Origin of the sequence: Pseudomonas sp. Lz4W (genome assembly GCF_000346225.2) — a bacterium.
GTDB lineage: Bacteria > Pseudomonadota > Gammaproteobacteria > Pseudomonadales > Pseudomonadaceae > Aquipseudomonas > Aquipseudomonas paraversuta.
On sequence record NZ_CP017432.1, the window covers coordinates 57,672 to 171,495 of the forward strand.

Genomic DNA, 113,824 nt, shown 5'->3' on the forward strand with positions numbered 1-113,824 from the left:
CAAAAATTGAACATCACCCGCGCTTTCCGGCGCGGGTCAATGTCGGTTTTCTGCACGTTATAGATCGTCAGCGCGGGCAACTGCGGGTCTGGGAGCGTGGTGCCGGGGAAACCCAGGCCTGCGGTACCGGTGCCTGTGCCGCGGCAGTGGCGGCGATCAGCCAGGGCTGGATGGACTCGCCGTTGATTCTGGATTTGCCCGGTGGACGCCTGTCCATCGAGTGGGCAGGCCCGGGTCATTCGGTGATCATGACCGGCCCGGCGATGCGTGTTTACGAAGGACAAGTCCGTTTATGAGTGAGCGCTAACGATGACCGACAAGCCACAGTCTGCAGATCTCGAAATGCCTGCTGAAACCCCGGAGACGGCGACGGTTGCGGCCTATCTGCAAGCTCACCCGGATTTCTTCAGCCAGCGTGAGGAGTTGCTCCTGTCGCTGCGGATTCCTCACCAGCGCGGCGATACGATTTCGCTGGTAGAACGACAGCTGGAACTGTTGCGTGGCCGTAATATCGAGATGCGTCATCGTTTGTCACAGTTGATGGACGTAGCCCGCGACAATGATCGGCTGTTCGAAAAAACCCGTCGCCTGAACCTTGCCTTGATGGACGCCACCAGCCTTGAAGAGCTGGTGATTGCCGTCGAAGACAGCCTGCGTCAGGACTTTCAGGTGCCGTTCGTCAGCCTGGTGCTGTTTGGTGACAATCCCATGCCGGTCGGTCGTTGGGTCAGCAGCGCCGATGCTCAGCGTGCCCTGGGTGGCTTGCTGACTGAAGGCAAGGCCGTCAGTGGCAGCTTGCGTGAGCATGAACTGGACTTTTTGTTCGGTGAAGAGCAGCGCAAAGAGATTGGTTCCACCGCGGTGGTGGCCCTCAATCATCTGGGGCTGCATGGTGTGCTGGCCCTTGCCAGCCGCGATCCGCAGCACTACAAAAGCTCGGTAGGCACGCTGTTCCTCGGTTATATCGCGCAAGTACTGGGCCGTGTATTGCCGCGCTTCACCAACGCCCTGCGCCCGGTACGTTAGTCATGGAGCGACAGCTGGACGCTTACTGCACCCACCTGCGCAGTGAGCGCCAAGTGTCGCCCCATACGCTGCAGGCCTACCGCCGCGACCTGAACAAGGTGCTGGCGTTTTGCAGCAAAGAATCAATTGCCGGCTGGCGCGCACTGGATATCCAGCGCCTGCGCCAACTGGTGTCGCGTCTGCATCAGCAAGGCCAGTCCTCACGCAGCATTGCCCGCTTGTTGTCGGCAGTGCGAGGGCTCTATCACTATCTGAATCGTGAAGGCCTGTGCGATCACGACCCGGCCAATGGCCTGGCGCCGCCCAAAGGCGAGCGTCGCCTGCCCAAAACCCTCGACACGGACCGGGCTCTGCAATTGCTTGAGGGCGCGGTTGAAGACGAATTTCTGGCCCTGCGTGACCAGGCCATCCTGGAGCTGTTCTACTCATCGGGGCTGCGCCTGTCAGAGCTCACGGGGCTCAATCTGGATCAGCTCGACCTGGCCGACGGACTGGTTGAAGTACTCGGCAAGGGCAGCAAGACCCGGGTGCTGCCAGTGGGCAGAAAGGCCCGTGAGGCGCTGCAGGCGTGGTTGCCGTTGCGGGCACTGGCCAACCCGGAGGATGACGCCGTGTTTGTCAGTCAGCGTGGCAGGCGTCTTGGGCCGCGGGCCATTCAGTTGCGGGTCAAGGCCGCCGGCGAGCGCGAGTTGGGGCAAAATCTGCATCCGCACATGTTGCGTCATTCATTTGCCAGCCATTTGCTGGAGTCCTCCCAGGACTTGCGCGCCGTGCAAGAATTGCTCGGGCATGCCGACATCAAGACCACTCAAATCTATACCCATCTGGATTTCCAGCATCTGGCAACGGTCTATGACAGCGCCCACCCAAGGGCCAAACGCAGTAAGGGCAATGAATGACCATTGAGTTGATTACCTTCGACCTCGACGACACCCTGTGGGATACCGCGCCGGTGATTGTCAGTGCTGAAACCCGGTTGCGCGAATGGTTGGTTGCCAATGCACCAAAAGTGGGCGCGTTGGACGTTGCGGCGTTTCAGGCACTGCGTCAGCAGGTATTGAGCGACGAGCCGCAATTGCGTCACCGAATCAGCGCGCTGCGCCGGCGGGTGTTATTCCATGCATTGCAGGGCGCGGGTTACATGAACGCTGCAACCCTGGCAGACCAGGCATTTGAGGTGTTCATCGAGGCCCGGCATGCGCTGCAGCTGTTTCCGCAGGCAGAGCCGGTACTGACGATACTGGCCCGGGATTACAACCTGGGCGTGGTGACCAACGGCAACGCCGATGTGCGGCGCATCGGCCTGGGGCATCACTTCAAGTTCGTGCTGTGCGCCGAAGACATCGGTATTGCCAAGCCGGATGCGCGCCTGTTTCACGAGGCACTGGTGCGTGGCGGCAATATCTCGCCTGCGGCAGCCGTGCACGTGGGCGATCACCCCGGTGATGATATTGCCGGAGCCCAGCAGGCGGGCATGCGCGCGATCTGGTTCAACCCCGGCGGCAAGCGCTGGGAAGGCGCCAAGGCTGCGGATGCCGAGATCGGCTGCCTGAGTGAGTTGCCGGCGGTGTTGAAACACATTTTGTAGGAGCAAGCTCGCTCCTGCAGAAGATGGGCCAAGGCTGCAGACACAAAAAAACCCGCAGCGACGGCGGGTTTTTTCTTCAAGCCGGCAATAAATCCTTAGATAGGACGGCTGCCGTACTTGTTGTCAGGCTTCTTGGGTGGGTCTGCCACCACGTTGGCCTCGACTTCCTGCACCTTGCCACCTTTGGACAAAAACTCTTCCATGGCACGGGCCAGAGCATCACGCTCCTTGTTTTTGGCTTCTACACTCGGCAGGTCATCAATCGACACTGCAGCCTTGGATTTACCTTTGGCTGCCGGAACCGGAGCATCGTCGCCACTGTCGTCGTCTGCAACGTCTTCGGCTGCCGCTTCCAGGCCTTCCTCGGTTTCGTCCTCGTCACCTACTTCGAGGTCATCATTTTCCAGATCGTCGTCGCTCATGTTCTACCCCATGACTTACTTAAAGCAGATTAGTTATATAGACCAGATGCGACAAATGTCGACCGCCGCCGGTGAAAAAGTAGCCTTGGGTAAACCTCGGCTCACGCCTCACCACTGATTAAAATGATGAGGACTTTACGAGCGCAGCAACAATTGCGGCACTCGCCCAAATAAGCACCTTGCCGAACGTCCGGTGCCAGTTGTTCCGCTGTGTTGGCTGGAGCAACCGGCAGCCCGGCCCTTGGGCCTTGAAAGCGTCTGGAGGTCATCCCCGCCTTCGTCCTGCCAGGACACAGTTTTGTGGCCTTCGGCGCGCATTCTAGCGCGCTGGAAAAAAAAGCAAAGCAGCTAATAGTCGAGTTGCGCTGTAAGTGATCATCCTACAAATCATTGCCGAACCGATCTCGGGACATGGGAGCAGGAAAAGTCATCTGATTGTTGCGAATCAGGCCACATTACAGACAAAAAAATACCCGGCGTGCCGGGTATTTTTCTGACCGTCAGTTACAGGTTGTAACCGCGTTCGTTGTGTTGTGCCAGGTCCAGGCCAACTGCCTCTTCCTCTTCAGCCACACGCAGGCCGATTACGGCATCCAGCACTTTGAGTATGACGAAGGTCACAATCGCGGTGTAGATCACGGTGAAGGCAACGCCTTTGCACTGAATCCAGACTTGAGCGGCGATATCGGTCACGGTGCCGAAACCGCCCAGGGCCGGCGCTGCAAACACACCGGTAAGGATGGCACCGACAATGCCGCCGATACCGTGTACGCCGAATGCATCCAGCGAATCGTCATAGCCCAGCTTGCGCTTGAGGCTGGTGGCGCAGAAGAAGCAGATCACACCCGCCGACAGGCCGATCACGATCGAACCCATAGGGCCAACGGTGCCTGCTGCCGGGGTGATGGCAACCAGACCGGCGACCACGCCAGAGGCGATCCCCAATGCACTTGGTTTGCCGTGGGTGACCCACTCGGCAAACATCCAGCCCAGCGCCGCTGCCGCAGTTGCGATCTGGGTCACCAGCATCGCCATGCCGGCGGTGCCGTTGGCGGCAGCTGCCGAACCTGCGTTGAAACCGAACCAGCCGATCCACAGCATGGCGGCGCCCACCAGGGTGTAGCCAAGGTTGTGCGGGGCCATCGGAGTGTTCGGGTAGCCTTTGCGCTTGCCGAGCACGATGCACGCTACAAGGCCTGCAATACCGGCGTTGATATGCACCACGGTACCGCCCGCGAAATCCAGCACGCCCCAGTCCCACAGCAGGCCACCATTACCGCTCCACACCATGTGGGCAATTGGTGCATACACCAGGGTGAACCACACACCCATGAAAATCAGCATGGCCGAGAACTTCATGCGTTCGGCAAAGGCGCCGACGATCAGTGCCGGGGTGATGATGGCGAAGGTCATCTGGAAGGTGATGAACACCGCTTCCGGAAACAGTGCGGTAGAGGACGTCAGGCTGTCCGGAGTCACCCCTGCCAGGAAGGCTTTGGAGAACCCGCCGATGAACGAGTTGAAGTTGGTGACGCCCTGCTCCATGCCCGTGGTATCGAACGTGATGCTGTAGCCATAAATGACCCACAGAATGCTGATCAAACCGGTAATGGCGAAGCACTGCATCATCACGGAAAGAATGTTTTTGGAGCGCACCATGCCGCCGTAGAACAGCGCCAGGCCGGGGATGGTCATAAACAGCACCAAAGCCGTTGCAGTCAGCATCCAGGCGGTGTCGCCCGAATTGAGGACTGGAGCCGCTACTTCGTCTGCCGCCATGGCCAGGCCTGGCATTACGACGGACAGCAGGGCTCCGAGCCCTGCGATTTTACGCAGAGTCATAGTGTTTTCTCCTGGGGCGTTGGGGTATGGCGGCTTAGATTGCGTCGGTATCGGTTTCGCCGGTACGGATGCGGATAGCCTGTTCCAGATTGACCACGAAAATCTTGCCGTCACCAATCTTGCCGGTGTTGGCAGCCTTGGTTATCGCCTCGATAACCCGGTCAAGATCTTTGTCGTCGATGGCGACATCAATCTTCACCTTTGGCAGAAAATCGACCACATATTCCGCGCCGCGATACAGCTCGGTGTGACCTTTCTGCCGGCCGAAGCCTTTGACCTCAGTAACGGTAATGCCCTGCACGCCGATTTCAGACAGCGACTCGCGCACGTCGTCTAACTTGAACGGCTTGATTATGGCGGTGACTAGCTTCATGAAACTTCTCCCGAATTGGTGGACTTGCCCCAGGAAAACAAACCCGGCTCAAGTCTAAGCGCAGTGTCTGGCTTTGTAACGCATCGTCAGCCTTGTTCAGGCTGTTCCACGTGTCTCAATCGCCGGTGACGAAAGCTTTCCCTGAACCACCTGCCGCACTGCCTAGGTCACAGCTACTGCATCAGTGCCTGAGTCACAGCCAACTAAGCAGAAACCTTGCCATGTCTGGAAAAGTCAGTAATTACAGGGAGATACCCATAGCTGATGGCTTTTGGCCTGATTTGGCAGGGCATTTGTGCACGTAAACAGTGCGTGCCCGGCAGGCCAGGCGCCCAAAAATCGTGCGAAGGCCCCCGAAGATTGGGCCCGGACACTGCGTGATACACTCGCCACCATCAGTTTTTCAGGACCTTACCCATGCTCGCGCCCAAAGACCTCCTCGACGCCCTGAGTGGCCATGCTTCCCGTGTGCTCAGTGGCGAAACTGCGCTGCCGCGCAATGAAATCGAAAGCCAGTTCAAAGCCTTGCTGCAAAGCGGTTTCAGCAAGCTGGATCTGGTGAGCCGTGAAGAGTTCGACAGCCAAATGGTGGTTCTGGCCCGCACCCGTGCCCGCCTCGAAAGCCTGGAAGCCAAGGTGGCCGAGCTGGAAGCCAGATTGCTGCCGCCGACCGAATAACGCGCCAAGGCGGTGCGTTTACCCATATGAACAAGGACGTTTTTGTATGTTGGTGATGAATCGGCTGGTCCCCGAGATGATCGTCTCGGACCTTGCCAGCAGCCTGGATTTTTACTGCGCAGTGCTGGGCTTTCAGATCGAGTACCAGCGACCTGAGCATCAGTTTGCGTTTCTGTCATATCACGGCAGCCAGCTGATGCTGGAGCAGGATGATCTTGAACCCTCCTCCTGGCGGGTCGGGCCGCTGGAGGCGCCTTTCGGGCGAGGCATCAACCTGTCGATCAAATGCCCCGACGTCCAGGCCCTGATCGACCGTTTCGAAGCCGCCGGGTACACATTGCGCAAACCCCTTGAAGAGCGCTGGTACCGCAGCAACGAGGTGTTGTTCGGTGAGCGCAACTGCCTGCTGCTCGACCCCGATGGCTACCTGCTGCGCTTTGCCGAGGACCTGGGAACCCGGGCCGCCACCGGGACACCCGCGATGCCAGGGTGATCCACCGCTCATTTTTTGAACCAATACGGCTCCCCAGATAATGGCCATTTGACTCTATGGCCCTTAAACATTACTGTCGCCAGCTAATCAAGGAAGCGGTACGGACTCATGTCCGGGTTTTGCCGCGCGAACTTAAAACACGGAGCACGGATGCGCGGCGCACTTCTTCGCAGTGGCAAAAGCGGGGCTTTTACTGCCCTGGGTGAGACCGGTCAGCCAGTCTATCGGGCGGCACTGCAATTGCGCGAAGCGATTCGCTGCCAAAATCCTGACATGGCAACGCATCTGGCCATCCCTCAAAGCGATGAGCTGGGCGACAACATTGACTGGTACAGCGAGCTACCCGGCGATGTGATTCCCTGGGCCAGCGCCACCCCGCAGGAACGTGCTCAAGCCGTTGTCGAGCTGGAACAGCTGCAGTCTTTTCTCAATCAGCTCAGTGCTGAACAACTCGACCCCGACAGTGCCCACAAACCTTCGGTAGACCGTACGGTGTTCGGCAAGCTGCTGGCCCACGTGCTGCCATTTCCGGATGAGAACTACGTTTATCTGGTCAACGGCAAACCGGTACTGACGTTCTGGGGCTTCCGTCGTCCGGGCACTGACCACGGCCTCGACCCGCTGTACTGTCTGCGGCCACAGGTAGCACCCGTTACCCCTGCCCCGGTGATTGCCCCGCTGGCCGAGCCTGCTCCGGCACCCGCCCCGGTGCCGGTGCCAGTGGTGGCCCGGTCGTGGTGGCGCTGGTTGTGGTGGCTGATCCCGCTGTTACTGCTGCTGTTGCTACTGTTTGGTCTGCGCAGCTGTGGCCCGCAGTTGGGGGTGCCAGTGCCGGCATGGCTGGTGGACTTCAACCTGGACGGGCTCAAGGTTTCTGAACCTGTTTCCAGGCCCAACCCCACGTCCACGCTCACGCCATCGCGCGAGCTGTCAGGCAGTGGCCAGGTTGGCGGGGCAGCGGGCACGGCTGAAACTGCAGGCCAGGTGCCTGAAGTGCAGACCCCGCCTGCGGTCCAGCCGGAGTCGGTGGTGCCGCCAGGCACCGATAACGCCCAGGCATCCATGGCTCAAGAGCCGCCGACAGCGGATAACGCCACTACCCCGCCGACGCCGCCGACAATCCCGGATGAGCTGCCGAAAACTCCGGCACCTGTGCCTGTACCCGGCGAGCCGTTGATCATCCCGGCCGACAGCGCGGATGGCCAGGCCGCCTTCCTCAACGGCCACTACCGCGCGGGCGCGGGCATTCAAGACAAAAACACCGGTCTGTCACTGCGCCTTGAGTATCAGTTCAAGGACGGCAAGGGCGAGGTCATTGTGCGCAAGGCCAATGGCATCAGCTGCACCGGTCCGGTTTCTGCGGCCATGCAGGCCGGCAGCCTGGCGATCAATAGCCAGGCCCAGGCCGCCTGCAGCGATGGCAGCAGCTATGACATGCCGCAAATCGATTGTCGTCAGGGGGCCAAAAGCATTGCCGACTGCACCGGCGCTTACGAAGACAAAAAATTCCCCATCACCATGCGCCAGACGGGCGAATAATGACTGGAAAACTCTGACATGCTGCCTCAAGTTACCCAATTTGAAGACACCGTTATCCTTGTTGCCGATACCGGCATCCAGTTCATGGATTTCGCCCTGCGCCTGGACCCCAGGAAGCTGCCCTCGGGTGATTTCGCGCCGTTGACCAATGGCCTGTTGTGCCGCCTCGAAGAGGGCGAACGCAACGGCATGACCAGCTACTTTTACGAAAGCGAGCCGGGCAAGACCGTTGACGCACGCAGTACCCTCAACCTCGGCATGGAAGCCAGTCTCAAGCTCTACGACGGGCTCTGGGTACCGATCCCGGTGTTCCGTTACCGCCCGCCCCAGAGCTTTGACCAGGGGCCGGCCAACTGGTCGCGGATGCGCCTGGTGCGCCTGCCCGAGCCGGACATTGATGGCAACACCCATCGCCTGACGGTCGCGCTGGATACCCGGCTCATGGAACAGCATGACACCAGCCTCTATCTGGGGCCGGTCGAGCGCGACGCCAGCTCCGGCGTATCGTTCAAGCTGGCGTGCAAGCCCCAGCAGACCCGCTGGTTTCTGGATCAGATCTGGGTGCGGGAGTGGCTGCTGGAAGTATTCACGCAAGGCCATCCCAAAACCCCGCGCGATGAGCTGGACAAAGAGATCAAGGACGGTCATGCCGAAGCCCATTACCTGAACCTGCTCAGCTTGTTCATGGAGCCTTGCACCACCCGGGACAACAACACCCCGGCGGCGCAAGTGAAACTGCCCGAACTTAAAATCGTGGCCAGCCATGGCAGTGGTGTCACGCCGCCGATTCCGGTGGATCTGATCCTCGATGTCGGCAACTCGCGCACCTGCGGCATTCTGATCGAAAACCACGGCCAGTCCGGCTCCGGTCTCAAAGACAACTATGTGCTTGAGCTGCGGGACCTGATGAGCCCGGAGCACATCTACAACGACGCGTTCGAAAGTCGCGTCGAGTTTGCCCAGATCTCCTTTGGCAAGGATGACTGTTCGGTAAAAAGTGGCCACACGGAGGCTTTCCTGTGGCCAACCATCGCCCGGGTTGGCAAGGAGGCCGCGCGGCTGGCGAGTCGCCGTCGTGGCACCGAGGGCTCAACCGGACTCTCCAGTCCCAAGCGTTATCTGTGGGATGAAGAGGCCTACGATCACGGATGGCGCTTCAGCTACAGCTTCGACAAAAAGGAAGCCGAGCCGTTTGCCACCGCCAAACCGTTTTCGCTGCTGATCAACGGAACCGGCGACGCGCTGCACAGCTTCGACACCCCAGGCCTGGCGGTGTTTGTACCGCGTTATTCGCGCAGCTCGCTGATGACTTTCATGCTCGCTGAAGTGCTGGCCCAGGCGCTGATGCAAATCAATAGCCCGGCGCAGCGCTCGCGTCAGGGCCATACCCGCGTACCGCGGCGCCTCAACAGCATCACCCTGACCGTACCGCCGGGCATGCCCCAGGCCGAGCGCAGCATCCTGGAAAAGCGCATGCGACACGCCATTGGTCTGGTGTGGAAAAGCATGAACTGGCAGACCGACCGCAAAGACCCCTTCGCTCACGACTCGAGCCCGGCCACTACGCCGCTGCCCAAGGTGCGGGTGGAGTGGGACGAGGCCTCGTGCGGGCAATTGGTGTACCTCTACACCGAGGTCAATGAAAACTTCGCCGGGCACCCGGAAGAATTCTTCGATGCCATCTCGCGCCCCGGCAAGACGGACCGCGAACGTATCACCCTGGCCACCATCGACATAGGCGGCGGTACCACCGACCTGGTGATCACCGATTACCGTCTTGACCGTGCCGGCACTGCCAGCAGTGGCAGCAATGTGCACATCGTGCCCGAGCAGCGTTTCCGTGACGGTTTCAAAGTCGCGGGGGACGACATCCTGCTGGACGTGATTCAGGGGTTCATTCTGCCAAGCTTTGAAAGCGCCTTGCAGAACGCCGGGGTTAAATTCCCCGGCTCCCTGATGTCGCGGCTGTGCGGCGCCGAATCGGGCAGCGCGCAAGACATGGTGTTGCGCCAACAATTGAACCTGCAGGTGTTCACGCCGCTGGCCCTTGAATTGCTGCGCCGCTACGAGCTCTACAACCCGGAGTTCGCCACGCCGGCCAGTGACCACACCTACCTGACGTTGCTGGAAAAAGATGCTGTCAGAGCCAACGTGCTGGAGTATGTGAACACCGCGGTTCGCCGCGAGCTGGGGGTTCAGACCGATTTCGATCTGCTGCAAACGCCGATTACCCTGGACTTGCAGAAACTGCATGGCGCGTTCATCAGCGGTGGCATCAACATCACCAAGATCCTTGCCGGGTTGTGCGAGGTCATTGCGCATTATCCATGCGACATGTTGCTCCTGACCGGGCGGCCATCGCGTCTGCCGGGCATTCAGGCGTTTATCCGCAAGATGCTGCCACTGCCGCCGGGGCGCATCCTTGCGCTGCAAAATTACCGCACCGGCAACTGGTACCCGTTCCATAAAAACGGCCTGATCGACGACCCTAAAAGCACGGCATCTGTCGGCGCCATGCTGTGCCTGCTGTGCGCCAACCACAGTGTGCCGAACTTTTATTTCCGCACCTCGGCCCTGAGGCCGTACTCGACCATCAAGCACATCGGCAAGATCGACGGGGCCAACATCATCGTTGACTCGGACGTCCTGTTCCGCGACCTGACCTCCGAGGACGGGCGCATCGTGCTGCCCGAAATCGGTGAAGGCCTGGATGCAAGGCCGCCAGCGCTGGAAATGCGCGGCAATATGCGCCTGGGCTTCCGTCAGCTGGCGGCCGAGCGCTGGTCTGCCACGCCGCTCTACACCCTGGATTTCTCCCCCCAGGGGCGGCAGCGCTTTACCGAGGCCAAGACCCAGAACAACGAGATGCCCGTGGTCTACGTGTCCTTCAAAGTGAGCGAGGCCACCGAGCAGATGAAGCGCCAGGGACAACTGAGCGACGAGCTTGAGGTGACATACGTGGATTCGAATACCGACAAAACGTTCAGCAAAAATGACCTTTTGCTGCAACTCAACACCACCCTGGTGGAAGGTTTGAGTGACAGCAAGTACTGGCTGGACAGCGGGAGCGTAAAACGCAAATGAGCAATCTGACCCCAGAGCAAATCGCCCTCAGCGCCAGCTGGAATGCCGTCTACGAAGGTGCCGGCCAGGCCCTGGGCTGGGTGGACAAAAGCCGGGTTACGGCGCCCAAACTTGATCGCGATGCGGCTGACCTGAAGCTGGGCCTGTATCAGGCGCGCAACATGGCCCGCAACCTTGGCCGGGTAGCCACCACACCGATGACCACCGGCTTCTTCGGGTTGTCCCAGGCGGGCAAGTCCTACCTTATTTCAGCCCTGGCGGCAGGGGCCAACGGTGCGCTCGAGACCCAGTTCGGCCAGCAGCGTATGGACTTCATCGAGAACATCAACCCCAGCGGTGGCGGTACTGAAGCCACCGGGCTGGTGACCCGTTTCAGTCGTCTGGCCAAGCCCAGTGAAGACGACAACTTCCCGGTGGAGCTCAAGCTTTTCCGCGAAATCGAACTGGCGAAAATTTTTGCCAACACCTGGTTCAAAGACTTCGACCAGGAAAAAGTCTCCTTCGTGATCGACGACAGCGTGGTGCGCCAGGCCCTGCAACCTTTCGAAGGCCGCGAGCTGGGTCCGCTGCAGCCTGGGGTGAGTGCCGAAGACGTCGTGTCGTTGATGGATTACCTGAACCAGAGCTTTGAACAATCGCTCAAAGTTCTGCCCCATCACTATTGGCCGAAAGTCATCGACCTGGCCCCGCGCCTCAATCCCCAGGAGCGTGGCGAGCTGTTTTCGATTTTGTGGGGCAAGCAAGATGGCCTGACCCAGGTGTACCAGCAGTTGGGCGCAGCGCTCAATCGGCTGGGCATGCCCGACACCGTTTTTGCACCGCTGTCAGTGCTGGCTGAGCGCGTAGGCGATGAATTCAGCCGTCGCAACAGCATCATGAACGTCGACATTTTGGAGCGTTACGGCAGCGCCACTGACGTGCCGGTGTCGGTGCGCCCGATGGTCGAGGGTGTGTTGCACAACCCCGGCCCGATTTCCCTGGTGCAGTTGGCGGCCCTCACCGCCGAGATGACCTTCCGCCTGATTGAAGTACCGGCCGCGCAGATCGTCGAGCAAATGGACCTGCTGGATTTTCCCGGATATCGCGGGCGCCTGAACGTGACCTCCATCGCCAGGGAAAACGGCCAGACCAACTCGATCTCGCAACTGATCCGTCGCGGCAAGGTCGCGTACCTGTTCGAGCGTTATGTCGATGATCAGGAAATGAACGCACTGGTGGTCTGCACCAACAGCACCAAGCAAAGTGATGTCAACGATGTCGGCCCGGTGCTGACGCGCTGGATCAACGCGACACAGGGCGAGACCCCGCAAGAGCGTGGCGCACGTGCCACGGGCTTGATCTGGACCCTGACCATGTTTGACCTTTGCATTTCCCAGTCATTGAACAAGAAGTCGCGCCTGGAGCTGGAAGAAGAGTGGGACGGCATGATGACCCGCACCATGCTCGAGCGCTTCAAAGACTACCCGTGGATGTCGAACTGGCAAGGCGCCCAGGCGTTCAATAACACCTATCTGGTGCGCAAACCGCGCCATCAGGCCGCATTCATTGGTCGTACCGATGGCAACGAAAGCCATTTCACCGAGGACAGTCACAGCACGCTGGAGCTGATGGCCCAGACTCTGGTCGAGCGCCCCAATGTCAAAAAGTACATCAAGGATGCACAGCAGGCATGGGACGCCATGCTCACGCTCAACGACGGCGGTATCACCCGTTTCAGCGAAAGCTTTACGGAACTGGCGAACGTTGACTTCAAACTCAAGCGCATCCGCGAGCAACTGAACAAGGTACTCAACGGCAAAGCCTTGCACACCCTGGGCAGTTACTACGTGGCCGATGGCGCCGATATGGTGGCCATCAAGCGTACCCAGGCGCAGATGATTCTGGCCCAGCTCAAGCGCCGCGGCGGTGTGCTGGGCGAGCTGATCAACACCTTGCAACTGCCGAACGAAGAGATCCGCGAGCTTTACCTCAACGGCGTATACGAAGAGGACAGCGTGTCTGAGACGGGCGATACAGCTCAGGACTCCGCCAGGCAATCGATCGTTTATGCCAGCAGCAACGAGTTTGATTTTGGTGATGATTTCGGTGATTTGTCGGTGGACTTCGATGCCCCGGCCAGCGCTCCGTTGCCAGCGTCCAAGGCTCCCGAGCTGCAAAGCAACGAGCACAAATTTGCCCGTGCCGTGTTCAGGAACTGGGTGAAGTACTTGCGTGCAGTTCCGGAGCGTGAGGGTTTGATGCGTGCCCTTGAGCTGGATAAAACATCGATTGAAGCACTGGTTCAGGAGTTGATCCTCAGCGGTGACCGTCTCGGCTTGCAGGACCAGTTGATTCGCGTCGTGCTCAAGCGTGCGCAAAGTGGCTCGCGCCGCGACCAGATGGTCGAGCGCCAGGTGCTGGAAGTACAGCGCGTGCTGAGCGATTTTGTGGCCTGGTTCGGTTACACCGCTGAACCGCTTGAATCCCGTCCTAAAAGCCATGCCGGCAACCGCGAAGCGCTGTTTTCGTTCTACGGTGATGTGGCCAGAGACGCGTTGCCGCAGCTGCCTGCGCAGCCGATTAACCAGGCGCAGCAGTTCCTTGGCGACTGGTTGTCCGGGGTGGCGCACATCACCCTGGACAATGCCAGCCACGGCACCGGCAGCGAATTCACCCCTGAACAGAATGAACGCCTGGGCCATGTGCTCAAAGCGTTTGAAGCGAGATAAGCAATGTCAATTTTTGTCGATTTGGTCACCCTTGAACCCCACATTGCCGGTCAGGCGTGCCTGATCGTCAAAGACTGGACCGGTGGCCACGAGCGTCTGGAGTTCTCTGTCCAGCGTAACCAGGACGGCTATTTCCTGCAGGGCGACCAGCACTGGAGCAACAGCCAGTACTGGTTCAAGGTGGCGCACTTCAGTGCCGCCGCCAACGGCGAAGCGCTGGAAACCGTGGTTGGCCCGCAATTGGTCGACCCGGTACTCGAAGTGGGCTCCATGGCCACCTTGCGCTTCGAATTGCGCGAGCAGGGCGGTAACGGCCATTGCGATGCCGGCATGCTGATCCCGGCCAAGAACCTGCAATCATCCAGCGCCGCCACGGATGTCAAAGCCCCGGTACACCAGGACACGGGCCAGCTGAAAACCCCGGTGGCGCCAGTGGTGTCGCCTGAACCGGTTCCCGAGCCGGTTACCGAACCGGCCCCGGAACCCGTGCCGGTCATTGAGCCCGCACCTGCGGCCCCGCCGCCACCGGTGCCAGCCAGGAAAAAACCCTGGTTGTTGATGGTGCTCATTGCATTGCTGGTACTGGCCGCCCTTGCCCTGGGCGCATGGTTCTGGCTCAACAAAACACCCCCGGCAGTGCCTGAACCGATGCCACCGCAGCCTGTACCGGGCGATGCCGCCTGTACCCTGGAAAGCATGGCCGTGCTGCCTGAGCTGAGCGTTGTGCAGGCCTGCATCAAGAATTCGCCGGGCAGCGCCGAGTTGCTGGAAATCATCACCGTGGCCAAGGCCAACAACCATTGCGGCATCGCCCAGCGGCTGTACGCCAACCGTGCACAAGCCGGTGACCTGCAAATTGCCACCGCCTACGCCCATGAGTACGACCCGAAATTCCATCAGGCCAGCAAGTGCTTTGCCGAGCCGGACCCGGCCACCGCGGCGTACTGGTACGAAACCATCCTCAGCCACGACCCTGAGAATGCCGAAGCCAAGGCGCGCTTTGAGGAGTTGAAACCGTGAGCCGTTTTGCATTGGCTGCCAGCGCTTTGCTGGCGCTGACCATCGGCAGCTCGCTGGCCCGCGCCGACGACAAGCCCTTGATTCAGGAAGGCAAGAAAACTCTGTTCCAGCGCGTGTTGACCACCCCGGGTTGTCAGCTCAGCAGTGCTGCTGGCGGTGATGCCGGTGCGGCGCAGCCAACATTCAGCCGCTTTTACGTATATGAACGGGCCCAGGCGGGTAATGCCGAGTGGCTCAAGGTCGGCCCTGACAGCTACGGCAAAACTATCGGCTGGTTGCCTGCAGCCTGTACCACGGACTGGAAGATGCAGCTCACGCTGGCATTCACCAACCCGGCCAACCGCGACCGTCTGATGTTCTTCAAAGACCGCGCCACCCTTGAAGGCATCCTCGATGCCCCGGACCCGGTGAGCAAAGTCGCGCCGTTGCGCGCCAAGCTCAAGCAAGGAGTACAGGCTCCGGGAGTACTGGCCCAGGAGCCGGAATACTTCGTTGACCTGCACAAGCAGTTTTACTTGCTGCCGGTGTTGAGCGGCGAAGAAGTCATGACCGAAGAAGGCTTTCGCACCCGCCTGTTGAATGTAGCGTCGGTGAGCAAGGCTGAAGACAAACCGCTGCAGGCCGGCGCAAACCCAGGCGCTACGGGGGCCGCGAAATCCAGCCAGTTGAAGGAATTCAGCGCGGCGGTGGTGTTTGTCATCGACTCCACGATCTCGATGGATCCTTATATCGACCGTACCCGCGAGGCCATTCGCAAGGTCTACAAACAGATTGAAAGCGAGAACCTGGGTAATCAGGTCAAGTTCGGTCTGGTGGCATTCCGTTCCAGCACCCAAGCCGTACCCGGCCTGGAATACGTGAGCAAAATGTACGCCGACCCGAACAAGGTCACCGGCAGCGAAGATTTTCTGGCCAGGGTGGCTGACCTCAAACAGGCCAAAGTGTCGAGCAAGGCCTTTGATGAGGACTCGCTCGCGGGCGTGATGCACAGTATCGACAAAGTGGACTGGACCCAGTTCGGTGCGCGCTACGTGGTGTTGATCACCGACGCGGGTGCCATCGAGGGCGACGACCCATTGAGCAGCACCGGGCTGAGCGCTGACCAGGTGCGCCTTGAGGCGGCCAACCCCGGCGTTGCGATTTACACCCTGCACTTGAAAACGCCGGCCGGGATCAAAGATCACGGCAAAGCCGAAGCGCAATATCAAAACCTGTCGACTTACCCGGGCACCAATACCTCGCTGTACTACCCGGTCAACGCCGGTGACGTGCAAGCATTCGGGCGCAAAGTGGATGCGCTGGCCAGCGCGATTACCTCCCAGGTCAAGGCCGCCTACATGGGCGACGATGCCATTGGCAGCGCGCTGAACGCCAAGCAAGCGCCTGTCGCCGGCAAAGACCCGGCCGAGCAAAAACTGCTGGATGACGCGGCCCTGATCGGCCACGCGATGCAACTGGCGTACCTCGGTGAAAAAACCAACAGTCAGGCGCCGCCAGTGTTCCAGGCGTGGATCACTGACCGCGACCTGATCAAGCAAAACATCCCCACCACCGATGTCCGGGTGTTACTGACCAAGTCACAGCTCAGCGATTTGAGCGACGTGATGAAACAGATTCTGGATGCCGCCAACGAAGGCCTGATTTCGCCGACCGAGATGTTCGATCGCCTGCGTTCCGTCGCCGCGACCATGGGCGCCGATCCCAATCAGCTCAAGCAGAACGGCAACGCCAGGCTGGCGGACATGGGTGTGCTCGGTGAGTACCTCGAAGACCTGCCGTACCAGAGCGAAGTCCTCAACCTGGATGAAGAAACCTGGAAGAGCTGGGATGGTCTGGCCCAGGAGAAATTCATTCGTAACCTGAACACCAAGCTGCGCCACTACCAGCGTTACAACGCTGACGTGGACCGTTGGGTGGCCTTGGCCAAAGACAGCGATGCACGGGACAACGTGTACCCGGTGCCATTGGAAATGATGCCTTAACGGGACGCCCATGCTCGATATTCAGGACATGCTGGTGCGCCGTGGCAGCGGTGCGCAGGCCCATAGCGTGCGGTTGCCGGCCTTGCAGGTAAAGGCCGGCGAAATCCTCGCCATCACCGGCGAAAGCGGCTGTGGCAAAAGTACCCTGCTCGAAGCCATCGGCCTGCTGCTGATGCCCGTCGAACTGGGGCGCTTCAGCCTTGGTCCGGCGCGTCATGAGCCAGGGGCCAAGGCACTGGATATAGCCCGCATGCTCGCGGCCAATGACCAGCCGGCGTTGTCGGCGGTGCGTTCGCGGCACCTGGGGTTCATCTTGCAAAGTGGCGGCTTGCTGCCGTTTTTGAGCGTGCGCGACAACATCACACTGCCCCGCCGCCTGCTCGGCATGCCGGTCGAGAGTGCGCAGGTCGAGCGTGCCGTGCAGGCGCTGCGGCTGGAGGGCTTGCTGGACAAGTTGCCCCAGGCCTTGTCCATCGGCGAACGCCAGCGCGTGGCGTGCGTGCGGGCTATCGCCCATGAGCCGCAGTTGCTGCTGGCCGATGAGCCCACCGCGGCACTTGATCCCCACAGCGCCAGGCGTTTGTTTGAATTGTTGCTGAGTCTGGTGAATGAGCTGGGCTTGAGCGCACTGGTGGTGTCCCATGACTGGGCGCTGGTGCGCGACTTTGGTTTGCCGCGTCTGGGTGCCATCAGCGGTCAGGGAGAAACACGCTTTGAAGCCATGGATTAGCCGCCTCGGCCTGCTCGGCAAGCTGGCGGTCGAAGACCTCTGGCATGACCGCAAAGTGTCCTTGTGCATCGCCGCGTCGCTGGTGGCGGTGATCGCACCGCTGTTGCTGCTGTTCGGGCTCAAGCATGGCGTAGTCAGCCAGTTGCAGAACGAACTGCTCAGCGACCCGCGCAACCTTGAAGTGAAAATGCTCAGTAGCGGCAATTACGACACCGCCTGGATCGAGGGTTTGCGCCAGCGACCTGAAGTCGGTTTCGCCATCGGCCAGACCCGTTCGCTGAATACGCAGGCCGACCTGCTGGTGGGCCTGCAGCGTTTTGTCGAAAACGCCGAAATTATCCCCAGCGCGGCGGCTGACCCGTTGCTGAACCTGCCCGATATCACGTTGAGTGCCAATCAGGTGATCCTCAGTGCCCGTGCCGCCCAGCGTCTGCAAGCCAATGTCGGCGACAGCGTGCGGGTGCGGGTGAGCCGCCGTCTGGATGGCATCAATGAGCGCGGCGAGCTGAATCTGATCGTGGTCGCGGTGCTCGACGCCGCCCGCTTTGGCCGCGCCGCCGGTTTCGTTGCACCGCCTTTATTGCTCGAGCTGGAACGCTTTCGCGATGGCTATCAGGTCCCGGCGTTTGGCCTTGCTACCGGCAAACCGGTCGGCGACTTGCAGCCGCTGTATGCCCGCGCCCGGGTCTATGCCCGTGATATCGATAGCGTGGCGCCGCTGGAACGCTGGCTGAACCAGCAGAACATCGAGACATCGAGCCGCCTGGCCGATATCGACAACGTCAAAGCCATCAACCATGTACTGGGGCTGATCTTTGGCGTGATCGCCGGGGCCGCGCTGATTGGCTGCATCGCCTCGATGATCGGTGCGTTCCTGGCCAATATCGACCGCAAACGCAAAAGCCTGGCGGTTCTGCGATTACTGGGCTTCAGCAGCCCGGCAGTGGCCGGGTTCGTGATCGCTCAGGCGTTGCTCTTAAGCCTGGCCGGCTATGTCGGCGGGCTGGCGTTTTATGGCGTGGGCAGCCTGCTGTTTGACCATCTGCTGGGCAGCAGTCAGGCCACCGGCACCTTTGTCTGCCACATCACTGTCTGGCACGGGCTGGCAGCCCTGCTGATCGCCCTGTTGGTCGCTGCACTGGTCGCCGTGATCGGCGCCCTGCGGGCCATCAGCATCCAACCTGCGGAGAGTCTGCGTGAGTTATAAATCTGTTGTTGCGCTCGCATTCCTGAGCCTTGGCTACTTGCCCGGCGCCTCGGCGGCGGCCTGGGACGAGAAATTCTACAACCCGGCCGCCGACGCCAGTGACGTCGTATTGCCCATGCCCTGCGACGGCTCGATGGTATTTCGCAAGGTGTTCATTCCCGTTACCGGCCCGCTGGACGACTACCCGATCAATATCGGTCAGGACAGCGCCGAATGGGGGTATGTGGAGCAGAAGCGCCCCGCGTTTATTTCCGGCAGTTTCACCGGCAGCAAAACCGACAAGTCCCGTTATTACTTGATGGCCAAGTACGAGATGAGCCAGTTGCAGTATCAGGCTCTGACCGATGAAACCTGCCCGGTGCCGTCGAACAAGCTGCGCTTGCCGCAGGTGGCGATCAGTTGGGTACAAGCCATCGAAGTGGCCGACAAATACAACCTGTGGTTGCGTAAAAACGCTGCCGCCGCGCTGCCCAAGGAAGATGGTGCGCTGGGCTTTTTGCGCCTGCCGACTGAAACCGAATGGGAGTTCGCCGCCCGTGGCGGGCTGGAAGTGGGGGCCGCCGAATTCAGCGATACACGCTACCCGATGCCGGACGGCCTGAACGCTTATGAGTGGTTCGGCGGTGCGCAATCGTCCAACGGCAAGCTGCAACTGGGCGGGCTACAAAAACCCAACCCGCTGGGCCTGCACGACATGCTCGGTAACGCCGATGAAATGATGTTCGAGCCCTTTCGCCTGAATAAGCTCGATCGGCAACACGGTCAGGCCGGCGGCTATGTGGTACGCGGCGGCAACTACCTGACGCCCCAGGCGGACGTGCGCACGTCCTTGCGCAAAGAGGAGCCTTACTACAACGCCGACGGCCAGGTTAAGAATAAAACCACCGGCCTGCGGCTGGTTCTGGTGTCGCCGACACTGACCTCGCGCGAGCGTGTGAGCAGCATCGAAAAGAGCTGGCAGAGCCTAGGCACTGGCGCTGTCCAGGGTGACACCGGGAAAGACCGCGGCGCGGTCCAGGAGCTGAATTCGCTGGCCTCCGCGGTGGAAGACAAGGCCCTCAAAGAAAAGCTCCAGGCCCTGGAAAACCAGCTGCGTGCCAGCAATCAGCAGCAGGAAGAAACCCGCGACCAGGCGATTCGCGCGAGCCTCAATCTGGGGGCGTTCCTGTGTACCAAAATGCTCGATGACGGCCAGTACCTGGACTTCCTGCAGAAAAATTACGCCCTCAATTGCGAGTCCGAAGACAAGGACCCGAGCTGCGACATGCGCAAAGGCAAGCTGGACGAACAGAAAGACCGTCTGCACAAACTCAGCCGTTATTACGCCAGCAGCCTGGTGGAGTCGGCGTCCTTGTACGGCCAGTCCCTGCTGGAACCGCAGGTGCCGGTGATGGAAGAAATCATCGGCCAGAACAAACAACTGCAAGAACTCAAACCTTACCTGCGCACTCACTGGGCGAATCAGAAGACCTATCTGCAAAAGCAGAGGATCGACACTGACGCCTGGTTGAAGAGCTGCAAATCGGTCACCCAATAAGCCCAATACCTGCTTCAACAAGGAGAAATACGATGATGCGCAGCCTGTGGTCCTCTTCCAAGTTACTGATCAGTTCTGTACTCACAGGCAGCCTGCTGTTGGGCGGTTGCGCCAGCACGGGCAGCAGCATGGTTGATCCGCGCCTGACCCAGAGCTCGGACGCCCAGTTCTTCAGCAAGTCGGGCTATCAGGCCTGCGCCATGGGGGTCGGTACCGGTGTATTGGCCTGTGTACTGGCCGATAGCGGCAATAAAACCGTGTGCATGATTGCTGCGGGTGTCACCGCATGTGGCGTGGCAATGGGCGCCAACTACTACCTGGATCAGCGTCGCAGCGAATACTCCAACACCAGCGAGCGTTTGCAGAAGTACAACAGCGATGTGCAGCTGGACACCCAAAAAGTAGTGTCGCGTACCGCGACGGCTCAGCAGGTGATCAAGGATGACCAGGCGCAGATCGCGCAGATCAAGCGCGACCTGGCCAGCAAGAAAATCGATCAGGCCCAGGCTAAAAAACAAATCGCCATGGTTGACGGCAACATTGCTCAGTTGCGCCAGGAGCTGGACAACATGCGGGTCAAGGTCAAGGGCTACAACGACGTGGTGCAAGCCGAGCGTGCCCAGGGCAATGCCCCGGAGCTCAAGCAAATCGACGCCAATATCTCGAAGATGAACGAGAAAGTCGCCAGCCTGCAAAAAGAAGTCGATGGCTTGTACAGCCAGCGCTCTGCAATCACTCTGGGTTGAGACGATGAACGCACGATTGATACTGGGTTTCGGTGTTTTGCTGGCGTTGTCCGGTTGCGCCACACAGCCGGGTGAATGTGATGCCGGCAACCGTGACGCCGGGCTGTTCACCAAAATGAACTGCGACGCCGGTGGCGGTTACAGCGAGCAGATTCGTCAAAACGAATTGGCGCTGGCCAAGTCGCAGCAGGAAAATGCGCTGTTCCATCAGGTCTACGAAAACATTGCCGCGCAACAGGCGGTGTCGCGCACCGACCTGCTGGGCCAGCAAAAGTCCCAGGCGGCATTGAACCAGTCGCTGAACCAGTTACTGGGTTCGCTCAAAGCCCGCAGTGGCAACAAGGCGCAGGTACAGCAGCAGATTGCCGGGCTTGAACAGCAGCTCCAGGCCGCCCGTGCCAAGCCGGCCAGCAGCGCTGATCCGGCGCTGGTGGCCGCCAGGCAGCAGGAGCTCAAGACGTTGCAGAAGAAGGTGAACCAGCTGCAATTCAGCCTCGGTTACGAATAACCCTGCATCCCCGTCCAGTCGGCGGCCAAGTGCCGCCGACTCTTTTTCAGGAAGCCACTGCATGCAGCGCATTACCCGGGATGAGCACGCCAGCTCCACAGAGCTGGATGTGCTGGAAGCGAAAATTGCGCTGATCCTCAAGCATTTCCCGCCGTCGGTGGCGAGTGTCTACGCGATCCCGCGCATCGGCAGCGGCAATGTGGTGGAGTGGTGGACGGAGCTGGGCGGCCAGCCTACGCGCTTCCACGAGTTGAACGAAGATCAGCAGGCGGCGTTGCTGGAACGCTATCGCCAGCGCCAGGAAACCCTGGGCTTGCTGGCCGATGAGCTGGTCGCGCGCGGCCAGGCCGAACAGGCCGCCAGCTTGCGTTCACTGATCCGCCCGCCGGACCTGAACAATCTGTACAGCGTCAACGGTGACCCGGTTGTGGTGCGTTGGGGGCTGCAGCCGCGGGCTGCGGTCGTGGCCCCGCCGCCGGCACCCGCGCCAGCCCCGCGTCCGGTGGTGCGCCGGGTAATAGTGTGGCGGGTCTGGCGCGGCTGGTTGTGGCTGCTTGCCGGGTTATTGGGGTTGGGGCTGTTGCTGTGGGCGTTGTGGCAGTGGCGTTTGCCACTGATGAACCTGTGGCCGGGCCAGAGCAGTTATGCCTGTCGGGCCAAGGTACCGGGTGGCGGGGAGCTGCCGCCGGAGTTTGTGGTGATTCTGGACACCTCGGGCTCGATGAACCTGAACATTGCCGCCACCAAGGCTGACGAAGACTGGTATTTCAAGACGCGCCCCCGACCGGCGGCTGACGACCCGCGCACAATCAGGATGTTCAGCCCACAAACCCGGCTGGACGTGGCCAAGGCCTCGTTGTCGGGAATGATCAATAACCTGCACCCGGACATTGATACGCGCTTGATGACCTTCGCCGGCTGTTCGCAACAACCGGATCACGGCGTTTTCAACGCGGCCCGGCGTGGGCAATTAATCGACGGGATTCAGCGTTTGAACGCCGACGACGGTACTCCCCTGGCGTCGAGCCTGAAAAAGGCCGCGCGCACGGTCAACGGCCGTGACCGCGATGCGGTGATTGTGATGTTTGTCGACGGTGACGATGGCTGTAACCAGAACGTGTGCAAGGTGGCGCAGACCATTGCCACCGAACAGCCGCGCCTGCGGGTCAACGTGGTCAATATTGGCGACAGCTCGCTGTCTGACTGCATCGCTGAAAATACCGGAGGCAGTATTTACTCCAGTCGCAACGCCAGCGATTTGGCCGATGCGTTGAAAGAGGCCACCGGCCCGGTTTCGGAATGTGAATGATCGCGGCGAGTCTGCCCGGCGTTTGACGCGCTGACGACCGGGGCTCGCAACACATTCCGTATCCATTGCGACCCTGCCCCGGGTCGTTGATTCGCGCAGGATGGACGCTTTGTGAACTCAAGGAGTGAGTCATGTCGCTGGCCATCGTTTACAGCCGAGCCAGAGTGGGCGTCGAGGCCCCGGCCGTTACGGTCGAAACGCATCTGGCCAACGGGTTGCCGGCACTGACCCTGGTCGGGCTGCCGGAAACCGCAGTCAAGGAGAGCAAGGACCGGGTACGCAGCGCGATTCTAAACTCCGGGTTTGAGTTTCCGGCCCGGCGTATCACCCTCAATCTGGCGCCTGCCGACCTGCCCAAGGACGGCGGGCGTTTTGACCTGGCCATTGCTCTCGGCATCCTGGCTGCCAGCGGGCAAATCCCCGCTGTATCCCTGGCCCAGGTCGAGTGTCTCGGTGAACTGGCCCTGTCGGGCGCCATCAGGTCGGTGCAGGGCGTACTGCCTGCCGCCCTGGCAGCCCGTGCTGCGGGCCGGGCTTTGCTGGTGCCGCTGGCCAATGCCGAGGAAGCCTGTCTGGCCTCCGGCCTGACGGTCATCGCGGTCGAACACTTGTTGCAGGCCGTGGCGCACTTCGCCGGCCGTACAGTGCTTGAACCTTACGGCGCCAGTGGCTTGCTGCGCGAGAGCATGCCTTATCCGGACTTGAGCGATGTACAGGGCCAGCTCTCGGCCAAGCGGGCGTTAGTGATTGCCGCTGCTGGCAGCCACAATTTGTTGTTCACCGGGCCGCCCGGCACGGGCAAGACCCTGCTGGCCAGCCGCCTTCCGGGGTTATTGCCGCCCCTCAACGAGCAAGAGGCGCTGGAGGTGGCGGCCATTCAATCGGTGGCCAGTCATGTGCCCCTCAAGTGCTGGCCGCAGCGTCCGTTTCGCCAGCCGCACCATTCGGCTTCCGGCCCGGCGCTGGTTGGCGGCGGCTCAAAACCCCAGCCGGGCGAGATCACTTTGGCGCACCACGGGGTGTTGTTTCTGGATGAACTGCCCGAATTCGATCGCAAAGTGCTGGAGGTGCTCAGAGAACCGATGGAATCGGGATTTATCGTGATCGCCCGGGCCCGGGATCGAATGCGGTTTCCGGCGCGCTTCCAGCTGGTGGCGGCAATGAACCCCTGCCCCTGTGGCTATCTGGGAGAGCCCACGGGCCGTTGTCGCTGTACCCCGGAGCACATCCAGCGCTACCGCAACAAGCTGTCCGGGCCCTTGCTCGATCGCATCGACCTGCACCTGACCGTGGCCCGCGAAACCACCTCGCTCAACCCCGCTCTTGCCTGCGGCTTGACCACGGCCAGCGCCGCTGCGTCAGTGGCTGGTGCCCGTGAACGGCAGCTGCAGCGCCAGGGCTGTGCCAATGCTTTTCTGGACCTGCCCGGGGTGCGGAGCCAGTGCAGGCTCAGTGCTGTGGATAACACCTGGCTGGAGACGGCCTGCGAGCGCATGGGCCTGTCGCTGCGGGCCGCTCACCGGTTGTTGAAAGTTGCACGAACCCTGGCCGATCTGGAGCAAGTGGACGCTATAGAGCGCAAGCATCTGGCGGAGGCATTGCAGTACCGGCCGGTGAGCGGGTAACGGGCCTGACTCACGCCATGCGCCTGACCACCGGCAGTTCCATCGCGGCCACTTCGTGTTGCAAGAAATCACTCAGACGGCGCAAACGTTCGCCGCCGGGGCGGGTTTTGGGCCACACCAGATAGTAGTTTTCGCCGCTGGCCACGGCGGTTCTAAAGGGCAGGCTCAGACGATCCTGAGCAACGTCTTCGGCCACCATCAGCAGGTCGCCCATTGAGATGCCGTAGCCACGGGCGGCGGCGATCATGCCCAGCTCCAGGGTGTCGAATACCTGCCCGCCCTTGAGGGACACCTGGCCGCTCAGGCCCATGCAGTCGAGCCAGCGCCGCCAGTCGCGACGGTCAGGTGTGGGGTGCAGCAGTTCAGTGGCCGCCAGACGCCTGGCATCCCATGGCTGGTCGTCTTGCAGGTTGGGCGCGCCGACGGGAATCAGCATCTCCGGGAACAGCAATGTGGCCTCCCAGTCGGGCGGGAAGTGACCGTTGCTCAGCAGCACCGCGCAGTCGAAGGGTTCCTGGTTGAAGTCCACATGGTCGATGTCCATCCAGGCGCTGGTCAGTTGCACTTCGTTGCCCGGCTGCAAATGGCGAAAGCGGCTGAGGCGGGCCAGCAACCAGCGCATGGTCAGGGTCGAGGGGGCCTTCATGCGCAAGATGTCATCTTCGGCACGCAAGGTGGTACAGGCGCGCTCCAGGGCGGCAAAACCTTCGCGCACGCCCGGCAACAGCAAGCGGGCAGATTCGGTGAGTTGCAAGGTGCGGCCATTGCGCTGGAATAACCGGCAGGCGAAATGCGCTTCCAGGGTTTTGATATGGCGACTGACGGCGCTCTGGGTGATCGACAGCTCTTCGCCCGCCCGGGTAAATGAGCTGTGGCGGGCCGCGGCTTCAAAGGCGCGCAAGGCATAAAGCGGAGGAAGGCTACGTGACATGAGGATTATTCCTGGGCGCAACACTAAACAGTGGAAAATTACGGATCTATATATGAGTTTTAATCATGTCATGGATCGTTTTTATCCCTTTGCTTAAAACACTCAACGCGCCGAGAATCAAGCCCTTCAACGCACCTACAGAAATTTTACTGATGACCCTACAGCATCCCGTTCGTATCGAACTCCGGGCCCTTTTGCGGCTGGCCGGGCCGCTTATTGCCTCGCAGTTGGCTCATATGCTGATGGTGCTTACCGACACCCTGATGATGGCTCGTCTGAGCCCGGAGGCTTTGGCAGGCGGGAGCCTGGGGGCGGCCAGTTACTCATTCGTGTCGATTTTCTGCATCGGTGTGATTGCGGCGGTGGGCACCCTGGTGTCGATTCGTCAGGGGGCAGGCGATATCGAAGGCGCGACCCGCCTGACCCAGGCCGGACTGTGGCTGGCCTGGGGCCTGGCCCTGGGCGGCGCGCTGATGCTGTGGAATATCAAACCGCTGCTGCTGTTGTTTGGCCAGACGCCTACCAACGTTGAAGCCGCGGGCCAGTTTTTGCTGCTGCTGCCCTTCGCCCTGCCCGGCTACATGACGTTCATGGCGTTGCGTGGTTTTACCAGCGCCATGGGGCGAGCGACGCCGGTGATGGTGATCAGTCTGATCGGCACCGTGGCCAACTTTCTGCTCAATTATGCGTTGATCACCGGTATGTTCGGCCTGCCCAAGCTGGGCTTGATGGGCATCGGCCTGGTCACGGCAATCGTGGCCACCTGTATGGCCGCAGGCTTGGCCTGGCATATTCATCGGCATCCGGCCTACGACGCGTATCCGATTCGCAATGGCCTGTCGCGGATTAATCTGACGTACCTGCGTGAACTGTGGCGCCTTGGCTTGCCGATTGGCGGCACCTACGCGGTGGAAGTCGGGTTGTTTGCCTTTGCAGCACTGTGCATGGGCACGATGGGCAGCACTCAACTGGCTGCGCATCAGATTGCGCTGCAGATTGTGTCGGCGGCGTTCATGGTTCCGGCCGGGTTGTCCTATGCAATTACCATGCGTATCGGTAAGCACTATGGCGGTGGCGATTTGCTCCGGGCGCGACTGGCCGGTCGGGTCGGGATCGGTTGCGGCGCGCTGATCATGCTTGGTTTTTCAGTGGTGTTCTGGTTCTGGCCGAGCCAGCTGATTGGTCTGTTTCTGGATTACAACGACCCGGCATTCCGCCCGGTGTTCGAGCTGGCTATCAGTTTGCTGGCGGTGGCGGCGTGGTTCGAGCTGTTCGATGGAGTGCAAACCATTGCCATGGGCGCTATCCGCGGGCTCAAGGATGCCCGGACCACGTTCCTGGTGGGGCTGTTCTGCTATTGGGCTATTGGTGCGCCGATGGCCTGGTTGCTGGCGTTCACCCTTGGCTGGGGCCCTACCGGGGTTTGGTGGGGGCTGGCATTGGGCCTGGCTTGCGCGTCGGTAAGCCTGACCCTGGCATTCGAATGGAAGATGCGGCGCATGTTAAAGCGTGAGCTCAAGGCAAGTTGAGTCTGCAGGAGCGAGTTCCTGGCTGGCGTATTGAACAGCTCGCTCCTGCAGGTGACGGTGACGGCTAGATAACCTGCGGTACCTTCTGCTGCTCGCCCAAGGTCAAAAATTCCACCAGGTCTGCCAGCGGCAGCGGTTTGCTGATGAAGTAGCCCTGCACCTGATCGCAGCCAAACCCCCGCAGCAAGGACAACTGCTCAGGGGTTTCGACGCCTTCGGCAACCACTTCCAGTTTCAGGTTGTGGGCCAGGTTGATCATGGCATGCACCAGCTTGCGGTTTTCTTCGCGGTCTTCCATGCCGCCGACGAAACTCTTGTCGATTTTGAGCAGCGCAATCGGCAGGCTGTTGAGATGCACGAACGATGAAAAACCGGTGCCGAAGTCGTCCAGCGAGAAGCGCACCCCCAGCCTTCCCAAGGCATCCATTGTCTGTTTGACCAGGTCACTGCGGCGCATGACAGCCGTTTCGGTCAGCTCGAATTCCAGCCACTGGGCTTCAACTGCGCGCTCGGTGATCAAGCGGCTGAGGGTTGAAAGCAACTGACTGTCCTGGAATTGGCGGAACGACAGGTTGACCGCCATGTGCAGCGCCGGCAGGCCAAGCTCGCGCAGGGTCTGCATATCGCGCAGGGCCCGGGAAATGACCCAGTAACCCAGCGGCACGATCAGCCCGCTTTGCTCGGCCAGTGGCACGAACTCGTTGGGCGCGAGCAAGCCGCGCTCGGCATGGCGCCAGCGTACCAGTGCCTCGAGCCCGACGATCTTGCCCGTGCCCAGATCCAGGCGCGGCTGGTAATGCAGTTCAAGTTCGTCACGGCGCAAGGCCCGGCGCAGCTCGCTTTCAAGGTCGGCCAGGCTTCTGGCATTGCGATTGATGCGTTCGTCGAACACATGAAAGGTGCAGCCCTGGGTGCTTTTGGCCTGCTGCATGGCAATGTGTGCGTGCCACATCAATGGGTCGGCCCCGGCGCTGGCCCGTGCATGGGCAATGCCAAGGCTGCAGCCGATCAGCAGGCTTTCACCGTCGATCCAGTAGGGCTCGGCCATGACTTCGGTGATGCGCTCGGCGATCCATTCGGCGCGCTCGGGGGCACGGCGGGTATCGATCAGCAGGGCGAATTCATCACTGCCCAGCCTGGCAAGCTGATCGCCGGCCTCGAGCTGGCTTTTGAGACGTGCGACTACTTGCAGGATCAGGCGGTCTCCCGCCTGATGCCCGAGGGCGTCGTTGGCGTGACGGAAATTGTCCAGGTCAAGGTGCCCGAGGGCGATGCCACGCCCGTCGCTTTCGGCCAAACGCACGGCCAGCAGGGTCTGGAAGCCCTGGCGGTTGGCAATGCCGGTCAGCGGGTCTTCTTCGGCCAGGCGCTGCAAGGTGTGTTCAAGCACTCCGCGCTCGCGCACATGGCGCAAACAGCGGCGCAGGACATCGGTGTTCAGGCTGGTACTGATTAACCAGTCGCTGACCCCCTGGGGAGGATCCACGGGTTCGCTGTCGAGCAACAGAACCGTGGGCATGCGACAGCGTCCCGGGGCGGGTTGCAGCGCCGGGGTGGTCAGAAGCAGTGCATTTCGATCGTGCTCGAACAGGTAGCTGACAGATTCCCAGTCCGGTGCGCACATCAGTACGACCTTGCTTCCCATGGGCGCCAGGCACTCGCGCACTAACGCTGCCCAAGATGGCTCTTCGGCCAGTAGCAGTAAACGCAAGGGTTCAACATGCTTGGACAAGCTAGCTCCCTAGACTCTGCATAATTCAGGCGATGGGCATTATGACGCGCCAATACTTAATGGTAAATGACACCGATTATCAATTACGCGCGGTCGGTGTATACCAAACGGTAGACTAAAACCCCCCGGTATCCTGCGGCAAACTAACAAAAGCGGCAAATTTAGATAGAGTGCCACGTCACACCGTCGCACGGAGGCAGCAATATCTGCTCAGCCTGTTAAAATGCCTGCCCTTTTTGCACACGACCCCTATTTTCGTCATGTCCCGACTCAATCCCCGGCAGCAAGAAGCCGTGAACTACGTCGGCGGCCCTCTTTTGGTGCTCGCCGGCGCAGGCTCCGGCAAAACCAGCGTGATTACCCGCAAAATCGCGCACCTGATTCAGAACTGCGGCATTCGTGCCCAGTACATCGTCGCCATGACGTTTACCAACAAAGCGGCGCGCGAGATGAAGGAGCGGGTGGGCACCCTGCTCAAGAAGGGCGAGGGTCGTGGCCTGACGGTGTGTACCTTCCACAATCTGGGGCTGAACATCATCCGCAAGGAGCATGCGCGGCTGGGCTACAAGCCCGGGTTCTCGATCTTTGACGAGGCCGACGTCAAAGCGCTGATGACCGATATCATGCAAAAGGAATACTCGGGCGACGACGGGGTCGACGAGATCAAGAATATGATCGGCTCGTGGAAAAACGATCTGATCCTGCCGCCCAAGGCCCTGGAAAACGCGCGCAATCCCAAGGAACAGACGGCGGCCATTGTCTACACCCACTACCAGCGCACGCTTAAAGCCTACAACGCGGTGGACTTTGACGATCTGATTCTGCTGCCGGTGAAGCTCTTCGAAGAGCACACCGACATTCGCGAAAAGTGGCAGAACAAGGTCCGCTACCTGCTGGTGGACGAGTATCAGGACACCAACGCCAGCCAGTATTTGCTGGTGAAATACCTGATCGGTACACGCAATCAGTTCACCGTTGTGGGCGACGATGACCAGTCGATCTATGCCTGGCGCGGTGCCCGCCCGGAAAACCTGATGTTGCTCAAGGACGACTATCCGTCCCTGAAAGTGGTGATGCTGGAGCAAAACTATCGCTCCACCAGCCGCATTCTGCGCTGCGCCAACGTGCTGATCTCCAACAATCCCCACGCGTTCGAGAAGCAACTGTGGAGTGAGATGGGCCATGGCGACGAAGTCCGGGTCATCCGCTGCCGCAACGAAGATGCCGAAGCCGAGCGCGTGGCTGTTGAAATCCTGACCCTGCACTTGCGCACCGATCGGCCTTACAGTGACTTTGCGATCCTGTATCGCGGCAACTATCAGGCAAAGCTGATCGAATTGAAGCTGCAACACCATCAGATCCCGTACCGCTTGTCGGGCGGAAACAGCTTCTTCGGGCGTCAGGAAGTGAAAGATCTGATGGCCTACTTTCGACTGATCGTGAACCCGGACGACGACAACGCCTTCCTGCGGGTGATCAACGTCCCGCGTCGCGAAATCGGTTCTACCACCCTCGAGAAGCTGGGCAACTACGCCACCGAGCGAAAAGTCTCGATGTATGCGGCCACTGACGAGATTGGTCTGGGTGAGCATCTGGACCCCCGCTTTACCGACCGTCTGGCGCGGTTCAAGCGCTTTATGGACCGTGTGCGCGAGCAATGCTCGGGCGAAGATCCGATCGCGGCGCTGCGCAGCATGATCATGGACATCGACTACGAGAACTGGCTGCGCACCAACAGTTCCAGCGAAAAGGCTGCTGACTATCGTATGTCCAACGTCTGGTTCCTGGTCGAGGCGTTGAAAAACACCCTCGAAAAAGACGAAGACGGTGCCATGACGATCGAGGAAGCCATCGGCAAGCTGGTGTTGCGCGACATGCTCGAACGCCAGCAAGAAGAGGAAGATGGCGCCGAGGGCGTGCAAATGATGACGTTGCACGCCTCCAAAGGTCTGGAATTTCCCTACGTGTTCATCATGGGCATGGAAGAAGAGATCCTGCCGCACCGCTCCAGTATCGAAGCCGACACCATCGAAGAAGAGCGCCGGCTGGCCTATGTGGGCATTACCCGTGCACGTGAGACCCTGGCATTTACCTTTGCAGCGAAGCGCAAGCAGTACGGCGAAATCATCGATTGCGCACCGAGCCGCTTCCTGGATGAGTTGCCCCCGGACGATCTGGCCTGGGAAGGTAACGATGACACCCCCACCGAAGTGAAAGCGGTTCGCGGAAATACGGCATTGGCCGATATACGCGCCATGCTAAAACGCTAAAATTGACTATTTTTTACTCTACCTTCAGCGCATAAGCGCTATTTGAGGACGTTACGTTGGAAGCACTGCACAAGAAAATTCGCGAAGAAGGCATCGTGCTTTCCGATCAGGTTTTGAAGGTCGACGCCTTTTTGAACCATCAGATTGATCCGTACCTGATGAAGCAGATTGGCGATGAATTCGCGCGTTTGTTCAAGGATGCGGGCATCACCAAGATCGTTACCATCGAAGCATCGGGCATCGCCCCGGCGGTGATGACGGGCCTGAACCTGGGTGTACCGGTGATTTTCGCGCGTAAGCACCAGTCCCTGACCCTGACTGAAAACCTGCTGTCGGCCACGGTGTATTCGTTCACCAAGCAAACCGAAAGCACTGTGGCGATTTCTCCGCGTCACCTGACCAGCACCGATCGCGTGCTGGTGATCGACGATTTCCTGGCCAACGGCAAAGCTTCCCAGGCGCTGATTTCGATTATCAAGCAAGCGGGCGCAACGGTTGCCGGTCTGGGTATCGTGATCGAGAAGTCGTTCCAGGGCGGTCGTGCTGAACTGGACGCGCAGGGTTATCGCGTTGAATCGTTGGCACGGGTTAAATCCCTGGCTGACGGTAAAGTGACCTTTATCGACTGATACCGCTGCCCTCCCTGCAGGAGCACGCTCCTGCAGGTGACAGGTGTCAGATGCCGGTCTTTGCGGTCGCCTGCAAACCTGCCAGCAGCAGGCGCTGATACAGCTCTTCGCGCAGACCTTCGGGCTTTTCAAGCCCCATGCGCGAGAGGTGTTCGGGGAATGCTTGCGCTGCAGGTGCGTCCAGCGTGGCTTTGCCCAGTTCATAGATCTGCGTGAGTTTGAATTTGCTCTTGAGCCAGTTCAACGCCCGCAGCAGGTCTTGCTCCTGGGTGCTGAAATCGCTGCCCAGCGGGTACTCCGGGAATAAATGCGGGTGGCGCGCGGCAATCGATTGCAGGCGCTGCGGACTGTTGTCGGCAAATCGCGGATCGAGGCAAAAGTCCTTGGGCAATTTGCCGATTTGCTGTGCCTGTTCGATCAGTTCGGTCTGGAAGCGTGAATCGGTGATGGACAGCATCGCCTCGATCACATGACGATCGGTCTTGCCGCGCAGATCAGCGATGCCGTATTCGGTTATCACGATGTCGCGCAAATGCCGGGGAATGGTGCAGTGGCCATATTCCCAGACGATGTTGGAACTCACATCGCCTCCCGATTCGCGCCAGCTGCGCAGGATGATCACCGAGCGCGCGTCATGCAGCGCATGGCCCTGGGCCACAAAGTTGTATTGGCCGCCGACCCCGCTGAGTACGCGGCCGTCTTCCAGTTGATCGGCGACGGCGGCCCCGAGCAAGGTGGCGGTGAACGCGCTGTTCACAAAACGCGCATCGCGCCGCTGCAAGCGCTTCAGGTCTTCCTGGCCATACAGTTCGTTGATGTAGCTGATGGCGGTCATGTTGAATTCGCTACGCCTGCTCAGTGGCAACTCCCTCAGGCGCTGGTAAAAGCTGGCCGGGCCAAGGATGAAGCCGCCGTGTACGCTGATGCCATCGCGGTGCAGGCTTTCGTCCAGGGTGCCGGCATTGGCCTGCGTCTGTCGCTCGACATCCGGGTACACCTTGCGCCGCACAATACCTGCGTCCGCCAACACCATCAGCCCGTGCACAAACATCTCGCTACAGCCATACAGGCCCCGGGCGAACGGTTCGACCCCGCCTTCGCGTTCAATCAGCGAGCGCCATGGGGTTATATCGATATCGCCGAGCAAGGCCCGGTAGCCGTCATTATCGCCCTGACGCGCGAGCAAGGCGGCGCTCAGCGCATCGCCCATCGAACCAATGCCAATCTGTAGCGTGCCGCCATCACGCACCAGAGTGCTGGCGTGCAGGCCGATAAAATGGTCTTGCTGGCTCACCGGCATATTGGGGGTAGAAAACAGCGTGGTGTGCTCATCCTCGTCGATCAGCAGGTCAAAATCTTCGATGTCGAGTTCAGAGTCCCCGGGCATGTAGGGCAAGTCGCTGTGCACGTGGCCCAGTATCAGAATGGTTTCGCCCGCGGCCCGGCGTCTGGCGATCATGGGCAGTAAATCGAGGGTGACATCGGGGTTGCAGCTCAGGCTCAGGCGAGTGGCATCCAGGGGATCACGGGCGACCATCTGCGCCACCAGATTCAAGCCGTTGGCGTTGATATCGCGGGCGGCATGGCTGTAGTTGCTGCTGACGTAATCCTGTTGCGCCGCCGGGCTATTGAGCAGGCTGCCCGGCTGCATAAAGAACTGCTCGACGTGAATGTTGCCCGGCATGCTGTTGCGATGCAGGTCGGCGAGGTAATCCAGTTCGATATAGTCGCCAAACACCCGCTCCACAAAGGGCTCGAGAAAGCGGCGCTGCAAACCGTCACCCAGGGGCGGGCGACCAAGGCTCAAGGCGGTGTAAATCGTCAGCCGGCGCTCGGGCAGCAACTTGATGCGCCGATATAGCGCGTTAACGAACCGGTTGGCCTTGCCCAGACCCAGCGGCAAGCCGAGGTGAATATGCATCGGCAAACGTGCGAGCACATCATCGACTGCGCGCTCGATCGAACAGGACTGCACCATCTGACCCTCCAAGACCATCCGTGTATAGAGATGTGACAGAGAGTGACCGGTCTTGGTTGCAAAGAGCAAGGAGGATCAAGGGCGTGCCGGAGCAAATTTCAGGCACAAAAAAGCCGCCCATCAGCGGCTTTTCTGGTGAAGATCGGCTTATTTCAAGCCGGACATCTTCTCGATGGCGCCTTTCAGTTCTTCATCGGTACAGGTCATGCACGTGCCTTTTGGCGGCATGGCGTTGATCCCGGTGATGGCCTTGGCCAGGATGCCATCGAGGCCGCCCTGGTGATCGGCACGTTCTTTCCAGGCTGCGGTGTCACCGATTTTCGGTGCGCCCAGCAAACCTGTGCCGTGGCACGCGCTGCAATGCTTGGCAATGATGTCGTCCGGGCTTTGAGCACCGCCGCCACCAGCTGAAGCGACGACATCCATGCCTTTACATTCTTCGCCCTGAACACAGACTTTGCCTACAGGCTCGAGGCGTTTTGCGATGTCATCGTTTGTTGCCGCTTGAGCGTTGACTGCCCAAAGGGCCAATACAGTTGCTGGTACGGCCAGCATTTTCATAATTAGGTTCACGCGTACACCCTCAATGGTGGCTATTCACGCCCACAACCACGGTTTCGCGGGCGGCAAAAGTATAACGGTTAGCCCGCCACTCTGAAACAACCCTAAAGACAAAGGGGGAATAGAGATGGCGAAATGCAGCTGCGGATGCCTCTGCCCATAAGCAGGGCGCCTCTTTTCTTAGAAATTCGCCGGGGTGGCTGCGCTGATTAGTCGCGCTGCGACATCGAACGGATTGCGAAAACGGTGCGGCTTGGAGCTTTCGAAATAGTAGCTGTCGCCGGCTTCGAGCACGAAGGTCTCAAGACCTACGGTCAACTCCAGACGGCCTTCCACCAGGATTCCGGTTTCTTCGCCTTCGTGGGTCAGCATTTCGTCCCCGGTATCGGCGCCCGGTGGATAGATTTCGTTAAGAAATGCGATGGCCCGACTCGGATGCGCTTTGCCGACCAGTTTCATGGTCACGGCACCATCTGAAATGTCGATCAATTCATTGGCTTTGTAGACAATTTGCGTCGGTTTTTCCTGAAGGATCTCTTCGGAAAAAAATTCGACCATGGACATTGGAATGCCACTCAGCACTTTTCTCAGGGAGCTTATTGAAGGGCTCACGCTGTTTTTTTCGATCATCGAAATAGTGCTGTTAGTGACGCCCGCACGCTTGGCGAGTTCACGCTGTGACAGGCCTTTAAGTTTGCGGATGGATTGCAGTCGTTCACCGACGTCCAATGCGGGAGCCTCCTAGGGTCAGGTTCAGGTCGAGAAGCCGCCATCATGGCGATAGCGTTCAGTATTTACAACACTTCGACTTCAAACCTGTACACCCATTTTGCTCCGCACATTGGATACAACTCATCAGTTCCCGGAATAGAGGCGCGGGGCTCGTTTCAGGTTGCAAAAAATCTGGTAAGGAATGGTGTCAGCCTTGGCCGCCACCTCACTGGCGAGGATAGTTTTGCCCCACAACTCGACGGGTGAACCGAGGCCGGCTTGCGGCACATCCGTGAGATCAATGCACAGCATGTCCATCGACACCCGCCCCAGCAGCTGGCTGCGTACACCGGCCACCAGTACCGGGGTGCCGGTGGGCGCCTGACGCGGGTAGCCATCGGCATAACCCATGGCCACTACGCCGACGCGCATTGGTCGGGTGGTGATGAATCTGGCGCCGTAGCCCACCGGCTCGCCTGCCGGCAATTCGCGTACGCAAATGACTCTGGATTCCAGGCTCATCACTGGCTGCAGGCGGGAAGCTTGAGCCTGCGGCTCTTCAAACGGGGTTGCCCCGTACAGCATGAGCCCCGGACGGACCCAGTCACTCGGGGTGGTTGGCCAGCCAAGGATCGACGGCGAGTTGCGCAAGCTGACTTCGGCAGACAAGTCCGCACGGGCCGCCTGAAACACCGCCAGCTGTTCTTCACTGCGGCTGCAGTCCAGTTCATCGGCGCGGGCGAAGTGGCTCATGAGTACGATTTTTGCCACTTTGCCGCTGGCCTGCAGGCGCTGGTAGGCGGCTTTGTAATCATGCGGGTGCAAGCCGACGCGGTGCATGCCGCTGTCGAGTTTTAACCACACCTGAATCGGTCTGGGGAGGCGGGCCTGCTCGATCGCGTCGAGCTGCCACAGCGAATGCACCACGCACCAGAAGTCGTGCTCGACGATCAGCGGCAGTTCATCTGCTTCAAAAAAACCTTCAAGCAGCAGAATAGGGGCGCGAATGCCGGCAGCGCGCAGTTCCAGGGCTTCTTCGATACAGGCAACAGCAAAGCCGTCGGCTTCAGCCTCCAGGGCCTGGGCGCAACGTACGGCGCCATGGCCGTAGGCGTCGGCCTTGATCACGGCGAGGGCTTTGGCCCCCGTCACTTCACGGGCCAGTTGGTAGTTATGACGCAGGGCTTGAAGGTCGATCAGGGCACGGGCTGGGCGCATGGCGGCGGGCTTCTAACGGCTGTTGAATAAAAAACCGGCGCCAACCCGTGGCTTGACCACGGTGGCACCGCAAGAGGGACAGTTATGACATCAAGGGTGTTATGGCAGTGCCGCGATAACCGACAGTTCCACCAGAATTTCCGGTTCACACAGCTTGGCTTCGACCGTTGCGCGTGCAGGCTGTACGCCTTTAGGCAGCCACTCGTCCCAGACACTGTTCATGCCGGCAAAGTCGGCATCGATGTTCTTGAGGTAGATGGTGACCGACAGGATGTGGCTTTTGTCGGTGCCCGCCAGGTCCAGCAGGTGCTCGATATTTTTCAGGGTTTCGCGGGTTTGCTGCTCGACCCCGGCATACATGTCATTGCCGACTTGCCCTGACAGGTAAACAGTGCCGTTGTGAGCCACGATCTGGCTCATGCGTTCATTGGTGAGCTGGCGCTGGATTGCCATGTTTTGCAGTCTCCTGGTGGTTTCCGTAACGGGAAATATCAAGGCCTTCGGCGCTGATCTGTGGCGTCTTTTTGGCCATCACGTCAGCGAGGAAGCGACCGGAGCCGCAGGCCATGGTCCAGCCGAGTGTGCCATGACCGGTGTTCAGGAACAGGTTTTTAAATGGCGTCGGGCCCACGATCGGCGTGCCGTCCGGAGTGGTCGGGCGCAGGCCGGTCCAGAAACTTGCCTGGCTCAAATCACCGCCCCGAGGATAAAGATCATTGACGATCATCTCCAGGGTTTCACGCCGGCGTGGATTGAGCGACAGGTCAAAACCGGCTATCTCGGCCATGCCGCCGACACGGATACGGTTGTCGAAACGGGTGATGGCGACTTTGTAGGTCTCATCCAGAATGGTCGAGGTGGGGGCCATGGCCGGATCGGTGATCGGGATGGTCAGCGAGTAGCCTTTGAGCGGGTAAACCGGGGCCTTGATGCCCAGTGGCTTGAGCATTTGCGGTGAGTAGCTGCCCAAGGCCAGTACGTAGCGGTCAGCGGTTTCGAGCTTGCCGTCGATCATTACGCCATTGATGCGATCGCCCGCGAAGTCCAGGTGCTGGATATCCTGACCGAAGCGGAATTCGACACCCAGGTTTTTAGCCATTTCAGCCAGGCGGGTGGTGAACATCTGACAGTCACCTGTCTGGTCATTCGGCAGGCGCAGGGCGCCGGCCAGAATGTCAGTGACACCGGCCAGTGCCGGCTCAACCCGGGCGATACCCGCACGGTCGAGCAGCTCGTAAGGCACCCCGGACTCCTTGAGTACGGCGATATCTTTGGCTGCGCCGTCCAGTTGGGCCTGGGTGCGGAACAATTGAGTGGTACCGAGGTTGCGAGCCTCGTAGGCAATACCGGTTTCGGCGCGCAGTTCATCGAGGCAGTCGCGGCTGTACTCGGACAAACGCACCATGCGCTCCTTGTTCACGGCATAGCGGCTGGCGGTGCAGTTGCGCAGCATCTGCGCCATCCACAGGTACTGGTCGATATTGGTGGTGGCCTTGATTGCCAGGGGGGCGTGGCGCTCGAGCAGCCATTTGATCGCCTTGAGCGGAACGCCCGGCGCGGCCCATGGCGATGCATAGCCCGGGGATACCTGGCCGGCGTTGGCAAAGCTGGTTTCCATCGCAACGGCTGGCTGACGGTCTACGACGACTACATCGAAACCGGCTCGGGCCAGATAATAGGCGCTGGCAGTACCAATAACGCCGCCACCCAATACCATAACTCGCATATTTATTTCCCTCATCGCGGCCAGCCGCAGACGTTTATTGTTCAAAGCGAAGATGAGCGCAGTATAAGAAGCATTTGCCAGTGGATTTCACTGTATAAAAAGCTATATTTGGCGACAATTCTCGGCCAAAACGCTTTTTACAAAGGAGATTCTCCTATGCGTACAAATCATCAGACAAAGCGTGAACTGGACAAGATCGATCGCAACATTTTGCGCATCCTGCAGGCCGATGGCCGGATCTCGTTTACCGAGCTTGGAGAGAAGGTAGGGTTGTCGACCACGCCCTGTACCGAGCGGGTACGCAGGCTGGAACGCGAAGGGATCATCATGGGCTACAACGCCCGGCTCAACCCCCAGCATTTGCAGGGCAGTTTGCTGGTGTTCGTCGAAATCAGCCTCGACTACAAGTCAGGCGATACTTTTGAAGAATTCCGCCGTGCAGTGCTGAAATTGCCCCACGTACTGGAGTGTCATCTGGTGTCGGGTGACTTCGACTATCTGGTCAAGGCGCGGATCAGCGAGATGGCCTCGTACCGTAAACTGCTGGGCGATATCTTGCTCAAACTGCCCCACGTGCGTGAGTCCAAGAGCTATATCGTGATGGAAGAGGTGAAAGAGAGCCTGAATTTGCCGATCCCGGATTGACCCCCGGGGCTCTGCAGGAGCGAGCTTGCTCCTGCAGGGGCAGGAAGGTTCTAGACCAGCACCTGGCGGGTACTGGCGATGTATTCATGCACCAGCTTCTCCGCCGAAGGATGGATCATTTCCACCGGGCGGCGGCCGTTAGGGCACGGCAAGGTCGGGGTGGTGCCAAACAGACGGCAGATCAGCGGGCGCTCTTCATACACAGTGCAGCCATTGGGGCCCAGGTGTACGCAGTTCAGCTCGTCCATGGCCGCCTCTTGTTCGGCAGCGGTCTTGCGTGGCAGGCGGGCCATTTCTTCAGATGAGGTGGTCACGGGCCCGCAGCAGTCATGGCAACCCGGAACGCATTCGAACGACGGGATCTGCTGCCTGAGAAAGCGGATTTTATGACTGTTACAGCTCATCTAAGGCTCACCGGATTTGAAAAGGCCGCAGAGTCTGCCCGAAAAGCCTCACTCTAGACAGGGCCGTCCGGCTGTTCTTGCCCCGCAGGAAGGGCCGGGCTTATGCTCCGTCAAATTTTTCTAACATGAATAATCAGGATTAATCACATGAGCGCCCCGGATCCGCGCAGCCAGCACACCGCTTCTTATTACGCCGCCAGCAGTCTGCCGCAGCCCGATCATCCGGTGCTGCAAGGTGAGCATGTGGCTGATGTGTGCGTGGTGGGCGGCGGCTTTTCCGGCCTGAACACGGCGCTGGAACTGGCCGAGCGCGGCATGAGCGTGATTGTGCTCGAAGCGCACAAGATCGGCTGGGGCGCCAGCGGGCGCAATGGCGGGCAACTGATTCGTGGCGTCGGCCACGGGCTTGAGCAGTTTGAAGGGATCATCGGCAAGGACGGTGTGCGGCAAATGAAGTTGATGGGCCTGGAGGCGGTGGAAATCGTGCGCCAGCGGGTCGAACGCTACAACATTGCCTGCGACCTGACCTGGGGTTATTGCGACCTGGCCAACAAGCCTCGCGACCTGGAAGGTTTTGCCGAAGAGGCCGAAGAATTGCGCGGTTTGGGTTATCGCCACCAGACCCGTTTGCTGCAAGCCAACGAAGTGCACAGTGTGGTGGGTTCGGACCGTTATGTCGGAGGCCTGGTCGACATGGGCTCGGGTCATTTGCACCCGCTTAACCTGGCGCTGGGTGAAGCCGCCGTCGCGGCGCAACTGGGCGTGAAGCTGTTCGAAAACAGCGCGGTAACCCGGATCGATTACGGCCCTGAAGTGCGGGTGCATACGGCTCAGGGATCGGTGCGGGCCAGGAGCCTGGTGCTGGGCTGCAATGCCTATCTCAAGGATCTCAACCCGCAACTCAGTGGCAAAGTACTGCCTGCGGGCAGTTACATCATTGCCACCGAGCCGTTGAGTGAAGCCCAGGCTCATGCTTTGTTGCCGCAGAACATGGCGGTATGCGATCAGCGTGTGGCGCTGGATTATTACCGGCTTTCGGCGGACCGGCGTTTGCTGTTCGGTGGTGCCTGCCATTACTCAGGCCGCGACCCGCAGGACATCGGCGCTTACATGCGGCCGAAAATGCTCGAAGTGTTCCCGCACCTGGCCAATGTAAAAATCGATTACCAGTGGGGCGGGATGATTGGTATTGGTGCCAACCGCTTGCCGCAGATCGGTCGTCTGCCGGATCAGCCCAACGTGTATTTCGCCCAGGCGTATTCAGGACATGGGGTGAACGCCACGCACCTGGCCGGCAAGCTGCTGGCCGAGGCCATCAGCGGCCAGCAAAGCCACGGTTTTGACCTGTTCGCCAAAGTCCCGCACATCACCTTTCCGGGCGGCAAGTACCTGCGTTCGCCGTTGCTGGCGCTGGGCATGTTGTGGCATCGGCTCAAAGAGCTGGGTTAACCCGTCCCCCTGCAGGCGCTCGCTGCTGCCAGTCAGGTCAAGAGCGCCAGAACGGTTTGCAGCCTTCGCGCAGGGCCAGCTCCGGGCTCAAACCCACGTCCCGCAGCTGCTGTGCATCCAGCTGGAGCAAGGCACGGCGGGTGCGTGAGCGGTGACAGAACAGGCCCCAGCGGCTTAAAGCGGCAGGTGAACTGACGACCTGAAAAGATTCGTGCTCAGCCTGTAATTGCGGGCCGTGTAACGTCAGACGCACATCGCTTAAACCATTCATTCGCCAGCTCCTTTTGACTCGGTTGCTATGAGTCAGCATGATGGCCTTGCGTCAAAAACCATGACAGATTCAGCAAACTGTTTTTATATGCATACAGATTCGTCTTTTTAGAGCCTGAATCCTCGGTTTATAGCCCATCTGTACCGGTCAATCTTTCGAGAGCACCGCCATGACCCTATACGTCAACCTCGCCGACCTGCTCGGTACGCGCATCGAGCAGGGCTTTTATCGCCCCGGCGACCGCTTGCCTTCAGTGCGTGCATTAAGCGCCGAACATGGTGTGAGCCTGAGTACGGTGCAGCAGGCGTATCGGTTGCTGGAGGACAATGGCCTGGCTTCGCCGCGCCCCAAGTCCGGATACTTTGTACCGATGGAGCGCCAGTTGCCGGCCTTGCCGGGCATGGGCAAGCCCGCTCAGCGGCCGGTGGAAATTTCCCAGTGGGAGCAGGTGCTGGAACTGGTGCGCTCGGTGCCGCAAAAGGATGTGATTCAACTGGGGCGCGGCATGCCCGACGTTACTGTGCCGACCATCAAGCCGTTGTTGCGCAGCCTGGCGCAAATCAGTCGCCGCCTGGACTTGCCCGGCCTGTATTACGACAACGTCTACGGGGTGCTGGCCCTGCGCGAGCAACTGGCGCGCCTGCTGCTCGACTCGGGCTGTCAGTTGAGCCCCGACGAGATAGTGATCACCACTGGCTGCCATGAAGCGCTGTCATGCAGTATTCGGGCGGTGTGTGAGCCGGGAGATATTGTGGCGGTCGATTCGCCGAGCTTTCACGGCGCCATGCAAACCCTCAAAGGGTTGGGCATGAAGGCGCTGGAGATACCCACCGACCCGCTGACCGGCATCAGCCTGGATGCGCTGGAGCTGGCGCTGGAGCAGTGGCCGATCAAGGCAATCCAGATCACCCCCAGTTGCAACAATCCGCTGGGCTACATCATGCCCGAGGCGCGCAAACGGGCCTTGGTGACCCTGGCCCAGCGCTTTGACGTGGCCATTATCGAAGACGATGTCTACGGTGAGCTGGCCTACACCTACCCTCGCCCGCGGACCATCAAGTCGTTCGACGATGACGGTCGGGTGCTGCTGTGCAGCTCGTTCTCCAAGACCCTGGCCCCGGGCCTGCGGGTAGGCTGGGTCGCGCCGGGCCGTTATCTGGAGCGGGTGCTGCACATGAAGTACATCTCCACCGGCTCCACCGCGCCGCAGCCGCAGCTGGCGGTTGCCGACTTTTTGAAAAACGGTCATTTCGAGCCGCACCTGCGCAAAATGCGCACCCAATATCAGCGCAATCGCGATTTGATGCTGGGCTGGATCAGCCGCTACTTTCCGCCCGGTACCCGCGCCAGCCGGCCTCAGGGCAGTTTTATGCTGTGGCTTGAACTGCCCGAGGGGTTTGATAGCTTGCGCCTCAATCGCGCGCTGCTTGAGCAGGGGGTGCAGGTCGCGGTGGGCAGCATCTTTTCTGCCTCGGGCAAGTACCGTAATTGCTTGCGCATGAACTACGCTGCCAAGCCAACGCTGCAGATTGAAGAGGCCGTGCGCAAGGTCGGTGAAACGGCCAGCAAATTATGGGCTCAGGCGGCCGGTCACGCGGACAGTTGAACGGGGCACCGTACGTTGAAATCACTCTGCATGTTGTTTTTCGCGCTGTTGCTGGGAGGTTGTAGCACCTTGGATGTACCTCGAGAGTCAAGTCAGGCTACCCCCGCAGTGGATTCATCCTTTGGCCGCTCGATCATGGCTCAGGCGGCGCCCTACCGGGGCCGCTCGGGGTTCCGTTTATTGCCCAACAGCGGCGAAGCGTTCCGGGCCCGGGCAGAGCTGATTCGCAATGCGCAGAGCAGTCTTGATCTGCAGTACTACATCGTCCACGACGGGCTGAGTACGCGGATGCTGGTTGATGAGCTGCTCAAGGCGGCAGATCGCGGGGTGAGGGTACGACTGCTGCTCGACGACACCGCCAGCGATGGCCTGGACGATATTCTGGCCACCCTGGCGGCCCATCCCAATATTCAGGTCCGCCTGTTCAATCCGCTGCAATTGGGACGTGGCACGGGGGTGACCCGGGCGATGGGTCGGCTATTCAATCTTTCGCGCCAGCACCGGCGCATGCACAACAAGCTGTGGCTGGCCGATAACAGTGCGGCGATTGTCGGCGGGCGGAATTTGGGCGATGAGTATTTCGATGCTCAGCCGGATCTGAATTTCACCGACATCGACCTGCTCGGAGTGGGGCCGGTGGCTGAGCAACTGGGGTACAGCTTCGATCAATACTGGAACAGTGCCCTGAGCCAGCCCATTGGTGATTTTGTTTCGGCACGGCTGTCCCGGTCGGAGCTGGCCAGGGCGCGGGAAAAACTCGAGGCGTCACTCAAACTGGCACAACAACGCAACAACACGCTGTACCAGCAACTGGCATCGTATGAAACCAGCCCGCAGCTGGATACCTGGCGCAAAGAGCTGATCTGGGCCTGGGGTCAGGCCTTGTGGGATGCACCGAGCAAGGTGCTGGCCAAGGACGAGCCGGATCCGCATTTGTTGCTGACCACGCAACTGGCGCCGGAACTGGCCGGGGTGAACAAAGAGCTGATTCTGGTCTCGGCCTACTTTGTGCCGGGTGAAACCGGGCTGGTGTACCTGACGGGCCGTGCGGATGCCGGGGTCGATGTACGTTTATTGACCAACTCCCTGGAAGCCACGGACGTGCCGGTGGTGCATGGCGGCTATGCCCCCTATCGCAAGGCGTTGCTGGAGCATGGGGTCAAGCTCTTTGAGCTGCGGCGCCAGCCCGGCAGCCACCCGGGCAGCGGTCCGCATCTGTTTAAACACGGGATGAGCAGCGATTCGAGCCTGCACAGCAAGGCGATGATTTTCGACGGGCAAAAATCCTTTATCGGCTCGTTCAATTTCGACCCGCGTTCGGGCTTGTGGAACACCGAGGTCGGGGTGCTGGTGGACAGCCCGCAGCTGGCGGACGAGGCGCGCAAGCTGGCGTTGCAGGGCATGTCGCCGGCCTTGAGCTACGAGCCGACCCTGGAGCAGGGCAAGATCGTCTGGGTAACCGAAGACAATGGCCGGTTACATGCGTTGAGCCACGAGCCGGGCAACTGGTGGCGCCGGCTGAACGCCTGGTTCAGCAAGAGCGTGGGGCTGGAGAAGATGTTGTAACCACCCAGGCCCTCTGCAGGCGCGTGTTTTATGCGGCTGTTTGCTCTGCGCCAAAGGCGCCCTGGCGCAACACCAGGATCACCAGCACCAAGGCTCCGGCGGCCATGAACAGCGGCAAGGCATGGCCGCTGATCCACTGGCTGCCAGCACCTGCGGCCAGCGGCCCGATCAGGCAGCCAATGCCCCATAGCTGTGCAATGTGGGCATTGGCACGTACCAGCGCGTCGTCACGGTAGCGCTCGCCGATCAGAATCAACGACAGGGTGAACAGGCCGCCTGCGCTGGCGCCGAAAATCACCCACAGCGGCCAGATCAACAGGGTATTGAGCAACAATGGCACCGCCAGGCTCGACAGCATCAGCAGCACCGCGCAACCGGTGAACAACGAACGCCGGGACAGGCGGTCGGCCAGCGCACCAATCGGCAGTTGCAGCAGGGCATCGCCCACCACCACGGTACTGACCATTGCCAGGGCGATGTCGGCGGTAAAGCCCTGACGCAGGCAATAGACCGGCAGCAGGGTCAGAATCATGGCTTCAAAGGCCGCAAATAACCCTACAGCCCAGGCGATGGCCGGCAAGCCTCGACAGAACTCCAGCAAGTCATTGAAGGTCACGCTGTACGCTTCGGTGGCGGGGGCGCCATCGCGGCCCATCAGCAGCAAGGGGGCCAGCGTCAGCAGAGCTACGCCGATCCAGAATCCGTAGTCCCCTTCAGAGCCAACCAGGCCCAATAGCAGGGGCCCGGAGAGTTGGCTCAAGGCGTAGGCCGAGCCATACAGGGCGACCAAGCGGCCGCGCCATTGTTCGACCACCAGTTGGTTGATCCAGCTTTCACCGAGAATGAAAATGATCGTGAGCACTACCCCGATCAGCAGTCGCAGCACCAGCCACACCGGGTAGCTGGGCAGTAACGCCAGCAGCCCGATGGACAGCGCGCCACACCACAAACACAGACGCATCAGGGCCGGCGTACCAAAGCGCGAGGCCAGTTTGCTGGCCAGGCTGGCGCCCACCAGCACGCCGATTGCCGGCATGGCTGCCATCACGCCAATTGCGAACCCGCCGTAACCCCAGCTTTCGAGCCGGAACGACACCAGCGGCATGCTCACGCCCAGCGCCAGGCCGACGCTGAGTACCGAGGCCAGTACGGCGAAGTAAGTCGCCCAACGCATCGCTGTGCTCCTGTGGATAACTAGAAATAAAGGTTTGAAACAAATGTGGGAGCGGCTGCTCGCGATGCAAGCACCGGGGTCCATAGCGCAGACCGGGTGCGATCATCGCGGGCAAGCCCGCTCCCACAGGGTGTTACCAGTGTTGTGTTACAGCTTGATCCAGGTGGATTTCAGCTCGGTGTATTTGTCGAATGCGTGCAGCGACTTGTCACGGCCGTTACCCGACTGTTTGAAGCCGCCAAACGGAGCGGTCATGTCGCCGCCATCGTATTGGTTGACCCATACGCTACCGGCGCGCAGGGCTTTGGCAGTCAGGTGAGCCTTGGAGATATCGGCTGTCCAGACTGCAGCCGCCAGGCCATATGGCGTGTCGTTGGCAATCTGGATCGCTTCTGCGGCGCTGTCGAAGGCGATAACCGACAAGACCGGGCCAAAAATTTCTTCCTGGGCGATTTTCATCGCGTTGCTCACACCGTCGAAAATGGTCGGCTCAACGTAGGTGCCACCGGTTTCCTGCAGGATTCGTTTGCCACCGGCAACCAGTTTGGCGCCTTCGCTGTGGCCGGCTTCGATGTACGACAGCACAGTGTTCATTTGCTGAGTGTCGACCAGGGCGCCCACGGTGGTGGCCGGGTCCAGCGGATTGCCCGGCTTCCAGTCCTTGAGCGCTTCGATCACCAGCGGCAGGAATTTGTCTTTGATGGAGCGCTCGACCAGCAGGCGCGAACCTGCGGTACAGACTTCGCCCTGGTTGAAGGCGATGGCGCTGGCAGCGGATTCGGCAGCGGCTTGCAGATCGGGAGCATCGGCGAAGACGATGTTCGGGCTCTTGCCGCCGGCTTCGAGCCAGATGCGCTTCATGTTGGATTCGCCGGAATAGATCATCAACTGCTTGGCGATTTTGGTCGAACCGGTAAACACCAGGGTGTCGACGTCCATGTGCAAGGCCAGGGCTTTGCCGACAGTGTGGCCGTAACCTGGCAGGACGTTCAGGACGCCAGCCGGAATGCCGGCTTCAACGGCCAGTGCCGCAATGCGGATGGCTGTCAGTGGTGATTTTTCGGAGGGCTTGAGGATTACCGAGTTACCGGTCGACAGCGCCGGGCCGAGCTTCCAGCAGGCCATCATCAACGGGAAGTTCCACGGCACGATGGCGGCGACTACGCCGACCGCTTCGCGGGTCACCAGACCCAACTGGTCGTGGGGGGTGGCGGCGACCTCGTCGTAAATCTTGTCGATGGCTTCACCGCTCCAGCTCAGCGCACCGGCTGCACCGGGGACGTCGATGTGCAGCGAGTCGCTGATCGGCTTGCCCATGTCCAGGGTTTCAAGCAGGGCCAGTTCTTCGGCGTTTTGCTTGAGCAGATCGGCAAAGCGGATCATGGCGGCTTTGCGCTTGGCCGGTGCCAGGCGCGACCAGACGCCCGACTCAAAGGTTTTGCGTGCCACTTCTACGGCGCGCTGGGCGTCAGCTGCATCGCAGCTGGCAACTTTGCCCAGCAAGCGGCCGTCGACCGGGCTGAGACACTCGAACGTTTCATTGGAGACCGCGTCGGTGTATTCACCGTTGATGTAGGCGCGACCTTCGATTTTCAGCTGTTTGGCCCGTTGTTCCCAATCAGCACGCGTCAGGGTGGTCATTCGAGTGTCCTCCTCTTATTAAGAATTGCAGCGCTCAGGCTTTGGCATGGCGCGTCATGGATGCTGTCCGATTCACTAAAGTGATCAGTACGAGACATCCGCCACCCTAAACCAGTGGCCCTGGAACTTTCAATATATTTGACACATGTGTCGCAAACGGCAAGGCTTGTTCGTTTTAATAAACATCAGTTTTTGTCTTTCTGACCACACACGCAGCAATTTCGGGGGTACAAAAATAATGAGCATTGCCACAATCGTCGACTTCAGCACTGCCAAAACCCAGGCTGACCGATTCAGTCCTGCGCCGGAAAAAGTGCTCAAGGGTAATCCGGAGCAAGTTGTCCACAACCATTACGACAGCCCTTGCGGGCAGATGAGCGCGGGGGTGTGGGAAGGTGCTGTGGGGCACTGGACGGTCAATTACACCGAGCATGAATATTGCGAAATTCTGCAGGGCGTTTCAGTTCTGCGTGACCAGGAAGGTAACGCCAAGACCCTGCGGGCCGGTGACCGTTTTGTCATCCCTGCCGGCTTCAGTGGCACGTGGGAAGTGCTGGAGCCATGTCGCAAAGTTTACGTCGTGTTTGAACACAAACCCTGAGCCGATAGATGGCGGCTGAGGATCGTGGCGCAGGAGGGGCAATGGTGACCATGAAACTGAGTCAGGCCGGGAAATGCAGGGAAGTGCCGGTCTCACGTTGAACCGTCAGCGCTGAGCAACAAAAAAGGCCCGTATCGTGAGATGCGGGCCTTTTTTGTAAGAAGTAAAACCAATTACTTGATTTTGGCTTCTTTGTAGATCACGTGCTTGCGAACCCGCGGATCGAATTTTTTGATTTCGATTTTGTCCGGAGTGGTGCGCTTGTTCTTATCTGTGGTGTAGAAATGGCCTGTACCAGCGCTCGACACCAAACGGATCAATTCACGCATGATTAGCTCCCTTAGATCTTGCCATCGCGGCGGATTTCGGCCAGCACGACAGTGATGCCACGCTTGTCGATGATGCGCATGCCTTTAGCAGATACGCGCAGACGAACAAAACGTTTCTCTTCTTCAACCCAGAAGCGGTGATGCTGCAGGTTCGGCAGGAAACGACGACGGGTTTTGTTATTTGCGTGGGAAATGTTATTCCCAGTCACCGGACCCTTACCGGTAACTTGACAGACTCTCGACATGCCTCAGCCCTCTAAAACCACATGCCCAACCCGGCATGGGTTGGCCGCTTAATCTCTCAGTCATGGCGCCAGGCGCCGCGTTTCTTTAAGGGTCTTACCGGCTACACCTACAAACGAAGGAACCGGGCCCCTAGAAAAGAGCGCTGCTTTATACCAGAAAGACTAAAGAGCAACAACACGAACTGTGGTTTGCTGTAATTAATTAAGTCGGCAGTCTAACGGCATTTCGCGCTAAAGCCTATGCCTGCTTGGGTTTTACCGCTCGTCGCGAGATGAAAGGTTTCAGTGCGAAAATTGCGCTTTATTGCAGTCGGCGACGGCCGCGACAAGGGCGGACGGGTCTTGATATGGCCGAAAATACCCCCGTTTCGAGCTCTGCAGGCGCCTTCGGCAGCCACTACAGGGAACGGATCGTATTAAAAAGTAGTCATTTGTCCATCAGGTCACTAGGGTTAGTCTTTTCCAGACTGCACCTGCAGATGGGCCACATCGACTTGCAAAGGAAACAGATCATGCGCCTCGCTGCCGCCCCCTTATTGCTTACCTTTTGCCTGAGTCCGCTGGTTCAGGCGGCCACCTTGAGTGTTTGCACCGAGGCCAGCCCCGAAGGGTTCGATGTGGTGCAGTACAACTCGCTCACGACCACCAATGCCTCGGCAGACGTGCTGATGAATCGTCTGGTGGATTTTGATGCCCGGGCTGCCAGGTTGGTGCCGAGTCTGGCGCAAAGCTGGTCAGTGTCCCCTGACGGTCTTGTGTACGACTTCAAATTACGCCCCGGGGTCAAGTTTCACAGCACGCCTTATTTCACCCCGAGCCGTGAACTGAATGCCGATGACGTGCGCTTCAGCTTCGAGCGCATGCTTGATCCGGACAATCCGTGGCACAAGGTGGCGCAAAGCGGTTTCCCCCATGCGCAGTCCTTGCAACTGCCGCAGCTGGTGAAAAAGATCGAAACCCCGGATCCGTTGACCGTGCGCTTTACCCTCAGCCATCCGGATTCAACGTTCCTGCCGGCGCTGAGTATGGGCTTTGCATCGATCTATTCGGCCGAATATGCCGACAAACTGCTCAAGGCCGGGACGCCGGAGCTGATGAACAGCCAGCCGATCGGAACCGGGCCTTTTGTGTTCTCGCGCTTCCAGAAAGATGCGGTGGTGCGTTACAAGGCCAACCCGGACTATTTCGCGGGCAAGCCGGCCATCGACGGGCTGATTTTTGCCATCACCCCGGACGCCAACGTGCGCCTGCAGAAATTGCGCCGCAATGAGTGCCAGATTGCCCTCTCGCCCAAACCGCTGGATGTGGATGCCGCCACCAAGGACCCGGCGTTGAGCGTTGCGCAAACCCCGGCCTTCATGACTGCTTTTGTGGCCATCAATAGTCAGCATCCGCCACTGGACAAGCCCCAGGTGCGGCAGGCGATCAATCTGGCCTTCGATAAAGACACTTACCTCAAGGCGGTGTTCGAGAACGGTGCACAGACTGCCAGTGGCATCTATCCGGCCACGACCTGGAGCTATGCCAAAGATTTGCCGGGCTATGCCCATGATCCGCAAAAAGCCAAAGAGCTGCTGGCCAGTGCAGGCTTCAAGGACGGCTTTAAAACCACCATCTGGACCCGGCCGACCGGTAGCGTGCTGAACCCGAACCCAAGCCTTGGGGCGCAGTTGCTGCAGGCGGACCTGGGCAAGGTGGGCATCAAGGCGGACATCCGGGTGATTGAATGGGGCGAATTGATCCGTCGCGCCAAAGCGGGTGAGCACGACCTGTTGTTCATGGGCTGGGCCGGTGATAACGGCGACCCGGACAACTTCCTGACTCCGCAGTTTTCATGCGCCGCGGTGAAGTCCGGGACCAACTTTGCGCGTTATTGCGACAAGACCCTGGACAGCCTGATCAGTGAGGGCAAAACCCTCACCGACCAGGACAAGCGCAGCGCGCTGTATCAAAAGGCCCAGGCCCTGATTCAGCAGCAGGCGCTGTGGCTGCCGCTGGCACACCCAACGGCCTACGCGCTTACCCGTAAAGACGTACAGGGTTATCAGGTGAGTCCGTTCGGGCGTCAGGACTTTTCGACGGTCAGCATCAAGCCCTGAGTGTCACATCCAGCCATGTTCGACCATTGAGAGCGGTTCACCGTCGCCAACGATAAAGTGATCCAGAACCCGCACTTCGATCAGGTCCAGCGCATCGCTCAGGCGCTTGGTCAGGGTGCGGTCGGCCTGGCTGGGCTCGGTGACACCCGAGGGGTGGTTGTGGCAAAAAATCACCGCTGCGGCGTTATGTGCGAGGGCGCGCTTGACCACCTGGCGCGGGTACACGCTGGCACTGTCGATGGAGCCCCTGAACAGCACTTCAAAGGACAGCATCCGGTGTTTGGAGTCCATGAACAGGCAGCCAAACACTTCGTGGAGTTCGTGACGCAGTAACGACTTGAGATAGTCACGAACGGCCTGCGGGCTTTCTAGCGCCGAGTCCCGGCGCAGGCGCTCGGCCAGGTGCCGGCGGCTCATCTCCAGTACCGCCTGCAACTGGCTGAACTTGGCCGGCCCGAGCCCCAGCTGGCGACAGAACCCGGCGAGGTCGGCTTCGAGCAGGGCCCTCAGGCTGCCGAATTCAGCGAGTAAATGCCGTGCCAGGTCGACCGCGCTTTTGCCCGAGACCCCGGTGCGCAGGAAGATTGCCAGCAGTTCGGCGTCGGAAAGACTGGATGCTCCGTGTTCTAAAAGCTTCTCGCGCGGCCGCTCTGCTGCCGGCCAATCCCTGATGCTCATAACACCTCCATGTAAGTGGGCGCCGCTGTTCCCTGGCAGGCGCTGTGTTATCTTAGCCCATCATTTTTGCGTGGCATTTGGCCATTTTCCGCGCAGTCATCATCGAACTAGAAGGCAGGCCTATGCAGCGGCTGTATCGAAAACGCATTGTTTTGGGCGTCGGCGGCGGCATCGCGGCTTACAAGAGTGCAGAGCTGGTTCGCCGTTTGCTGGATCAAGGCGCCGAAGTGCGGGTTGTCATGACCCGTGGCGGTAGCGAGTTCATCACTCCGCTGACCATGCAGGCCCTGTCCGGGCACCCGGTTCACCTGGATTTGCTGGACCCGGCGGCTGAAGCCGCGATGGGCCATATCGAGCTGGCCAAGTGGGCTGACCTGGTACTGATCGCGCCAGCCACGGCTGACCTGATCGCCCGTCTTGCCCAGGGCCTGGCCAATGATCTGCTGACCACCCTGGTGCTGGCCACTGACGCGACGGTCGCCATTGCGCCGGCGATGAATCAGGCCATGTGGCGTGATCCGGCCACCCAGGCCAACACCCGATTGCTTGAAACCCGCGGCCTGCGCGTGTTTGGTCCGGCTTCCGGAAGCCAGGCCTGCGGTGACGTGGGCTTTGGCCGCATGCTTGAGGCCGATGATCTGGTGCACTGCGCCGCCGAGTGTTTTCAGCGTCAGGTGTTGACCGGCAAGCATGTACTGATTACGGCCGGCCCGACCCAGGAAAACATCGACCCGGTGCGCTATATCACCAACCACAGCTCCGGAAAAATGGGCTTTGCCCTGGCTGAAGCGGCGGTTGAGGCCGGTGCCCGGGTAACCCTGATTACCGGGCCGGTGCACTTGCCGACCCCGGACCGGGTGAGCCGGATCGATGTGGTCAGTGCCCGCGATATGCTCGCGGCCTGTGAAGCGGCGATCCCCTGTGACGTGTTTATTGCGTCCGCTGCAGTCGCGGATTACCGCCCGGAAGTCGTTGCCCCGCAGAAACTCAAGAAAGACCCTACCAAGGGTGACGGCCTGTTGCTGCAGATGGTGCGCAATCCAGACATTCTGGCCACCATCGCTTCGCGCCCTGACCGCCCTTTTAGTGTCGGCTTTGCCGCAGAGACCGAGCACTTGCTCGATTACGCCGCGCGCAAGCTCAAAGACAAAAACCTCGACCTGATTGTGGCCAACGATGTGGCTAACCCCAGCATCGGCTTCAACAGCGAAGAAAACGCCTGCAGCGTGATTGACCGTCAACTGCATGCCACTGTGTTTGCCCAGACCAGCAAGGGCAAAATTGCCCGCCAGCTGATCACTTTTATCGCCGAACGTCTGAACCAGGTTTAACTCGTATGCACGCTTTGCAAGCCAAAATCCTCGATCCACGCATTGGTAGCGAATTTCCGCTGCCGCAGTACGCCACGCCCGGCTCCGCCGGTCTTGATCTGCGCGCCATGCTTAAACAAGACACCGTTCTGGAACCGGGCCAGACCCTGTTGATCCCGACCGGTCTGTCGGTATACATCGGTGATCCGGGCCTGGCGGCGCTGATCCTGCCGCGCTCCGGCCTGGGTCATAAGCACGGCATCGTGCTGGGTAACCTGGTCGGCCTGATCGACTCCGATTATCAGGGCGAACTGATGGTTTCGTGCTGGAACCGTGGTCAAACCGCCTTCAACATCACCATCGGTGAGCGTATTGCTCAGCTGGTGCTGGTGCCGGTGGTGCAGGCGCACTTTGAGCTGGTCGAAGAATTCGACGAAAGCCAGCGTGGTGCTGGCGGCTTCGGTCATTCCGGCAGCCTCTGATTGTACTCAGGTCAGGCGCCCTGCCTGACCTGACTCGTTAGCGTGGTAATTCAGGATGAAGCTCGCGCCAATGCAGTCACTCTGTTTATTGCCAAAATCGATGGCAGCCTTGTGCCATACGCCCCGTAATGCCAACTGGCCTCACGAACTCTCGCGTCAAAACGCCGTCCAAAGCCACAGCTTATGCTCGACCGCTCCCCGTCAACCGGTGAATGCTCGCCGTAGGGCAAGGTCGACGTTCGTGTGCCTGGCAGTTTCAGTGCACACCCCGAATTCTCAGAAAATGGAGCATCCTTTTTAATGAGCAGCCCAGCTTCGGTCGCGCCGCAATTCCCTGACAGCATCTTCCGCGCCTATGACATTCGCGGTGTGGTGCCTGAAACCTTGACCGCTGAAACTGCCTACTGGATTGGCCGTGCCATTGGCGCCGAAAGCCTGGCCCAGGGTGAGCCCCATGTATCGGTGGGGCGTGACGGGCGGTTGTCGGGTCCGGAACTGGTGGAGCGTTTGATTCAGGGTGTGGCCGACAGCGGTTGCCATGTCAGCGATGTAGGCCTGGTACCGACGCCGGCGCTGTATTACGCGGCCAGCGTGCTGAGGGGCAAGTCGGGGGTGATGCTCACGGGCAGCCATAACCCGTCCAACTACAACGGCTTCAAGATCGTGATCGCTGGCGACACCCTGGCCAACGAGCAAATACAGGCGCTGCATACCCGCCTCAAGAGCAATGATCTGACTTGGGGTGAAGGCAGCATCACCCGGGTTGAGATTTTGCCGCGCTACTTCGATGAAATTACCGGGGACATCAAGCTGGCCCGGCGTCTTAAAGTGGTGGTCGACTGTGGTAACGGTGCGGCAGGCGTGATTGCCCCGCAACTGATCGAAGCCCTGAATTGCGAAGTGATCCCGTTGTTCTGCGAGGTGGACGGTAATTTCCCCAACCACCACCCGGACCCGGGCAAGCCCGAGAATCTGCTGGACCTGATCGCCAAGGTTAAAGAAACCAATGCCGACCTTGGCCTGGCCTTTGATGGCGACGGCGACCGTGTCGGTGTCGTGACCAATACCGGCACCATGGTGTTCCCGGATCGCTTGCTGATGCTGTTCGCTCAGGATGTGCTGGTGCGCAACCCGGCTGCCGAGATCATTTTTGATGTGAAATGCAGCCGTCGTCTGGCGCCCTGGATCGAAGAATGTGGCGGTCGGCCACTTATGTGGAAGACCGGTCATTCGTTAATCAAAAAGAAGATGAAGGAAACCAGTGCCTTGCTGGCCGGAGAAATGAGCGGGCATATCTTTTTCAAAGAGCGCTGGTTCGGTTTTGATGACGGTATTTACAGTGCTGCGCGCCTGCTGGAGATCCTCAGCAAGCGCCAGGCGACAGCCGAAGAGCTGTTTGAGACCTTCCCCAACGATATTTCTACGCCAGAGATCAATATCGATGTGACGGATGAGAGCAAATTCAGCATCATTGACGCCCTGCACGATGCCCAATGGGGTGAAGCCGCCGAGCTGACCACCATTGATGGTGTTCGGGTCGACTATCCACACGGCTGGGGCCTGGTTCGCGCCTCCAACACCACTCCGGTGCTGGTGCTGCGATTCGAGGCAGAGACCGAGGCCGAACTGCAACGTATCAAGGATGTCTTTCACGCCCAATTGAAGCGTGTGGCGCCTGATCTCCAACTACCGTTTTGATCGATTTGTTCTACCGGAGCCCTGAATGACCCTCGAACGTGATGCCGCCTCCAACGTCGCCAAGGTTTTGTCCGAAGCGCTGCCCTATATTCGCCGTTACGTCGGCAAGACGCTGGTGATCAAGTACGGCGGCAACGCTATGGAAAACGATGAGCTGAAAACCGGGTTTGCCCGCGACATCGTGTTGATGAAGGCCGTGGGTATCAATCCGGTCGTGGTCCATGGTGGCGGTCCGCAAATCGGTGATTTGCTCAAGCGCCTGTCCATCGAGAGCCATTTCATCGACGGTATGCGGGTCACAGACTCGCAAACCATGGATGTGGTTGAAATGGTGCTCGGCGGCCATGTGAACAAAGAGATCGTCAACCTGATCAACCGCCATGGCGGTAGCGCCATAGGCCTGACCGGTAAAGACGCCACGCTGATCCGGGCCAAGAAAATGGTGGTTACCCGCCAGACACCGGAAATGACCAGCCCGGAAATCATCGATTTCGGGCATGTGGGCGAAGTGGTCGGGATCAACACTGACCTGCTGAACATGCTGACCAAGGGTGATTTCATCCCGGTAATTGCGCCGATTGGCGTGGGTGAAAACGGCGAGTCCTACAACATCAACGCGGATCTGGTGGCGGGTAAGGTCGCCGAAGCGCTGAAAGCTGAAAAGCTTATGTTGCTGACCAATATCGCGGGCCTGATGGACAAGCAGGGCAAGGTGCTGACCGGGCTGACCACTGCCCAGGTGGATGACCTGATTGCCGATGGCACCATCTACGGCGGCATGCTGCCCAAGATCCGCTGCGCGCTGGAAGCCGTGCAAGGTGGCGTGACCACTGCGCACATCGTCGACGGTCGTGTACCGAACGCGGTGCTGCTGGAAATCTTCACTGATACCGGTGTCGGTACCCTGATTACCAACAGCAAGACGGTTTAAGCAAAACCAGAAAAGCCCCGTCCGGCGATTGCCGGGCGGGGCTTTTTTTTGGCTGTGCGGACTAGATCCCGTACTGCGCCCGATAGGCTTCAACGGCTGGCAGGTATTGCTTGAGCGTTTCGTCTTCGGCCAGGTACTGCAGCACCTGGTTCAAGGAAACGATGCTGACCACAGGAATACCAAAGTCACGCTCGACTTCCTGAATGGCTGACAGCTCGCCATTGCCACGCTCCTGACGGTTCAGGGCAATCAGCACGCCTGCGGCTTTGGCGCCCTGGGCCTGGATGATCTGCATGACTTCACGGATGGCGGTGCCGGCGGTGATCACGTCGTCGATGATCAGGATATTGCCTTCGAGCGGCGAGCCGACCAGGCTGCCACCTTCGCCGTGGGCTTTGGCTTCTTTGCGGTTGAAGCACCATGGCAGGTCGCGGTCATGGTGTTCTGCCAGGGCCACTGCGGTGGTTGCCGCCAGTGGAATGCCTTTGTAGGCCGGGCCAAACAGGACGTCGAAGGAGATACCGCTGTCAACGATGGCGGCAGCGTAGAAACGCCCCAGTTGAGCCAGTGCGGAGCCGGTGTTGAACAGGCCGGCATTGAAGAAGTAAGGACTGGTGCGCCCGGACTTCAGGGTGAACTCACCGAAGCGCAAAACGCCGCGATCGATGGCAAAACGGATGAAGTCGCGCTGATACGCTTGCATGTAAAGGCCCCAGATGCCACGGATTTAGCTAATTGGTTAGACGGCGTGTATCATACACGCACGTGATTTTTGGGGCCATTTATGCGGATCATCAGTGTGAACGTCAATGGTATTCAGACGGCAGTCGAGCGCGGTTTGCTCAGTTGGCTGCAAGCTCAGAATGCCGACGTTATCTGCCTGCAGGACACCCGCGCCTCCGCCTTTGAACTGGACGATCCAGCCTACCAGCTGGATGGCTACTTTCTTTATGCCTGCGAAGCTGAAGTCCCTGCCCAAGGCGGTGTGGCTTTGTATTCGCGCTTGCAACCGAAAGCAGTCATCACTGGGCTTGGCTTCGAGACGGCCGATCGCTACGGGCGCTACCTGCAAGCCGATTTCGATAAGGTCAGCATCGCGACCTTGCTGCTCCCTTCGGGGCAGAACGGCGATGAAGACTTGAATCAAAAATTCAAGCTAATGGACGACTTTGCACGCTATCTGGATAAGCAGCGTCGCAAGCGTCGTGAGTACATCTACTGCGGCTCGCTGTATGTGGCGCAGCAGAAACTCGACATTAAAAACTGGCGTGACAGCCAGCAATCTCCTGGTTTCCTGGCGCCTGAGCGGGCCTGGATGGACGAGATTGTCGGCAATATGGGCTATGTCGATGCCCTGCGTGAAGTCAGTCGTGAAGGCGATCAGTACAGCTGGTGGCCGGATAACGAACAGGCCGAGATGCTTAATCTGGGCTGGCGTTTCGACTACCAGTTGTTGACACCGGGTCTGCGCCGCTTCGTACGAAGCGCTCGCCTGCCGCGTCAGCCACGCTTCTCGCAACATGCGCCATTGATCGTGGACTACGACTGGACACTGACTATCTAGGTGTTTTTTCGAAGCCACAAAAAAGCCGACATCGCTGTCGGCTTTTTTGTGGGTGCTGGTTTACTTGATCGGGCGCCAGGTGAAGGGGTAGCGGTATACCACTCCGTCATTGGCCTTGACGCCGGCAATCACCACCAGCACCACTGCGCCGATCAGGACCAGGCCGAGCAGGGCGAAACCGATCAGAACAAACATCAGCACGTAGCAAATGGCCGAAGCAATCGCCACGGTGATCTGAAAGTTCAGGGCTTCCTTGCCCTGGTCATCGATGAACGGATCGCTTTCACGCTTTACCTGCCACAGGATCAGCGGGCCGATCAGGCTGCCAAACGGAAACCACATCCCGAGGAACGCTGAAAAGTGACAAAACATGGCCCATTTACGAGCATCGCGGCTCGGCTCGGGTTTTGAAAGGTCCAGCTCGCTCATGGCGTTCTCCAGATGGTTACAGACGGCTTCGGCATACAGCTCGGCGATGTTAGTCGGCCAGTGCAGCTTGTTGCAGGGCGAAAATTTCGGTCATGCCCTTTTGCGCCAGTGCCAGCATGGCGTTCAGCTCTTCAGGCTGGAATGGCGCGCCTTCGGCAGTGCCCTGAACTTCGATGAAGCCACCGGTGCTGGTCATTACGACGTTCAGGTCGGTTTCGGCTGCCGAATCTTCAGGATAGTCGAGGTCGAGCACTGGCTCGCCCTGATACATGCCCACCGAGACCGCTGCAATCATCTGCTTGAGAGGGTCGCCGCCCTTGAGGCCGCCGCGTTTCTTGATCAGCTTCAAAGCGTCGACCAGGGCAACCATGGCGCCGGTGATCGAGGCCGTGCGAGTGCCGCCGTCGGCCTGGATCACGTCGCAGTCGACGTACAGGGTGATGTCGCCCAGCTTGGACATGTCCAGTGCGGCGCGTAGCGAGCGGCCGATCAGGCGCTGGATTTCCAGGGTACGTCCGCCTTGCTTGCCGCGGCTGGCTTCACGCTGGTTGCGGTCGCCGGTGGCGCGGGGCAGCATGCCGTATTCGGCAGTCAGCCAGCCCTGGCCCTGGCCTTTAAGGAAGCGTGGCACGCCGTTTTCGACGCTGACGGTGCAGATGACTTTGGTGTCACCGAACTCGACCAGTACAGAACCCTCTGCGTGTTTGGTGTAGTTGCGGGTGATGCGGATCGGACGGAGCTGATCGGCAACGCGACCACTTGGACGTTTCATGTGGGATACCTGTACGGGACGGAAAACTGCCGAGCATTATAAAGGCCATGGCCCGACAGGACACGCCTAATAATTACATGCCCGGCTCGCCGCCCCCTTGGGAGCGCCATGACACCGGGTACTTTTACGACAGACGTCATTTGGGGCCGTCCCCTGCACTGCGTTACAATCCTTCGCCTCAATGGCCGTCAGGCTAAATTCATCGAATCGCGAGGTACCTCCATGGTGCATAGCATGACCGCCTTTGCCCGCGTCGAAAGTGCCGGCACTCAGGGCACCCTGAGCTGGGAGCTGCGCTCGGTCAATAGCCGCTACCTGGAGCCGCACCTGCGCCTGCCCGAGTCTTTGCGTGACCTCGAAGGAGCGGTGCGTGAAGCGCTGCGTCAGGGGATCTCACGTGGCAAGCTGGAATGCACGCTGCGTTTCACCGAAGAAACCACGGGCAAGCCGCTGCAGGTTGACCGTGAGCGTGCGGCGCAACTGGTGGCCGCCGCCGAATCCATCGCCAGCCTGATCAAGCAGCCGGCTGCGCTGGATCCGCTGAAAGTGCTGGCCTGGCCAGGCGTATTGGTGGCGGATGCAAGCGACCCTCAAGCCCTGAACAATCAGGCGCTGGTGCTGTTCAAGCAGGCGCTGCAGGAACTGAAAAACGGCCGCGAGCGCGAAGGCGCCGAACTGGCGCGCCTGATCAGCGAGCGACTGACCGCGATCGAGGCTGATGTCGAGACTTTGCGTGAACTCGTGCCACAGATGCTGGCCACCCAGCGGCAAAAGGTGCTCGATCGCTTTGCTGACATGAAGGCCGAGCTTGATCCCCAGCGTCTTGAGCAAGAAATGGTCCTGCTGGCGCAAAAAAGCGACGTCGCCGAAGAGCTTGACCGCCTGAGTACCCACATCCTTGAGGTGCGGCGCGTGCTCAAGTCCGGTGGAGCCGCCGGCCGGCGCCTCGACTTCCTGATGCAAGAACTCAACCGGGAGGCCAACACCCTCGGTTCCAAGGCATTCGATCCGCGCAGTACCCAGGCGGCGGTCAACCTCAAGGTGTTGATCGAGCAGATGCGCGAACAAGTACAGAATATTGAGTAAGGCTCTCCCTGACATGACCCATAGCACCGGCACCCTTTATATCGTTTCTGCCCCTTCGGGCGCAGGCAAGACCAGTCTGGTCAAGGCATTGATCGACCTCGAACCGCAGATTCGCGTCTCGGTTTCGCACACCACCCGCGCCATGCGCCCGGGTGAGGTCAACGGCGTGAACTATCATTTCGTCGAACGCGAAGAGTTCGTGAAAATGATCGAACACGGTGATTTCCTGGAGCGCGCCGAGGTGTTCGGCAACCTTTACGGTACTTCGCAGAGCCATTTGCAGCAGACCCTGGATGAAGGTCACGACCTGATTCTGGAAATCGACTGGCAAGGCGCCGAGCAGGTTCGCCAGCTGATGCCGCAGGCGCGTTCGATCTTCATCCTGCCGCCGAGCCAGCAAGCCTTGCGTGAGCGTCTGGACAATCGCGGGCAGGACAGCGACGAAATCATTGACGGGCGCATGCGTGAAGCCGTGAGTGAAATGAGCCACTACGTCGACTATGACTACCTGATCATCAATGATGATTTTGCGCTGGCACTGGAGGACCTGAAGGCAATTTTTCACGCCAATCGCCTCCAGCAAAAACGTCAGCAGCAGCGTTTTGGCAAATTACTGGCTGAATTGCTGGGTTAAAGGGCTCTTCCCAAAACCCCTGTAAGGGCTTTACATTGGCGCTTACAGCGGGTTTCGGGGGGCGCTTGAAAAATCAGCGCTTCCCTAATGGCTGGTGATTTTTTAAACTGTTGAGTCCGCTCGCCCATCCGGGCAGCGCGCATATTGCATTTGCTACGAGGAAGACCATGGCCCGCGTAACCGTTGAAGACTGTCTAGAACACGTGGATAACCGCTTTGAGCTGGTCATGCTCTCTACCAAGCGTGCCCGTCAACTGGCCACCGGCGGTAAAGAGCCTTTGGTTGAGTGGGAAAATGACAAGCCTACCGTTGTTGCCTTGCGTGAAATCGCTGCAGGCCTGATGAGCTACGAGTTTATCGCCAACGCTGAAATCGTCGAAGACGAACCGCTGTTCGCAGCGTTCGAGGACGAGTCCAACGAGGCGAACTAAGCCTATGCCCGGTCGACGTAGCACGGCGAAGGGTAAAAAGTTTTGGCAGGAGGTTTCCTCTTGCCGAGCATAGACGCCCTCGCCGATCGCTTGTCGACTTACCTCAGTGCGGACCAGGTCAATCTGGTCCGACGAGCGTACTTCTACGCCGAACAAGCCCACGACGGCCAACGCCGACGTAGCGGCGAGCCTTATGTCACGCATCCGCTGGCAGTGGCGAACATTCTTGCCGACATGCATATGGACCATCAAAGCCTGATGGCTGCCATGCTGCATGACGTGATCGAAGACACCGGTATTGCCAAGGAAGCGCTTGTCGCGCAGTTCGGCGAAACCGTGGCCGAACTGGTCGATGGCGTCAGCAAGCTGACCCAGATGAACTTCGAGACCAAGGCCGAAGCCCAGGCTGAAAACTTCCAGAAAATGGCCATGGCCATGGCGCGGGATATTCGCGTGATTCTGGTCAAGCTGGCTGACCGTCTGCACAACATGCGTACCCTCGAAGTGCTGTCCGGCGAAAAACGCCGGCGGATTGCCAAGGAAACCCTGGAAATCTACGCGCCCATTGCCAACCGGCTGGGCATGCACAGCATTCGTATCGAATTCGAAGATCTCGGTTTCAAGGCGATGTACCCGATGCGCTCCGCGCGCATCTATCAGGCGGTCAAGCGCGCCCGGGGCAATCGCAAGGAAATCGTCAACAAAATTGAAGAGTCGCTCAGCCACTGTTTAGCCGTAGACGGCATTCAGGGCGAAGTCAGCGGCCGTCAAAAGCATATTTACGGCATTTATAAAAAAATGCGCGGCAAGCGCCGGGCCTTCAACGAGATCATGGACGTTTACGCGTTCCGGATCATCGTTGACAAGGTCGACACCTGCTACCGGGTTCTGGGTGCTGTACATAATTTGTACAAACCACTGCCGGGACGGTTTAAAGACTACATCGCGATTCCCAAAGCCAACGGCTATCAGTCGCTGCATACCACGCTGTTTGGCATGCATGGCGTACCGATCGAAATTCAGATCCGTACCCGTGAAATGGAAGAAATGGCCAACAACGGTATTGCCGCCCACTGGTTGTACAAGTCCAGTGGCGACGAGCAGCACACGGGGACCCATGCCCGGGCGCGGCAATGGGTCAAGGGCGTGCTGGAGATGCAGCAGCGCGCCGGCAACTCCCTCGAATTTATCGAAAGCGTGAAGATCGACCTGTTTCCGGACGAGGTCTACGTGTTCACGCCCAAAGGCCGGATCATGGAGCTGCCCAAAGGCTCCACCGCAGTCGATTTTGCCTACGCGGTGCACACCGACGTCGGCAACAGCTGTATTGCATGCCGTATCAACCGGCGTCTCGCACCGCTGTCCGAGCCGCTGCAAAGTGGTTCCACGGTCGAGATCGTCAGCGCCCCCGGTGCCCGCCCCAACCCGGCGTGGCTCAACTTTGTGGTTACCGGCAAAGCGCGTACCCATATCCGTCACGCCCTGAAATTGCAGCGCCGTTCCGAGTCCGTGAACCTTGGCGAACGCTTGCTGAACAAGGTGCTCAACGGCTTCAACAGCGCGCTGGACAAGATCCCGGCCGAGCGCATTCAGGCCATGCTTCAGGAGTATCGTCTGGAGCAGGTCGAAGACCTGCTGGAAGACATCGGCCTGGGCAATCGCATGGCTTACGTCGTTGCCCGGCGTCTGATGGGTGAAGGCGAACAGCTGCCGAGCCCGGAAGGTCCACTGGCGATTCGCGGTACCGAAGGTCTGGTACTCAGTTATGCCAAATGTTGTACGCCGATCCCGGGAGACCCGATTGTGGGTCACCTGTCCGCGGGCAAAGGCATGGTTGTGCACCTGGATAACTGCCGCAATATCAGTGAAATTCGGCACAACCCCGAAAAATGTGTCCAGCTTTCGTGGGCCAAGGATGTCACCGGTGAATTCAACGTCGAGTTGCGTGTCGAACTGGAGCACCAGCGTGGCCTGATTGCGCTGCTTGCCAGCAGCGTCAACGCAGCCGACGGCAACATCGAAAAAATCAGCATGGACGAACGCGATGGTCGTATCAGCGTTGTCCAACTGGTGGTCAGCGTGCACGACCGTGTGCATCTGGCCCGCGTGATCAAAAAACTGCGCGCCCTTAACGGGGTTATCCGCATCACTCGTATGCGTGCGTAGCCATCTAATTACAAGGAGTCACCCATGACCAAGACTGTAATCACCAGCGATAAGGCACCTGCTGCTATCGGTACTTACTCTCAGGCGATCAAAGCTGGCAATACTGTCTACATGTCCGGTCAGATCCCGCTGGACCCAAAAACCATGGAACTGGTTGAAGGTTTTGAAGCCCAGACCATTCAGGTATTCGAAAACCTGAAATCCGTGGCTGAAGCAGCAGGCGGTTCGTTCAAGGACATCGTCAAACTGAATATTTTCCTGACTGACCTCAGCCACTTCGCCAAGGTCAACGAAATCATGGGCAAATACTTCGAGCAGCCATACCCGGCTCGTGCCGCTATCGGCGTTGCGGCCCTGCCAAAGGGTTCGCAGGTTGAGATGGACGCTATTCTGGTCATTGAGTAACACCCCTCGGCGCAGCGCCTTCATGCTGCGCCAACCCCCCGCTTGCCCCGCTTTAAAAGGATCCCGCCATGCGCCAAGCGCTCGCTTTCTCGCTGCTCACCATTTTCCTGGGTGGCTGTGCCAGCGGCCCCGCCCATCGCGATATCAGTGGCGTCTGGATCAACCAGGCCGCGATCAATGAAGCTGCCAAAGGCGGCAATTTGCGTGAAGCCCTGCTGGCCAACGGGCCAAATCTTGAATGGCAAATTGATTCCAAACAGGCCAAAGCCAACTACACCAATGGTTTTGAGTGGGTTGAAGGCAAGCTGATGCCTGAAAACAAAGGGGTTTGGCAGGTCAATATTTATGGCAGCGCGGCCACCGACTTGAGCCTCAATGGCGACGAGCTGGTACAGGCTGCGGGTGAGTCCGATCCGCAACAATCCTTTGTTCGTTCCCCCATCAACCTGACAAGCGACGCGCCTTTGGGCACCAATTTCGAGCACGCGCTCAAGACTGCCTATCTGGGCGGTCAGTGGCGTGTGGTCAGCGGTAAAGGGCAAGGCAATCAAGTGACCTTTTTTGCCGATGGCCGGATTACCGGTTTACCTGAAGCCAATGCTTACGCCCTGTGCCTGGCGGGCGACTGCGCATCAATGAGCGGCGAGTACGACAGTCTCTGGCTGGAACAGGACGAGACAGGTGCGGCGCACATTTTTGTGCGCAATGGTCGCCAGCTGGAGATCTTCCAGGCGCTGGATTCTGCCAAGCCTGACGAAATGCCCCAGTTATACCCGGGCAAGCGTGAATGGGTACTGGAAAAGCAGCTTTAAGCCTGGCCTGCTGCAAGAGCTTGCTGGCGATGATATCGCCGGCAAGCTCGCTCCGCAGAGAGAGTCAATCCGCTAGCATCGCGCTGTAGCCTTCGCGATAACTCGGATAGCGCGGTTCCCAGCCCAGGGCCTTGGCCCGTGCGTTGCTGCAGCGTTTGCTACCGGCCCGGCGCACGCTGGCTTCGGCAGCCCATTCGGTAATACCCAGGCGTTCACGCAGCCAGCCCACGACTTCAGCCAAAGGTACCGGCGCGTTATCCACGCCGATATAGCAATCCTCCAGGGTTTTGCCCTGCAGGTCGGCCTGGAGCAGGAATGCCAGAAGGCCGCCTGCATCATCGGCATGGATGCGGTTGCCATACAGCGGCGGATCGACTGCCACGCGATAGCCCTTGCGCACTTGCCCCAACATCCATTCGCGACCGGGTCCGTAAATCCCGGTGAGGCGCACCACGCTGGCAGCAATACCGCTGTTCAATGCGATCTGCTCGGCTTCACGCATGATTCGCCCCGAGTAGCTTGTGGCTTCGGCAGGCGAGGTTTCATCGACCCATTCGCCTTCCGTCTGGCTATACACCCCGCTGCTGGAGACAAACAGCAAGCGCTTTGGCTGCTGGCCTTTTTGCTTGAGCCAGCCCAGCGTGTGCTTCAAACCTTCTATATAAGCGGCCTGATAGCCGGCCTCGTCGTGGTCGGTGGCGGCGGCGCTGTACACCAGGTAGTCAATGTTGCCTTCAGGCCATTGCCCGGGGCACTGGTCGCTGAACAGGTCCCCCGCCACGCCTGTGACGCCTGCAGGTAACCGCTCAATGGAGCGTCGCAGCCCATAGACCTGCCAGTTATTGGCCGGCAGTTGAGCCGCCAGACGACTTCCGACATCACCGCATCCGGCGATCAGAACCGAGGCTTTGGGCATCTCAAAACTCCTAATTTAAAGTTACAAAAGTACATGTTCAGGCACGACCAAGGTCGTGACTTTTGAAAAAAACAGATGCTATTGCTTTTGTTAACAAGAATTACTTGCAATAATAACTCATCATTTGCCCCGGGTCTCAAGACGCGTTGCAGGGCATAACCTTCTTACTTTTCTCAGGTCCGGCTAGCATGACACGCAATCATTCCACCGCTTCGCCAACCCAGTTTTTGAGTCCGGCACGCCTCTGGCGCGGGCTTGCTGCGCTGATGTTCAGCCTTTTGCTGGCCCCGGGCGCAGTCTTTGCCGACGAGCCAGCGGCTCCGGCTGCTCCGGCTGCGCAACCGGCTATTGAGGCTGCGGCCCCAGTTGCTGCGCCGGGTGCAACCGACCCTGTGCTGGCTGAAGGCGCTGTTGCCCCGGCCGATGACGCTCCGCAAGTTCTTGAAGAAGACAACACGCTGGGCATGGCCCATGACCTGTCTCCTTGGGGCATGTACAAAAACGCGGACATCATCGTCAAGATCGTCATGATCGGCCTGGCTATCGCCTCGATCATCACCTGGACCATCTGGATTGCCAAAGGCTTTGAAGTCCTGGGCGCCAAGCGTCGTCTGCGGGTTGAAATCGCCAACCTGAAAAAAGCCCGCACCCTCAAGGAAGCCAGCGAATCTGCAACCAAAGAAGGCACGCTGGCGCACCTGCTGGTGCAGGACGCACTGGAAGAAATGCGCCTGTCGGCCAATAGCCGCGAAAAAGAAGGCATCAAGGAGCGCGTCAGCTTCCGCCTTGAGCGTCTGGTTGCCGCCTGTGGCCGCAACATGAGCAGCGGCACCGGCATCCTCGCCACCATCGGTTCCACCGCACCGTTCGTCGGTCTGTTCGGTACCGTTTGGGGGATCATGAACAGCTTCATCGGTATCGCCAAAACCCAGACCACCAACCTGGCCGTTGTGGCACCGGGTATTGCCGAGGCCCTGCTGGCCACTGCACTGGGCCTGGTTGCTGCGATCCCTGCGGTAGTGATTTACAACGTCTTCGCCCGCTCTATCACTGGCTACAAGGCTCAAGTGGCAGACGCATCGGCAGAAGTGTTGCTGTTGGTTAGCCGTGACCTCGATCACCTGCCGCCCGAGCGCAGCTCGCAACCGCACATGGTGAAAGTGGGGTAATCGGCCATGGGCCTGCATTTAAAAGAAGGCGATGACGATCTCGCCGAGAACCATGAAATCAACGTCACGCCTTTTATTGACGTGATGCTGGTACTGCTGATCATCTTCATGGTGGCAGCACCGCTGGCCACTGTGGATATCAAGGTTGACCTGCCAGCTTCCACCGCCAAACCGGCGCCTCGTCCCGAGAAGCCGGTGTTCCTCAGCGTCAAGGCTGACCAGCGCCTGTACCTGGGTGAAGAGCCGGTCAGTGTTGAAGCCCTGGGTGCGACCCTGGATGCCAGGACTCACAACAAGAAAGACACGACGATCTTCTTCCAGGCCGATAAAGGCGTGGACTACGGTGACTTGATGGGCGTGATGGATGCATTGCGCGCAGCCGGTTACTTGAAGGTGGGTCTGGTCGGACTAGAGACGGCAGCCAAGAAATGATCATAGCGCGCCAAAAGATGACGCGTTACGCAATCAGCCTGGTCGCGGTGTTGGCTATCCATGCAGTGGCAGTCATTCTTGCCATGCAATGGTCCAGCCCGCGGGCCGTCGAACTTCCACCGCAAGCGATGATGGTTGATCTGGCACCGCTGCCAGCACCGCCACCGCCTGCGCCGCCGAAAGTGGTGACACCGCCACAGCCGCCGGCCCCTGTGGAAGAGCTGCCGATACCCAAGCTGGCCGAAGCGCCCAAGCCGAAAATAGCTGTCCCGAAACCGGTCAAGCCCAAGCAGAAGCCACAACCGCCCAAGCCTGTGGAAAAAACCGAGCCGGTTAAAGAGAAGCCTTCAGAAGAGAAACCTAGCGACGCCACACCGACCAAGGCGCCGAGCGAGAAGTCTGCCGCCCCGGCTCCTAGCCCGTCGGCACAACAACTGGCGGCTAAAGCCAGTTGGGAAGGCACATTGCTGGCTCACCTGGGCAAGTACAAGAAGTACCCGGCTTCCGCTCAGTCGCGAGGCAAGGAAGGTCTGAACCGGCTGCGCTTCGTGGTAGACGGTGAAGGCAAGGTGCTGTCCTATGAGTTGGTAGGTCGTTCAGGCAATGCGGATCTGGACCGGGCCACCCTGGAAATGATTCGCCGGGCACAGCCGTTGCCCAAGCCGCCGGCCGAAATGCTGACCAATGGCACCATCGAGATCGTGGCACCCTTCGTTTATTCCATCGATAAACGTCGGCGATAAAGCCTCGGCCCGGATAAAAGTCCTGTAGGCGCTGGCTTGCCAGCGCTGGCAACAGTGCAGTCGCCCGCAACACAGGGGCGGCTGCATCGCTGCTAAACCCGTTTGCACAGTATTAAACCTCCCTTGCATTGATTAGCGACTGTAGCTCCGGGGCTAATGTCTGATAACGTGCGTCTATCGATTGCAGCCGCTATGCTTGGCTCGCAGCCACAGGGACGCCCGCTATGACGCTTACAGAATTACGCTACATCGTTACGCTCGCCCAAGAACAACACTTCGGCCACGCGGCTGAACGTTGCCACGTCAGCCAGCCGACCTTGTCGGTGGGTGTGAAAAAACTGGAAGACGAACTCGGTGTGCTGATTTTCGAGCGCAGCAAAAGTGCCGTGCGCCTTACCCCGGTGGGCGAAGGTATCGTTGCCCAGGCGCAAAAGGTACTGGAGCAGGCCCAGGGCATTCGTGAACTGGCCCAGGCCGGCAAGAACCAGCTGACCGCTCCGCTCAAGGTAGGCGCCATTTACACCGTAGGCCCGTACCTGTTTCCGCACCTGATTCCGCAGCTGCACCGGGTCGCCCCGCAAATGCCGTTGTACATCGAAGAAAACTTCACCCATGTACTGCGGGACAAGCTGCGCAACGGCGAACTGGACGCGATTATCATCGCTCTGCCCTTCAATGAAGCCGATGTGCTGACTTTGCCGCTCTACGACGAGCCGTTCTACGTGTTGATGCCGAGCGAGCATCCATGGACGCAGAAAGAGACCATCGATGCCAGTCTGCTCAACGACAAGAGCCTGCTCTTGCTGGGCGAAGGACACTGCTTCCGCGACCAGGTGCTTGAAGCCTGTCCGACCCTGGCCAAAGGCAAGGACGGCTCGCAGCACACCACGGTCGAGTCCAGCTCGCTGGAAACCATTCGGCACATGGTTGCTTCAGGGTTGGGCATTTCGATCCTGCCATTGTCGGCTGTCGACAGTCACCACTATGCCCCGGGCATATTGGCTGTGCGTCCGCTGACTCCGCCGGTACCTTTTCGTACAGTCGCCATCGCCTGGCGTGCCAGCTTTCCGCGGCCCAAGGCGATTGAAATCCTCGCCGACTCGATCCGCCTGTGTTCGGTGGCCAAGCCGCCTGCCGCGAAGTAAGCCTGCCGATGACCGAGTTGTCGAAAGTGGCGGTCACCGCGCTCAAGGGCGTAGGCGAGGCCATGGCAGAAAAATTGGCCAAGGTGGGCCTGGAAAACCTGCAGGATGTGCTCTTCCATTTACCGTTGCGCTATCAGGACCGGACTCGCGTGGTGCCCATCGGCGCCCTGCGCCCCGGTCAGGATGCGGTGGTCGAAGGCCGGGTGATCGGCGCTGATGTGGTCATGGGCAAGCGTCGCAGCTTGCTGGTACGGATCAATGATGGCACCGGGGGCCTGAGCCTGCGGTTCTACCATTTCAGCAATGCACAAAAAGAAAGTCTCAAGCGTGGCACCGAAGTGCGCTGCTATGGCGAGGCCCGCCCCGGCGCATCGGGGCTGGAGATCTACCATCCGGAATACCGTGCCATCACCGGCGATGAGCCGCCTCCGGTCGATACCACGCTGACACCGATTTATCCTACAACCGAAGGTCTGACCCAGCAGCGTCTGCGCCAGCTCAGCCAGCAAAGCCTCGCCCTGCTCGGCCCGCGCAGCTTGCCTGACTGGCTGCCGGCGGAGTTGGCCAAGGAGCACCAGCTGGCCCCGCTGGATCAAGCCATTCGCTATCTGCATCAGCCGCCGGCCGACGCCGATGTCGAAGAGCTCGCGTTGGGCCATCACTGGGCGCAACACCGCCTGGCGTTTGAGGAACTGCTGACCCATCAACTCTCGCAGCAGCGATTGCGCGAGAGCCTGCGCTCCCAGCAGGCGCCTGCTTTGCCCAAAGCCGAAAAACTGCCTGCGCAGTTTCTGGCCAACCTGGGGTTCCCGCCCACCGGTGCCCAGGTGCGAGTCGGCAACGAAGTGGCTTACGACCTCAGTCAGCCTGAACCCATGCTGCGCCTGATTCAGGGTGATGTGGGGGCAGGCAAGACAGTGGTCGCTGCGATGGCCGCCTTGCAGGCGCTGGAAGCCGGCTACCAGGTGGCACTGATGGCGCCGACGGAAATCCTCGCCGAGCAGCACTACATCAACTTCAAGCGCTGGCTGGAGCCGCTGGGTCTTGAAGTTGCATGGCTGGCCGGCAAGCTCAAAGGCAAGGCCCGGGCCAGTGCGATGGAGCAAATTGCCAATGGCGCGCCCATGGTCGTTGGCACCCATGCCTTGTTTCAGGATCAGGTGCAGTTCAAGAACTTGGCTCTGGTGATCATCGATGAGCAACACCGGTTTGGCGTCCAGCAACGTCTGGCCCTGCGCAACAAAGGGGTGGGCGGTGTGATGTGTCCGCACCAGTTGATCATGACGGCCACGCCGATTCCGCGGACGCTGGCCATGAGCGCATACGCCGACCTCGACACTTCGATTCTCGATGAGCTGCCACCCGGGCGAACCCCGGTCAATACCGTGCTGGTGGTCGATACGCGGCGCATCGAAGTGATCGAGCGGGTACGTGCAGCCTGTGCCGAAGGCCGCCAGGCCTACTGGGTATGCACCCTGATTGAAGAGTCTGAAGAGATGACCTGTCAGGCCGCCGAGACCACCTTTGAAGACCTCTCCAGTGCCTTGGGCGAGTTGCGCGTGGGCCTGATTCACGGGCGCATGAAGGCTGCAGAAAAGGCCGCAGTCATGGCGCAGTTCAAGGCTGGCGAATTGCAGTTGCTGGTCGCCACCACGGTAATCGAAGTAGGCGTTGACGTGCCCAATGCCAGTTTGATGATCATCGAAAACCCCGAGCGTCTGGGCCTGTCCCAGCTTCACCAGTTGCGTGGCCGGGTAGGCCGGGGCAGCGCCGCCAGTCATTGCGTGCTGCTGTACCACCCGCCGCTGTCGCAAATCGGGCGCCAGCGTCTGGGCATCATGCGTGAGACCAACGATGGTTTTGTGATCGCCGAAAAAGACCTCGAGCTGCGCGGTCCCGGCGAAATGCTCGGCACCCGGCAAACCGGCCTGCTGCAATTCAAAGTGGCTGACCTGATGCGTGATGCCGACCTGTTACCCGCCGTGCGCGACGCCGCCCTGACCCTGATTGAACGCTGGCCGAGCCATGTCAGTCCACTGCTGGACCGCTGGCTCAGGCATGGCCAGCAATATGGCCAGGTATGAAATTTCGTTCAGTAATCAGATTTGCGGCCGATCAAGTGACGCTTATCAAATTTGAGTTGCAGGAATCGAATGCAGATCTTCACTGAAGTCGCCGGCGCTCCAGCCTTTTCAAGCACACCGCCGGTCATCCGGCGGCTGCTTGCTGATCTGGGCATTACCTGTCGAGAAGTCCGCGACCACCCCGGGCTCAACCCGGGCTGCAAGGTCCAGGCTGTGTTGCTCGAGGACTCGGTGGGCGTGCTGATGGTGCTGTTCGCGCAGAGCCACTTGCTCGACCTCAATCGTCTGGCTGATTTAACCGGCCGGCGCATGACGGCTATCGCACCTGAGCGGCTTGAGCAGATGCTCGGCAGACACAACCTGAGCCTGTTGCCGGGCGTGCCGGCACTCATCGGCTCGCCATGTCTGTATGAAGAGCAATTGCTGCAGCAGCCTCTGTTGCTGGTCGGCGGGGGGGAGCCCGGTTTGTGGCTGGAGATGACCCGGGAAGACTTCAAGCTTCTGCTGAGCAATGCCAGCGGCGGTCGTTTTGGCGAGTCCGTGAGTGCCATCACGCTTAACCCTGATCATGCCGACGATGATGGCGCGGCGATCTGCCGGGCGGTCCAGGCATTCACCGCGCGACGAATCCAGCAACGGCTGGAAGACACCATCGAGTTGCCGCCCCTGGCCGAGAGCGTGCGCAAAATCATGCGGTTGCGGGTCGACCCGAACGTGACCATCGATGAAATTACCAGTGTTGTCGAAACCGACCCGGCGCTGGCGGCACAGGTCATGAGCTGGGCATCGTCGTCGTACTACGCCTCACAAAGTAAAATCCGTTCGGTTGAAGACGCCATCATGCGGGTGCTGGGGGTCGATCTGGTGATCAACCTTGCGCTGAGTCTGGCGCTGGGGAAAAGCCTGGGTGTGCCCAAGGATCATCCGCAATCAAGCGTCCCCTACTGGCAGCAGTCGATCTACACGGCAGCGGTCATCGAAGGGCTGACCCGGGCCATGCCCCGGGCCCAGCGTCCGGAAGTCGGCCTCACCTACCTGGCCGGGCTGTTGCACAACTTCGGCTATTTGCTCCTGGCCCATGTGTTTCCGCCGCACTTCTCATTGATTTGCCGTCACCTTGAAGTCAACCCGCACGTCAGCCATGGCGTCATCGAACAGCATTTGCTGGGCATCAGCCGCGAGCAAATGGGCGCCTGGGTGATGCGGTACTGGGGCATGCCGCCAGAATTGGCGACGGCGTTGCGTTTTCAACACGATCCGCACTTCAGCGGCGCTGATGCACACTTCCCGAACCTGGTCTGCGTGGCACTGGGGTTGTTGCGTAGCCGGGCAATCGGCACCGGATCCTGTGCGCCACTTCCCGACGCCGTGTTCGAACGGCTGGGCGTCCCCCGCGAAAAGGCTGAAGACGTTGTCAGCAAAGTGTTGGAGGCGGAGGTGCTGTTTCGCGAAATGGCAGCGCAATTTGGCCGGGCTTAGCCCGCCGTTACCTGTAGGAGCGAGCTCTTCCAAGCGTAAACAGCTCGCGAGGTAAGCTCGCTCCTACGGTTGAAGTATCAGGCCTTGGGCTTTTTGCGCGGTTTGAGGTACTTGGTCAGGCCCTGGAACCAGATGACCAGCGCCGGGTTGCCTTTGATCTGAATCGATTTGTCCTGAATCCCGGTCATGAATGCCAGCTGCTTGTTCTTCGCCTGCAGCGTGGCGAAGCCGTAGGCTGCATCTTTAAAACTGATGGAAAATGCAGGGTCGGGGTACGTGCCCGAATGGCTGGTGATGCGCTGATCTTTGACTTTGAAGTGACGGGCCACTGTGCCATCGAGGGTTTGCAGCTGGAAAACCAGGTCCTTATCGACCAGTTGCTGCTGAAAAGCAGGGTTTTTACGGCTGGCTTTGCCCATCAAAAAGCCCAGCATCCAGAGCAGAAAACGAAATTTCATGTACGCGGCCTCGGGGGAAAATTAAATAGCCGGCGCAGTGTAACGATTTGAACGAGGAACGCCATATATCTGCATGGATTGGCGTAGATGGTGGGAGTTTTGCCACTTATGGCCGCACGATTGAGTGGGAGGATATCAAGAATGGGCCGCTAGCCGAGCCAGCTTGCCCATTCTTCAAGGCCGTTACGAGCAGCGGCCACTCAGTGCTTTATGGATTGACGCTGTCTTTCAGGAACTTGCCCGGCTTGAAAGCGACGGTGTTGCTGGCCTTGATTTTTACCGGCTCACCGGTTTGCGGGTTCTGTCCGGTGCGAGCGCCACGATGGCGCTGAATAAAGGTGCCGAAACCGACCAGCGTCACGCTGTCTTTGCGATGCAGGGCCTGGGTGATTTCTTCAAGCACTGCGTTGAGTACGCGGTTGGCTTGCTCTTTGGTGAGGTCAGCCTTTTCGGCGATAGCGTTGGCGAGATCTGGTTTACGCATGATGAAGCCTCTTTGACGGTTTTTTGTTGTTATGTCCGTGCTGCTCTCTATGGAGCAGCGCCAAGGCGCCGCAGGCTCTACTCTGCGGCAGACCGGTGTGAGAATGGCACGCGGCCAAGGCCGGCGCCAGCCTCTGCACCGGCTTTGTTAAAGCAAGGCAATGTCATATGCGACAGAGTTAACCGTATTTACGCCAAAAGTGCCGGCAGCTCTTTGTTCAGCGCCAGTTTTTCGCGAACAGCCTCACCCGTCAGTGCATAACCTAGCAATTTGCCTTCAGCATCGCGGCACAAGGCTTTGATATCTGCGCCCTGGCCTTCCACGGTCCAGACCCCTTCATGGCCACGTGGCACGGGTGACACCACCAGCGGGCAAACCGGGGTTTTGACCGTAATCGGCATCGCACCGTAGCTGACAGCAGTGGGATTGCCTGCGAGGGTTTGTGCCAGTGCCCGGGCGCAGCTCATCAGCGGCATCACATACAACAGGCTCAGCCCATCGACCTCGGCGCAGTCGCCCAGGGCATAGATGTTGTCATGGGAGGTTTTGAGCAGACGGCTCACCTCGATCCCGCGGTTGACCCGGATCCCGGCGGCAGCCGCCATATCGATGCGCGGACGCAAGCCAATGGCCGATACCACCACATCGCAGTCGATCACGCTGGCATCTGACAAATGTGCCTGGAGTCCGTCATCGGTGCGCTGCAGGCGGGTCAGAACCGGGCCCAGGTGCAGGCGCGCGCCCAGGCTTTCAAGGCCCGCCTGGACTGCTGCCGCCGCCGCGGGGTGCAACAGGGTTGGCATGACTTGCTCGCAGGGTGCGACCAGATCAACTTCATAGCCGCCTGCGATCAAGTCATTGGCAAACTCGCAGCCGATCAGGCCTGCGCCCAGAATCAGAACCCGACGCTTGCCCGCGGCGGCTGCGCGGAAGCGGGCGTAATCTTCGAGGTCATTGATCGGGAAGATTGAATCCTGGGCATCCCCTTCCACCGGCACCTGCACCGTTTGCGCGCCCCACGCCAGAATCAGGTCGCGATAGGCAACGGCTTCTTCACCGATCCACAGCTGCTTGTGGCCCGGGTCGATTCCGCTGATGCGGGTATGGGTACGCACCTGGGCATTGAGCTGTTGTGCCATGGCTCCAGGCATCGCCATGCTCAGGCCGTCAGCTTCTTTGTTCTTGCCAAAGCCGGTGGACAGCATGGGCTTGGAGTAGGAGCGGCCGTCATCGGCCGTGATCAACAGCAGCGGGGTTTCGCTGTCCAGCTTGCGAAACTCCCGGGCCAGGTTATAGCCCGCCAGCCCGGTACCAACGATCACGACAGGTGCGTTCATTCCAATCTCCATGGGGTGAGTCAGGTTTTGAGGGGGGTAGATCAGTTGATTTCGATCATCTCGAAATCCATTTTGCCAACCCCGCAGTCCGGGCACAGCCAGTCTTCAGGTACGTCTTGCCACAGCGTACCGGGAGCAATGCCGTCATCCGGCCAGCCGTCGGCTTCGTTATAAATCAGTCCACATACGATGCATTGCCACTTTTTCATCGGGTTCTTCCTCAAGTTCAGGCTAATACGAGGCCACAGGCTTTTTCAGATTCGCCAGGTCTCTCGTCAATTCAGGGCGTTTTGTACTGATGACGACCGGTAGATGCAAGCACGATCGCTGCCAAATAATCCTCGGCCGCTCAATCAAAGATCCGCGTGATAAGCTCGCCGGCCTCAATGGCTGCCAATTATGACCCACTGTGCCGCACATAACTTACCCGCTGATCTCCCCTGTCTGGCTTGAAAAAGACCAGCTTCCTGCATTGCCTGATGAACAAACCCTCGACTGGTTGTTCGATCAAGGCTCTTTGACCCGACGTCTGACTGTGCTCTCGGAGGGTGCCTTTAGTGTGCAGCCGCTCTTTGAGGGCTGGCAGGCCTTGCGCCAGGATGAATGTGCAGCCCTCAGCCTGCCCGAAGGCAGCCAGGGCTGGGTGCGCGAAGTGTATTTGCACGGGCATCAACAGCCGTGGGTGTTTGCCCGCAGCGTGGCGGCGAAAAGTGCGCTGGAAGATGGCGCACTGAACATGGACGAGCTGGGCACCCGATCTCTGGGTGAACTGCTGTTTTGTGATCAGGCTTTTGCTCGCGGCGCCTTGCAGGTGTGTCACTACCCCCGGGGCTGGTTGCCTGCCGCCGATCAGGCAGATCAGCTATGGGGCCGCCGCTCGCGCTTTGTACGCGGAGCGTTGAGCGTGCTGGTGGCCGAGGTGTTTTTACCCAAACTGTGGGCCGCCCTGAGTGCCCGGCCGGAGAACAACTGAATGTACGTGCGCCTGCTCAAGTCACTCAATCGCCTGAACCCTCGCGCCTGGGACTTCATCCAGCTGACCCGCATGGACAAGCCCATCGGCATCTACCTGCTGCTTTGGCCCACGCTGTGGGCGCTGTGGATTGCCGCCAAGGGTGTGCCTTCGCTGAGCAACCTGCTGATCTTTGTGTTCGGCGTAATCCTGACCCGTGCCGGCGGTTGTGTAATCAACGACTTTGCCGATCGCAAAGTCGATGGCCACGTCAAACGTACAGAGCAGCGGCCGTTGGTCAGCGGAAAAATCAGCGGTAAAGAGGCGTTGGTGTTTTTTGCGCTGCTGATGGGGATAAGTTTCCTGCTGGTGCTGTGCACCAATGCCCCGACCATCTGGCTGTCATTCGGCGGTCTGGCGCTGGCGGCGAGCTACCCGTTCATGAAGCGCTACACCTACTACCCGCAAGTGGTGCTGGGTGCAGCGTTCTCATGGGGCATGCCCATGGCATTCACCGCTGAAACTGGCAGCCTGCCTGCCGCGGCATGGTTGCTTTACATCGCCAACCTGCTGTGGACCGTGGGCTACGACACCTATTACGCCATGACTGACCGTGAAGACGACCTGAAAATCGGGGTCAAATCCACGGCCATTCTGTTTGGCGATGCTGATCGCGTGATCATCCTTACCCTGCAAGGCCTGGCTCTGGGTTGTCTGCTGCTGGCGGGCGCGCACTTCGAGCTTGGCGTCTGGTTCCACCTCGGCCTGCTGGTCGCGGCCGGGTGCTTCGTGTGGGAGTTCTGGTATACCCGCGATCGCGACCGGCAACGTTGCTTCAAAGCCTTCCTGCACAACCACTGGGCTGGCTTGGCAATTTTTGTGGGCATCGTGCTGCATTACGCATTGGGTTGACTGAACGGGCCCTGCAGGAGCGAGCTGGCTGTCGAATTGAAAAGCTCGCGAGCAAGCTCGCTCCTACAGTTGCTTGGGCACCAGTCGCAAGACGCTGCGGGTGTTGAGCTGGATTTCTGTCTCGTCGATATGCGGGATGCTGTAGTCGCCTTCAATGTAGGGTCGGGCCTGGTCGCGGTAGTGTTTGTCGAAGGGTACGCCGCTTTGCCCTAGCGGGTTGATGGTCAGGCTGTGGTACGGCTCGGCAAAGTCGATCAGACGTCTGGTTGAGGGGCCGTAGGTCACTGCCCAGGGGGCCGGGCCGAGTTTGGCGCTGAGATTGTTGGGTACTTCGTGGCTGCCGGGGGCCTCGAATGGGCCGACGTTAAACAGCCAGTCCAGCGGTTTCTGCCGCCCCAGCGGGTGGTCATGGGTCAAGGTGTGCGCCTTGCCCCAACGCCATTGCGCCGGGTCGTCGCCCATGGTGGCTTTCAACTGCGCAATGCTGGTTTGCCAGGCGACTTTGACTGTCTCGGCCCGGGTCTCTTTGTGCGCCGTATTACGGTTGTCCCACCACGGCGAATCCGGGTTTGCGGCGAGGCGTGGCAAGGCGGCGTCGATCACCCGGGTGCTGAGCAAGGTGTCGAAATAAACATCCCCCAACTCATCACTCATCGCTGCGTCAGCCAGGCTGAAAAGAAGCTGGTTGAACAGCGTGGCGGCCGTTGATTCCAGCGGATAATCGCCCTGCCATTGCGCCAGTTGTTCTACCAGCTGGCGTTCGGCCGGATCGCTGACTACTTCACGCAGCACTGGCAACAGCGGTTTGAGCACACGCTGCCCGTAGTCGGTGCGGGTGCCCAGTTGCAGCGCCTGGCTGTTCTTCAGGTTCCATTTCACGCCGGGTTCGCTGAGCTGGCGATTGAGTTGCTGGCCGCGGTCCGCCAGGTTGTAGTAACCGGGGATCTCTATGCCGGCAGGCGATACCGGCTGAAAGTTGGCCGATACGATATAGCCCCGCGCGGGATTCTCTTCCTGGGGGTTGGCGCTGAACGGATAAAAACCGACTTTGTCTGCCTGGCTGGTACTGCCGTCCAGAATGAACGCGGGATTGACCCCTGCCGGGCGTTTGGGCAATTGCGCCGCCGCCCACCAGCCGATGTCGCCCTTGGCATTTGCCCACACCAGGTTCAGGCCCGGTGCGTGAATATAGGTGGCGGCCGTGCGGGCCTTGCCCAAGGTGTCGGCGCGGTTGAGCTGGTAAAAGCCTTCGAGAATCGGATCCCGGGTTTCCAGAAAGCCCCACCACATTGCAATCGGCGTGCTGCCGGCGGCAGACCCGAGTACATCGTTGATGATCGGACCGTGGGGGGACCGGCGCAGGGTGAGGGTCACCGGTGCCTGGCCTTTGACCGCAATCTGTTGCTCGCTGCTGCTCATGTCGACCCACTGGCCGTGGTACCACACCTGATTCGGGTGGTCGGGATTGGTCTTCTCTGCGATCAGGTCCAGATCATCGTTCTGGAACATGGTCAGGCTCCAGCCAAAATCGCGGTTGTTGCCCAGAAAGGCGAACGGCACCAGGGCCTGATGGTAGCCATAGAGCTCAAAATCGGGCGCCGAGAGCTGCGCTTCGTACCATACCGCCGGCGCCGAGAAGCGGATATGCGGATCGCCTGCCAGTAGCGGTTTGCCACTTTGGGTACGTTTGCCCGACACGACCCAGGCATTGCTGCCTTCGAACTGTGGCAGGCCGGCCTGATTCAAGGCCTGATCGCTCAGCCGGGCGAGGGAACCGAGGTTTTTCCAGTCGTTGCTCGACAGTGCCGGGCTCAGCACGCCCCGGGGTTGCCAGTCCAGGTCGAAGACTTTCAGGTAGTTGCTGCCTAACTGGTCACGTACGTAAGTCAGCAATGGCTCCGTACGAAAGGCGACTGCAAAGCTGTAAGCCATATAGCCGGCGACGCTGATCGTGTCTTCGGCGGTGAATGGCCGCGGAGTGATGCCCAGCACGTCAAATTCCACCGGTCTGGCGTGGCTTGCCTGGTACTGGTTGATCCCGTCCAGATAGGCTTGCAGGGCCTGCCACGAAGGTGACTGATAGTCCAGTTCGGCGACATAGCTGGCGGCACGTTCGCGAATGCGCAGGCTGCGGAACAGTTTGTCGGTATCGATCAGCTTGGGGCCGAGTACCTCGGCCAGTTCCCCCCGCGCCAGGCGACGCATTATCTCCATTTGAAACAGGCGGTCCTGCGCCTGTACATAGCCAAGGGCGCGGTACATATCCGTCTGGTTAGCTGCGCGGATATGCGGCACCCCGCGCTCGTCATACCGTACCGCGACCGGTCCCTGCAGCCCGTCCAGCGCTACCTGGCCCTGGCGGGTGGGCAGCTTGCTTTGCACATACCAGACGCCACCGCCCGCGATGACGGCAATAACGAGGGCGGCCAGGGTCAGGCTGCGTTTCATGGTGCAACTCCTTGTAATTGGTTCGCACCGAAGCGCCTTAGGGGGAAGCGCGGTCATTCTGCCACGGGCAATAGCAGCCCACGGCCATGGTGTGGGTGGCATTTACCGGGCGGCCTTCGTTCAGGGCCTGCAGGACGGGTTCGATAAAGCTGTTGCTGGCGTTGCAGGTGGCACCTTCGCTGTAGGGGCCAAAGTAGGCCAGCTGGCCGCTGCGGTCCCAGATAGCCACGGCCGGGCTGGCGCTCAGATGCTCGGCGCCGGGCAGGCTGGCCAAGGGCTTTATTGCGCCCAGGGTGGCGGGTAACTGGCCATGGGTGCCGGGCTTTTGCACGGAGTAGAACGCGACGCCCAGCGGCACGTAATGCGCGAGCAATTCGCTGAGGTGTTGTTGGTTACCGACATTGCACGGGCAGGCCGGGTCCCAGAAATGCACCACGCGGATGGGCCCCGGGCCTGACAGCTCGGCGGGCAGGCTCAGGACATCTCCGGCGAACAGTGCGGTCTGGTCGCTGAAGGCGCGGATATAGCGGCCCTGGAACCAGTCGTAGGCCGTCCACAACCCCGCTGCACATATCAGCACCAGCAGGCAGGCAAGCAGGGTTTTTAAGGTGGGCACAGGCATGCAAAAAGGTCCTCGAAGGCCGCGTAGCTTGCCATGCTTGAACGGACAGATGAATATCGTCGGTCTATAAAGCCTGTTTTGCGCACGTGCGCCCCGTCTGGAAATTCTTATGCCTGCCCCGTTTGCCCCCGATTCCTTGCGCGCCAGCTTGCAGCCTTTGCACGATGGCCAGCCATTATCGCGCGAGGGGCTGGCGTATCAGCAGTTCTACGGGCTGGATTTTGCGCAGCGCAAGGTGCCGGTGCGCCGGCAATTGGGGCGCTTCAGCGCCGGCGGCTACGAGCTGGTCAGTCAGGTCTGGTGGCCAGCGTCCACCCCGGTGGCGACGCTATTCGTCATCCATGGTTTTTACGATCATATGGGGCTGTATCGGCACGTGATTGAGTGGGGCCTGGATCACGGATTCGTGGTCATTGCCTGCGACTTGCCGGGGCATGGGCTTTCCAGTGGCGAGCGGGCCAGCATTGATGATTTCGCGCAGTACCAGGCGGTGCTGCAAGGTTTGTTTATCGAGGCCCAGTCACTGGCCTTGCCGCAACCCTGGCACCTGTGCGGGCAAAGTACCGGTGGCGCGATTGTGCTTGATCATGTGCTGCGTCAGGGTGATCAAAGCCCGGCACAAGGGCAGGTGATTCTGCTGTCACCGTTGATCAGGCCCAAGGACTGGAATTGGTCGAAGTTCAGCTATTACCTGCTCAGAGCCTTCGTCAAAGGCATTGCCCGGCGTTTCAGCGAGAACTCCAACGATCCCGACTTCTTGCCGTTCCTGCAGGCCGATCCGTTGCAGCCGGTGCGTCTGCCGACGGCCTGGGTCGGTGCGCTGGCGCGCTGGATTCCGCGTATTGAAAGTGCGCCAGCCTGCTCCCGGCGGCCCTTGGTGATTCAGGGCGAAGCGGACAAAACCGTTGATTGGCGGCATAACCTTGAGGTGCTGAAAACGAAATTCGATCAGCCTCAGGTGCTGTTGCTGCCAGAGGCCCGGCACCATCTGGCGAATGAAACTGCCGAGATCCGCGAGCGTTATTTCGCGTTTCTGGATCAACATCTGTAGGCGCGAGCTTGCTCCTACGGGACGTTGGTTATTGCGACAGGCTTGACGTGCTTTGGCCCACGGCCAGCCCGGCGCGAATAGCTGCCAGTGCCGCCTGATAATAGGCTTTCCCGGCAGGCGACTCTGCAAAGGTGACGAACTCTTCCAGTTCCGGATCAGACAGGTCGCGATACACGTAGAGCAACGTGTTATCCAGTTCACCGGCAAGTTGCTCCATCAAGCGCTGGCGCTGGCCATTCAACATGCCTTGGGCCTGACCGCCTCCGAGCAACCCCGGGATCATCGAACTCAAACTGTCTGCTGCAATCCCGGCAATCGCCAGAGTGACCTCCGCGCCGGCTTCACGGGCTGGCAGCGCCCGCGACAAGTGGTTGATCAGCAGTTGACGGGTGGCGCTGGCCTCGATGCGCGGCAAGCCTTGGGCGTGTTTGGCCAACTGATCGCGGCGGGTGGCCAGCAGTTCAGCAGCCACAATCTGGCGGCCCAGCGGCGACTGGAAAAAGGTCAGTGCGGGAACAGGGTCTGGCAGGTGGTTACGCATCTGCTCTTTGGCGCGCCGGTCCATTGCTTCGGGGGCAAAGCGCAGGCTGCTGTTATTGACCAGGGCCTGATAAACCGCCGGCGGCAAGTTATTGCGATAGCGCTCCTGGGCGGCAGTAAGGGCATCAACAAAATGCGCGCGCTGTTCTGGCCACCCGGCAGTCGTAAACAGATCATCGAGGTTATCTGCCCATGCGGGTAACGTGCAAAACATCATCAATAGTAAAAACAAGCGGCGCATGAGGGACTCCTGTCTGCAGGGCGCTATTGTCCGGGTGCGGCGTAGGACTTGTCGAGAATTCGCTCGTTCCAAGAGGCTTTAAATACTCCGGTTGATTATTTCCGCTCCGCCAGCTCGACGGAGCTGTCAGATTTTCAGGTGTGTCGATATTATGCGCGGCATGCAAATACCTACTGATCATCCGCTGTTGCTACGCATCGTCGACGACCTGTACGCACAGGGATGGTCACAGCAAAACATCTTTCTGCCCGAGGCTTTGACCCTCGAACTGGCGGCCGAGTGCCAAAAACGTTCGGCCGAAGGTGAACTGACCCCGGCCGCAGTCGGAAGGGGCATTACCCAGGAAGTCCGCGAGGGTATACGCGGCGACCATATTCAATGGCTGGAGCCGGGAGAGGTTTTAGCCTGCGACAATTATCTGGGGTTAATGGAAAGCCTGCGAATCGCCATGAATCGCAGGCTTTTTTTGGGCCTGGAGGACTTTGAAAGTCATTTCGCCCTCTACCCGCCCGGAGCTTTCTACCTCAAGCATCTGGACCGTTTCCGCGATGATGACCGGCGCATGGTCTCGGCCGTGGTTTACCTCAATCAGGCATGGTTGCCTGAGCATGGCGGGCATTTGCGCATGTATCTGGATGGCGACCTCGACTATGACGTACTTCCGGTTGGCGGTTGTCTGGTGGTATTCCTCTCGGGCGAGATTCCCCACGAAGTCATGCCTGCGACCCGCGACCGCCTGTCGTTGACCGGCTGGTTTCGCCGGCGCGCCACCGAGGTATTTGTATGAGCCAGAAGTTGCTGGTCAGTCGTTGCCTGTTGGGCCATCGCGTGCGCTATGACGGCGGCGCCAGTGGTCCGTACGGGCAATTGGCCCGATGGCAGGAAGAAGGCCGGATCATTGCCTTGTGCCCGGAAGTTGCGGGCGGCTTGCCGACGCCGCGTGCTCCGGCAGAAATACCCGGTGGCCAGGGGAGCGATGTGCTCAACGGCCTGGCGCCGGTGATGACCAGCGAGGGTGAAGATGTGACCGCGGCCTTTATGGACGGGGCACAACAGGCGCTGGCGTTGGTGGTTCGGCACGGTATTGGTATTGCTATCCTCAAGGCTAATAGTCCGTCTTGCGGCAATGTTCAGACCTATGACGGCAGCTTTGGCGGGATCAAGGTTGCAGGCCAGGGCGTCACGGCGGCATTGCTGGCGGGGGCCGGGGTACAGGTATTTAACGAGCTGCAGCTGGAAGACGCCGCGCGGGCTCTAGCGCAGCTTGAGGCCTGAGGATTTGCGGGCCGGCCGGGAAATACCGGCGCGAGCAAACCCGCTCCTGCAAGGGCGTGTAGAGCGTATAAATGAGTTCAGGTAATATCCGGTGCCATTTTGCCCAGGGGATCCATCATGACTGACAAGCCGAAACCACAGCCCTCGGCAGCGACCGAAAGTGCTGATTCTGCACTGCACCATATCGTTGATGGTTTTTTGCACTTCCATCACGAAATCTTTCCCGAACAAGAAGCCTTCTTCAAAAAACTCGCCACGGCACAGAACCCGCGTGCGATGTTTATTGCCTGTGCCGATTCGCGCATCGTGCCTGAGCTGATCACCCAGAGTGCACCGGGCGATTTGTTTGTAACGCGTAACGTCGGCAACGTGGTGCCACCCTATGGCCAGATGAATGGCGGTGTTTCAACTGCCATTGAGTACGCGGTGCTGGCACTGGGCGTGCAGCACATCATTATTTGCGGACATTCGGATTGCGGGGCGATGCGCGCCGTACTCAACCCGGCAAGCTTGAAAAAGATGCCCACGGTCAGAGCCTGGTTGCACCACGTTGAAGTGGCCAAAACCATGGTGCAGGACAACTGCAACTGCGCCAATGAAGCTGAAAGCATGCACGTGCTGACTGAAGAAAACGTGATTGCCCAGCTGCAGCATTTGCGCACACACCCGTCGGTGGCGTCGCGCATGGCCAACGGGCATCTGTTTATTCACGGCTGGGTATACGACATCGAAACCAGCGAGATCAAAGCCTACGACGCCGATAAAGGCGCCTTCCTGCCGCTGGATGGCACCAGCCCGATTCCAAGCGCTACGCCCAAAGCCAGGTTTTAGGCGCTTACCCTTGCTCGCGTGCTCTGCGCTTTCTCGGACACTGCTCTGAAGGCGCTCGCGAGCACGCCGGCTGCTACAGGTTCAGGCCGACGCCCAGTTGCTTGGACAGACAAGGCCAGCGGCTCCAGGCAGCGCCCGTCTCGGGGCTGGTCAGCCGTTCGCGGTAAGCATCGACCGATTCCACGGCAAAGCTTTCGTCGTTAAGCATCTCGTCGAGCGCATGGTGCACGGCTTCGTCCAGTTGATTGGCAAAGGCCTCGCCGATTAACTGGTGGGCGATGAGGTTGGCCACTGTCATGTCCAGAGGAATCAACGGCTGACCCAGGTGCTTGATGTAGAGATCGTTGACCTCTTCGACCAGGCGGTGCGCCAGATAGGCTTCGTCCAGTAAACCTTCAAGCCCCGGATGGCCATCGAGCAGCGGGAGCGGCTGGGCAAAATATTGCTCGGCGATTTTCAGTACCGGCTTGATTTGCGACTCGATACCCGCCTCATGGGCGACTGCGTTGGCAGCATCCAGCAAGTCGGGCACCTGCTCGATGTAGGCGCTGACAAAGCGGGTCATCACGACGTTTTTATCCGTATCAGGCAGCTCGATTGCGGCATGAAGGTGCGGCAGTTGCTTGGCCAGATGCTGGGCCAGCTGCTTCGTTTCGGCCTCATGTTCTTGGGCACGCGAGATCTGCGCGCGGATGGCGGCGGTGTTCATGGGAACTCCAGGGGGGTTGCAAGACAAAAAAGAGCTATAAAAGTAGCCCTTTAAACGCAAAGGGATTTTTTTCAGGGGAAGTATTGTTATTCATTTTGTGACCGGGCAGTGAGTGCCATTTGTCGATGTGGCCTTATTTCACTGTTTTGACCCCTTACATTGCGGGGCTGGTGTCGGTGTCTATACTCGCTTTTGTAACCGTTATTTGATGTCGCCCGACTGCCTGAGCAGACGAGGCTCGGCGGTCCAGGTTCACAGGGTTTGAAAACCGCCCCCTTGTAACGCAGGTTGATACCGGCGCAATAACAAGAAAAACAAAGGGGAACCCGCAATGAAGCGACATCCAAATCTATGGATGGGCCTGCTGTTGTGGTCGGTTTTCGGTCAGGCGCAAGCTGCCTGGACCGTGAACATGACGCCGGGCGCGACCGAAGTCAGCAACGCGGTATTCGACCTGCACATGACCATCTTCTGGATCTGTGTCGTGATCGGCATCATCGTGTTTGGTGCCATGTTCTGGTCGATGATCGTTCATCGGCGCTCCACCGGGCAGCAAGCAGCAAAATTCCACGAAAGCACCACGGTCGAAATCCTCTGGACGGTCGTGCCTCTGGTTATCCTCATTTTGATGGCCATCCCCGCAACCAGAACCCTGATCAATATCTATGACTCCAGTGAGTCGGATGTCGACATCCAGATCACGGGCTACCAGTGGAAGTGGCATTACAAATACCTGGGTCAGGATGTCGAGTTCTTCAGCAACCTGGCCACCCCCGCCGAGCAAATTCATAACCAGGCCCCCAAGGGCGAACATTACCTGCTTGAGGTGGACGAGCCGCTGGTGCTGCCGATCGGTGCCAAAGTGCGCTTTCTGGTGACCTCGGCGGACGTTATCCACTCCTGGTGGGTGCCTGCCTTCGCGGTCAAGCGCGACGCTATTCCGGGGTTTATCAACGAAGCCTGGACCCGTATCGAGAAGCCCGGCATTTACCGTGGCCAGTGTGCCGAATTGTGCGGCAAGGACCACGGCTTTATGCCGATCGTGGTGGATGTCAAAACCCGTGCGGACTATGACGCCTGGCTCGCAGACCGCAAGGCCCAGGCTGCTCAGCTCAAGGAACTGACCAGCAAGGACTGGACCCTCGACGAACTGGTGGCCCGTGGCGACAAGGTTTACCACACCACTTGCGTGGCCTGTCACCAGGCAGAAGGTCAGGGCTTGCCGCCGATGTTCCCCGCACTCAAAGGCTCGCCGATCGCTACCGGACCGGCTGCCGATCACCTGCACCGGGTGTTCTTCGGCAAACCGGGGACGGCCATGGCAGCCTTCGGCAAGCAGCTCTCGGAAGTTGATATTGCCGCGGTGGTGACCTACGAGCGTAACGCCTGGGGCAACAACAAGGGCGACATGGTCACCCCCAAAGACGTGCTGGAGCTTAAACAGGCGCAAGGAAAATGAGCCGCCGGGGGCTGTGTGTGGGTAATGGCAGGGGGCCGTGGGCCGCCGGTTTTTTGGTCCATCCGTTTGCAGGAGTCAGGACATGAGTGCGGTTATTGATGACCACGGGCCTGCGCAAGACCACGCCCACGGCCCGGCCAAAGGCCTTATGCGCTGGGTGTTGACCACCAACCATAAAGACATTGGCACCTTGTATCTGTGGTTCAGCTTCTGCATGTTTTTGCTCGGTGGATCCTTCGCCATGGTGATTCGCGCCGAACTGTTCCAGCCGGGATTACAGATTGTGGCGCCGGCCTTTTTCAACCAGATGACCACCATGCACGGGCTGATCATGGTATTTGGCGCAGTGATGCCGGCGTTTGTCGGGCTGGCCAACTGGATGATTCCGCTGATGATCGGCGCCCCCGACATGGCCTTGCCGAGGATGAACAACTTCAGCTTCTGGCTGTTGCCTGCCGCTTTCGCACTGCTTATCTCGACCCTGTTCATGGCCGGTGGCGGGCCTAATTTTGGCTGGACCTTCTACGCGCCACTGTCCACGACCTATGCCCCTGAAAGCGTGACTTATTTTATTTTTGCCATCCATTTAATGGGCATCAGTTCGATCATGGGCGCGATCAACGTGATCGCCACCATCCTCAATTTGCGTGCTCCCGGCATGACGCTGATGAAAATGCCGCTGTTCGTCTGGACCTGGCTGATCACGGCCTTCCTGCTGATAGCGGTGATGCCCGTGCTGGCAGGGGTGGTCACCATGATGTTGATGGACATCCACTTCGGCACCAGCTTCTTCAGTGCCGCGGGCGGCGGTGACCCGGTGTTGTTCCAGCATGTGTTCTGGTTCTTCGGCCACCCCGAGGTCTACATCATGATCCTGCCGGCCTTCGGTGCCATCAGCGCGATCATTCCGACCTTCTCGCGCAAGCCGTTATTCGGCTACACCTCAATGGTCTACGCCACGGCCAGCATCGCCTTCCTGTCATTTATCGTCTGGGCCCACCATATGTTTGTGGTGGGGATTCCCCTGGTCGGTGAACTGTTCTTTATGTATGCCACGCTGCTGATTGCGGTGCCGACCGGGGTCAAGGTCTTCAACTGGGTCAGCACCATGTGGCAAGGCTCGCTGACCTTCGAGACGCCAATGCTGTTCGCCGTGGCCTTCGTGATTCTGTTCACCATCGGCGGGTTCTCCGGGTTGATGCTGGCCATCGCGCCGGCAGACTTCCAGTACCACGACACCTATTTCGTGGTCGCACATTTCCATTACGTACTGGTGCCGGGGGCGATTTTCGGGATCTTCGCTTCGACCTATTACTGGCTGCCGAAATGGACTGGCCACATGTACGACGAAACCCTCGGGAAGTTGCATTTCTGGCTGTCGTTTGTGGGCATGAACCTGACGTTCTTCCCGATGCACTTTGTCGGTCTGGCCGGCATGCCGCGCCGGGTTCCGGACTACAACCTGCAGTTCGCCGACTTCAACATGGTGTCCTCGATTGGCGGGTTCATGTTCGGCACTACGCAGCTTCTATTCCTGTTCATTGTCATCAAATGCATTCGTGGTGGCCCCAAGGCCCCCGCCAAACCCTGGGACGGCGCCGAAGGTCTGGAATGGAGCGTGCCCTCGCCCGCGCCATATCACACCTTCACCACGCCGCCGGAAATCAAGTGACCGGTGCATGCCGAGTCCCTGCAGGAGCGAGCTGGCTCGCAATGCAGACGGCCCGGTTTGCCTTGATAAATTCGCTGCTGTCATTGCGAGCAAGCTCGCCCCCACAGGAAGCCGCTTATGGCTAACTCAACTGCGGTCAAACGCCTGGTCCTGCGCCTGTTGTTGATGGTGGTGGTGATGTTCGCCTTTGGTTTCGCCCTGGTGCCGATTTACGACGTGATGTGCAAAGCCTTCGGCATCAACGGCAAGACCGCCGGACAGTACGAAGGTGAGCAAGTGGTCGACCCGACCCGGCAGGTGCGCGTGCAGTTCTTGTCGACCAATGCCATCGACATGGTGTGGGAGTTCTATCCCAAGGGCGATCAGTTGGTGGTCAACCCCGGGGCGGTTAACGAGATGGTGTTTGTAGTCTCCAACCCCACTGACCACCCGATGACGGCGCAAGCCGTGCCGAGTATTTCACCGGCCGAAGCCGCCCAGTACTTCCACAAGACCGAGTGTTTTTGCTTTACCCAACAGGTGTTGCAACCGGGCCAAAGCCTGGAGATGCCGATGCGTTTTATCGTCGACCGCGACATGCCCAAGGATGTGAAACACCTGACGCTGGCCTACACGCTGTTCGATATCACTGCTCGCCATCCGCCTGTCGCCGCTAACGCCGGCAAGGACGAAACCCGGCTTGCCCGATAAGGAGAACGCTCCATGGCAACTCACGATCACTACTATGTCCCGCCTCAAAGCAAGTGGCCGATCATTGCCACGGTGGGGCTGTTGGTCACGGTGTATGGCCTGGGCACCTGGTTCAACGACCTCAAGGCGGCGCGACCCGAGTCCCATGGCCCGCTGATTTTCTTTATTGGCGGCCTGATCGTTGCGTACATGCTGTTTGGCTGGTTCGGCGCAGTGATCAGGGAGAGCCGGGCCGGGCTATACAGCGCGCAACTGGATCGTTCGTTTCGCTGGGGCATGACCTGGTTTATTTTTTCTGAAGTGATGTTCTTTATCGCGTTTTTTGGTGCGCTGTTTTACGTGCGGCACTTTTCCGGTCCGTGGTTGGGTGGCGAGGGCAGCAAGGCGGTGGCGCACATGCTGTGGCCTGACTTTCAGTTTGCCTGGCCGTTGCTGCACACCCCCGACCCTGCGCTATATCCACCGCCTAAAGGCACCATCAGCCCGTGGGGCTTGCCGCTGCTCAACACGGTGTTGCTGGTCAGTTCCAGCATCACCCTGACCATCGCTCACCATGCCTTGAACAAGGGCCATCGCGGGGCGCTGAAGTTCTGGTTGGGCCTGACGGTTTTGCTCGGGGTCGGATTTTTGGGGTTTCAGGCCGAGGAGTACATCCACGCGTACAAAGAGCTGGGCCTGACTCTGGGCTCCGGGGTGTATGGCGCGACGTTCTTTATGCTCACCGGTTTCCACGGTGCCCACGTGACCATCGGCGCCCTGATTTTGCTGGTGATGCTGATCCGGGTGATACGCGGGCATTTCAATACCGAGCACCAGTTTGGTTTCCAGGCTGCGACCTGGTATTGGCACTTTGTGGATGTGGTGTGGCTCGGGTTGTTCCTGTTCGTATACGTGTTGTGAGTCAGCGCCCATGACGCGCTTTCGACCCGGCATCGCGCCGACACTGGTGGTGCTGGCGTTACTGCCGCTGCTGGTGTTCCTGGGTTTTTGGCAACTGAGCCGCGGGGAGCAGAAACGCGCGCTGCTCGATAGCTACGCAGAACGTCAGGCCGCCGCGCCGCTGACCGCAGGCCAGCTGCTCAATGTGGAGCAACCGGCCTTTCGCCGTGTGCAATTGCGGGGGCATTTAGACGGGCAACACAGCCTGCTGCTGGACAACCGTATGCGGGATGGACAGGTCGGTGTCGAGCTGCTGCAACCCTTTCAGGATCAAGCCAGCGGCCAGTGGCTGCTGCTCAATCGTGGCTGGCTGCCGTGGCCGAGCCGTCACACACCGCCGGTATTCAGCACTGCGCAACAGACCCTGGATGTGCAGGCCTGGGTTTATGAGTCGCCAGGCGCCCCCTTTCAATTACACGCCGACCCGCTTGACGCGCCCTGGCCGCGGCTGGTGACAACGGTGGAGCCAGCCAAACTTTGGGCCGAGCTGGGCCGCGAAGGTTTTGCCGATGAAATCCGTATCGCCCCCGGCCCGGCAGCGTATCAGGCTGACTGGCCACTTATTTCCACGGGCATGGGCCCGGAAAAACACACCGCCTATGCCGTGCAGTGGTTCGCCATGGCGCTGGCCCTGTTCGGTCTTTATCTGTACCTCGGTTGGCACAACGCTCGGGAGAAACGTCATGGCAACGGCCATCAATCCGCCTGATACAGCTCGCGCCCCATCCCCTGCCACCCGGCGCCGCGGGCGATTGCAGCTGATCCTTATTCTGCTGCTGACCATAGGCCCCATGGTGCTGGCCACGGGCATGTACAAACTCAAGTTCTGGGTGCCTGAAAGCCGCAGCTATCACGGAGAACTGCTGGGGAACGGGCAGAACCGCGCGGCCCTTGGCGTCGTGACCGATGAGCAGCGCTGGCAACTGCTGGTAACGGCCCCCCAAGGCTGTGCTGCAGATTGCCAGCAGTTGGTGTATCTGGCACGCCAGCTTCAGGTCGGACTGGGCCGCGATGCGTCGCGGGCGAGCCACGGCTTGGCGGTGGCGCAGCCGGTGGACGCGCAATACGCCGCCAAATTGCAACGCGAGTATCCGCAATTACAGCGCTACACACTGGACCTGCCGACTTATACACAGGGCGCTGAAGGCAATGGCGCGGCGCAACTGTGGATAATCGACCCCCACGGCAATCTGGTGCTGCGCTACGACCCGCAGGTCAACGGCAAGGACGTGCTCAACGACCTCCGCCATCTGCTGAAGCTGTCCAACATCGGATAGGGGCCAGGTCATGGCTAAAGCTGGATTTCGTCTCGCATTGTTGGCCACCTTGCTGGCGCTGGTGGTGGTATTGCTCGGCGCCTACACCCGCCTCACCCATGCAGGCCTAGGCTGCCCGGACTGGCCCGGTTGCTACGGTTTTATCAGCGTGCCGCAAAGTGAGGCGCAACTGGCCCACGCCGAGCTGCACTTTCCCGATGCCCCGGTGCAGGCCGACAAAGGCTGGAGCGAGATGGTGCACCGCTATTTTGCCGGCACCCTCGGGCTGTTGATTCTGCTGCTGGCGGCACGGGCCTGGAGCCAGCGTCGGTTGCAGGATCAGCCGTTAAAACTGCCGTTGTTTATTTTGTTGGTGGTGATCGCACAAGCGGCCTTTGGCATGTGGACGGTAACGCTCAAGTTGTGGCCCCAGGTGGTGACGGGGCATTTGCTCGGCGGGTTTGCGACCCTGAGTTTGTTGTTTTTACTGACCTTGCGTCTGTCCGGGGTGCTGCCCGCCCTGGCTATCCCCCGCCGCCTGCAGCGCTGGGCAACGGCCGGGCTGGTGCTGGCGATCATGCAAATCGCGCTGGGGGGCTGGGTCAGTTCCAACTACGCCGCCGTGGCCTGCGTCGATCTGCCGACCTGTCATGGTGAATGGTGGCCCCAGGCCGACTTCGCCAATGGTTTTCATCTGACCCAGCATATCGGCCCCAACTATTTGGGCGGGCAACTGGACAGCGAGGCGCGCACTGCCATTCACCTTACCCACAGGCTCGGCGCTGTGCTGCTGACCCTGGTGTTATTGGGCCTGGCCTGGCAACTGCGCAAAGTCGGCATGACCCGGTTGGCGGGCTTGCTGCTGCTGGCGCTGGGAGTGCAGATCAGCCTGGGAATGAGCAATGTGCTGTTTGGTCTGCCACTGGTGGTCGCGGTGGCTCACAACGCGGGGGGCGCGGCGTTGTTGCTGACGCTGGTGCTGGTCAATTACCACGCCCGCACGGCATTGGTCAGGGTCAAGGCCCCGCGCTTCTCCCGCTGGATTTTCAGCCCCCGGCGCCATACGCCTGGTCTCGTCACCCTCAAAGGAGAATTGCCATGGCGACCGTGACTGGCGAACATCAGCGCCAGGGGCTCTGGCGTGACTATCTGGAGCTGACCAAGCCGAGGGTGGTCCTGATGATGCTGGTTACTTCGCTGGTGGGCATGTTTCTGGCTACCCGCGCGGGCGTGCCGTGGACGGTACTGGTGTTCGGAAACCTGGGGATTGGCCTGTGCGCCGGTGGCGCGGCGGCGGTCAATCATGTGGTGGATCGGCGTATTGATGCCATGATGGCCCGCACCCATAAGCGACCGCTGGCCGAAGGGCGGGTTTCACCGCTGGCGGGATTGTCGTTCGCGCTATTGCTGTCGCTGTCGGGGCTGGTGCTGCTATTGGTGTACACCAATGCCCTGGCGGCCTGGCTAACGCTGGCTTCTCTATTGGGCTACGCGCTTATTTACACAGGCTTTCTGAAGCGGGCCACGCCGCAAAATATCGTGATCGGCGGGCTGGCCGGTGCGGCGCCGCCGCTGCTGGGCTGGGTGGCGGTCACGGGGCATGTCACCGCCGAGCCGTTGCTGCTGGTGTTGATCATCTTTGCCTGGACCCCACCGCACTTTTGGGCGCTGGCGATCCACCGCAAGGCGGAGTACGCCAAAGCGGATATCCCCATGTTGCCCGTGACCCACGGCGAGCACTACACCAAGGTACATATTCTGCTGTACACCCTCGTGCTGCTGGCGGTCAGCTTGCTGCCCTTTGTGATTCACATGAGCGGCCTGCTCTATCTGGTATGTGCACTAGTGTTGGGCGCACGCTTTCTGCATTGGGCTTGGGTGCTGTACCGTGGCACTGCGCCGCACGCTGCGATCAACACCTTCAAGTACTCTATTTACTACTTGCTGCTGCTATTTATCGCGCTGCTTGTCGATCATTACTTAGTGTTGAACCTATGACTAGAACTCAAAAAACCGTTTATATCCTCGTCGCGCTGGTGGCATTGGTCATGGGCCTGACGTTTAACAAAATGATGTCGAGCAAAAGCCAGGGCGACAACACGTCCCTGATCGATGCCGGGATCATTCTGCTGCCGCAGAGCCGTCATTTGCCGGATGTGAAGATGACCGACCAGAACGGTCAGCCGGTGCTCATGAATGAACTGAAAGACAAGTGGAGCATGCTGTTTTTCGGCTACACCTTCTGCCCGGACATCTGCCCGACCACCCTCGCCCAGCTGCGTCAGATCAAAAGTGAACTGCCCAAGGACGTACAGGACAAACTGCAGATCGTGCTGGTCAGTGTCGACCCGAACCGCGATACGCCGCAGCAGCTCAAGCAATACCTGGGTTACTTCGACCCGCAGTTCGTGGGGCTGACCCCTGCTTCCATAGAAGATCTGCAAACACTGGCGAATGCCGTGAGCATCCCGTTCATCCCGGCGGATACCAGCAAGCCCAACTACACCGTCGACCACAGTGGCAACCTGGCGCTGATCGGGCCGGACGGCACCCAGCGGGGTTTCATTCGCGCACCGTTCAACACCGCCAAAATGGTTGCCCAATTGCCGGGGTTGGTAGAGCGCAAATAAAGGACGCGAGGGGCAATCTGTAGGAGCGAGCTCCTACAGAAAGATCAGAGGATCAGAACGCCGGGATGATGGCGCCTTTGTACTTCTCGTTGATGAACGCTTTCACTTCAGGGCTATGCAAGGCAGTAACCAACTTCTGCATATCTGCCGAGTCTTTGTCGTCCGGGCGAGCGACCAGAATGTTCACGTAAGGCGAATCGCTGCCTTCAATGACCAGGGCGTCTTTTTCCGGGTTCAGCTTGGCTTCCAGCGCGTAGTTGGTGTTGATCAAGGCCAGATCGACTTGAGTCAGAACACGGGGGATGGTCGCTGCTTCCAGCTCGCGGAATTTCAGGTTCTTGGCGTTCTGTTCGATGTCTTTTGGCGTCGACAGGATGTTGCTCGAGTCCTTGAGCTTGATCAGGCCCGCCTTGTCCAGCAACAACAGGGCACGGCCGCCGTTGGTGGCGTCGTTCGGAATGACCACGGTGGCCCCGTTCGGCAGATCATCCAGCTTCTTGTACTTGCTGGAGTAAGCACCCAGTGGTTCCAGGTGTACGGCTGCAACGCTGACCAGGTTAGTCCCCTTGGCCTTGTTGAACTCGTCCAGGTACGGCTGGTGCTGGAAGAAGTTGGCATCCAGACGTTTTTCGGCCACCTGCACGTTTGGCTGGATGTAGTCGGTGAAAACCTTGACCTTGAGGTTCACGCCCTCTTTGGCCAGTGCCGGTTTCACGAACTCCAGAATCTCGGCGTGGGGTACCGGTGTGGCTGCGACCGACAGATCGCCGGCATGGGCGGAAAATGCGGCTACAGCGGCCACGGCAGCAAATAACTTCTTCATTCAGCAACTCCTTGTGAACACCCGACTTCAGGTGCCTGCCAGCCCTGGGCTGGCGGTTACGTTTATTAACGAGAGGTCGCGCTTACTTGCGCGAAAAGTGCACCACTAGCCGATCACCAACGGTTTGCAGAATTTGCACCAGAATCAGCAACAGCACCACCGTGACAATCATCACGTCGGTCTGGAAGCGCTGATAGCCGAAACGGATCGCCAAATCACCCAGGCCGCCGGCGCCGACCACACCTGCCATGGCGGTGTAGGACACCAGCGTAATGGCGGTCACGGTAATCGCTGCAAAGATGCCGGGGCGCGCTTCAGGCAACAAGGCGCTGGTAATGATCTGACGCGTGCTGGCGCCCATGGCCTGAGTAGCTTCGATGATGCCGCGATCCACTTCACGCAGCGCGGTCTCGACCAGACGGGCGAAGAACGGCGTAGCGCCGACCACCAGAGGCGGGATCGCGCCCGCTACGCCCAGGGAGGTTCCGGTAATCAGAACGGTGAGCGGGATCATCACAATCAACAAAATGATGAATGGCAGCGAACGCAGAATGTTCACCGCCAGTGACAATATGGCGTATACCGCCTTTTGCTCGAACAGTTGGCGCGGGCTGCACAAAAACAGCAGTACGCCCAGCGGCAGGCCAAGCAGGATGGTGAACAGCAGCGAGCCGCCGAGCATCATCATGGTGTCGCCGGTTGCCAGCCAGATTTCGAACCAGTCAATGTTGGAAAAGAAACTCAACAGGGATTCCATCAGCGCAGCACCTCCATATGAACGTCAGCCGCAGTGAAGCGGGCGAAAGCCGCTTCCATGTCGCCACCGGTAATGGCGAGGGTCAGTTGCCCGTAGGGGGTGTCTTTGATGCGATCGATACGACCGGCCAGGATGCTGTAATCCACCCCCGTTTCACGGGCGACAGTGCCCAGCAAAGGTGCATAGGTGGATTCGCCCTGGAAGGTCAGGCGCACGATACGGCCAGGAACATGGGCGAAGTCGTCGCGCTGCTCGCTTTCGTCGATCTGCTCGTCTTCCTGGACAAAACGCTTGGTGGTCGGGTGCTTGGGGTGCAGGAACACTTGGGCGACCGGGCCTTGCTCGACGATTACGCCTGCATCCATCACCGCTACGTGGTCGCACACGCGACGGATCACATCCATCTCGTGGGTGATCAGGACGATGGTCAGCTTCAGTTCGCGGTTGATCTCAGCCAGCAACTGCAAGACCGAGGCCGTGGTTTGCGGGTCCAGGGCACTGGTGGCTTCGTCACACAGCAGCACTTTGGGTTTGGTGGCCAGTGCACGGGCAATGCCTACGCGTTGTTTTTGGCCGCCTGACAGTTGCGCCGGATATTTCTTGGCGTGGTCGGACAGACCTACCCGCGCGAGCAACTCGGCGACCCGCAGATCGATGTCCTTGCGGGACAATTCACCGGCCAGCGTCAGGGGCATGGCCACGTTATCGGCCACAGTCTTGGAGGCCAGCAGGTTGAAGTGCTGGAAGATCATGCCGACTTGCTGGCGAAACCGTCGCAGGCCGTTGGCATCCATCGCCGTCACGTCTTCGTTGTCGACGATGATCTGCCCGCCACTCGGGGTTTCGAGGCGGTTGATCAGGCGCAGCAGGGTACTTTTGCCCGCGCCGGAGTGGCCAATCAGGCCGAAAACCTGGCCGCTCTCAACACGCAGACTGGTGGAGTGCAACGCGGGAATGTCCTTACCGGAAACCCGGTAGGTTTTATGAACGTTATGGAACTCAATCACGTAGCGAACCTTGTGGGGCGCGAAAATAGAAGATCAGCGGTTAGCCGGGCGCGCATTTTAGCCTGTCCGTATAGAGGTTCTTAGCATTTATTTGCGCTGGGACCTTTGATTTGGCAATAAGACGACTGATGGTCTGAATTAAGGAACGACGGTAAACGCTAAAAGTCAGTACTAGGACCCGCCTCGGGAGATTAGTCCAGGAAGCCCGGCCAACAGGGCTTTCGCCAACAAGGAGTTTAGTCTGATGAGTAGCAAAAAACCGTCTTCCAACAAGAGCCAGATGGCCGGCACCGACACCTTGGATCGTGGCAACACCAACGTCAAACTCGATAGCCTCGAAACTTTTCGTGATGACGCAACCGATCAGGCTCTGCGGACCAATCAGGGGGTGAAGGTTGCAGACAATCAAAACACCCTGAAAGCCGGCGCCAGAGGCCCCTCGCTGCTCGAAGACTTCATTATGCGCGAGAAGATCACCCATTTTGACCATGAGCGAATTCCAGAGCGCATTGTTCATGCTCGAGGTACCGGCGCCCACGGCTACTTCCAGACTTATAAATCCCACAGCGCACTGACCAAGGCGGGTTTCCTGCAGGACCCGGGTAAGAAAACTCCGGTATTTGTGCGTTTCTCCACCGTCCAGGGCCCGCGCGGCTCCGGGGATACCGTGCGTGATGTGCGCGGTTTTGCCGTGAAATTTTTCACCGATGAAGGCAACTTCGATCTGGTCGGCAACAATATGCCGGTGTTTTTTATTCAGGACGCGATCAAGTTTCCGGATTTCGTACACGCGGTAAAACCTGAGCCCCATAACGAAATGCCTACGGGCGGTTCAGCTCATGACACGTTCTGGGACTTCGTCTCACTGGTGCCGGAATCTGCGCACATGGTTATTTGGGCGATGTCTGACCGTGCCATTCCTAAAAGCCTGCGCAGCATGCAGGGGTTCGGCGTACATACGTTCCGTCTGATCAACGCTGAAGGCAAATCCAGCTTCGTCAAATTCCACTGGCGTCCGAGTGTGGGTACTTGCTCGCTGGTGTGGGACGAAGCGCAAAAACTGGCAGGTAAAGACACCGATTACCACCGTCGTGATCTGTGGGAGTCGATTGAAACCGGCGATTACCCTGAGTGGGAATTCGGCGTGCAGATCATTTCGGAGGAAGACGAGCATAAATTCGAATTCGATATTCTTGATCCGACCAAGCTGATCCCCGAAGAACTGGTGCCGATTACGCCTTTGGGCAAGATGGTACTCAACCGTAACCCCGACAACTTTTTTGCGGAAACCGAGCAAGTGGCTTTTTGCCCGGGTCATATCGTGCCGGGTATCGACTTTTCCAATGACCCGTTGCTGCAGGGCCGGCTGTTTTCCTACACCGATACGCAAATCAGCCGTCTGGGCGGGCCGAACTTTCACGAGATTCCGATCAATCGCCCCGTCGCGCCGTTTCACAATAATCAGCGTGACGCGCAGCACCGTAGCACCATCAACAAAGGCCGGGCGTCCTATGAACCGAACTCCATCGACGCTGGCTGGCCGAAAGAAACCCCGCCTGCAGCCCATGACGGGGGGTTTGAGTCTTATCCCGAGCGCATCGACGCCAACAAGATCCGTCAGCGCAGCGAGTCGTTCAGTGATCACTTCTCCCAGGCCCGGCTGTTTTTCCGCAGCATGAGCAAGCATGAGCAAGAACACATTATTGCGGCCTACAGTTTTGAATTGGGCAAGGTCGAGCGTGTGCCCATCCGGGAGCGCCAGGTGAATGAAATCCTGGCCAATATCGACCTTGAGCTGGCCAGGCGGGTGGCTGAGAACCTGGGCTTGCCTGCACCGAAGGCGGGTACGCAAGCGGAGCGCAAAACCAGCGTCAGCCGCTCCCCGGCCTTGAGTCAGGCCAATCTGCTACCGGGCAATATCAAAACCCGTAAAGTGGCAATTCTTGCCGCCAACGGGGTTGATGGCGCAGCGATTGATGCTCTGAAAAAGGCGCTGGCGAGTGAAGGCGCCCATGCCAAATTGTTGGGTCCTACGTCTGCGCCGGTGAAAACCGCAGACGGCAAATTGCTGCCGGTTGATGCATCCATGGAAGGCATGCCGTCGGTTGCCTTTGATGCGGTGTACGTGCCGGGTGGCGCGGCTTCGATCAAAACCTTGAGCACCGATGGCGTGGCGTTGCACTACCTGCTCGAAGCCTATAAGCACCTGAAGGCGATTGCCTTGCATGGCGAAGCCAGGCAGCTGCTGGACGTTCTGCATTTGCAGGCCGATGAGGGGTTGCAGGCAATCAAGGATGGCAAGGATCTGAAGGCGTTCTTTGCCGCGATCGGGCAGCACCGTGTGTGGGCCCGGGAGCCGAAGGCCAAAGCCGTTCCGGCGTAAACGAAGGGCTCTGCAGCAGCTGGCTGGTTCGCGATGGGGTCAGAGATGACCCTGTTGCGAACCAGCTGCTTGCTGCAGGTTTGCCTGGACCTAGGGTTTACTTGGGATCAGCACTATTTGCGCAGGTACATGGCGAATGATCTGACGTTCAACTTTCAGATCGAACGCCGGATCGAGTTTTTTCACCCGCTTGCTGATCAGCGTGGACAGCCATGGGAAGTCCGCTGTGCGCGGAACCTGCAGACTGACAGCACACTGGTAATTGACGATATCTTGCGCGATCAAATTCAGTTGATGGCGAAGTTTCGCAATATCCTCGATGTTAAGCGTAACTGTGGTGCTCTCAGCGGCAGGGTCGATAACCCTGGCCGGTGGCCTGGCCTCGGCAGCCTTGAGTGCGGCTTCGGCTTTATCCAGTTCGGCCTTGCGCGCATGGGCAATGGCACTGTTGACACCGCCGGTCAGCGCTGGAGCCGTAGGCATCAAGGCGCGGGCGCGGCTCAGTGCCGTGGCAGCAGCGTTGACATCACCTTTTTGCAGCACGATCTGACTGCGTTGCAAGTAGGCTTCTGCCAGTTGACGCTGGTATTGCACCAATTGTGGATCATCCGGCGTTTGCTTCTGCAAGGTAGCCAGTTGATCTTCAGCGGTCGCGAGTTCGCTGCTGGCCAGGTTTTGCTCCAGCTGTGCGATGGCCGTAGCGCGCGCATCCGGGACAGGTGTGTCGCCGGAGGGTGTGCTTTGGCAGGCGCCCAGCAGCAAGGAAAATGCGGCCAGGAGCAAGTAACGGGAGTTGAACAGCTTCATTCCTGCGGCTCTCTAAGTGCGCAAAAAACGAGCAAGTCTACACCCCTCGACGGGGCAGAACAAAACTCAGCAGAAACAGTGCCGCGGCACACACCACAATTGATGGTCCCGCCGGCGTGTCTTTGAACCATGAAAGTGCCAGGCCACCACACACCGCCAGCATTCCCAGCAAACTGGCACCCAGGGCCATCTGCTCCGGAGAGCGGGCGTGGCGCTGGGCAGCTGCTGCCGGGATGATCAGCAAGGACGTGATCAATAACACGCCGACAATCTTCATTGCTACGGCAATAACAATTGCGATCAACAGCATCAGCGTCATGCGCAACGCCGCTACCGGCAAGCCTTCAACAGTGGCCAGCTCTTCATGCACGGTGATCGCCAGCAGCGGCCGCCACAGCGCCACCAGCAATGCCAGAACCACAGCGCTACCGCCCATGATCCACATCAAATCGTTGGGGCTGATGGCCAGCAGATCACCAAACAGATAAGCCATCAGGTCGATTCGTACTTCATGCATGAAGCTTAGTACGACCAGCCCGAGGGACAAGGTGCTGGGTGCAAGTATTCCGAGCAATGTGTCAGATGCCAACGGCTGGCGCTGTTGCAAGGTGACCAACAGGACTGCCAGCAGCAGACAGCCGACAGTCACGGCAATGGTAGGGCTGACATCCAGCAGGAACCCCATCGCCACCCCCAGCAAAGCCGCATGGGATAGCGTGTCGCCGAAATAGGCCATTCGTCGCCACACCACAAATGAGCCCAGGGGGCCGGCGACGATCGCCAGGGCCAGACCTGCCAGCAGGGCGTAAAACAGAAAATCAGCCATGCTTGCAGCCTTCTCCATGAACGTGGGCGGGTGCCGTTGTGGCGTCTTCGCTGACCACCGAACCATGCAAGTCATGGGCGTGGTCATGATGGTGATGATAAATCGCCAGGCTCTGTGCGTTTTTGCCGAACAGTTCGACGAAAGCCGGGTCATTGCTGACTTGTTCCGGGTGGCCCGAACAGCAGACATGGCGATTGAGGCAGACCACCTGGTCGGTGGTGCTCATGACCAGATGCAAATCGTGGGACACCATCAGCACGCCACAGCCATGGCGGTCGCGCAGGCGGGTAATCAGGCTGTACAGCTCGGCCTGGCCAGCGACATCGACGCCCTGTACCGGCTCGTCAAGCACCAGCAACTCCGGTTTGCGCAGCAGGGCGCGGGCCAGCAGTACGCGCTGCATTTCGCCACCGGACACACTTTGCACGGGGCTGTCGATGACCTTTTCGGCGCCGACTTCTTTCAGCGCGGCAAGGGCTTGCGCCCTGTCCACACCCGGCACCAGACGCAAAAAGCGTAAAACCGAGAGCGGCAATGTCGGATCGACGTGCAGTTTTTGCGGCATGTAGCCGACCCGCAACCTGGGTTTGCGCCAGACGCTGCCACTGGTGGGCTTGAGCAGGCCGAGCACGGCTTTGACCAGTGTGGTTTTGCCGGCGCCGTTGGGGCCGATGAGGGTGACGATCTGGCCCGGCTCGACACTCAGCTCGATATTGTCGAGCACGTCTTGCCCGGCGAAGGTCACGGTGACCCGGTCCAAACGTATCAGTGCAGCGCTCATCAGGCCTCCCGGCAACCCGAACACAAACCGACCACTTCGACGGTCTGGCCTTCGACAGTAAAGCCGACATCCAGCGCACTGTTGATGATTGCGTCGCTGATGGTTTTTTGCTCGAGTTCGATGGCGGCATGGCAGTTGCGGCAGATCAAAAACTGACCCTGATGCGCGTGCTCGGGGTGGCTGCAACCAATAAAGGCGTTCAGTGAGGCGATGCGATGCACCAGGCCGTTCTCCAGCAGAAAATCCAGCGCCCGATAGACGGTCGGTGGCGCTGCCCGGCGGCCGTCCTGCTCGCTGAGTACTGCCAGAATGTCGTAGGCGCCCAGCGGCTTGTGACTTTGCCACACCAGTTCCAGCACCCGGCGGCGCAGTGCAGTCAGGCGCAAACCCTTTTGCGCGCACAGCACATCCGCTTCGCTAAGGGCGCTGTGGACACAATGGGAGTGGTCATGGGGACGACTGGCAAGCGGTGTAATAGGCATGGGCGGCGACGATTTTTGAGAGAGACGTTATTATGTTACCTGTTTCAACCACCATGAGTGCTCATCGTGCCCCGTCTTTTTTCTATTTTTCTTGCTCTAACCGCCAGTTTGGCCGTAATTGGCCCGGCCCGGGCCGAGGTCAGCGTGTTGACCAGCATCAAACCCTTGCAGCTGATTGCGGCTGCTGTGCAGGACGGCGTGGGCCATCCCGAGGTGCTTTTGCCGCCCAATGCTTCGCCGCATAACTATGCCCTGCGTCCTTCCGACGTACGGCGCGTGCAGTCGGCTGATCTTTTGTACTGGATTGGCCCGGACATGGAAGGTTTCATGCCGCGGGTGATCAAAACCCGCACTTTGCCATCGGTGGCGGTCTACACGCTGCCTGAGCTTAAGCTTCGTCATTTCTCCGAAGATAGCCACTCCCATGCCGAAGATGCGACCGAACACGACCACGATCACCGTCCGGGAACGCTGGATGCGCACCTGTGGCTGGCCCCGGCCAACGCCCGTGTGATCGCGGCAAAAATGGCGGCTGACCTGAGTCAGAAAGACCCGGCCAACGCTGCCCGGTATCAAGCGAATCTGGCGGCTTTCAATCAGCGTCTGGACGCCCTGGATGCGCGCCTGAAAACACGTCTGGCGGGGATTTCCGACAAGCCGTTCTTTGTGTTCCATGAGGGCTACGACTATTTCGAAAGCGCTTACGGCCTAAAGCATGCGGGTGTATTCAGCGTGGCTGCAGAAGTACAGCCAGGGGCCCAGCACGTCGCCGCCATGCGTAAGCGTCTGCAGGAAGCGGGCAAGACCTGCGTATTCAGTGACCCGCCTTTGCGTCCGCGTCTGGCAGACACCCTGACCGCCGGCTTGCCGGTCAAGTTGGCTGAGCTGGATGCCCTGGGCGGCTATACCCCGGCGACGGCGCAGGGCTATGAGCAACTGCTGGAGAAGCTGGGCAATGACCTGGCGGGCTGCCTGGAAAGCTTGTAACCCCGCACCAATAGAGCCTGCAGGAGCGAGCCTGCTCGCGAGCATTTCAATTACACACAGCTCGCCAGCAGGCTCGCTCCGGCCTTACAGGGCAAAAGGCAGATGAACTGTCACTGTCTGGTGCACGGCCAGACGGCGTTCGAATTCGCCCGGATCGTGAATCAGCACGTCTTGCCCGGCAAAGGTATGGGCCGCGATCAGGCGCGACAGCCAAAAGCGCACGCATGCGACCCGCAGCATCGTCGGCCACAATTGGGCTTCGCTTGCAGTAAACGGGCGCAGTGCGGCATAGGCACCGAGTAAGGCGCGGGCGCGCGGGGCGTCAATCTTGCCGTCTTCGTCAGCGCACCAGTCATTCAGGGCAATCGCAACGTCATACAGCATCGGGCCTGAGCACGCGTTGTAAAAGTCGATCAGGCCGGTCAGATGCGTGCCTTCAAACATGGCGTTATCGCGGAACAGGTCGCCATGCAGGTTGGCCCGGGGCAACGCGAGGATCTGCTCTTTATGCGCGCTGATTTCAATCAACGCGTTTTGCAGCAATTGTGCCGCCTCAGGTGACAGATCGGCCATTAGTGCAGGCCCTTCTGCCAGCATCCAGTCCAGCCCGCGGTCAGTCTTGCGCTCCAGCACCTTGTCGCGGGTGGCCACATGCAAGTGACCAAGCAGCTCGCCGACCTGGGCGCAATGCTGGGCATTGGCTTCACGAATATGTTTGCCCGCCAGGCGCGGTTGCAGCAGCGCCGGTTTGCCCTTGAGTTCACGCAGGGCCTGGCCGTCGACGGTACGCAGGGCGAAAGGCACCGGCAGTTCTGCGCTGTGCAGCACATCGAGCAGTTCGATGAAGAACGGCATCTCTTTGATCGGGCCACGCTCAACCAGGGTCAGGACATATTCGCCCTGCTCCAGACTGATGAAGTAATTGGTGTTTTCGCTGCCAGCGGCAATCCCCTGGAAATCGAGCAGGCGGCCAAGCCCGTAAGGCGCAAGAAAAGTTTCCAACTCGGTGCGAGTCAGGGGCGTGAATACAGACATGGTTTAAAACTGCCAGTACGGGCGCCGCGTTGAGTCGGCGCCGATTAAAGTTAAGACGCTATTTCCATTCGAAGATTTTCCACGATGGAATCAGCATATCCGGCTGGTCGGAACGGATGAAATTGGCATCAGTACCATCAGCGCGCACTAAAAAGTACGGCGGTGCTCCTTTTGGGGTGACCTTGATGGCATAGAGAAAACCGTTTTGACGGTATTCCTGGATCGTTTTATCGCCTTCCGTGCGAATGGTTACGTCTGGGTCAGCTGTGACTGCTTCATCGGCTGCGAAGGTTAGCAGCGGAGTGAATGCAAACAAGCCGGTCAGCAACAGGCGATTTAGTGTGCGCATGATAACCTTGTCCCTTTGTCGTCATTGGTCCGGACATTCTAGCGCCGGACTCGCCGAAAAGGTTGATCCTGCTCATGAGCCAAGCTCCCCTCGTCCTGGTGGACGGTTCTTCATATCTGTACCGCGCCTTCCATGCGCTGCCGCCGCTGACTACGTCCAAGGGGCTGCCGACAGGTGCCGTGAAGGGCGTGCTGAACATGCTTAAAAGCCTGCGCAAACAGTACCCGGACAGTCCGTTTGCGGTGGTTTTCGATGCCAAGGGCGGAACATTTCGCGATGAAATGTTCGCCGAATACAAGGCTAATCGCCCAAGCATGCCCGATGACATGCGGGTCCAGATCGAGCCCCTGCACGCCAGCGTTATCGCGCTGGGTTTCCCTTTGCTGTGCGTCGAAGGTGTCGAGGCCGACGATGTCATCGGCACGCTGGCCCGCAGCAGCGCGGCGGCAGACCGCCCGGTAGTGATCTCGACGGGCGACAAGGACATGGCGCAACTGGTCGATGGCCACATCACCCTGGTCAATACCATGACCGGCAGCGTGATGGACATCGAGGGTGTGAAAGAGAAGTTTGGCGTTTCGCCCGAGCAGATCATCGATTACCTGGCCCTGATGGGCGACTCGTCCGATAACATTCCCGGGGTTCCGGGCATTGGTCCGAAGACCGCATCCGGCTTGCTGGTGGGTGTGGACGGCGGTCTGGTCGACCTCTACGAGAAGCTCGATATCGTGCCGACCCTGCCGATCCGGGGCGCCAAAAACCTCCCGGCCAAGCTCGAAGAACACCGGGAAATGGCGTTTTTGTCGTACCGGCTCGCCACGATCAAAATTGATGTGCCATTGGATATCGGTCTTGAAGACCTGCACCTCAAGCAGCCAGATTGCGAAAAGCTGATCGAGTTGTACACCGAGCTGGAATTCAAAAGCTGGATTGCCGAGGTGGAGCGCGATGCCAAGCGCGCCGGCCAGGTCATTGTTCATGAAGAGCCTGCGCCGCCTGCCGAAGAGCAGCAGTACGAAACTATCCTGGATCAGGCTCGCTTTGACGTATGGCTGAAAAAGCTTAACGACGCCAAGTTGATTGCTTTCGATACTGAAACCACCGGCCTGGATGCGCAGCAGGCGCAGTTGGTGGGGCTTTCGTTTGCAGTCAAGCCGGGCGAAGCGGCCTACATTCCGCTGACCCACTCCTATATGGGCGTGCCGGAGCAACTGGATCGCGATTCGGTATTACGAGCCCTCAAACCGCTGCTCGAAGACCCGGCCAAAGCCAAAGTGGGCCAGCACGCCAAGTTCGACATGAACATCCTGGCCAACTGCGCCATCGGTGGTGATCAGGCCTGCGGGATCATGGTGCAGGGCGTCGCTTTTGACACCATGCTCGAATCCTATGTGCTCGACTCCACTGCCACGCGTCACGATATGGACAGCCTGGCGCTGAAATACCTGGGCCATAGCACCACCAGCTTCCAGGACATTGCCGGCAAGGGCGTGAAACAGCTGACCTTTGACCAGATCTCGCTGGAGCAGGCCGGACCTTACGCCGCTGAAGATGCCGACGTGACCCTGCGTTTGCATCAGGCACTGCACGAAAAACTGCTGGCGATCCCGAGCCTGAACAAGGTGCTGACAGACATTGAGATGCCGCTGGTGCCTGTACTGGCGCGCATTGAGCGCCAGGGCGCGCTGGTGGACGCCAACCTGCTGGGTATTCAGAGCGTTGAGCTGGGTGACAAACTGGTCGCGCTGGAACGTGAGGCGTTCGCCATCGCCGGTGAAGAATTCAACCTCAGCTCCCCCAAGCAATTAGGCGTGATTCTGTACGAAAAGCTCGGTTTGCCGATTATCAGCAAAACCGCCAAGGGCCAGCCTTCGACCGCTGAAGCGGTGCTGGCTGAATTGGCCGAGCAGGACTTCCCGTTGCCCAAGGTGCTGATGCAGTACCGCTCTATGAGCAAACTGAAAAGCACCTATACCGATCGCCTGCCTGAGCAGATCAATCCTCGTACAGGCCGGATTCATACGTCCTACCACCAGGCTGTTACCGCGACCGGACGTTTGTCCTCCAGCGATCCAAACTTGCAGAACATTCCTATCCGTACTGCCGAAGGCCGTCGGATTCGTCAGGCGTTTGTGGCGCCTAAAGGCTACAAACTGCTGGCAGCGGACTACTCGCAAATCGAGCTGCGGATCATGGCCCACCTGGCCAAGGATGAAGGCTTGTTGCACGCCTTCCGCAATAACCTGGACGTGCACAGCGCCACTGCCGCCGAAGTATTCGGCGTCGAGCTGGGTGATGTCACTGTCGATCAGCGCCGTAGCGCCAAGGCAATCAACTTCGGCCTGATCTATGGCATGAGCGCGTTCGGTCTGGCCAAGCAGATCGGTGTCGACCGCAAACAGTCCCAGGCCTACATCGACCGCTATTTCGCCCGCTATCCGGGTGTTCTGGATTACATGGAGCGCACCCGTACCCAGGCGGCCGAGCAAGGCTATGTCGAGACCATCTTTGGTCGTCGCCTGTACTTGCCGGACATCAATGCAAAAAACCCGTCGCTGCGCAAAGGCGCAGAGCGGACTGCAATTAACGCCCCGATGCAGGGCACTGCTGCGGACATCATCAAGAAAGCCATGGTGGCTGTGGATAACTGGCTGACGGCTTCAGGCCTGGATGCCCGGGTCATTCTGCAAGTACACGATGAATTGGTGCTTGAAGTGCGTGAAGACCTGGTGGATCAGGTGCGCGATGAAGTGCGTATCCACATGAGCGAAGCCGCGAAGCTCGATGTGCCGCTGCTGGTTGAAGTGGGTGTGGGCAACAATTGGGATGAGGCGCACTAAGGGGCTGCAGGTGAAATTGCGGGCCTGTCAGTCAGGGAAAAACCGGGTTTATTGCAAATGGTTATTAGCCCTCTGGAACTAACCAGCCCTTCGCCACTCAGATTTACTGAATGGGTGGTGAAGCCCTTCAAAGCTCCTGATGTTGTGTTAAGTGTTGGCAGATATCTGGAGCGCGCCCTAGCGTTCCAGTACTTGAACCCCGAACTTCTTCCCCCAATACGAAGTCCGGGGTTTTTTTTGCCTGGAATTTCTTACTCGCTGGCCTCGACCACTTCTTCGCCTTTGTTCGGCAGTTCCATCCAGCGTGCCAGCACGGTGTACGCCTCTTCCAGGCCCATGCGTTTCGGGGTGGAGAACAACTGGATGGTCACTGCATCGCCCCACTGCTTGCGAATATCAGCCTGGATTTTGAGCAGGGTATTTTTTGCTGCGCCGTACGTCAGTTTGTCGGCTTTGGTCAGCAAAATGTGCATCGGCATGCCGCTCGAAACGGTCCAGTCGAGCATCAACAGGTCGAAATCGGTCATTGGATGACGGATATCCATCATCAAAATCACGCCTTTGAGGCTTTCACGGCTGCCGAAATAGGCTTCCAGGTGACGCTGCCAATGCAGCTTCAGCGGGATTGGCACCTTGGCATAACCATAACCCGGCAGGTCGACCAGGCGACGTTCTTCGTCCAGCTGGAAGAAGTTCAGCAGCTGTGTGCGCCCCGGAGTTTTCGAGGTGCGCGCCAGGCTGGCATGGGTCAAAGTGTTGAGTGCGCTGGACTTGCCGGCGTTGGAGCGCCCGGCAAACGCGACTTCAAAGCCTTCGTCGTCGGGGCATTGATCAACTTTGGCGGCGCTGAGCATGAAGGTAGCCTGTTGGCACAGACCGAGAATGGGGTTCTTGAGTTGCATGGGATTTCCGATGTGAGCGGCGTCAGGAATGGACGCGGCGAGCGTGTCGTTTCCGTTTCAGTGGCGCCAGTATATAATGCCGCAGATTTTGTGTGCGCTTTGTCCCAGCGTAGGATGAAGAACACGGGAGCGATAAACCTAGGTTGCGCATTAGAACGCAGCAAGCTCCCAACCCTGAAAAGGTCGTTTTATGACGAAATGGCTGCTAGCTGCCGGTATCTTGATGCCACTTTAACAGCACTCAGGCTACACAGGATCCGGAAGCCGTGTACAACCGCGTTTGTATTGTCTGCCAGCTGGTCAACTGCCCGTAGCACCGAAATCCGGTGATCGGGAAGCCTCAAGGCCAAGGACAGGATGATATGGAAGCGCTGGTGCAACACGTGACCCAGGGTTTCAAGGCGATGCCGCCGCGTGGTTTGTGCATGGACTGCAGTGTCGAGGATTACCGGTCAACCATCCTGTGGGTGAACGAGTAAGCCCGGCCCATAACTCTTTAACCCTTAGCCGTAGTTGGATTAGCTGATGAACAAATTACTCGTGAGTCTGCTGTTGACCTTGGGCGTCGCCGGTATTGCCCAGGCTGCAGCCACCGCCGTTGTCGGCGATGCTGCTGCAGGTCAGGCAAAAACCGCTGTATGTGGCGCGTGTCACGGTCCGGACGGCAATAGCATGGCGCCAAACTTCCCCAAGCTGGCCGGGCAAGGTGACCGTTACCTGCTCAAGCAGCTGCACGAAATCAAGGACGGCAAGCGCCAGGTTCTGGAAATGACCGGTTTGCTGACCAACCTGAACGATCAGGATCTCGCGGATATCGCGGCCTATTACTCCAGTCAGAAAAACTCGGTGGGTGCTGCTGACCCGGCGCTGGTTGCCCGTGGCGAAGCCCTGTTCCGTGGTGGCGACCTGCAAAAAGGCATGCCTGCGTGCACCGGTTGCCACTCCCCGGACGGCCAGGGCAATGCTGCCGCCGGCTTCCCGCACCTGGGTGGCCAGCACGCCAGCTACATCGAGAAACAACTTACCGACTTCCGCGAAGGCGAGCGCACTAACGACGGTGACTCGATGATCATGCGCGGTATTGCTGCGAAGTTGAGCAACAAGGACATCAAGGCACTGGCCAGCTACATACAGGGTCTGCACTAAGGGTCGATCAGGCCAGGATGCAAGCCTTCGGCCGTGTTAACGATCGTTTAATCCTTGACTGTGAACCTGAAAGGGCAGCTTCGGCTGCCCTTTTTCGTAGCATCTGCCGCTACACTACCGAACTCAAGCCAGAACGGACCTGTCTGAAGACAGGTCACGTTGAAGCGACCTTATTTGCCCAGGAGTAAAGCATGCGTAATCTGATTCTCAGCGCCGCTCTCGTCAGTGCCAGTCTGTTTGGCATGACCGCTCAAGCTGCCGATGTACCGCTTGAAGCCGGTAAGACCTACGTCGAATTGTCCAACGCTGTTCCGGTTGCAGTGCCCGGCAAGATCGAAGTGGTTGAGTTGTTCTGGTACGGCTGCCCGCATTGCTTCGCGTTCGAACCGACCATCAATCCATGGGTTGAGAAGCTGCCGGCAGACGTTAACTTTGTCCGCATCCCGGCCATGTTTGGCGGCATCTGGGACGTTCACGGTCAACTGTTCCTCACCCTCGAAGCCATGGGGGTAGAAGACAAGGTTCATAAAGCGGTCTTTGAAACCATCCACAAGGCTTCCCTGAACGACAAGTCCGGGAACCTGCTGAAAACTCCGGAAGAAATGGCTGAATTCCTGGCGGCTCAAGGCGTGGATAAAGACAAGTTCCTGAGCACCTACAACTCCTTCGCCGTTGCCGGTGCGGTCCAGAAGGCCAAAGATAAAGCCAAGGCCTATCAAATCTCCGGCGTTCCGACCATGGTCGTGGATGGCAAGTACCGATTCGATCTGGGTACTGCCGGTGGCCCGGAACAGGCACTCAACGTGGCCGATCAACTGATCGCCAAAGAGCGGGCCGCCAAGTAACAGGGGGCCTTGCCGTGCGCGGCTGGAAAAGCAAACGCATCGTTGGCCTGCATGAACCGCAGGTCAACGAGGATCATCTGGCTACCTGCGGGCTGCCGGATGATCGGCGTTTGCGGCTGCTAAGTTTCAATATCCAGGTCGGTAACAGCACCCAAAGTTATCGTCATTACCTGACCCGCAGTTGGCAGCATGTACTGCCACACAAAGGGCGGGCCGGTAACCTGGACAAGATTGGCGACTTGTTGAGCGACTTTGATCTGGTCGCGTTGCAGGAAGCCGATGGTGGTAGCCACCGATCCGGCTACATCAATCAGGTCAAGTACCTGGCCCAACAGGGCGAATTCCCTTACTGGTATCAACAGCTCAATCGCAATCTGGGGCGACTGGCGCAGCATAGCAATGGCGTGCTCAGCCGCTTGCGTCCTACGGCGATTGAAGATCATCCCTTGCCCGGCCCTGCGGGTCGTGGCGCGATTTTAGTGCGCTTTGGTACCGGCCCTGATGCGCTGGCCGTCGTGGTCATGCACCTGGCGCTGGGGACTAAAGTACGAAACCTGCAACTGGCCTACATTCGCGAGCTGGTTAGCGGTTATCAGCACCAGGTGCTGATGGGCGACATGAACACCAATGCCACCGATCTGCTCCAGACCTCGCCCCTGCGTGACCTCGGTTTGCTGGCCCCACAAATGCAAGCCACTTTCCCCAGTTGGCGCCCGCAGCGCTGTCTTGATCATATTTTGCTCAGCCCCAGCCTGACCCTTGAGCGTGTGCAGGTGCTGGACCAGCCTATCTCTGACCATTTGCCGGTGGCAGTTGAAATCCGTTTGCCGGGAATGGTGGGCAGCGATTCACTGCCGATGTTGAGCGGCTCGCCTTCATGAGCTCCGACGACGCCAATCGCTGGAAAGAGAAGTACCTTTTAAGCATCGAGCGCCAAGACAAACTTGAGCGGCGCTGGAATGCGCGGCTCGACCTGCTGCGCAGGGGCCTGGTGCGCAGTACCCTGGCGGCGGAAGGGACAGACCGCACCGTTGATCAATGCATGAAGGAAATGCGCGAAGCGGTACGCACTGACGAGATGGACGCGGCATTGGCGACCTTGCTGCCCCGTCTCGAAAAAGCCGTACTCGACTCCGAACAACGCCGCGAAACCCGGGTTGCGCAAATCAGTACTGCGCTTAATACCCTGGTCACTCAACTGCAGGCGTTGCCGTTGCCCCGTGAAGTCAGCAAGCCGCTCAAGGCATTTGCCAAACAGCTCGACAGCCGGGCTGGCCAGGCCCGTGAGATACCGCTGTTGCTGGACGAGTTGAGTAACTTGCAGGGACTTGCCCTGGCGCCGCAACGCCAGGCACTGGAATCGTCCAAACCGGGCTTGTTACAGCGTCTGTTCGGTGCTCAAGACCCAGACAAAACCCAGCCCGAAGTCGTTGCGGTACCTGCAGCACAAGCCACGACACCGCCAGTCATGCTGCAGCCGATGGTTGCCAAGTTGCCTGCAGCGCCGGTGTTGCCACAGGCTGAGAGCCAGCCGCCGGTGTCTGAGCAACCGCAACCGGCGCCAATGGAGCACGCGCAGTCCTTGCCTGAGTACGCGCAAAAGGCGCCTGAACAGCCTCTTGCCGTACTCGAAGTGCCCGCACCCGATGAGCCGGAAGAACAAGCTCTCTGCGGTGCCCTGGAGTCGGTGGTGGCTCTGGTCGATGCAGAGAACAGTCTGCCTGAGGCGCCGGTCGAGTCGCTCACCCTTGAACCTGACGACAGTGCTGAACTGCCTGAATCGGTAGACCCGGTTGCGGCTGCGCCGCCGGAGCCTGATACCGCCTATGCCCTGCCTGAAAGCCCGGAGCCCTCATACAGCTCGGTGGCGGCGCATATCGAGTCAACCCTGCTGGGTCTGCTAAGTGACCTGTCGTTGCCGGAGCATCACCGCCCGCAAGCCGAAGCCATGAAAGCTCGTCTTGAAAAAGGGCTCAACTGGTATGAGTTACTACCGATCCTCGACGATCTTGCAGTCTTGATGCTGGCCGTCACTGACAGTGACCAGCATGAGTTCGAGGCGTATCTAAAACAGCTCAACGAGCGGCTCGAGTCGTTCCAGAACAGCCTTCAGGCGGCCAGTGAAGGGCACACTGAAGGTCGATCTGCCGCGGCTGACTTGAACAATCAATTGCGCGAACAGGTCGACGGGCTGCAAAACAGCGTTCAGGGCGCGGTTGACCTGAGCAGTCTCAAACACATTCTGGAAAATCGCCTGGAAGGCCTGCTGGGCACGCTGGATCAACACCAGCAGCAGCGTGATGCGCGCGAGCAAGACGTCGCAGCACACCTGCAAGCATTGGTCGAGCGGGTGGTGCAAATGGAGCAGCAGGCCCAGGACTTTCGCGAGCACCTGGAAGAGCAGCGGCAAAAAGCCCTGCTCGATCCCCTGACCGGTTTGCCCAATCGGGCGGCCTGGGGCGAGCGGCTGGCATTTGCAGTCGCACGCTGGCAAACACAGGGCAACTCGTTGTTGATCGCCATGCTCGATCTCGACCATTTCAAGCGGATCAATGATGGTTATGGGCATCTGGCAGGCGACAAAGTGCTCAAGATCATTGCCAATCAACTCCGCAGGCAACTGCGCCCGGGTGATTTTATCGCCCGGTTCGGCGGTGAAGAGTTTGTCCTGTTGATCCCTGACGCTACGCCGGCCATGGGCCTGGCGCTGCTCGAAAAACTGCGACTGGCCATTGCCGACTGTCCGTTCCACTTCAGGGGCGAGCCGGTAACCATCACCGCCTCCATCGGGGTCTCGGCGTTCAAGGCGGGTGACCGCAGCGAGTCTGTACTCAAGCGTGCAGACGAAGCCCTGTATCGGGCCAAGCATAACGGGCGAAATCGCATTGAGTCAGACCTTCAGGAGCTGCTCTGAAGGTCTGAGGGCTCAGGTTCAGATGCATCCGCAGCCAGTAAGGTATGCTGGTGTATTAACATTTTACTGTGTTGTGTCTGCCCATGAAATTTTCCGCGCTTCTAGTCTTTATTGCCCTGCTGGCGGGTTGTGCCAGCGGTCCCCGCATGGATACCAGCCATCCTTCGGCCAACCACGACAGCCGCGTGCAGTTTGTGGTCCTTCACTACACCTCGACCTCCCTTGAGCGTTCACTGCAATTGCTGACCAGCGGGCCGGTGAGCAGCCACTATCTGATTGGTGATACCCCGCCAACCATTTACAAGCTGGTGGACGAAAACCAGCGGGCCTGGCACGCCGGTGAAAGTCAGTGGAACGGCCGCACCTGGCTCAACTCCAGTTCCATCGGCATTGAAATCGTCAACAAGGGTTTCCGCGATACGCCCAACGGGCGGGTCTGGTATCCCTACACTGAAGGTCAGATCCAGTCGGTGATCGCCCTGCTTAAAGACATCACGACACGCTACAAAATCGATCCGCACAACATCATTGGTCACAGTGACATAGCGCCGTTGCGCAAGCTTGATCCGGGGCCGCTGTTTCCCTGGAAGCGCCTGGCCGAAGCCGGCTTTGGAGTCTGGCCGCAGGCCCAGGCCGTAGCCCGGGAGCAGGCCCTGTTTGCCAACGCACTGCCAAGTATTGGCTGGTTTCAGCAGCAGTTGGCCCTGTTGGGCTACGAGACCCCGCAGACCGGTGAGCTGGACGTTGCCACTCGCCACGTACTGGCGGCCTTCCAGATGCATTTCCGGCCAGCGCTGTTTGATGGCACGCCCGATGCCGAAAGCGCGGCCATTTTGAAAGTGCTGAACACCCAGGCAAAGCGATGACCGCGCGAGCGCTATAACAGCGGCAGGGCCATGTAGAACTGGGTGCCCTGGCCAGGGCGTGAGTAGACGCCGATCCGCCCGCCGTGGAGCTGGACGATTTCCTTGCACAGCGCCAGCCCCAGGCCGGCGCCGCCTTTTTTGCGACCTACCTGCACGAAGGGCTCGAAAATCCGCCCTTGTTGGCCATAGGCAATGCCTTCGCCATTGTCTTCAATACTGATGATCACCCGCTCGCCATGCCGCCGCGCCTGCAGGCGAATCTGCCCGCCGCTGGCCGTGTGGCGCAAGGCATTGTCCAGCAGGTTATCAATGACCCGTTCGAGCTGTGGCTGGTCGGCATTCAACACCGGTAGCGGTGGCTGCAGGTCGACCTGCAACTCGATCCCCTTGGCTGCCGCGCGGGCCGCGAAGCGGGTCCGGGCGTCTTCGAGCATGTCCGGGAGGTCGCAGGGGGCCAGCGTCAGCTTTTGCATGCCATTTTGATAGCGGGAAAAATTCAGCAGGTCATTGATCAACTGCATCAGCCGCTGCATTTCTTCATTGACGGTGTTGAGCAGGTCGGTTTCACGGGACTGCGGATCAAAACGCGCCCGCTCCATAAACAAGCCAAAGGCCATATGCATACCGGTGACCGGGGTGCGCAATTCGTGTGAGGCACGCAGTACGAACTCGCTGCGTACCCGTTCAAAGGCCCGCTGCTCGGTGACATCATGCAACACCATCACAGCACCAAGAATCGGTCCTTTGGGCTGGCTGACCGGGGTCAGGCTGTAGGTCAACAGGCGTTTTTCACCCTCTATATCGACGCTCAAGTCTTCCGGGGCTCGTTCCAGGTTGCCGCCACGCAAGACCGTGAGCAATTGCTGATCGAGCTCCGGGCGCATCAGCGCCTCGCCCAGCGGCTGACTGAGGCGGCTCTGATCCCAGCCCAACTGGCGTTGCGCGACCGGATTCAGATGCTCGAGGCGGCCTTGCTGATCAATCATCAGCAACCCGTCGTCAATACTGTCGAGCACCGCCTGAAGCCGTTGCTGGCCCGCCAGCAGTTCGTCGACATTGGTTGCCTGATGTTGGCGCAGTGCTTCGGCCATGATCCCGAAACGCCGGGTCAGCAGGTTCATCTCGGTGGCCGAGGAGAGTGGCAGCACCACCTCGAAGTTGCCTTTGCCTATATTGTCGGCGGCTTTGGCCAATGCTTCGATCGGCGCGCCAAAACGTCGGGCAATGCCGTGGGCGGTAATAAAACCTATGGTCAGTACCGCAAGCCCTACCAGGCCCAGAAGCAAGGCAATGATCAGGGCCCGGTCCCGGGCGGAGGCCTGGGCGCTATAGATGTTTTCGAGGGCCTTGCGGTGCTCGGTAATCAGGCCGTTGCGCAACAGGTTGAAGCGGTTCCTCAGCTCGTTGTCAGTACTCAGGTCAGGGGTGTTGGGTTGAGCCGGGTTGAGGGCTTTGAGGAAGCTTTCGTAGTCCGTACGGGCCTGGGTAAAGCCGCTGTGCAGATTGTTTTTGCGCTCATGCTCGATGCCCTCGTCGAGCAATTTCAGGTATTCCCGGGTTGATGCTTGCAGCGCTTTGGGGTCTTGCTGATTACGCAGCAGCAGAATCAGCTGGTCACCCAGGCTTTGACGCAGCTTCAGGCCCAGATCGAGGGTGATGAAGTTATTGCGGATCAGCGCCTCCTGGGTCTTGGCCATTTGCATCACACTGACGACGCCAAGCAGGAGCCCGAGCAGCGCCACCGTAATCAGTGCAGAAATGCTTAGAAACAGCCGGGTTCGCAGCTTGATCGCAAGTTTCATCGTATGCGGCTCACAAGTTGTACTGCTTGCGCTTGCGATAGAGTGTCGAAGCGTCGATGCCCAGGGTTTTTGCTGCCTGGTCCAGGGTTTCACTCGTGGCCAGTACCGCACCGATGTGGGCTTTTTCCAGCTGGTCGAGACTCAGTGCCGCACCAATGCGCGGAGTGTTCGGCGTGGTTTGCTCGGCCATGCCCAGATGGCTGACTTCAACCACTTCCTGCGGGCAAATGATGCTCGCACGTTCAACCACGTTGCGCAGCTCGCGAATGTTGCCGGGCCAGCGGTAATTGGCCAGCGCCAGTCGGGCTTCTTCGCTGAAGCCCCGGGCAGGGCGAGCGTACTCTTTAACGAAGCGGGCCAGAAAGCGATCGGCCAGGGTCAGAATGTCTTCACTGCGCTCGCGTAGCGGCGGCAGGTGCAGGGTGATGACGTTCAGGCGGTAGAGCAGGTCTTCACGAAAGCGCCCGTCGCGAACCATGTCTTCAAGATTGAGGTTGGTGGCCGCCAGGATGCGCACATCGGCGCGGCGGGTCACGGGGTCGCCTACCCGCTCGTAGGCCTTGTCCTGAATGAAGCGCAGCAGTTTTGGCTGCAATGTCAGGGGGAAGTCGCCGATCTCATCGAGAAACAATGTACCGCCATCTGCCTGGTTGACCCGGCCCAGTGTG

Annotated in this window: 108 protein-coding genes and 2 pseudogenes (2 of these 110 only partly in view); 68 read left to right on the plus strand and 42 right to left on the minus strand. The window is 59.4% G+C overall.

The annotated features are described in order from the left end of the window. The 4 genes in view from dapF to B195_RS00280 are tightly spaced (at most 13 nt apart) and all read left to right on the plus strand, a layout consistent with a single transcriptional unit that may run on beyond the window. On the plus strand, positions 1-296 hold the 3' end of the coding sequence (gene dapF, locus B195_RS00265; RefSeq protein WP_003437904.1) for a diaminopimelate epimerase. 535 nt of this gene lie to the left of the window's left edge; the window shows 296 of its 831 coding nt (coding positions 536-831); the start codon falls outside the window, past its left edge; it ends in the stop codon at positions 294-296. A gap of 13 nt (positions 297-309) precedes the next feature. Beyond that, complete coding sequence (locus tag B195_RS00270) at positions 310-1,026, plus strand: DUF484 family protein (RefSeq protein WP_003437902.1); 717 nt, start codon at positions 310-312, stop codon at positions 1,024-1,026. A gap of 2 nt (positions 1,027-1,028) precedes the next feature. Beyond that, on the plus strand, positions 1,029-1,925 hold the full coding sequence (gene xerC, locus B195_RS00275; protein WP_003437900.1) for a tyrosine recombinase XerC: 897 nt from the start codon (positions 1,029-1,031) through the stop codon (positions 1,923-1,925). Further along, complete coding sequence (locus B195_RS00280; RefSeq protein WP_003437898.1) at positions 1,922-2,614, plus strand: HAD family hydrolase; 693 nt, start codon at positions 1,922-1,924, stop codon at positions 2,612-2,614. The genes xerC and B195_RS00280 overlap by 4 nt, the downstream gene beginning before the upstream one ends. Before the next feature lie 95 nt (positions 2,615-2,709). Here B195_RS00280 and sutA read toward each other — a convergent pair whose 3' ends face one another. From sutA to glnK, 3 genes are all read right to left on the minus strand, one after another. Further along, the gene (sutA, locus tag B195_RS00285; RefSeq protein WP_003437896.1) at positions 2,710-3,036 is read right to left on the minus strand and encodes a transcriptional regulator SutA; all 327 of its coding nucleotides are present in this window, start codon (positions 3,034-3,036) and stop codon (positions 2,710-2,712) included. A gap of 504 nt (positions 3,037-3,540) precedes the next feature. Next, positions 3,541-4,878: an ammonium transporter gene (locus B195_RS00290; RefSeq protein WP_003437894.1), complete on the minus strand. Its 1,338-nt coding sequence runs from the start codon at positions 4,876-4,878 to the stop codon at positions 3,541-3,543. A 34-nt stretch (positions 4,879-4,912) separates the two neighbouring features. Continuing rightward, the gene (gene glnK / locus B195_RS00295; RefSeq protein ID WP_002555808.1) at positions 4,913-5,251 is read right to left on the minus strand and encodes a P-II family nitrogen regulator; all 339 of its coding nucleotides are present in this window, start codon (positions 5,249-5,251) and stop codon (positions 4,913-4,915) included. A 417-nt stretch (positions 5,252-5,668) separates the two neighbouring features. Between glnK and B195_RS00300 the strand changes: the two genes are divergently transcribed. The 14 genes from B195_RS00300 to B195_RS00365 all read left to right on the plus strand — a co-directional run bounded on the left by B195_RS00300 (position 5,669) and on the right by B195_RS00365 (position 24,417). Further along, positions 5,669-5,929: an accessory factor UbiK family protein gene (locus B195_RS00300; RefSeq protein ID WP_003437892.1), complete on the plus strand. Its 261-nt coding sequence runs from the start codon at positions 5,669-5,671 to the stop codon at positions 5,927-5,929. A 46-nt stretch (positions 5,930-5,975) separates the two neighbouring features. After that, complete coding sequence (locus B195_RS00305) at positions 5,976-6,422, plus strand: VOC family protein (RefSeq protein ID WP_003437890.1); 447 nt, start codon at positions 5,976-5,978, stop codon at positions 6,420-6,422. 150 nt (positions 6,423-6,572) lie between these two features. Then, positions 6,573-7,961 carry an SrfA family protein gene (locus tag B195_RS00310; RefSeq protein WP_003437888.1) on the plus strand — a complete coding sequence of 463 codons (1,389 nt, stop codon included), beginning with the start codon at positions 6,573-6,575 and terminating at the stop codon, positions 7,959-7,961. An 18-nt stretch (positions 7,962-7,979) separates the two neighbouring features. Continuing rightward, on the plus strand, positions 7,980-11,045 hold the full coding sequence (locus B195_RS00315; RefSeq protein WP_003437886.1) for a virulence factor SrfB: 3,066 nt from the start codon (positions 7,980-7,982) through the stop codon (positions 11,043-11,045). After that, complete coding sequence (locus tag B195_RS00320) at positions 11,042-13,753, plus strand: virulence factor SrfC family protein (RefSeq protein WP_003437884.1); 2,712 nt, start codon at positions 11,042-11,044, stop codon at positions 13,751-13,753. The genes B195_RS00315 and B195_RS00320 overlap by 4 nt, the downstream gene beginning before the upstream one ends. Positions 13,754-13,756: 3 nt before the next feature. Next, a complete protein-coding gene (locus tag B195_RS00325; RefSeq protein ID WP_003437882.1) occupies positions 13,757-14,773 on the plus strand; it encodes a hypothetical protein in 1,017 nt (338 codons plus the stop codon). Next, on the plus strand, positions 14,770-16,755 hold the full coding sequence (locus B195_RS00330; protein ID WP_003437880.1) for a vWA domain-containing protein: 1,986 nt from the start codon (positions 14,770-14,772) through the stop codon (positions 16,753-16,755). The genes B195_RS00325 and B195_RS00330 overlap by 4 nt, the downstream gene beginning before the upstream one ends. A gap of 10 nt (positions 16,756-16,765) precedes the next feature. Then, positions 16,766-17,485 carry an ABC transporter ATP-binding protein gene (locus B195_RS00335; RefSeq protein ID WP_003437878.1) on the plus strand — a complete coding sequence of 240 codons (720 nt, stop codon included), beginning with the start codon at positions 16,766-16,768 and terminating at the stop codon, positions 17,483-17,485. After that, positions 17,469-18,692, plus strand: a complete 1,224-nt coding sequence (locus tag B195_RS00340; protein ID WP_003437876.1) for an ABC transporter permease — start codon at positions 17,469-17,471, stop codon at positions 18,690-18,692. The genes B195_RS00335 and B195_RS00340 overlap by 17 nt, the downstream gene beginning before the upstream one ends. Then, a complete protein-coding gene (locus B195_RS00345) occupies positions 18,682-20,229 on the plus strand; it encodes an SUMF1/EgtB/PvdO family nonheme iron enzyme (protein WP_003437873.1) in 1,548 nt (515 codons plus the stop codon). The genes B195_RS00340 and B195_RS00345 overlap by 11 nt, the downstream gene beginning before the upstream one ends. Positions 20,230-20,261: 32 nt before the next feature. Next, positions 20,262-20,975, plus strand: a complete 714-nt coding sequence (locus tag B195_RS00350) for a hypothetical protein (protein ID WP_003437870.1) — start codon at positions 20,262-20,264, stop codon at positions 20,973-20,975. A gap of 4 nt (positions 20,976-20,979) precedes the next feature. Continuing rightward, on the plus strand, positions 20,980-21,483 hold the full coding sequence (locus tag B195_RS00355; protein ID WP_003437868.1) for a hypothetical protein: 504 nt from the start codon (positions 20,980-20,982) through the stop codon (positions 21,481-21,483). Positions 21,484-21,544: 61 nt separating this feature from the next. After that, positions 21,545-22,792 carry a VWA domain-containing protein gene (locus tag B195_RS00360; RefSeq protein ID WP_003437866.1) on the plus strand — a complete coding sequence of 416 codons (1,248 nt, stop codon included), beginning with the start codon at positions 21,545-21,547 and terminating at the stop codon, positions 22,790-22,792. Positions 22,793-22,923: 131 nt separating this feature from the next. Then, positions 22,924-24,417 carry a YifB family Mg chelatase-like AAA ATPase gene (locus B195_RS00365; protein WP_003437864.1) on the plus strand — a complete coding sequence of 498 codons (1,494 nt, stop codon included), beginning with the start codon at positions 22,924-22,926 and terminating at the stop codon, positions 24,415-24,417. Between the two features lie 10 nt (positions 24,418-24,427). On the opposite strand, the gene B195_RS00370 is transcribed toward B195_RS00365, so the two are convergent. Next, positions 24,428-25,348, minus strand: coding sequence for a LysR substrate-binding domain-containing protein (locus tag B195_RS00370; protein ID WP_003437862.1), 921 nt, complete (start codon positions 25,346-25,348; stop codon positions 24,428-24,430). A gap of 152 nt (positions 25,349-25,500) precedes the next feature. Here B195_RS00370 and B195_RS00375 point away from each other — a divergent pair, with 152 nt between their 5' ends. Next, entirely contained in the window at positions 25,501-26,877 is a 1,377-nt protein-coding gene (locus tag B195_RS00375) for a NorM family multidrug efflux MATE transporter (RefSeq protein WP_003437859.1), read from the plus strand. Positions 26,878-26,941: 64 nt separating this feature from the next. Here B195_RS00375 and B195_RS00380 read toward each other — a convergent pair whose 3' ends face one another. Next, entirely contained in the window at positions 26,942-28,501 is a 1,560-nt protein-coding gene (locus tag B195_RS00380; RefSeq protein WP_010656748.1) for an EAL domain-containing protein, read from the minus strand. Positions 28,502-28,869: 368 nt separating this feature from the next. Between B195_RS00380 and rep the strand changes: the two genes are divergently transcribed. Both rep and B195_RS00390 read left to right on the plus strand, forming a co-directional pair. Further along, the gene (rep, locus tag B195_RS00385; protein WP_003437856.1) at positions 28,870-30,879 is read left to right on the plus strand and encodes a DNA helicase Rep; all 2,010 of its coding nucleotides are present in this window, start codon (positions 28,870-28,872) and stop codon (positions 30,877-30,879) included. A gap of 56 nt (positions 30,880-30,935) precedes the next feature. After that, the gene (locus B195_RS00390) at positions 30,936-31,508 is read left to right on the plus strand and encodes a xanthine phosphoribosyltransferase (RefSeq protein WP_003437854.1); all 573 of its coding nucleotides are present in this window, start codon (positions 30,936-30,938) and stop codon (positions 31,506-31,508) included. Between the two features lie 46 nt (positions 31,509-31,554). Here the strand turns inward: B195_RS00390 and B195_RS00395 are convergent, their stop codons facing one another. The 6 genes from B195_RS00395 to dadA all read right to left on the minus strand — a co-directional run bounded on the left by B195_RS00395 (position 31,555) and on the right by dadA (position 37,702). Further along, complete coding sequence (locus tag B195_RS00395) at positions 31,555-33,486, minus strand: acetyl-CoA hydrolase/transferase C-terminal domain-containing protein (protein WP_003437852.1); 1,932 nt, start codon at positions 33,484-33,486, stop codon at positions 31,555-31,557. 147 nt (positions 33,487-33,633) lie between these two features. Continuing rightward, positions 33,634-34,047, minus strand: a complete 414-nt coding sequence (locus tag B195_RS00400; RefSeq protein WP_003437850.1) for a cytochrome c5 family protein — start codon at positions 34,045-34,047, stop codon at positions 33,634-33,636. Between the two features lie 180 nt (positions 34,048-34,227). Further along, positions 34,228-34,776, minus strand: a complete 549-nt coding sequence (locus tag B195_RS00405) for a cupin domain-containing protein (RefSeq protein ID WP_003437848.1) — start codon at positions 34,774-34,776, stop codon at positions 34,228-34,230. Between the two features lie 126 nt (positions 34,777-34,902). Beyond that, entirely contained in the window at positions 34,903-35,976 is a 1,074-nt protein-coding gene (alr, locus tag B195_RS00410; RefSeq protein ID WP_003437847.1) for an alanine racemase, read from the minus strand. 99 nt (positions 35,977-36,075) lie between these two features. After that, a complete protein-coding gene (locus tag B195_RS00415) occupies positions 36,076-36,429 on the minus strand; it encodes a RidA family protein (RefSeq protein WP_003437845.1) in 354 nt (117 codons plus the stop codon). Further along, a complete protein-coding gene (gene dadA / locus B195_RS00420; RefSeq protein WP_003437843.1) occupies positions 36,401-37,702 on the minus strand; it encodes a D-amino acid dehydrogenase in 1,302 nt (433 codons plus the stop codon). The genes B195_RS00415 and dadA overlap by 29 nt, the downstream gene beginning before the upstream one ends. 156 nt (positions 37,703-37,858) lie before the next feature. Between dadA and B195_RS00425 the strand changes: the two genes are divergently transcribed. After that, positions 37,859-38,347: an Lrp/AsnC ligand binding domain-containing protein gene (locus B195_RS00425; protein WP_003437842.1), complete on the plus strand. Its 489-nt coding sequence runs from the start codon at positions 37,859-37,861 to the stop codon at positions 38,345-38,347. Between the two features lie 50 nt (positions 38,348-38,397). Here the strand turns inward: B195_RS00425 and B195_RS00430 are convergent, their stop codons facing one another. Continuing rightward, complete coding sequence (locus B195_RS00430) at positions 38,398-38,751, minus strand: YkgJ family cysteine cluster protein (protein ID WP_003437837.1); 354 nt, start codon at positions 38,749-38,751, stop codon at positions 38,398-38,400. A gap of 147 nt (positions 38,752-38,898) precedes the next feature. Here B195_RS00430 and B195_RS00435 point away from each other — a divergent pair, with 147 nt between their 5' ends. Further along, on the plus strand, positions 38,899-40,200 hold the full coding sequence (locus B195_RS00435) for an FAD-binding oxidoreductase (protein ID WP_003437833.1): 1,302 nt from the start codon (positions 38,899-38,901) through the stop codon (positions 40,198-40,200). 37 nt (positions 40,201-40,237) lie between these two features. On the opposite strand, the gene B195_RS00440 is transcribed toward B195_RS00435, so the two are convergent. Then, positions 40,238-40,471 (minus strand): DUF1127 domain-containing protein, encoded by a 234-nt coding sequence (locus B195_RS00440; RefSeq protein ID WP_003437832.1) that lies wholly within the window; start codon positions 40,469-40,471, stop codon positions 40,238-40,240. A 169-nt stretch (positions 40,472-40,640) separates the two neighbouring features. Between B195_RS00440 and B195_RS00445 the strand changes: the two genes are divergently transcribed. Beyond that, positions 40,641-42,077: a PLP-dependent aminotransferase family protein gene (locus B195_RS00445; RefSeq protein ID WP_003437829.1), complete on the plus strand. Its 1,437-nt coding sequence runs from the start codon at positions 40,641-40,643 to the stop codon at positions 42,075-42,077. 30 nt (positions 42,078-42,107) lie between these two features. Then, complete coding sequence (locus B195_RS00450) at positions 42,108-43,643, plus strand: phospholipase D family protein (RefSeq protein ID WP_029612719.1); 1,536 nt, start codon at positions 42,108-42,110, stop codon at positions 43,641-43,643. A gap of 28 nt (positions 43,644-43,671) precedes the next feature. Here B195_RS00450 and B195_RS00455 read toward each other — a convergent pair whose 3' ends face one another. Together B195_RS00455 and B195_RS00460 are read right to left on the minus strand one after the other, a co-directional pair. After that, positions 43,672-44,817: an MFS transporter gene (locus tag B195_RS00455; RefSeq protein ID WP_003437827.1), complete on the minus strand. Its 1,146-nt coding sequence runs from the start codon at positions 44,815-44,817 to the stop codon at positions 43,672-43,674. 147 nt (positions 44,818-44,964) lie between these two features. Next, complete coding sequence (locus B195_RS00460) at positions 44,965-46,458, minus strand: aldehyde dehydrogenase (RefSeq protein ID WP_003437826.1); 1,494 nt, start codon at positions 46,456-46,458, stop codon at positions 44,965-44,967. A gap of 238 nt (positions 46,459-46,696) precedes the next feature. Here B195_RS00460 and B195_RS00465 point away from each other — a divergent pair, with 238 nt between their 5' ends. Then, on the plus strand, positions 46,697-47,059 hold the full coding sequence (locus tag B195_RS00465) for a cupin domain-containing protein (protein WP_003437825.1): 363 nt from the start codon (positions 46,697-46,699) through the stop codon (positions 47,057-47,059). 173 nt (positions 47,060-47,232) lie between these two features. On the opposite strand, the gene rpmG is transcribed toward B195_RS00465, so the two are convergent. Both rpmG and rpmB read right to left on the minus strand, forming a co-directional pair. Further along, positions 47,233-47,388, minus strand: coding sequence for a 50S ribosomal protein L33 (rpmG, locus tag B195_RS00470; protein ID WP_003437824.1), 156 nt, complete (start codon positions 47,386-47,388; stop codon positions 47,233-47,235). Between the two features lie 11 nt (positions 47,389-47,399). Continuing rightward, positions 47,400-47,633 carry a 50S ribosomal protein L28 gene (gene rpmB, locus B195_RS00475; protein WP_003437823.1) on the minus strand — a complete coding sequence of 78 codons (234 nt, stop codon included), beginning with the start codon at positions 47,631-47,633 and terminating at the stop codon, positions 47,400-47,402. 512 nt (positions 47,634-48,145) lie between these two features. Between rpmB and B195_RS00480 the strand changes: the two genes are divergently transcribed. Then, positions 48,146-49,732, plus strand: a complete 1,587-nt coding sequence (locus tag B195_RS00480) for an ABC transporter substrate-binding protein (RefSeq protein ID WP_003437822.1) — start codon at positions 48,146-48,148, stop codon at positions 49,730-49,732. 3 nt (positions 49,733-49,735) lie between these two features. Here B195_RS00480 and radC read toward each other — a convergent pair whose 3' ends face one another. Beyond that, positions 49,736-50,410, minus strand: a complete 675-nt coding sequence (gene radC / locus B195_RS00485) for a DNA repair protein RadC (RefSeq protein WP_003437820.1) — start codon at positions 50,408-50,410, stop codon at positions 49,736-49,738. Positions 50,411-50,532: 122 nt separating this feature from the next. On the opposite strand from radC, the gene coaBC reads away from it, so the two are divergent. The 4 genes and pseudogenes from coaBC to argB all read left to right on the plus strand — a co-directional run bounded on the left by coaBC (position 50,533) and on the right by argB (position 54,831). Then, a complete protein-coding gene (gene coaBC / locus B195_RS00490; protein ID WP_003437818.1) occupies positions 50,533-51,741 on the plus strand; it encodes a bifunctional phosphopantothenoylcysteine decarboxylase/phosphopantothenate--cysteine ligase CoaBC in 1,209 nt (402 codons plus the stop codon). Between the two features lie 5 nt (positions 51,742-51,746). Next, the gene (dut, locus tag B195_RS00495) at positions 51,747-52,202 is read left to right on the plus strand and encodes a dUTP diphosphatase (protein WP_003437816.1); all 456 of its coding nucleotides are present in this window, start codon (positions 51,747-51,749) and stop codon (positions 52,200-52,202) included. Between the two features lie 321 nt (positions 52,203-52,523). Then, positions 52,524-53,900 (plus strand): annotated as a pseudogene (locus B195_RS00500) (phosphomannomutase/phosphoglucomutase); the annotation flags it as partial. A gap of 25 nt (positions 53,901-53,925) precedes the next feature. Then, the gene (gene argB, locus B195_RS00505; protein ID WP_003437812.1) at positions 53,926-54,831 is read left to right on the plus strand and encodes an acetylglutamate kinase; all 906 of its coding nucleotides are present in this window, start codon (positions 53,926-53,928) and stop codon (positions 54,829-54,831) included. 61 nt (positions 54,832-54,892) lie between these two features. On the opposite strand, the gene pyrE is transcribed toward argB, so the two are convergent. Next, entirely contained in the window at positions 54,893-55,534 is a 642-nt protein-coding gene (gene pyrE, locus B195_RS00510; protein ID WP_003437809.1) for an orotate phosphoribosyltransferase, read from the minus strand. A gap of 81 nt (positions 55,535-55,615) precedes the next feature. Between pyrE and B195_RS00515 the strand changes: the two genes are divergently transcribed. Next, positions 55,616-56,395, plus strand: a complete 780-nt coding sequence (locus tag B195_RS00515) for an exodeoxyribonuclease III (RefSeq protein WP_003437806.1) — start codon at positions 55,616-55,618, stop codon at positions 56,393-56,395. A gap of 60 nt (positions 56,396-56,455) precedes the next feature. Here B195_RS00515 and B195_RS00520 read toward each other — a convergent pair whose 3' ends face one another. Next, positions 56,456-56,824, minus strand: a complete 369-nt coding sequence (locus B195_RS00520) for a DUF4870 domain-containing protein (protein WP_003437794.1) — start codon at positions 56,822-56,824, stop codon at positions 56,456-56,458. 49 nt (positions 56,825-56,873) lie between these two features. Beyond that, positions 56,874-57,596, minus strand: a complete 723-nt coding sequence (rph, locus tag B195_RS00525) for a ribonuclease PH (RefSeq protein WP_003437790.1) — start codon at positions 57,594-57,596, stop codon at positions 56,874-56,876. Positions 57,597-57,818: 222 nt separating this feature from the next. Between rph and B195_RS00530 the strand changes: the two genes are divergently transcribed. From B195_RS00530 to B195_RS00555, 6 genes are all read left to right on the plus strand, one after another. Then, a complete protein-coding gene (locus tag B195_RS00530) occupies positions 57,819-58,682 on the plus strand; it encodes a YicC/YloC family endoribonuclease (protein WP_003437788.1) in 864 nt (287 codons plus the stop codon). Between the two features lie 13 nt (positions 58,683-58,695). After that, complete coding sequence (gene gmk, locus B195_RS00535) at positions 58,696-59,316, plus strand: guanylate kinase (protein WP_003437785.1); 621 nt, start codon at positions 58,696-58,698, stop codon at positions 59,314-59,316. A gap of 167 nt (positions 59,317-59,483) precedes the next feature. Continuing rightward, a complete protein-coding gene (gene rpoZ / locus B195_RS00540; protein ID WP_003437783.1) occupies positions 59,484-59,747 on the plus strand; it encodes a DNA-directed RNA polymerase subunit omega in 264 nt (87 codons plus the stop codon). 60 nt (positions 59,748-59,807) lie between these two features. Further along, positions 59,808-61,913 carry a bifunctional GTP diphosphokinase/guanosine-3',5'-bis pyrophosphate 3'-pyrophosphohydrolase gene (gene spoT / locus B195_RS00545; protein ID WP_003437781.1) on the plus strand — a complete coding sequence of 702 codons (2,106 nt, stop codon included), beginning with the start codon at positions 59,808-59,810 and terminating at the stop codon, positions 61,911-61,913. A 24-nt stretch (positions 61,914-61,937) separates the two neighbouring features. Then, the gene (locus B195_RS00550) at positions 61,938-62,318 is read left to right on the plus strand and encodes a RidA family protein (RefSeq protein ID WP_003437778.1); all 381 of its coding nucleotides are present in this window, start codon (positions 61,938-61,940) and stop codon (positions 62,316-62,318) included. A 68-nt stretch (positions 62,319-62,386) separates the two neighbouring features. Then, positions 62,387-63,130 carry a hypothetical protein gene (locus B195_RS00555; RefSeq protein WP_003437775.1) on the plus strand — a complete coding sequence of 248 codons (744 nt, stop codon included), beginning with the start codon at positions 62,387-62,389 and terminating at the stop codon, positions 63,128-63,130. Between the two features lie 64 nt (positions 63,131-63,194). Here B195_RS00555 and B195_RS00560 read toward each other — a convergent pair whose 3' ends face one another. Beyond that, a complete protein-coding gene (locus tag B195_RS00560; protein ID WP_003437773.1) occupies positions 63,195-64,046 on the minus strand; it encodes an SDR family oxidoreductase in 852 nt (283 codons plus the stop codon). Between the two features lie 188 nt (positions 64,047-64,234). Here B195_RS00560 and exbB point away from each other — a divergent pair, with 188 nt between their 5' ends. The 6 genes from exbB to B195_RS00590 all read left to right on the plus strand — a co-directional run bounded on the left by exbB (position 64,235) and on the right by B195_RS00590 (position 71,098). Next, a complete protein-coding gene (gene exbB, locus B195_RS00565) occupies positions 64,235-65,215 on the plus strand; it encodes a tonB-system energizer ExbB (RefSeq protein ID WP_003437770.1) in 981 nt (326 codons plus the stop codon). A 6-nt stretch (positions 65,216-65,221) separates the two neighbouring features. Further along, positions 65,222-65,647 carry a TonB system transport protein ExbD gene (exbD, locus tag B195_RS00570; RefSeq protein ID WP_003437768.1) on the plus strand — a complete coding sequence of 142 codons (426 nt, stop codon included), beginning with the start codon at positions 65,222-65,224 and terminating at the stop codon, positions 65,645-65,647. Continuing rightward, positions 65,644-66,390 carry an energy transducer TonB gene (locus B195_RS00575; RefSeq protein WP_003437765.1) on the plus strand — a complete coding sequence of 249 codons (747 nt, stop codon included), beginning with the start codon at positions 65,644-65,646 and terminating at the stop codon, positions 66,388-66,390. The genes exbD and B195_RS00575 overlap by 4 nt, the downstream gene beginning before the upstream one ends. 224 nt (positions 66,391-66,614) lie before the next feature. Next, the gene (locus B195_RS00580; RefSeq protein WP_003437762.1) at positions 66,615-67,535 is read left to right on the plus strand and encodes a hydrogen peroxide-inducible genes activator; all 921 of its coding nucleotides are present in this window, start codon (positions 66,615-66,617) and stop codon (positions 67,533-67,535) included. Positions 67,536-67,543: 8 nt separating this feature from the next. After that, positions 67,544-69,619, plus strand: a complete 2,076-nt coding sequence (gene recG / locus B195_RS00585; RefSeq protein ID WP_003437759.1) for an ATP-dependent DNA helicase RecG — start codon at positions 67,544-67,546, stop codon at positions 69,617-69,619. A 69-nt stretch (positions 69,620-69,688) separates the two neighbouring features. Continuing rightward, complete coding sequence (locus B195_RS00590) at positions 69,689-71,098, plus strand: aminoacyl-tRNA deacylase and HDOD domain-containing protein (RefSeq protein ID WP_003437756.1); 1,410 nt, start codon at positions 69,689-69,691, stop codon at positions 71,096-71,098. A 77-nt stretch (positions 71,099-71,175) separates the two neighbouring features. Here the strand turns inward: B195_RS00590 and B195_RS00595 are convergent, their stop codons facing one another. The 4 genes from B195_RS00595 to B195_RS00610 form a co-directional block, all read right to left on the minus strand. After that, complete coding sequence (locus B195_RS00595; protein WP_003437753.1) at positions 71,176-71,556, minus strand: hypothetical protein; 381 nt, start codon at positions 71,554-71,556, stop codon at positions 71,176-71,178. A gap of 208 nt (positions 71,557-71,764) precedes the next feature. Beyond that, on the minus strand, positions 71,765-72,040 hold the full coding sequence (locus B195_RS00600; RefSeq protein ID WP_003437750.1) for an HU family DNA-binding protein: 276 nt from the start codon (positions 72,038-72,040) through the stop codon (positions 71,765-71,767). A 188-nt stretch (positions 72,041-72,228) separates the two neighbouring features. Continuing rightward, positions 72,229-73,377, minus strand: coding sequence for an NAD(P)/FAD-dependent oxidoreductase (locus tag B195_RS00605; protein WP_003437746.1), 1,149 nt, complete (start codon positions 73,375-73,377; stop codon positions 72,229-72,231). Positions 73,378-73,418: 41 nt separating this feature from the next. Further along, complete coding sequence (locus B195_RS00610) at positions 73,419-73,586, minus strand: rubredoxin (protein ID WP_003437744.1); 168 nt, start codon at positions 73,584-73,586, stop codon at positions 73,419-73,421. A gap of 200 nt (positions 73,587-73,786) precedes the next feature. On the opposite strand from B195_RS00610, the gene B195_RS00615 reads away from it, so the two are divergent. Beyond that, positions 73,787-74,350, plus strand: a complete 564-nt coding sequence (locus tag B195_RS00615) for a chorismate lyase (RefSeq protein ID WP_003437740.1) — start codon at positions 73,787-73,789, stop codon at positions 74,348-74,350. Beyond that, the gene (ubiA, locus tag B195_RS00620) at positions 74,351-75,241 is read left to right on the plus strand and encodes a 4-hydroxybenzoate octaprenyltransferase (RefSeq protein WP_003437737.1); all 891 of its coding nucleotides are present in this window, start codon (positions 74,351-74,353) and stop codon (positions 75,239-75,241) included. Between the two features lie 63 nt (positions 75,242-75,304). On the opposite strand, the gene B195_RS00625 is transcribed toward ubiA, so the two are convergent. Together B195_RS00625 and B195_RS00630 are read right to left on the minus strand one after the other, a co-directional pair. After that, positions 75,305-77,689, minus strand: a complete 2,385-nt coding sequence (locus tag B195_RS00625) for a penicillin acylase family protein (RefSeq protein WP_003437736.1) — start codon at positions 77,687-77,689, stop codon at positions 75,305-75,307. 37 nt (positions 77,690-77,726) lie between these two features. Next, entirely contained in the window at positions 77,727-78,311 is a 585-nt protein-coding gene (locus B195_RS00630; RefSeq protein ID WP_003437734.1) for a DUF6436 domain-containing protein, read from the minus strand. Positions 78,312-78,420: 109 nt separating this feature from the next. Between B195_RS00630 and B195_RS00635 the strand changes: the two genes are divergently transcribed. Then, positions 78,421-79,362, plus strand: coding sequence for an alpha/beta hydrolase (locus tag B195_RS00635; RefSeq protein ID WP_003437733.1), 942 nt, complete (start codon positions 78,421-78,423; stop codon positions 79,360-79,362). A 28-nt stretch (positions 79,363-79,390) separates the two neighbouring features. Here B195_RS00635 and B195_RS00640 read toward each other — a convergent pair whose 3' ends face one another. Next, entirely contained in the window at positions 79,391-80,143 is a 753-nt protein-coding gene (locus B195_RS00640; protein WP_003437731.1) for a DUF2059 domain-containing protein, read from the minus strand. A gap of 151 nt (positions 80,144-80,294) precedes the next feature. Here B195_RS00640 and B195_RS00645 point away from each other — a divergent pair, with 151 nt between their 5' ends. The 3 genes from B195_RS00645 (at position 80,295) to B195_RS00655 (ending at position 82,249) form a co-directional block, all read left to right on the plus strand. Continuing rightward, positions 80,295-80,930, plus strand: a complete 636-nt coding sequence (locus B195_RS00645; RefSeq protein WP_003437729.1) for a 2OG-Fe(II) oxygenase — start codon at positions 80,295-80,297, stop codon at positions 80,928-80,930. Further along, the gene (locus B195_RS00650; protein ID WP_003437728.1) at positions 80,927-81,418 is read left to right on the plus strand and encodes a DUF523 domain-containing protein; all 492 of its coding nucleotides are present in this window, start codon (positions 80,927-80,929) and stop codon (positions 81,416-81,418) included. Before B195_RS00645 ends, B195_RS00650 begins: the two co-directional genes overlap by 4 nt. Before the next feature lie 117 nt (positions 81,419-81,535). Next, complete coding sequence (locus B195_RS00655; protein ID WP_003437726.1) at positions 81,536-82,249, plus strand: carbonic anhydrase; 714 nt, start codon at positions 81,536-81,538, stop codon at positions 82,247-82,249. A 73-nt stretch (positions 82,250-82,322) separates the two neighbouring features. Here the strand turns inward: B195_RS00655 and B195_RS00660 are convergent, their stop codons facing one another. Beyond that, complete coding sequence (locus B195_RS00660) at positions 82,323-82,958, minus strand: hypothetical protein (protein ID WP_003437723.1); 636 nt, start codon at positions 82,956-82,958, stop codon at positions 82,323-82,325. A gap of 331 nt (positions 82,959-83,289) precedes the next feature. Between B195_RS00660 and coxB the strand changes: the two genes are divergently transcribed. The 9 genes from coxB (at position 83,290) to B195_RS00705 (ending at position 91,604) form a co-directional block, all read left to right on the plus strand. Next, a complete protein-coding gene (gene coxB, locus B195_RS00665; RefSeq protein WP_003437721.1) occupies positions 83,290-84,417 on the plus strand; it encodes a cytochrome c oxidase subunit II in 1,128 nt (375 codons plus the stop codon). A gap of 82 nt (positions 84,418-84,499) precedes the next feature. Next, positions 84,500-86,089, plus strand: coding sequence for a cytochrome c oxidase subunit I (gene ctaD, locus B195_RS00670; protein WP_003437719.1), 1,590 nt, complete (start codon positions 84,500-84,502; stop codon positions 86,087-86,089). Between the two features lie 117 nt (positions 86,090-86,206). Beyond that, complete coding sequence (locus tag B195_RS00675) at positions 86,207-86,779, plus strand: cytochrome c oxidase assembly protein (RefSeq protein ID WP_003437718.1); 573 nt, start codon at positions 86,207-86,209, stop codon at positions 86,777-86,779. A gap of 12 nt (positions 86,780-86,791) precedes the next feature. Further along, on the plus strand, positions 86,792-87,679 hold the full coding sequence (locus B195_RS00680) for a cytochrome c oxidase subunit 3 (protein WP_003437717.1): 888 nt from the start codon (positions 86,792-86,794) through the stop codon (positions 87,677-87,679). A gap of 10 nt (positions 87,680-87,689) precedes the next feature. Beyond that, complete coding sequence (locus B195_RS00685) at positions 87,690-88,427, plus strand: SURF1 family protein (protein ID WP_003437716.1); 738 nt, start codon at positions 87,690-87,692, stop codon at positions 88,425-88,427. Further along, positions 88,402-88,995 carry a hypothetical protein gene (locus B195_RS00690; protein WP_003437715.1) on the plus strand — a complete coding sequence of 198 codons (594 nt, stop codon included), beginning with the start codon at positions 88,402-88,404 and terminating at the stop codon, positions 88,993-88,995. The genes B195_RS00685 and B195_RS00690 overlap by 26 nt, the downstream gene beginning before the upstream one ends. Before the next feature lie 10 nt (positions 88,996-89,005). After that, positions 89,006-90,085, plus strand: a complete 1,080-nt coding sequence (locus B195_RS00695; protein ID WP_003437713.1) for a heme A synthase — start codon at positions 89,006-89,008, stop codon at positions 90,083-90,085. Beyond that, on the plus strand, positions 90,073-90,972 hold the full coding sequence (gene cyoE / locus B195_RS00700) for a heme o synthase (protein ID WP_003437711.1): 900 nt from the start codon (positions 90,073-90,075) through the stop codon (positions 90,970-90,972). Before B195_RS00695 ends, cyoE begins: the two co-directional genes overlap by 13 nt. Next, the gene (locus B195_RS00705; RefSeq protein WP_003437708.1) at positions 90,969-91,604 is read left to right on the plus strand and encodes an SCO family protein; all 636 of its coding nucleotides are present in this window, start codon (positions 90,969-90,971) and stop codon (positions 91,602-91,604) included. The genes cyoE and B195_RS00705 overlap by 4 nt, the downstream gene beginning before the upstream one ends. Before the next feature lie 52 nt (positions 91,605-91,656). Here the strand turns inward: B195_RS00705 and B195_RS00710 are convergent, their stop codons facing one another. The 3 genes from B195_RS00710 to B195_RS00720 form a co-directional block, all read right to left on the minus strand. Beyond that, entirely contained in the window at positions 91,657-92,427 is a 771-nt protein-coding gene (locus tag B195_RS00710; RefSeq protein ID WP_003437707.1) for a MetQ/NlpA family ABC transporter substrate-binding protein, read from the minus strand. An 82-nt stretch (positions 92,428-92,509) separates the two neighbouring features. Then, positions 92,510-93,184 (minus strand): methionine ABC transporter permease, encoded by a 675-nt coding sequence (locus tag B195_RS00715; protein WP_003437705.1) that lies wholly within the window; start codon positions 93,182-93,184, stop codon positions 92,510-92,512. After that, on the minus strand, positions 93,184-94,191 hold the full coding sequence (locus B195_RS00720) for a methionine ABC transporter ATP-binding protein (protein ID WP_003437703.1): 1,008 nt from the start codon (positions 94,189-94,191) through the stop codon (positions 93,184-93,186). The genes B195_RS00715 and B195_RS00720 overlap by 1 nt, the downstream gene beginning before the upstream one ends. A 190-nt stretch (positions 94,192-94,381) precedes the next feature. Here B195_RS00720 and katE point away from each other — a divergent pair, with 190 nt between their 5' ends. Next, positions 94,382-96,574, plus strand: a complete 2,193-nt coding sequence (gene katE, locus B195_RS00725) for a catalase HPII (protein WP_255401997.1) — start codon at positions 94,382-94,384, stop codon at positions 96,572-96,574. Between the two features lie 90 nt (positions 96,575-96,664). Here the strand turns inward: katE and B195_RS00730 are convergent, their stop codons facing one another. From B195_RS00730 to B195_RS00745, 4 genes are read right to left on the minus strand one after another with little or no spacing between them, the layout of a single operon-like run. After that, entirely contained in the window at positions 96,665-97,381 is a 717-nt protein-coding gene (locus B195_RS00730; RefSeq protein ID WP_003437696.1) for a PA5502 family lipoprotein, read from the minus strand. 37 nt (positions 97,382-97,418) lie between these two features. Continuing rightward, positions 97,419-98,207, minus strand: coding sequence for a zinc ABC transporter permease subunit ZnuB (gene znuB / locus B195_RS00735; protein WP_003437694.1), 789 nt, complete (start codon positions 98,205-98,207; stop codon positions 97,419-97,421). Beyond that, positions 98,200-98,988 (minus strand): zinc ABC transporter ATP-binding protein ZnuC, encoded by a 789-nt coding sequence (znuC, locus tag B195_RS00740; protein WP_003437692.1) that lies wholly within the window; start codon positions 98,986-98,988, stop codon positions 98,200-98,202. The genes znuB and znuC overlap by 8 nt, the downstream gene beginning before the upstream one ends. Next, positions 98,988-99,470: a Fur family transcriptional regulator gene (locus B195_RS00745; RefSeq protein WP_029612723.1), complete on the minus strand. Its 483-nt coding sequence runs from the start codon at positions 99,468-99,470 to the stop codon at positions 98,988-98,990. Before B195_RS00745 ends, znuC begins: the two co-directional genes overlap by 1 nt. A gap of 66 nt (positions 99,471-99,536) precedes the next feature. On the opposite strand from B195_RS00745, the gene B195_RS00750 reads away from it, so the two are divergent. Further along, entirely contained in the window at positions 99,537-100,457 is a 921-nt protein-coding gene (locus B195_RS00750; protein WP_003437687.1) for a zinc ABC transporter substrate-binding protein ZnuA, read from the plus strand. Between the two features lie 84 nt (positions 100,458-100,541). On the opposite strand, the gene B195_RS00755 is transcribed toward B195_RS00750, so the two are convergent. Further along, entirely contained in the window at positions 100,542-101,492 is a 951-nt protein-coding gene (locus B195_RS00755) for a homoserine kinase (protein ID WP_003437685.1), read from the minus strand. Between the two features lie 58 nt (positions 101,493-101,550). Further along, a complete protein-coding gene (locus tag B195_RS00760) occupies positions 101,551-101,841 on the minus strand; it encodes a DUF2782 domain-containing protein (RefSeq protein ID WP_003437683.1) in 291 nt (96 codons plus the stop codon). Positions 101,842-101,915: 74 nt separating this feature from the next. On the opposite strand from B195_RS00760, the gene polA reads away from it, so the two are divergent. After that, a complete protein-coding gene (gene polA / locus B195_RS00765) occupies positions 101,916-104,681 on the plus strand; it encodes a DNA polymerase I (protein ID WP_003437680.1) in 2,766 nt (921 codons plus the stop codon). 251 nt (positions 104,682-104,932) lie between these two features. Here the strand turns inward: polA and yihA are convergent, their stop codons facing one another. After that, positions 104,933-105,583, minus strand: a complete 651-nt coding sequence (yihA, locus tag B195_RS00770) for a ribosome biogenesis GTP-binding protein YihA/YsxC (protein WP_003437678.1) — start codon at positions 105,581-105,583, stop codon at positions 104,933-104,935. 190 nt (positions 105,584-105,773) lie between these two features. Here yihA and B195_RS00775 point away from each other — a divergent pair. The 6 genes and pseudogenes from B195_RS00775 to B195_RS00800 all read left to right on the plus strand — a co-directional run bounded on the left by B195_RS00775 (position 105,774) and on the right by B195_RS00800 (position 111,354). Next, positions 105,774-106,062 (plus strand): annotated as a pseudogene (locus tag B195_RS00775) (cytochrome c5 family protein). Between the two features lie 46 nt (positions 106,063-106,108). After that, positions 106,109-106,729, plus strand: a complete 621-nt coding sequence (locus B195_RS00780; protein ID WP_003437669.1) for a cytochrome c — start codon at positions 106,109-106,111, stop codon at positions 106,727-106,729. Between the two features lie 191 nt (positions 106,730-106,920). Next, the gene (locus B195_RS00785) at positions 106,921-107,574 is read left to right on the plus strand and encodes a thiol:disulfide interchange protein DsbA/DsbL (protein ID WP_003437668.1); all 654 of its coding nucleotides are present in this window, start codon (positions 106,921-106,923) and stop codon (positions 107,572-107,574) included. 14 nt (positions 107,575-107,588) lie between these two features. Continuing rightward, complete coding sequence (locus tag B195_RS00790; protein ID WP_003437667.1) at positions 107,589-108,455, plus strand: endonuclease/exonuclease/phosphatase family protein; 867 nt, start codon at positions 107,589-107,591, stop codon at positions 108,453-108,455. Continuing rightward, positions 108,452-110,488: a GGDEF domain-containing protein gene (locus B195_RS00795; protein ID WP_003437666.1), complete on the plus strand. Its 2,037-nt coding sequence runs from the start codon at positions 108,452-108,454 to the stop codon at positions 110,486-110,488. Before B195_RS00790 ends, B195_RS00795 begins: the two co-directional genes overlap by 4 nt. 83 nt (positions 110,489-110,571) lie before the next feature. Next, entirely contained in the window at positions 110,572-111,354 is a 783-nt protein-coding gene (locus tag B195_RS00800; protein ID WP_003437665.1) for an N-acetylmuramoyl-L-alanine amidase, read from the plus strand. Positions 111,355-111,365: 11 nt separating this feature from the next. On the opposite strand, the gene B195_RS00805 is transcribed toward B195_RS00800, so the two are convergent. Next, complete coding sequence (locus B195_RS00805; RefSeq protein WP_003437664.1) at positions 111,366-113,156, minus strand: ATP-binding protein; 1,791 nt, start codon at positions 113,154-113,156, stop codon at positions 111,366-111,368. Positions 113,157-113,166: 10 nt separating this feature from the next. Continuing rightward, positions 113,167-113,824, minus strand: the final stretch of a protein-coding gene (gene algB, locus B195_RS00810; RefSeq protein WP_003437663.1) for a sigma-54-dependent response regulator transcription factor AlgB. 689 nt of this gene lie beyond the right edge of the window; the window shows 658 of its 1,347 coding nt (coding positions 690-1,347); its start codon lies off the right edge, out of view — the gene reads right to left on this strand; its stop codon occupies positions 113,167-113,169.

Excerpts from the sequence above, each read along its gene's own strand:
- B195_RS00270 (WP_003437902.1), top strand. The coding sequence starts at position 310 with ATGACCGACAAGCCACAGTCTGCAGATCTCGAAATGCCTGCTGAAACC.
- xerC (WP_003437900.1), top strand. The coding sequence starts at position 1,029 with ATGGAGCGACAGCTGGACGCTTACTGCACCCACCTGCGCAGTGAGCGC.
- B195_RS00280 (WP_003437898.1), top strand. The coding sequence starts at position 1,922 with ATGACCATTGAGTTGATTACCTTCGACCTCGACGACACCCTGTGGGAT.
- sutA (WP_003437896.1), bottom strand. The coding sequence starts at position 3,036 with ATGAGCGACGACGATCTGGAAAATGATGACCTCGAAGTAGGTGACGAG.
- B195_RS00290 (WP_003437894.1), bottom strand. The coding sequence starts at position 4,878 with ATGACTCTGCGTAAAATCGCAGGGCTCGGAGCCCTGCTGTCCGTCGTA.
- glnK (WP_002555808.1), bottom strand. The coding sequence starts at position 5,251 with ATGAAGCTAGTCACCGCCATAATCAAGCCGTTCAAGTTAGACGACGTG.
- B195_RS00300 (WP_003437892.1), top strand. The coding sequence starts at position 5,669 with ATGCTCGCGCCCAAAGACCTCCTCGACGCCCTGAGTGGCCATGCTTCC.
- B195_RS00305 (WP_003437890.1), top strand. The coding sequence starts at position 5,976 with ATGTTGGTGATGAATCGGCTGGTCCCCGAGATGATCGTCTCGGACCTT.
- B195_RS00310 (WP_003437888.1), top strand. The coding sequence starts at position 6,573 with ATGCGCGGCGCACTTCTTCGCAGTGGCAAAAGCGGGGCTTTTACTGCC.
- B195_RS00315 (WP_003437886.1), top strand. The coding sequence starts at position 7,980 with ATGCTGCCTCAAGTTACCCAATTTGAAGACACCGTTATCCTTGTTGCC.
- B195_RS00320 (WP_003437884.1), top strand. The coding sequence starts at position 11,042 with ATGAGCAATCTGACCCCAGAGCAAATCGCCCTCAGCGCCAGCTGGAAT.
- B195_RS00325 (WP_003437882.1), top strand. The coding sequence starts at position 13,757 with ATGTCAATTTTTGTCGATTTGGTCACCCTTGAACCCCACATTGCCGGT.
- B195_RS00335 (WP_003437878.1), top strand. The coding sequence starts at position 16,766 with ATGCTCGATATTCAGGACATGCTGGTGCGCCGTGGCAGCGGTGCGCAG.
- B195_RS00350 (WP_003437870.1), top strand. The coding sequence starts at position 20,262 with ATGATGCGCAGCCTGTGGTCCTCTTCCAAGTTACTGATCAGTTCTGTA.
- B195_RS00355 (WP_003437868.1), top strand. The coding sequence starts at position 20,980 with ATGAACGCACGATTGATACTGGGTTTCGGTGTTTTGCTGGCGTTGTCC.
- B195_RS00360 (WP_003437866.1), top strand. The coding sequence starts at position 21,545 with ATGCAGCGCATTACCCGGGATGAGCACGCCAGCTCCACAGAGCTGGAT.
- B195_RS00365 (WP_003437864.1), top strand. The coding sequence starts at position 22,924 with ATGTCGCTGGCCATCGTTTACAGCCGAGCCAGAGTGGGCGTCGAGGCC.
- B195_RS00370 (WP_003437862.1), bottom strand. The coding sequence starts at position 25,348 with ATGTCACGTAGCCTTCCTCCGCTTTATGCCTTGCGCGCCTTTGAAGCC.
- B195_RS00375 (WP_003437859.1), top strand. The coding sequence starts at position 25,501 with ATGACCCTACAGCATCCCGTTCGTATCGAACTCCGGGCCCTTTTGCGG.
- B195_RS00380 (WP_010656748.1), bottom strand. The coding sequence starts at position 28,501 with ATGTGCGCACCGGACTGGGAATCTGTCAGCTACCTGTTCGAGCACGAT.
- rep (WP_003437856.1), top strand. The coding sequence starts at position 28,870 with ATGTCCCGACTCAATCCCCGGCAGCAAGAAGCCGTGAACTACGTCGGC.
- B195_RS00395 (WP_003437852.1), bottom strand. The coding sequence starts at position 33,486 with ATGGTGCAGTCCTGTTCGATCGAGCGCGCAGTCGATGATGTGCTCGCA.
- B195_RS00400 (WP_003437850.1), bottom strand. The coding sequence starts at position 34,047 with ATGAAAATGCTGGCCGTACCAGCAACTGTATTGGCCCTTTGGGCAGTC.
- alr (WP_003437847.1), bottom strand. The coding sequence starts at position 35,976 with ATGCGCCCAGCCCGTGCCCTGATCGACCTTCAAGCCCTGCGTCATAAC.
- B195_RS00415 (WP_003437845.1), bottom strand. The coding sequence starts at position 36,429 with ATGGCAATCCAGCGCCAGCTCACCAATGAACGCATGAGCCAGATCGTG.
- dadA (WP_003437843.1), bottom strand. The coding sequence starts at position 37,702 with ATGCGAGTTATGGTATTGGGTGGCGGCGTTATTGGTACTGCCAGCGCC.
- B195_RS00425 (WP_003437842.1), top strand. The coding sequence starts at position 37,859 with ATGCGTACAAATCATCAGACAAAGCGTGAACTGGACAAGATCGATCGC.
- B195_RS00430 (WP_003437837.1), bottom strand. The coding sequence starts at position 38,751 with ATGAGCTGTAACAGTCATAAAATCCGCTTTCTCAGGCAGCAGATCCCG.
- B195_RS00435 (WP_003437833.1), top strand. The coding sequence starts at position 38,899 with ATGAGCGCCCCGGATCCGCGCAGCCAGCACACCGCTTCTTATTACGCC.
- B195_RS00440 (WP_003437832.1), bottom strand. The coding sequence starts at position 40,471 with ATGAATGGTTTAAGCGATGTGCGTCTGACGTTACACGGCCCGCAATTA.
- B195_RS00445 (WP_003437829.1), top strand. The coding sequence starts at position 40,641 with ATGACCCTATACGTCAACCTCGCCGACCTGCTCGGTACGCGCATCGAG.
- B195_RS00450 (WP_029612719.1), top strand. The coding sequence starts at position 42,108 with ATGTTGTTTTTCGCGCTGTTGCTGGGAGGTTGTAGCACCTTGGATGTA.
- B195_RS00455 (WP_003437827.1), bottom strand. The coding sequence starts at position 44,817 with ATGCGTTGGGCGACTTACTTCGCCGTACTGGCCTCGGTACTCAGCGTC.
- B195_RS00460 (WP_003437826.1), bottom strand. The coding sequence starts at position 46,458 with ATGACCACCCTGACGCGTGCTGATTGGGAACAACGGGCCAAACAGCTG.
- B195_RS00465 (WP_003437825.1), top strand. The coding sequence starts at position 46,697 with ATGAGCATTGCCACAATCGTCGACTTCAGCACTGCCAAAACCCAGGCT.
- rpmG (WP_003437824.1), bottom strand. The coding sequence starts at position 47,388 with ATGCGTGAATTGATCCGTTTGGTGTCGAGCGCTGGTACAGGCCATTTC.
- rpmB (WP_003437823.1), bottom strand. The coding sequence starts at position 47,633 with ATGTCGAGAGTCTGTCAAGTTACCGGTAAGGGTCCGGTGACTGGGAAT.
- B195_RS00480 (WP_003437822.1), top strand. The coding sequence starts at position 48,146 with ATGCGCCTCGCTGCCGCCCCCTTATTGCTTACCTTTTGCCTGAGTCCG.
- radC (WP_003437820.1), bottom strand. The coding sequence starts at position 50,410 with ATGAGCATCAGGGATTGGCCGGCAGCAGAGCGGCCGCGCGAGAAGCTT.
- coaBC (WP_003437818.1), top strand. The coding sequence starts at position 50,533 with ATGCAGCGGCTGTATCGAAAACGCATTGTTTTGGGCGTCGGCGGCGGC.
- dut (WP_003437816.1), top strand. The coding sequence starts at position 51,747 with ATGCACGCTTTGCAAGCCAAAATCCTCGATCCACGCATTGGTAGCGAA.
- argB (WP_003437812.1), top strand. The coding sequence starts at position 53,926 with ATGACCCTCGAACGTGATGCCGCCTCCAACGTCGCCAAGGTTTTGTCC.
- pyrE (WP_003437809.1), bottom strand. The coding sequence starts at position 55,534 with ATGCAAGCGTATCAGCGCGACTTCATCCGTTTTGCCATCGATCGCGGC.
- B195_RS00515 (WP_003437806.1), top strand. The coding sequence starts at position 55,616 with ATGCGGATCATCAGTGTGAACGTCAATGGTATTCAGACGGCAGTCGAG.
- B195_RS00520 (WP_003437794.1), bottom strand. The coding sequence starts at position 56,824 with ATGAGCGAGCTGGACCTTTCAAAACCCGAGCCGAGCCGCGATGCTCGT.
- rph (WP_003437790.1), bottom strand. The coding sequence starts at position 57,596 with ATGAAACGTCCAAGTGGTCGCGTTGCCGATCAGCTCCGTCCGATCCGC.
- B195_RS00530 (WP_003437788.1), top strand. The coding sequence starts at position 57,819 with ATGGTGCATAGCATGACCGCCTTTGCCCGCGTCGAAAGTGCCGGCACT.
- gmk (WP_003437785.1), top strand. The coding sequence starts at position 58,696 with ATGACCCATAGCACCGGCACCCTTTATATCGTTTCTGCCCCTTCGGGC.
- rpoZ (WP_003437783.1), top strand. The coding sequence starts at position 59,484 with ATGGCCCGCGTAACCGTTGAAGACTGTCTAGAACACGTGGATAACCGC.
- B195_RS00550 (WP_003437778.1), top strand. The coding sequence starts at position 61,938 with ATGACCAAGACTGTAATCACCAGCGATAAGGCACCTGCTGCTATCGGT.
- B195_RS00555 (WP_003437775.1), top strand. The coding sequence starts at position 62,387 with ATGCGCCAAGCGCTCGCTTTCTCGCTGCTCACCATTTTCCTGGGTGGC.
- B195_RS00560 (WP_003437773.1), bottom strand. The coding sequence starts at position 64,046 with ATGCCCAAAGCCTCGGTTCTGATCGCCGGATGCGGTGATGTCGGAAGT.
- exbB (WP_003437770.1), top strand. The coding sequence starts at position 64,235 with ATGACACGCAATCATTCCACCGCTTCGCCAACCCAGTTTTTGAGTCCG.
- exbD (WP_003437768.1), top strand. The coding sequence starts at position 65,222 with ATGGGCCTGCATTTAAAAGAAGGCGATGACGATCTCGCCGAGAACCAT.
- B195_RS00575 (WP_003437765.1), top strand. The coding sequence starts at position 65,644 with ATGATCATAGCGCGCCAAAAGATGACGCGTTACGCAATCAGCCTGGTC.
- B195_RS00580 (WP_003437762.1), top strand. The coding sequence starts at position 66,615 with ATGACGCTTACAGAATTACGCTACATCGTTACGCTCGCCCAAGAACAA.
- recG (WP_003437759.1), top strand. The coding sequence starts at position 67,544 with ATGACCGAGTTGTCGAAAGTGGCGGTCACCGCGCTCAAGGGCGTAGGC.
- B195_RS00590 (WP_003437756.1), top strand. The coding sequence starts at position 69,689 with ATGCAGATCTTCACTGAAGTCGCCGGCGCTCCAGCCTTTTCAAGCACA.
- B195_RS00595 (WP_003437753.1), bottom strand. The coding sequence starts at position 71,556 with ATGAAATTTCGTTTTCTGCTCTGGATGCTGGGCTTTTTGATGGGCAAA.
- B195_RS00600 (WP_003437750.1), bottom strand. The coding sequence starts at position 72,040 with ATGCGTAAACCAGATCTCGCCAACGCTATCGCCGAAAAGGCTGACCTC.
- B195_RS00605 (WP_003437746.1), bottom strand. The coding sequence starts at position 73,377 with ATGAACGCACCTGTCGTGATCGTTGGTACCGGGCTGGCGGGCTATAAC.
- B195_RS00610 (WP_003437744.1), bottom strand. The coding sequence starts at position 73,586 with ATGAAAAAGTGGCAATGCATCGTATGTGGACTGATTTATAACGAAGCC.
- ubiA (WP_003437737.1), top strand. The coding sequence starts at position 74,351 with ATGTACGTGCGCCTGCTCAAGTCACTCAATCGCCTGAACCCTCGCGCC.
- B195_RS00625 (WP_003437736.1), bottom strand. The coding sequence starts at position 77,689 with ATGAAACGCAGCCTGACCCTGGCCGCCCTCGTTATTGCCGTCATCGCG.
- B195_RS00630 (WP_003437734.1), bottom strand. The coding sequence starts at position 78,311 with ATGCCTGTGCCCACCTTAAAAACCCTGCTTGCCTGCCTGCTGGTGCTG.
- B195_RS00635 (WP_003437733.1), top strand. The coding sequence starts at position 78,421 with ATGCCTGCCCCGTTTGCCCCCGATTCCTTGCGCGCCAGCTTGCAGCCT.
- B195_RS00640 (WP_003437731.1), bottom strand. The coding sequence starts at position 80,143 with ATGCGCCGCTTGTTTTTACTATTGATGATGTTTTGCACGTTACCCGCA.
- B195_RS00645 (WP_003437729.1), top strand. The coding sequence starts at position 80,295 with ATGCGCGGCATGCAAATACCTACTGATCATCCGCTGTTGCTACGCATC.
- B195_RS00650 (WP_003437728.1), top strand. The coding sequence starts at position 80,927 with ATGAGCCAGAAGTTGCTGGTCAGTCGTTGCCTGTTGGGCCATCGCGTG.
- B195_RS00655 (WP_003437726.1), top strand. The coding sequence starts at position 81,536 with ATGACTGACAAGCCGAAACCACAGCCCTCGGCAGCGACCGAAAGTGCT.
- B195_RS00660 (WP_003437723.1), bottom strand. The coding sequence starts at position 82,958 with ATGAACACCGCCGCCATCCGCGCGCAGATCTCGCGTGCCCAAGAACAT.
- coxB (WP_003437721.1), top strand. The coding sequence starts at position 83,290 with ATGAAGCGACATCCAAATCTATGGATGGGCCTGCTGTTGTGGTCGGTT.
- ctaD (WP_003437719.1), top strand. The coding sequence starts at position 84,500 with ATGAGTGCGGTTATTGATGACCACGGGCCTGCGCAAGACCACGCCCAC.
- B195_RS00675 (WP_003437718.1), top strand. The coding sequence starts at position 86,207 with ATGGCTAACTCAACTGCGGTCAAACGCCTGGTCCTGCGCCTGTTGTTG.
- B195_RS00680 (WP_003437717.1), top strand. The coding sequence starts at position 86,792 with ATGGCAACTCACGATCACTACTATGTCCCGCCTCAAAGCAAGTGGCCG.
- B195_RS00685 (WP_003437716.1), top strand. The coding sequence starts at position 87,690 with ATGACGCGCTTTCGACCCGGCATCGCGCCGACACTGGTGGTGCTGGCG.
- B195_RS00690 (WP_003437715.1), top strand. The coding sequence starts at position 88,402 with ATGGCAACGGCCATCAATCCGCCTGATACAGCTCGCGCCCCATCCCCT.
- B195_RS00695 (WP_003437713.1), top strand. The coding sequence starts at position 89,006 with ATGGCTAAAGCTGGATTTCGTCTCGCATTGTTGGCCACCTTGCTGGCG.
- cyoE (WP_003437711.1), top strand. The coding sequence starts at position 90,073 with ATGGCGACCGTGACTGGCGAACATCAGCGCCAGGGGCTCTGGCGTGAC.
- B195_RS00705 (WP_003437708.1), top strand. The coding sequence starts at position 90,969 with ATGACTAGAACTCAAAAAACCGTTTATATCCTCGTCGCGCTGGTGGCA.
- B195_RS00710 (WP_003437707.1), bottom strand. The coding sequence starts at position 92,427 with ATGAAGAAGTTATTTGCTGCCGTGGCCGCTGTAGCCGCATTTTCCGCC.
- B195_RS00715 (WP_003437705.1), bottom strand. The coding sequence starts at position 93,184 with ATGGAATCCCTGTTGAGTTTCTTTTCCAACATTGACTGGTTCGAAATC.
- B195_RS00730 (WP_003437696.1), bottom strand. The coding sequence starts at position 97,381 with ATGAAGCTGTTCAACTCCCGTTACTTGCTCCTGGCCGCATTTTCCTTG.
- znuB (WP_003437694.1), bottom strand. The coding sequence starts at position 98,207 with ATGGCTGATTTTCTGTTTTACGCCCTGCTGGCAGGTCTGGCCCTGGCG.
- znuC (WP_003437692.1), bottom strand. The coding sequence starts at position 98,988 with ATGAGCGCTGCACTGATACGTTTGGACCGGGTCACCGTGACCTTCGCC.
- B195_RS00745 (WP_029612723.1), bottom strand. The coding sequence starts at position 99,470 with ATGCCTATTACACCGCTTGCCAGTCGTCCCCATGACCACTCCCATTGT.
- B195_RS00755 (WP_003437685.1), bottom strand. The coding sequence starts at position 101,492 with ATGTCTGTATTCACGCCCCTGACTCGCACCGAGTTGGAAACTTTTCTT.
- B195_RS00760 (WP_003437683.1), bottom strand. The coding sequence starts at position 101,841 with ATGCGCACACTAAATCGCCTGTTGCTGACCGGCTTGTTTGCATTCACT.
- polA (WP_003437680.1), top strand. The coding sequence starts at position 101,916 with ATGAGCCAAGCTCCCCTCGTCCTGGTGGACGGTTCTTCATATCTGTAC.
- yihA (WP_003437678.1), bottom strand. The coding sequence starts at position 105,583 with ATGCAACTCAAGAACCCCATTCTCGGTCTGTGCCAACAGGCTACCTTC.
- B195_RS00780 (WP_003437669.1), top strand. The coding sequence starts at position 106,109 with ATGAACAAATTACTCGTGAGTCTGCTGTTGACCTTGGGCGTCGCCGGT.
- B195_RS00785 (WP_003437668.1), top strand. The coding sequence starts at position 106,921 with ATGCGTAATCTGATTCTCAGCGCCGCTCTCGTCAGTGCCAGTCTGTTT.
- B195_RS00795 (WP_003437666.1), top strand. The coding sequence starts at position 108,452 with ATGAGCTCCGACGACGCCAATCGCTGGAAAGAGAAGTACCTTTTAAGC.
- B195_RS00800 (WP_003437665.1), top strand. The coding sequence starts at position 110,572 with ATGAAATTTTCCGCGCTTCTAGTCTTTATTGCCCTGCTGGCGGGTTGT.
- B195_RS00805 (WP_003437664.1), bottom strand. The coding sequence starts at position 113,156 with ATGAAACTTGCGATCAAGCTGCGAACCCGGCTGTTTCTAAGCATTTCT.